The organism is Hymenobacter lucidus (genome assembly GCF_020447265.1).
Classification (GTDB): Bacteria; Bacteroidota; Bacteroidia; order Cytophagales; family Hymenobacteraceae; genus Hymenobacter; species Hymenobacter lucidus.
Genome location: NZ_JAJADR010000002.1, coordinates 344540 through 459882 on the forward strand (window position 1 = coordinate 344540; position 115343 = coordinate 459882).

97 protein-coding genes (2 of these 97 running past the window's edge) are annotated in these 115343 nt (G+C 61.5%); 47 read left to right on the plus strand and 50 right to left on the minus strand.

The window, feature by feature from the left end; translation table 11 throughout:
• The 9 genes from bioB to LGH74_RS08235 form a co-directional block, all read left to right on the plus strand.
• A protein-coding gene (bioB, locus tag LGH74_RS08195; RefSeq protein ID WP_226174417.1) for a biotin synthase BioB crosses the window boundary here: on the plus strand, nucleotides 1-263 show its 3' end. Its footprint begins 733 nt before the window's first position; the window shows 263 of its 996 coding nt (coding positions 734-996); its start codon lies off the left edge, out of view; it ends in the stop codon at nucleotides 261-263.
• A gap of 84 nt (nucleotides 264-347) precedes the next feature.
• Entirely contained in the window at nucleotides 348-611 is a 264-nt protein-coding gene (locus LGH74_RS08200) for a hypothetical protein (RefSeq protein ID WP_226174419.1), read from the plus strand.
• A gap of 15 nt (nucleotides 612-626) precedes the next feature.
• Nucleotides 627-1799 carry an aminotransferase class I/II-fold pyridoxal phosphate-dependent enzyme gene (locus LGH74_RS08205; RefSeq protein WP_226174421.1) on the plus strand — a complete coding sequence of 391 codons (1173 nt, stop codon included), beginning with the start codon at nucleotides 627-629 and terminating at the stop codon, nucleotides 1797-1799.
• Nucleotides 1800-1876: 77 nt separating this feature from the next.
• Nucleotides 1877-2227 carry an immunity 51 family protein gene (locus LGH74_RS08210; protein WP_226174423.1) on the plus strand — a complete coding sequence of 117 codons (351 nt, stop codon included), beginning with the start codon at nucleotides 1877-1879 and terminating at the stop codon, nucleotides 2225-2227.
• Nucleotides 2228-2280: 53 nt separating this feature from the next.
• On the plus strand, nucleotides 2281-2901 hold the full coding sequence (bioD, locus tag LGH74_RS08215; protein WP_226174425.1) for a dethiobiotin synthase: 621 nt from the start codon (nucleotides 2281-2283) through the stop codon (nucleotides 2899-2901).
• Nucleotides 2902-3048: 147 nt separating this feature from the next.
• A complete protein-coding gene (bioA, locus tag LGH74_RS08220; protein WP_226175812.1) occupies nucleotides 3049-4380 on the plus strand; it encodes an adenosylmethionine--8-amino-7-oxononanoate transaminase in 1332 nt (443 codons plus the stop codon).
• A complete protein-coding gene (locus LGH74_RS08225; RefSeq protein ID WP_226174427.1) occupies nucleotides 4373-5842 on the plus strand; it encodes a beta-ketoacyl synthase N-terminal-like domain-containing protein in 1470 nt (489 codons plus the stop codon). The genes bioA and LGH74_RS08225 overlap by 8 nt, the downstream gene beginning before the upstream one ends.
• 105 nt (nucleotides 5843-5947) lie before the next feature.
• A complete protein-coding gene (locus tag LGH74_RS08230; protein WP_226174429.1) occupies nucleotides 5948-7312 on the plus strand; it encodes a M20/M25/M40 family metallo-hydrolase in 1365 nt (454 codons plus the stop codon).
• A 23-nt stretch (nucleotides 7313-7335) separates the two neighbouring features.
• Nucleotides 7336-7956 carry a hypothetical protein gene (locus LGH74_RS08235; protein WP_226174431.1) on the plus strand — a complete coding sequence of 207 codons (621 nt, stop codon included), beginning with the start codon at nucleotides 7336-7338 and terminating at the stop codon, nucleotides 7954-7956.
• 15 nt (nucleotides 7957-7971) lie between these two features.
• On the opposite strand, the gene LGH74_RS08240 is transcribed toward LGH74_RS08235, so the two are convergent.
• On the minus strand, nucleotides 7972-8562 hold the full coding sequence (locus tag LGH74_RS08240) for a DUF4269 domain-containing protein (RefSeq protein ID WP_226174433.1): 591 nt from the start codon (nucleotides 8560-8562) through the stop codon (nucleotides 7972-7974).
• A gap of 210 nt (nucleotides 8563-8772) precedes the next feature.
• Nucleotides 8773-9039 (minus strand): hypothetical protein, encoded by a 267-nt coding sequence (locus tag LGH74_RS08245; RefSeq protein ID WP_226174435.1) that lies wholly within the window; start codon nucleotides 9037-9039, stop codon nucleotides 8773-8775.
• 2 nt (nucleotides 9040-9041) lie between these two features.
• On the opposite strand from LGH74_RS08245, the gene LGH74_RS08250 reads away from it, so the two are divergent.
• Together LGH74_RS08250 and lysA are read left to right on the plus strand one after the other, a co-directional pair.
• Nucleotides 9042-10376 carry an aspartate kinase gene (locus LGH74_RS08250; RefSeq protein WP_226174437.1) on the plus strand — a complete coding sequence of 445 codons (1335 nt, stop codon included), beginning with the start codon at nucleotides 9042-9044 and terminating at the stop codon, nucleotides 10374-10376.
• A 52-nt stretch (nucleotides 10377-10428) separates the two neighbouring features.
• Complete coding sequence (lysA, locus tag LGH74_RS08255) at nucleotides 10429-11574, plus strand: diaminopimelate decarboxylase (RefSeq protein WP_226174439.1); 1146 nt, start codon at nucleotides 10429-10431, stop codon at nucleotides 11572-11574.
• A gap of 79 nt (nucleotides 11575-11653) precedes the next feature.
• Here the strand turns inward: lysA and LGH74_RS08260 are convergent, their stop codons facing one another.
• A complete protein-coding gene (locus LGH74_RS08260) occupies nucleotides 11654-13318 on the minus strand; it encodes an ArnT family glycosyltransferase (protein WP_226174441.1) in 1665 nt (554 codons plus the stop codon).
• A 128-nt stretch (nucleotides 13319-13446) separates the two neighbouring features.
• On the opposite strand from LGH74_RS08260, the gene LGH74_RS08265 reads away from it, so the two are divergent.
• Entirely contained in the window at nucleotides 13447-14928 is a 1482-nt protein-coding gene (locus LGH74_RS08265) for an SDR family oxidoreductase (protein WP_226174443.1), read from the plus strand.
• 302 nt (nucleotides 14929-15230) lie between these two features.
• Entirely contained in the window at nucleotides 15231-17111 is a 1881-nt protein-coding gene (locus LGH74_RS08270; protein ID WP_226174452.1) for a prolipoprotein diacylglyceryl transferase family protein, read from the plus strand.
• Nucleotides 17112-17123: 12 nt separating this feature from the next.
• On the opposite strand, the gene LGH74_RS08275 is transcribed toward LGH74_RS08270, so the two are convergent.
• The 6 genes from LGH74_RS08275 to LGH74_RS08300 form a co-directional block, all read right to left on the minus strand.
• Nucleotides 17124-17351, minus strand: a complete 228-nt coding sequence (locus tag LGH74_RS08275) for a DUF2905 domain-containing protein (protein WP_226174454.1) — start codon at nucleotides 17349-17351, stop codon at nucleotides 17124-17126.
• Between the two features lie 24 nt (nucleotides 17352-17375).
• Nucleotides 17376-17690, minus strand: a complete 315-nt coding sequence (locus LGH74_RS08280; RefSeq protein ID WP_226174455.1) for a hypothetical protein — start codon at nucleotides 17688-17690, stop codon at nucleotides 17376-17378.
• A 31-nt stretch (nucleotides 17691-17721) separates the two neighbouring features.
• Nucleotides 17722-18663, minus strand: coding sequence for a DUF6438 domain-containing protein (locus LGH74_RS08285; protein ID WP_226174457.1), 942 nt, complete (start codon nucleotides 18661-18663; stop codon nucleotides 17722-17724).
• Nucleotides 18663-21188, minus strand: coding sequence for a type IA DNA topoisomerase (locus LGH74_RS08290; RefSeq protein ID WP_226174459.1), 2526 nt, complete (start codon nucleotides 21186-21188; stop codon nucleotides 18663-18665). Before LGH74_RS08290 ends, LGH74_RS08285 begins: the two co-directional genes overlap by 1 nt.
• 321 nt (nucleotides 21189-21509) lie before the next feature.
• Nucleotides 21510-22544: a lipase family protein gene (locus LGH74_RS08295; protein WP_226174461.1), complete on the minus strand. Its 1035-nt coding sequence runs from the start codon at nucleotides 22542-22544 to the stop codon at nucleotides 21510-21512.
• A gap of 491 nt (nucleotides 22545-23035) precedes the next feature.
• Nucleotides 23036-23743 (minus strand): hypothetical protein, encoded by a 708-nt coding sequence (locus LGH74_RS08300; RefSeq protein ID WP_226174462.1) that lies wholly within the window; start codon nucleotides 23741-23743, stop codon nucleotides 23036-23038.
• Between the two features lie 159 nt (nucleotides 23744-23902).
• Between LGH74_RS08300 and LGH74_RS08305 the strand changes: the two genes are divergently transcribed.
• Complete coding sequence (locus LGH74_RS08305) at nucleotides 23903-24334, plus strand: EamA family transporter (RefSeq protein WP_226174470.1); 432 nt, start codon at nucleotides 23903-23905, stop codon at nucleotides 24332-24334.
• A 185-nt stretch (nucleotides 24335-24519) separates the two neighbouring features.
• Here LGH74_RS08305 and LGH74_RS08310 read toward each other — a convergent pair whose 3' ends face one another.
• Together LGH74_RS08310 and LGH74_RS08315 are read right to left on the minus strand one after the other, a co-directional pair.
• Nucleotides 24520-25431, minus strand: coding sequence for an NAD(P)/FAD-dependent oxidoreductase (locus tag LGH74_RS08310; protein WP_226174472.1), 912 nt, complete (start codon nucleotides 25429-25431; stop codon nucleotides 24520-24522).
• A 215-nt stretch (nucleotides 25432-25646) separates the two neighbouring features.
• The gene (locus tag LGH74_RS08315) at nucleotides 25647-26591 is read right to left on the minus strand and encodes an NAD(P)-dependent alcohol dehydrogenase (RefSeq protein ID WP_226174474.1); all 945 of its coding nucleotides are present in this window, start codon (nucleotides 26589-26591) and stop codon (nucleotides 25647-25649) included.
• Nucleotides 26592-26833: 242 nt separating this feature from the next.
• Between LGH74_RS08315 and LGH74_RS08320 the strand changes: the two genes are divergently transcribed.
• On the plus strand, nucleotides 26834-27955 hold the full coding sequence (locus LGH74_RS08320; RefSeq protein WP_226174475.1) for a hypothetical protein: 1122 nt from the start codon (nucleotides 26834-26836) through the stop codon (nucleotides 27953-27955).
• A 204-nt stretch (nucleotides 27956-28159) separates the two neighbouring features.
• Here the strand turns inward: LGH74_RS08320 and LGH74_RS08325 are convergent, their stop codons facing one another.
• The 3 genes from LGH74_RS08325 to LGH74_RS25075 form a co-directional block, all read right to left on the minus strand.
• Nucleotides 28160-28873, minus strand: coding sequence for a carbonic anhydrase (locus LGH74_RS08325; protein ID WP_226174477.1), 714 nt, complete (start codon nucleotides 28871-28873; stop codon nucleotides 28160-28162).
• Nucleotides 28874-28927: 54 nt separating this feature from the next.
• Nucleotides 28928-30559, minus strand: coding sequence for a SulP family inorganic anion transporter (locus LGH74_RS08330; RefSeq protein WP_226174480.1), 1632 nt, complete (start codon nucleotides 30557-30559; stop codon nucleotides 28928-28930).
• Between the two features lie 123 nt (nucleotides 30560-30682).
• Complete coding sequence (locus tag LGH74_RS25075; RefSeq protein WP_226174482.1) at nucleotides 30683-32080, minus strand: sensor histidine kinase; 1398 nt, start codon at nucleotides 32078-32080, stop codon at nucleotides 30683-30685.
• 235 nt (nucleotides 32081-32315) lie between these two features.
• Between LGH74_RS25075 and LGH74_RS08340 the strand changes: the two genes are divergently transcribed.
• Entirely contained in the window at nucleotides 32316-32987 is a 672-nt protein-coding gene (locus LGH74_RS08340; protein WP_226174491.1) for a sce7726 family protein, read from the plus strand.
• Here the strand turns inward: LGH74_RS08340 and dinB are convergent.
• Both dinB and LGH74_RS08350 read right to left on the minus strand, forming a co-directional pair.
• Nucleotides 32977-34056: a DNA polymerase IV gene (dinB, locus tag LGH74_RS08345; RefSeq protein WP_226174498.1), complete on the minus strand. Its 1080-nt coding sequence runs from the start codon at nucleotides 34054-34056 to the stop codon at nucleotides 32977-32979. The two genes, LGH74_RS08340 and dinB, sit on opposite strands and share 11 nt — an antisense overlap.
• A 287-nt stretch (nucleotides 34057-34343) precedes the next feature.
• Entirely contained in the window at nucleotides 34344-35021 is a 678-nt protein-coding gene (locus tag LGH74_RS08350) for a response regulator transcription factor (protein WP_226174500.1), read from the minus strand.
• Nucleotides 35022-35296: 275 nt separating this feature from the next.
• On the opposite strand from LGH74_RS08350, the gene LGH74_RS08355 reads away from it, so the two are divergent.
• From LGH74_RS08355 to LGH74_RS08435, 17 genes are all read left to right on the plus strand, one after another.
• Nucleotides 35297-36085, plus strand: a complete 789-nt coding sequence (locus tag LGH74_RS08355; protein WP_226174503.1) for a polysaccharide biosynthesis/export family protein — start codon at nucleotides 35297-35299, stop codon at nucleotides 36083-36085.
• A gap of 52 nt (nucleotides 36086-36137) precedes the next feature.
• Nucleotides 36138-38528, plus strand: coding sequence for a GumC family protein (locus LGH74_RS08360; RefSeq protein ID WP_226174505.1), 2391 nt, complete (start codon nucleotides 36138-36140; stop codon nucleotides 38526-38528).
• A gap of 39 nt (nucleotides 38529-38567) precedes the next feature.
• Nucleotides 38568-40160 carry a lipopolysaccharide biosynthesis protein gene (locus LGH74_RS08365; RefSeq protein ID WP_226174507.1) on the plus strand — a complete coding sequence of 531 codons (1593 nt, stop codon included), beginning with the start codon at nucleotides 38568-38570 and terminating at the stop codon, nucleotides 40158-40160.
• Complete coding sequence (locus tag LGH74_RS08370) at nucleotides 40157-41371, plus strand: glycosyltransferase family 4 protein (protein WP_226174509.1); 1215 nt, start codon at nucleotides 40157-40159, stop codon at nucleotides 41369-41371. The genes LGH74_RS08365 and LGH74_RS08370 overlap by 4 nt, the downstream gene beginning before the upstream one ends.
• Nucleotides 41355-42473 carry a glycosyltransferase family 4 protein gene (locus LGH74_RS08375; protein ID WP_226174511.1) on the plus strand — a complete coding sequence of 373 codons (1119 nt, stop codon included), beginning with the start codon at nucleotides 41355-41357 and terminating at the stop codon, nucleotides 42471-42473. Before LGH74_RS08370 ends, LGH74_RS08375 begins: the two co-directional genes overlap by 17 nt.
• A 21-nt stretch (nucleotides 42474-42494) precedes the next feature.
• Complete coding sequence (locus LGH74_RS08380; RefSeq protein WP_226174513.1) at nucleotides 42495-43805, plus strand: O-antigen ligase family protein; 1311 nt, start codon at nucleotides 42495-42497, stop codon at nucleotides 43803-43805.
• Nucleotides 43792-44841, plus strand: a complete 1050-nt coding sequence (locus LGH74_RS08385; protein ID WP_226174515.1) for a nucleotide-diphospho-sugar transferase — start codon at nucleotides 43792-43794, stop codon at nucleotides 44839-44841. Before LGH74_RS08380 ends, LGH74_RS08385 begins: the two co-directional genes overlap by 14 nt.
• A gap of 29 nt (nucleotides 44842-44870) precedes the next feature.
• A complete protein-coding gene (locus LGH74_RS08390) occupies nucleotides 44871-45713 on the plus strand; it encodes a glycosyltransferase family 2 protein (RefSeq protein ID WP_226174517.1) in 843 nt (280 codons plus the stop codon).
• 155 nt (nucleotides 45714-45868) lie between these two features.
• Nucleotides 45869-46744, plus strand: a complete 876-nt coding sequence (locus LGH74_RS08395; RefSeq protein WP_226174519.1) for an alpha-1,2-fucosyltransferase — start codon at nucleotides 45869-45871, stop codon at nucleotides 46742-46744.
• Nucleotides 46745-46760: 16 nt separating this feature from the next.
• On the plus strand, nucleotides 46761-47960 hold the full coding sequence (locus LGH74_RS08400; protein ID WP_226174521.1) for a hypothetical protein: 1200 nt from the start codon (nucleotides 46761-46763) through the stop codon (nucleotides 47958-47960).
• A gap of 800 nt (nucleotides 47961-48760) precedes the next feature.
• Nucleotides 48761-51664 (plus strand): Ig-like domain-containing protein, encoded by a 2904-nt coding sequence (locus tag LGH74_RS08405; RefSeq protein ID WP_226174522.1) that lies wholly within the window; start codon nucleotides 48761-48763, stop codon nucleotides 51662-51664.
• Nucleotides 51665-51966: 302 nt separating this feature from the next.
• Nucleotides 51967-53079, plus strand: coding sequence for a GDP-mannose 4,6-dehydratase (gmd, locus tag LGH74_RS08410; protein WP_226174524.1), 1113 nt, complete (start codon nucleotides 51967-51969; stop codon nucleotides 53077-53079).
• Between the two features lie 128 nt (nucleotides 53080-53207).
• Nucleotides 53208-54167 (plus strand): GDP-L-fucose synthase family protein, encoded by a 960-nt coding sequence (locus LGH74_RS08415; protein WP_226174526.1) that lies wholly within the window; start codon nucleotides 53208-53210, stop codon nucleotides 54165-54167.
• Between the two features lie 218 nt (nucleotides 54168-54385).
• The gene (locus LGH74_RS08420; RefSeq protein ID WP_226174528.1) at nucleotides 54386-55450 is read left to right on the plus strand and encodes a glycosyltransferase family 61 protein; all 1065 of its coding nucleotides are present in this window, start codon (nucleotides 54386-54388) and stop codon (nucleotides 55448-55450) included.
• A gap of 74 nt (nucleotides 55451-55524) precedes the next feature.
• A complete protein-coding gene (locus LGH74_RS08425; protein WP_226174530.1) occupies nucleotides 55525-56748 on the plus strand; it encodes a glycosyltransferase family 61 protein in 1224 nt (407 codons plus the stop codon).
• A gap of 19 nt (nucleotides 56749-56767) precedes the next feature.
• The gene (locus LGH74_RS08430) at nucleotides 56768-57988 is read left to right on the plus strand and encodes a glycosyltransferase family 61 protein (RefSeq protein WP_226174532.1); all 1221 of its coding nucleotides are present in this window, start codon (nucleotides 56768-56770) and stop codon (nucleotides 57986-57988) included.
• Nucleotides 57989-58056: 68 nt separating this feature from the next.
• A complete protein-coding gene (locus LGH74_RS08435) occupies nucleotides 58057-59106 on the plus strand; it encodes a glycosyltransferase family 2 protein (RefSeq protein ID WP_226174534.1) in 1050 nt (349 codons plus the stop codon).
• Between the two features lie 373 nt (nucleotides 59107-59479).
• On the opposite strand, the gene LGH74_RS08440 is transcribed toward LGH74_RS08435, so the two are convergent.
• The 13 genes from LGH74_RS08440 to LGH74_RS08500 form a co-directional block, all read right to left on the minus strand.
• Nucleotides 59480-60829, minus strand: a complete 1350-nt coding sequence (locus tag LGH74_RS08440) for an NAD(P)H-dependent oxidoreductase (protein WP_226174535.1) — start codon at nucleotides 60827-60829, stop codon at nucleotides 59480-59482.
• 82 nt (nucleotides 60830-60911) lie between these two features.
• A complete protein-coding gene (rfbC, locus tag LGH74_RS08445; RefSeq protein WP_226174537.1) occupies nucleotides 60912-61481 on the minus strand; it encodes a dTDP-4-dehydrorhamnose 3,5-epimerase in 570 nt (189 codons plus the stop codon).
• A 52-nt stretch (nucleotides 61482-61533) separates the two neighbouring features.
• On the minus strand, nucleotides 61534-62640 hold the full coding sequence (locus LGH74_RS08450) for an NAD-dependent epimerase/dehydratase family protein (protein ID WP_226174539.1): 1107 nt from the start codon (nucleotides 62638-62640) through the stop codon (nucleotides 61534-61536).
• Nucleotides 62641-62729: 89 nt separating this feature from the next.
• The gene (rfbF, locus tag LGH74_RS08455; RefSeq protein WP_284439289.1) at nucleotides 62730-63620 is read right to left on the minus strand and encodes a glucose-1-phosphate cytidylyltransferase; all 891 of its coding nucleotides are present in this window, start codon (nucleotides 63618-63620) and stop codon (nucleotides 62730-62732) included.
• Between the two features lie 228 nt (nucleotides 63621-63848).
• Nucleotides 63849-64628 (minus strand): WecB/TagA/CpsF family glycosyltransferase, encoded by a 780-nt coding sequence (locus LGH74_RS08460; RefSeq protein ID WP_226174542.1) that lies wholly within the window; start codon nucleotides 64626-64628, stop codon nucleotides 63849-63851.
• 173 nt (nucleotides 64629-64801) lie between these two features.
• On the minus strand, nucleotides 64802-66199 hold the full coding sequence (locus tag LGH74_RS08465) for an undecaprenyl-phosphate glucose phosphotransferase (RefSeq protein ID WP_226174545.1): 1398 nt from the start codon (nucleotides 66197-66199) through the stop codon (nucleotides 64802-64804).
• A 318-nt stretch (nucleotides 66200-66517) separates the two neighbouring features.
• Nucleotides 66518-67927: an NAD-dependent dihydropyrimidine dehydrogenase subunit PreA gene (gene preA / locus LGH74_RS08470; protein WP_226174547.1), complete on the minus strand. Its 1410-nt coding sequence runs from the start codon at nucleotides 67925-67927 to the stop codon at nucleotides 66518-66520.
• 62 nt (nucleotides 67928-67989) lie between these two features.
• Nucleotides 67990-69321, minus strand: a complete 1332-nt coding sequence (locus LGH74_RS08475) for an FAD-dependent oxidoreductase (protein ID WP_226174549.1) — start codon at nucleotides 69319-69321, stop codon at nucleotides 67990-67992.
• Nucleotides 69322-69477: 156 nt separating this feature from the next.
• On the minus strand, nucleotides 69478-70344 hold the full coding sequence (locus LGH74_RS08480; RefSeq protein ID WP_226174551.1) for a nitrilase-related carbon-nitrogen hydrolase: 867 nt from the start codon (nucleotides 70342-70344) through the stop codon (nucleotides 69478-69480).
• A 214-nt stretch (nucleotides 70345-70558) separates the two neighbouring features.
• Nucleotides 70559-71935, minus strand: coding sequence for a dihydropyrimidinase (hydA, locus tag LGH74_RS08485; protein WP_226174553.1), 1377 nt, complete (start codon nucleotides 71933-71935; stop codon nucleotides 70559-70561).
• Nucleotides 71936-72272: 337 nt separating this feature from the next.
• Nucleotides 72273-73628, minus strand: a complete 1356-nt coding sequence (locus tag LGH74_RS08490; RefSeq protein WP_226174555.1) for an aminotransferase class III-fold pyridoxal phosphate-dependent enzyme — start codon at nucleotides 73626-73628, stop codon at nucleotides 72273-72275.
• Nucleotides 73629-73863: 235 nt separating this feature from the next.
• Nucleotides 73864-75336, minus strand: a complete 1473-nt coding sequence (locus LGH74_RS08495) for a CoA-acylating methylmalonate-semialdehyde dehydrogenase (RefSeq protein ID WP_226174557.1) — start codon at nucleotides 75334-75336, stop codon at nucleotides 73864-73866.
• Nucleotides 75337-75647: 311 nt separating this feature from the next.
• Nucleotides 75648-75905 (minus strand): heavy metal-binding domain-containing protein, encoded by a 258-nt coding sequence (locus tag LGH74_RS08500; RefSeq protein WP_226174559.1) that lies wholly within the window; start codon nucleotides 75903-75905, stop codon nucleotides 75648-75650.
• 316 nt (nucleotides 75906-76221) lie between these two features.
• Here LGH74_RS08500 and LGH74_RS08505 point away from each other — a divergent pair, with 316 nt between their 5' ends.
• The 5 genes from LGH74_RS08505 (at nucleotide 76222) to LGH74_RS08525 (ending at nucleotide 81120) form a co-directional block, all read left to right on the plus strand.
• Nucleotides 76222-76827, plus strand: coding sequence for a 2,3-bisphosphoglycerate-dependent phosphoglycerate mutase (locus LGH74_RS08505; RefSeq protein ID WP_226174561.1), 606 nt, complete (start codon nucleotides 76222-76224; stop codon nucleotides 76825-76827).
• Between the two features lie 80 nt (nucleotides 76828-76907).
• Nucleotides 76908-77537 (plus strand): bifunctional 4-hydroxy-2-oxoglutarate aldolase/2-dehydro-3-deoxy-phosphogluconate aldolase, encoded by a 630-nt coding sequence (locus LGH74_RS08510; protein ID WP_226174563.1) that lies wholly within the window; start codon nucleotides 76908-76910, stop codon nucleotides 77535-77537.
• Between the two features lie 264 nt (nucleotides 77538-77801).
• Entirely contained in the window at nucleotides 77802-78947 is a 1146-nt protein-coding gene (dgoD, locus tag LGH74_RS08515; protein WP_226174565.1) for a galactonate dehydratase, read from the plus strand.
• Between the two features lie 267 nt (nucleotides 78948-79214).
• Entirely contained in the window at nucleotides 79215-80225 is a 1011-nt protein-coding gene (locus LGH74_RS08520) for a 2-dehydro-3-deoxygalactonokinase (protein WP_226174567.1), read from the plus strand.
• Nucleotide 80226: 1 nt separating this feature from the next.
• Entirely contained in the window at nucleotides 80227-81120 is an 894-nt protein-coding gene (locus tag LGH74_RS08525) for an SMP-30/gluconolactonase/LRE family protein (RefSeq protein ID WP_226174569.1), read from the plus strand.
• 187 nt (nucleotides 81121-81307) lie between these two features.
• Here the strand turns inward: LGH74_RS08525 and LGH74_RS08530 are convergent, their stop codons facing one another.
• The 4 genes from LGH74_RS08530 to LGH74_RS08545 all read right to left on the minus strand — a co-directional run bounded on the left by LGH74_RS08530 (nucleotide 81308) and on the right by LGH74_RS08545 (nucleotide 84266).
• Nucleotides 81308-81841 carry a YfiT family bacillithiol transferase gene (locus LGH74_RS08530; RefSeq protein WP_226174571.1) on the minus strand — a complete coding sequence of 178 codons (534 nt, stop codon included), beginning with the start codon at nucleotides 81839-81841 and terminating at the stop codon, nucleotides 81308-81310.
• Nucleotides 81842-81934: 93 nt separating this feature from the next.
• Nucleotides 81935-83098 carry a sensor histidine kinase gene (locus LGH74_RS08535; RefSeq protein ID WP_226174573.1) on the minus strand — a complete coding sequence of 388 codons (1164 nt, stop codon included), beginning with the start codon at nucleotides 83096-83098 and terminating at the stop codon, nucleotides 81935-81937.
• A gap of 4 nt (nucleotides 83099-83102) precedes the next feature.
• Nucleotides 83103-83906 (minus strand): alpha/beta fold hydrolase, encoded by an 804-nt coding sequence (locus tag LGH74_RS08540; RefSeq protein WP_226174575.1) that lies wholly within the window; start codon nucleotides 83904-83906, stop codon nucleotides 83103-83105.
• Nucleotides 83907-83996: 90 nt separating this feature from the next.
• Entirely contained in the window at nucleotides 83997-84266 is a 270-nt protein-coding gene (locus LGH74_RS08545; RefSeq protein ID WP_226174577.1) for a hypothetical protein, read from the minus strand.
• 209 nt (nucleotides 84267-84475) lie between these two features.
• On the opposite strand from LGH74_RS08545, the gene purU reads away from it, so the two are divergent.
• From purU to LGH74_RS08560, 3 genes are all read left to right on the plus strand, one after another.
• The gene (purU, locus tag LGH74_RS08550) at nucleotides 84476-85330 is read left to right on the plus strand and encodes a formyltetrahydrofolate deformylase (protein WP_226174579.1); all 855 of its coding nucleotides are present in this window, start codon (nucleotides 84476-84478) and stop codon (nucleotides 85328-85330) included.
• 180 nt (nucleotides 85331-85510) lie between these two features.
• On the plus strand, nucleotides 85511-86740 hold the full coding sequence (locus LGH74_RS08555) for a T9SS type A sorting domain-containing protein (RefSeq protein ID WP_226174581.1): 1230 nt from the start codon (nucleotides 85511-85513) through the stop codon (nucleotides 86738-86740).
• Between the two features lie 308 nt (nucleotides 86741-87048).
• Nucleotides 87049-88596 (plus strand): SulP family inorganic anion transporter, encoded by a 1548-nt coding sequence (locus tag LGH74_RS08560; RefSeq protein WP_226174583.1) that lies wholly within the window; start codon nucleotides 87049-87051, stop codon nucleotides 88594-88596.
• On the opposite strand, the gene LGH74_RS08565 is transcribed toward LGH74_RS08560, so the two are convergent.
• The 7 genes from LGH74_RS08565 to LGH74_RS08595 all read right to left on the minus strand — a co-directional run bounded on the left by LGH74_RS08565 (nucleotide 88593) and on the right by LGH74_RS08595 (nucleotide 96286).
• Nucleotides 88593-89210, minus strand: a complete 618-nt coding sequence (locus tag LGH74_RS08565) for a class I SAM-dependent methyltransferase (protein WP_226174585.1) — start codon at nucleotides 89208-89210, stop codon at nucleotides 88593-88595. The two genes, LGH74_RS08560 and LGH74_RS08565, sit on opposite strands and share 4 nt — an antisense overlap.
• Nucleotides 89211-89404: 194 nt before the next feature.
• Nucleotides 89405-90304, minus strand: a complete 900-nt coding sequence (locus tag LGH74_RS08570; RefSeq protein WP_226174587.1) for a hypothetical protein — start codon at nucleotides 90302-90304, stop codon at nucleotides 89405-89407.
• A gap of 63 nt (nucleotides 90305-90367) precedes the next feature.
• On the minus strand, nucleotides 90368-91549 hold the full coding sequence (locus LGH74_RS08575) for a hypothetical protein (protein WP_226174589.1): 1182 nt from the start codon (nucleotides 91547-91549) through the stop codon (nucleotides 90368-90370).
• A 112-nt stretch (nucleotides 91550-91661) separates the two neighbouring features.
• Nucleotides 91662-94208, minus strand: a complete 2547-nt coding sequence (gene uvrA / locus LGH74_RS08580; protein WP_226174591.1) for an excinuclease ABC subunit UvrA — start codon at nucleotides 94206-94208, stop codon at nucleotides 91662-91664.
• Nucleotides 94209-94482: 274 nt separating this feature from the next.
• Nucleotides 94483-95190, minus strand: a complete 708-nt coding sequence (locus LGH74_RS08585; RefSeq protein WP_226174593.1) for a TIGR04283 family arsenosugar biosynthesis glycosyltransferase — start codon at nucleotides 95188-95190, stop codon at nucleotides 94483-94485.
• Nucleotides 95187-95675 carry a hypothetical protein gene (locus LGH74_RS08590; RefSeq protein ID WP_226174594.1) on the minus strand — a complete coding sequence of 163 codons (489 nt, stop codon included), beginning with the start codon at nucleotides 95673-95675 and terminating at the stop codon, nucleotides 95187-95189. Before LGH74_RS08590 ends, LGH74_RS08585 begins: the two co-directional genes overlap by 4 nt.
• Nucleotides 95672-96286: a class I SAM-dependent methyltransferase gene (locus LGH74_RS08595; RefSeq protein ID WP_226174596.1), complete on the minus strand. Its 615-nt coding sequence runs from the start codon at nucleotides 96284-96286 to the stop codon at nucleotides 95672-95674. The genes LGH74_RS08590 and LGH74_RS08595 overlap by 4 nt, the downstream gene beginning before the upstream one ends.
• Nucleotides 96287-96660: 374 nt before the next feature.
• On the opposite strand from LGH74_RS08595, the gene LGH74_RS08600 reads away from it, so the two are divergent.
• On the plus strand, nucleotides 96661-97689 hold the full coding sequence (locus LGH74_RS08600) for a hypothetical protein (RefSeq protein ID WP_226174598.1): 1029 nt from the start codon (nucleotides 96661-96663) through the stop codon (nucleotides 97687-97689).
• 36 nt (nucleotides 97690-97725) lie between these two features.
• On the opposite strand, the gene msrB is transcribed toward LGH74_RS08600, so the two are convergent.
• Nucleotides 97726-98172, minus strand: a complete 447-nt coding sequence (msrB, locus tag LGH74_RS08605; RefSeq protein WP_226174600.1) for a peptide-methionine (R)-S-oxide reductase MsrB — start codon at nucleotides 98170-98172, stop codon at nucleotides 97726-97728.
• A gap of 145 nt (nucleotides 98173-98317) precedes the next feature.
• Nucleotides 98318-98650: a hypothetical protein gene (locus LGH74_RS08610; RefSeq protein WP_226174608.1), complete on the minus strand. Its 333-nt coding sequence runs from the start codon at nucleotides 98648-98650 to the stop codon at nucleotides 98318-98320.
• A gap of 340 nt (nucleotides 98651-98990) precedes the next feature.
• Between LGH74_RS08610 and LGH74_RS08615 the strand changes: the two genes are divergently transcribed.
• The 4 genes from LGH74_RS08615 to LGH74_RS08630 all read left to right on the plus strand — a co-directional run bounded on the left by LGH74_RS08615 (nucleotide 98991) and on the right by LGH74_RS08630 (nucleotide 105054).
• Nucleotides 98991-99602 carry a helix-turn-helix domain-containing protein gene (locus LGH74_RS08615; protein ID WP_226174610.1) on the plus strand — a complete coding sequence of 204 codons (612 nt, stop codon included), beginning with the start codon at nucleotides 98991-98993 and terminating at the stop codon, nucleotides 99600-99602.
• Between the two features lie 394 nt (nucleotides 99603-99996).
• Nucleotides 99997-103149 carry a SusC/RagA family TonB-linked outer membrane protein gene (locus tag LGH74_RS08620; RefSeq protein ID WP_226174612.1) on the plus strand — a complete coding sequence of 1051 codons (3153 nt, stop codon included), beginning with the start codon at nucleotides 99997-99999 and terminating at the stop codon, nucleotides 103147-103149.
• Nucleotides 103150-103173: 24 nt separating this feature from the next.
• The gene (locus LGH74_RS08625) at nucleotides 103174-104604 is read left to right on the plus strand and encodes a SusD/RagB family nutrient-binding outer membrane lipoprotein (RefSeq protein ID WP_226174615.1); all 1431 of its coding nucleotides are present in this window, start codon (nucleotides 103174-103176) and stop codon (nucleotides 104602-104604) included.
• Nucleotides 104605-104676: 72 nt separating this feature from the next.
• Nucleotides 104677-105054, plus strand: coding sequence for an NTF2 fold immunity protein (locus tag LGH74_RS08630; protein ID WP_226174616.1), 378 nt, complete (start codon nucleotides 104677-104679; stop codon nucleotides 105052-105054).
• Nucleotides 105055-105057: 3 nt separating this feature from the next.
• Here the strand turns inward: LGH74_RS08630 and LGH74_RS08635 are convergent, their stop codons facing one another.
• The 4 genes from LGH74_RS08635 to LGH74_RS08645 form a co-directional block, all read right to left on the minus strand.
• Entirely contained in the window at nucleotides 105058-107619 is a 2562-nt protein-coding gene (locus LGH74_RS08635) for a DUF5916 domain-containing protein (protein WP_226174618.1), read from the minus strand.
• A 579-nt stretch (nucleotides 107620-108198) separates the two neighbouring features.
• The gene (locus LGH74_RS24860; RefSeq protein ID WP_262904581.1) at nucleotides 108199-108333 is read right to left on the minus strand and encodes a hypothetical protein; all 135 of its coding nucleotides are present in this window, start codon (nucleotides 108331-108333) and stop codon (nucleotides 108199-108201) included.
• A 100-nt stretch (nucleotides 108334-108433) separates the two neighbouring features.
• Nucleotides 108434-108733, minus strand: coding sequence for a hypothetical protein (locus tag LGH74_RS08640; RefSeq protein WP_226174620.1), 300 nt, complete (start codon nucleotides 108731-108733; stop codon nucleotides 108434-108436).
• Nucleotides 108734-108805: 72 nt separating this feature from the next.
• The gene (locus LGH74_RS08645) at nucleotides 108806-110119 is read right to left on the minus strand and encodes a leucine-rich repeat-containing protein kinase family protein (RefSeq protein ID WP_226174628.1); all 1314 of its coding nucleotides are present in this window, start codon (nucleotides 110117-110119) and stop codon (nucleotides 108806-108808) included.
• Between the two features lie 320 nt (nucleotides 110120-110439).
• Here LGH74_RS08645 and LGH74_RS08650 point away from each other — a divergent pair, with 320 nt between their 5' ends.
• Entirely contained in the window at nucleotides 110440-112584 is a 2145-nt protein-coding gene (locus LGH74_RS08650) for a M3 family metallopeptidase (RefSeq protein ID WP_226174630.1), read from the plus strand.
• Nucleotides 112585-112684: 100 nt separating this feature from the next.
• Here the strand turns inward: LGH74_RS08650 and LGH74_RS08655 are convergent, their stop codons facing one another.
• The 4 genes in view from LGH74_RS08655 to LGH74_RS08670 are tightly spaced (at most 56 nt apart) and all read right to left on the minus strand, a layout consistent with a single transcriptional unit that may run on beyond the window.
• Nucleotides 112685-113353, minus strand: coding sequence for a response regulator transcription factor (locus tag LGH74_RS08655; RefSeq protein WP_226174632.1), 669 nt, complete (start codon nucleotides 113351-113353; stop codon nucleotides 112685-112687).
• Between the two features lie 51 nt (nucleotides 113354-113404).
• Nucleotides 113405-114202 (minus strand): sensor histidine kinase, encoded by a 798-nt coding sequence (locus LGH74_RS08660; protein WP_226174634.1) that lies wholly within the window; start codon nucleotides 114200-114202, stop codon nucleotides 113405-113407.
• Entirely contained in the window at nucleotides 114181-114828 is a 648-nt protein-coding gene (locus LGH74_RS08665; protein ID WP_226174636.1) for a hypothetical protein, read from the minus strand. Before LGH74_RS08665 ends, LGH74_RS08660 begins: the two co-directional genes overlap by 22 nt.
• Nucleotides 114829-114884: 56 nt before the next feature.
• Nucleotides 114885-115343: the 3' portion of a hypothetical protein gene (locus LGH74_RS08670; RefSeq protein ID WP_226174638.1), read on the minus strand. Its footprint extends 345 nt past the window's final position; 459 of the gene's 804 nt are visible here — the last part of the coding sequence; the start codon falls outside the window, past its right edge; it ends in the stop codon at nucleotides 114885-114887.

The following is a 115343-nucleotide window of genomic DNA, read 5'->3' on the forward strand; positions in this document are numbered from 1 at the left end:
GCATGATTGCCACGGCCCGCATCCTGATGCCCGGCACAATGGTACGCCTCTCGGCCGGCCGTCAGGAAATGCCCATCAGCGAGCAGGCCCTGTGCTTTCTGGCCGGTGCCAACTCCATCTTCTCCGGCGAAAAGCTGCTGACCACCCCCAACCCCGACTTCGACGCCGACCGCCAGATGTTCGACCTGCTGGGCCTCAAGCCCCGCAAAGCCTTCAAAGACGTGCCCGTAGGCGCCACCGTGCTGGGCAAGGAGCTGGTATAGCACCGTCGTTGCCGATACCAGAACGTCATGCCGCGGCTCCAGCCCGGCATGACGTTCTTTTATTTCCCTTTAGTTACTCTCCCCATGACGATTTCCTTCGACCTCAACCTCGACCATACCTACGCCGAATCCCTGCGGCAGCAGCACGAGCCCCTGCAGGCCCAGGAGCTGATTGGGGAGCTGGAAGACAAAATCGGCTCGGCCATCAACCTCGTGTTTCAGCGCCACGGCGTGCTACCCGCCGTCGGCGACCGGGTAGAAGTGGACTTCGAGTGGATGGTCATCAGTGCCCGCAGCTTCGGGCAGGACGGCAGCGTGTGGCTGTCGGTAAACCGCTTCGAGGTTTAAGCGCTGACGCCTGCTTTGACGCCGGACTCCACTCCGCTGCTCATTCGCCTCGCGCAGCAACTCACGCAGCGCGGGGCCGAGGGCACCCGCCGCCTGCTCACGCTGCCCCCGGCCGGCCGCGTCGATTTCAGCTCGAACGACTACCTGGGCTTGGCCCGCTCCCCAGCCCTGCACGCGGCCGTGCTGGCCGCCGCCCACGATACGGCGCTGCTGGCCGGCAGCACCGGCTCCCGCCTGCTTACGGGCAACTCGGCGGCTACCGAAGCCCTGGAAACCCGGCTGGCGCAGTTTCACCGGGCCGAGGCGGCGCTGCTCTTCAACTCGGGCTACTCGGCCAACCTGGGCTTCTTCGGGGCCGTACCCCGGCGCGGCGACACGATTCTCTACGACGCGGCCAGTCACGCCTCGGTGAAGGACGGCATCCGGAGCAGCTTTGCTACTGCTTACAGCTTCCGCCACAACGACCTAGCCGACCTGGAAAAGCGCCTGACGCGGGCCACCGGGGAAGTTTTCGTGGCCGTGGAAGCCCTCTACTCGATGGATGGCGACCAGGCCCCGCTGCGGGAGCTGGCCGCCTTTTGTGGAGCGCGCGGCCTGCACCTGGTCGTCGATGAGGCACATACCAACGGGATTTACGGCCCGAACGGTGAAGGGCTGGTTGTGGAACTCGGGCTCGAAAACGACGTGCTGGCCCGCATCGTCACCTTCGGCAAAGCCCTGGGCAGTCAGGGCGCGGCTGTGGTAGGCCCGGCCGTGCTGCGCGACTTTCTGCTCAATACCAGCCGCCCCTTCATGTTTACTACGGCCCTGGCCCCGCTGTCGGTGGCGGCGCTGATGGCGGCCTACGCACTACTACCCACGCTGCAGGCCGAGCGGCGGCAGCTCTTCACGCTGTCGGAGCAGCTGAAAAGCACGCTGGCAACGGTGCCGGGTCTGCACGTGGGTCCCGACAGCCACGTTATTCACCCTATTTTCCTCGCCCGGCCTAGTCCGCAGCGGGTGCGGGCCGTGGCGGCGGCCGTGCAGCGGGCCGGCTTCGATTTGCGGCCCATTGTGGCGCCCACCGTGCCCGCCGGTACCGAGCGGCTGCGCCTTATTCTGCATTCGTACAATACGGCGGCGGAAATCGAGGGACTGGGCCAGGTACTACGGCAGGCAACAGCAGGCGAAGCCGCCCTACCAGAATAGCTCACACTACGCCAGGGAACATAAACAACCAGCTAAAAGCATTGTATTGCGTTTCACCCCGCTAAGAAGTTCACAGCATGACTCATAAAGCTTTTCAGGAAATTATCAGCCCTTTCTTCTGGTCGGAACAGGAAGCTAGTGCATCCGTGTGTCTGACTGTTGGGGAGTATAAAAATGAGGTTTTCAAATCCAGGGAAGCGGAGGGCTTCGAAGGAAATGGCTACGACTGGGCTTCTCTGGCCAGCGTTTTTTTGGCAGAGCGCCAGCCGCACCTGGTTGGCATAATAAAGTTTGACCCGGAAGGCAGCATGTACTGTGCTTATTCCTCCGACAAAGAAGCATTGAAGCAGTTCGCTGTTGCTTTCAAAGAAGCCCTCGAAGACCCGGCGGTAGTCACTGATTTATTTTCTCGGGCAGAACTGGACTAGCCAGCCGGAATAGCATTTCGGGCGCCGGCGTACTGAAAATCAAGCAATAATCCGTGGAACGACTCTTCATCACCGGTATCGGTACCGACGTCGGCAAAACCTTCGTAGCCGCCATTCTCACCGAAGCCCTGCGGGCCGACTACTGGAAGCCCGTGCAGGCGGGCCTGCTGCCCACCACCGACACGGCCACCGTGCGCGGGCTGGTCAGCAACGGCCAGTCCGTTTTTCATCCCGAAGCCTACCGTTTGCAGCTGCCGGCCTCGCCCCACAAAGCCGCTGCCGCCGAGCAGGTTACCATTGCTGCCGAAGCTTTTCAGCTGCCCGCTACCACTAACCACCTCGTGGTAGAAGGCGCGGGCGGCCTGCTCGTGCCCCTGGCCCCGGGCCTGCTCCTGGCCGATTTGATTGCGCCCCTCGGGTTGGAAGTCGTGGTGGTGTCGCGGCACTACCTGGGCAGCATCAACCACACGCTGCTCACCCTCGAAGCCCTGCGCCAGCGCGGCCTGCCGGTGCGCGGGCTGGTCTTCAACGGGGAACCCAACCCAGCCACTGAAGACTTCATCAGCCAGCATACCGGCGTACCCATCATGCCCCGCGTGCAGCCCGAAACTGAGGTTTCGCCGGCCACTGTAAGCCGCTACGCCCCCGCCTTCCGGGCCTGGTTCGGATTGTAAGCAGGAGCTTGCCAGAACAGCCCTGCCAACCTCCGCGCAACCCTCTGCCAACTTCTGCGGGAACCGACGGCCACCCGCCCGGTTGTAGCTTTGCCGCCCCATCAGCCTTCACGGGCAGCATATCAAGCAACGAGAACAGTGAAATCAATAGTAACCAGCACTTCCCTGGCCGCGCGTGACCACGCCGTCGTCTGGCACCCCTACACCCAGATGCAAACCGCCCCGCTCCCCATTCCCATCGTGCGCGGCGAGGGCGCGTGGCTCTACGCGGAAGACGGCACGGCGTATCTGGACGGTATTTCCTCCTGGTGGGTGAACCTGCACGGCCACGCCCACCCCCACATTGCGGCCCGCGTGAGTGAGCAGCTCCGCACCCTGGAGCACGTCCTGTTTGCCGGCTTCACCCACCCCAGCGCCGTGGAGCTGGCCGAGCAGTTGCTGGCGCTGCTACCCGCCAATCAGGCCCGGGTATTTTACTCCGACAACGGCTCGACGGCCGTGGAAGTGGCCCTGAAAATGGTGCTGCAATACTTCCACAACCTGGGCCAGCCCGAGCGCCGCACCTTTATCTGCTTTCAGAACTCCTACCACGGCGACACCTTCGGGGCCATGGCCGTGAGCAGCCGCGGGGCCTTCACTCAGCCCTTCTGGCCCCTGCTCTTTGATGTGGAGTTTCTCGACGTACCCACCCCCGGCCACGAAGCGGCCACCCTCGCCCAGCTCGATGCCCTACTGGCCCGCCCCGACGTGGCCGGCTTCATCTTCGAGCCGCTGGTACTGGGCACGGCGGGCATGGTCATGTACGAGCCCGGGGTTCTGAGCGAAATGCTGCGCCGCTGCCACCAGCACGGCGTGCTAGCCATTGCCGATGAGGTCATGACTGGCTTCGGCCGCACCGGGCCGCTGTTTGCTTCTGAATTGCTGAGCGAGCAGCCCGACATCATGTGCTTTTCCAAGGGCCTCACCGGCGGCACCCTGGCTATGGGCCTCACCACCTGCGCCGCGCCCATCTACGAGGCGTTTCTGAGCCAGGATAAGATGCGGGCCCTCTTCCACGGCCATTCCTACACCGCCAACCCCGTGGCCTGCGCCGCCGCCCTGGCCAGCCTGGAGCTGACGCGGGCCGACGAATGCACCCACCAGCGCCAACGAATTGAAGCAGCCCACGCCGCTTTCCGGCAGGAAATTGACGGCCAGCCCGGCATCCGGGCCGTGCGCCACCAGGGCACCATCCTGGCCGTGGAGTACGACCCGGGCGAGGGCACCAGCTACTTCAGTCGCCTGCGCGACGCCTTCTACCAGCTCGCCCTCGACCACCACGTTATTCTGCGCCCCCTAGGCAACGTGGTGTACCTGCTGCCGCCCTACTGCACCACCAATGACGACCTGAACCTGCTCTACACCGTGCTGCGCCGCATGCGGGAGCTGGTCCTCGACTTTACGCCTGCGCCCCACCTGCCCGAAATCCTGCATGACTAACCCCACCGCCCCCGACGACCTGATTATCATTCGCGGCCGGGGCCGGGTGTCGGCCCTGGGCACAGCCTCCGCCGGCCCGGCTCCGTTGGAATCCTCCTTCCAAAACCGCAACCTCCAGGGCCGCCCGCTGGCCGTGGGCACCGTGCCGCCCGCCGTGGAGGACGCCATCCAGCACCTGCGCCGCACCCACGCCCCCTACCGCTCCCTCGACCGCACCGTGCTACTGGCCCTGCTGGCCGCCCGCCAGGCCACCGCCGCAGCCGGCTGGCTCCCGCACCCCGCCACGTATCATCCGCAGGCTGACAGCAACCTCCCACACCCTGCCACCCTTCTCCCGCAGAGTGACAGACATCACCCGCAAGCTGACAGCAACCGCCCGCAGGGTGACAGACATCTCCCGCAAGCCGACAGCAACCTCCCGCAAGCCGACAGCCTTCCCCTGCAGAGCGACAGGCATTCCCTGCAGGCTGACAGCAGTCTCCCGCACCCCGATAGCAGTCAGAACAACCTAACAACTGACAACCAACAACCAACAACTACCCTAGCCGTCAGCATCGGCTCCTCGCGCGGGGCCACGGGCCGCCTGGAGCAGTTTCACGCGGAATTCCTGGCTGAGGGCACTGTGCCCGTGGCCGCCTCGCCGCTTACTACGCTGGGCAACGTGGCCAGCTGGGTAGCCTACGACGCGGGCACTACAGGTGGGGCGATGCTCAGCCACTCCAGCACCTGCAGCAGCGCGTTTCAGGCCCTGGGCAATGCCCTGGCCTGGCTGCGCGCCGGCATGGCCGAACGGTTTCTGGCCGGTGGCACCGAGGCCCCGCTCACCGATTTCACCCTGGCCCAGCTGCACGCGCTGGGTATCTACTCGCCCTTCGCCGCCCCCGATTTTCCCTGCCGCCCCGGCGCGGGCCAGCCCTCCACCTTTGTGCTGGGCGAGGGCGCGGCGGTATTTGCCCTGGAAAAAGTCAGCCGGGCAGCGCTGCTGCGCGAGCGGGAAAGTCAGCCCAGTTCGTCGCCAGTGTTTTGCCTGGAAGGCGTGGGCTTCGGCTTCGAGGCCATCGGCAGCAAAACCGGGCTTTCCGCCGCCGGGCAGCACTTCCAGACCGCCATGCGCGAGGCCCTGCGCACGGCCGGCACCACCCCGGAAACGGTGGATGCCGTGGTACTGCACAGCCCCGGCACCCCCGCCGGCGACGCCGCCGAGCGGCAGGCCCTGCGCGCCGTATTCGGCGACGCCCTGCCCGACCTGGTTTCCAACAAATGGCAGCTGGGCCACACCCTGGGCGCCTCAGCTGCCCTCAGCCTCGACTTTGCCTGCCACATCCTGACCACCCAAGCCTGGCCCGCCCCACCCTTCCCCACCGACCTCACCCCCGCTCCCTCCCGCCCCATTCGGCGCGTGCTAATCAACGCGGCAGGCTTTGGCGGCAACGCGGCCAGCGTAGTGGTATCGGTGGTGTAAGTTTTCGGCCCGTCCGCCTTTTTTAAGCACCGGAGCCGTACTTTTCGTACTGACTTTCTACCGCGACTATTTCGCACTTTCTGCTTGTCCTTGCCTTTCCGCTCCATGAATCTACGTTTCGCGCTGCTGCTGTCGGCTAGCCTTTCGCCAGCCTTCGTTTTTGCCCAAACCGCGGCTCCCACTCCAGTTCCCGATCCGACTATCAGGCAGATGGTAGAAGCCGTTTCAGCAAAGAATCTAGAAGAGGACATCCGCAAAATGGTGTCATTCGGCACCCGCCACACCCTGAGCGACACCAAGAGCAAAAAGCGCGGCATTGGAGCCGCCCGCAACTGGGTCGAAAGTGAGTTTCGCAAATATGCCAAGGCCAGCGGAGGCCGCCTGAAGGTGGAGCAGGATACCTTCCTGGTGAAACCCGACGGCCGCCGCATCGACAAGCCCGTCATCATGGCCAACGTAATGGCCACCCTGCCCGGCACCGACCCCACCGATACCCGCGTGTTCATCGTCAGCGGCCACCTCGACTCGCGCGTAACCGACGTGATGAACGCCACGGCCGACGCGCCCGGCGCCAACGACGACGCCTCAGGCGTGGCCCTGGTAATGGAAATGGCCCGCATCATGTCGCAGAAGCAGTACCCCTGCACGCTGATTTTCGTGGCCGTGCAGGGCGAAGAGCAGGGCCTTTACGGCTCGACGCACCTGGCCAAGCGGGCCAAAAAGGAAGGCTGGAACCTGACCGGGATGCTCAACAACGATATCGTGGGCAACTCGAAAGGCTTCGACCCGGAAATTTCCGACAATAAGCACGTGCGTATTTTCAGTGAGGGCGTGCCGGCCACCGAAACCCCGGACGAAGCCAAGCTGCGCCGCACCCTGAGCAGTGAAAACGACGCGCCCAGCCGCCAACTGGCCCGCTACGTCAAAACCGCCTGTGAGCAGTACGTGGCGGATTTCGGGGTGCTGATTGAGTACCGCCCCGACCGTTTCCTGCGCGGCGGCGACCATACGCCCTTCAACCAGCAGGGCTTTACAGCGGTGCGCTTCACGGAAGTCAACGAGAACTTCAACCACCAGCACCAGGATTTGCGCACCGAAAACAGCATCCAGTATGGCGACCTGCCCGAGTTTGTGGACTACAAGTACCTGCGCAAGAATACCGGCGTGAATCTGGCTACCATGGCCAGCTTGGCCCTGGCCCCCGCCTCGCCCGACAACGTGGGCGTACTCACGGCCAAGCTCACCAACCGCACCGAACTGAAGTGGGACGCGCCCAAAGTAGGCGAAAAGCCGGCTGGCTACGTGGTACTAATGCGCGAAACCGCCTCCCCGGTGTGGCAGCAGCGCTTCCCCGTTGCGACTACCACTGCCGACCTGCCTCACAGCAAGGACAACTACATTTTCGGGGTAGCTTCCGTGGATGCCGAGGGCCACGAAAGCCTGCCCGTTATTCCTAAACCGATGCGGTAAGACCACTGTTAATGCGCTGTTTTATGAACCGATTCTGCTACCTGGCCCTGATGGTGGCTGCTGGCTGCAACAGCCCGTCTACCGCCCCGGAAGCCTCCACGCTACCGGCAGCGCCAGCTACCAAGCCCGCCGCCACGGTTCCTGCCGATACCGCCGGCCCGGCCCGCACGGCCCGCCGGTTTGTGAGCTGGTATGCCACCCACCAAAAAGAGTTGTCGAACGGCCTGGTGCTAAATGACGACGGGCTGGACAGCACCAAGTTCTACTCCGTTGATTTTCCGGACACCGAGAACTGGCTCCGGAAAGTGGCCGGTAGCGGCACCGTTTCCCCAGCCTATCTGGATGGGTGGCGCGCGTATTTCCGTAGCTACGACGATACGCTGCGCCTGCACCCGCAGAACGACGGCCCTCCCGCCGGCTTCGACCACGACCTGCTGATGCTCTCCCAGGAGCCCGATACCAAGGTGGCCGATTTGCAGGTCGGTACTGTTACCGTTACAAGCCGCCAGGGCAACCGCGCCCAGGTACAGGCCCGGGGTCCGCGCCACGAAGCCTGGCAGGAAGGGCTGAATTTTGAGATGAGTCGCAGTGCTGATGGCCGCTGGCTGATTGACCGAATCGATAACGGCTCCGACGCTTTTTAAGTGTAAAGCGGGCTGCTAGTCACTGGTTGGCAGCTCTCCTCTGCTGACTATCCAGGCACTAAGCTCGGCCGCTGATCTACCTTCCAGCGCCAGCAGCGCCTCATAGGGGTTGCCGGCCAGCTGCAACAGCTGCGCAAACGCCGGCTCCGTTTTCAGGCCCTGCACTTTGAGCTGCCGCACGGCGCGGCGCCATGTTTCTCCCCCAGCCTGCAACACGGCATATTCGACCAGCATATGCCGGTAAGCGTTTTGGCGGGCGGTGGGCAAGCCTTGGCCGAATATTTCCAGCACCTCTCCGCCGTACCGAAAGTTGCACACCACCGACTCTTGGCCGCCAATAACGTGCTGGCGCAGTCGAAAACTCGGCAGGTGGCCGTACTGCCGTTGCAGCAACTCCCTAAATCCCGGGCGCGCCTCGGGCGACACTTCGCAGATAAGGTCCAGGTCGCTGCCCGGCCCGTCGATGCCGAGCGGAATGGTACCGGCCAGCACCGGGTCGAAGCAGCGCAGCACCGACCAGATATTCAGCTCCGCCAATACCGCGTAGGCGCGCTGCTGTCGGCGGCTGCCGGTTTTCAGGTACTGCGGGTCTTTCCAGTCAGGCATTGGCAGCAACAAATAACGAACAGAATGAGACCGGTAAAATACGACTGCACGTCATGTTTCCTGCTGGTCGACATGGCATTCTCTGACCACCAAATACTAGCTTTAGCCGCCGCTAGCAAACTTTTTTAGCCCACACATGCCGATACTTTCCGCTTCATGCCCGTACTTGCAACCCTAAACCCGGCTAAGGGCACGTAGCCCCCGGCTGTTTCAGACCATGAATACTCCCTGTTTCGGTTTTTCTTCGGCACTTTCGGTGGCTTCGGCTGGCAGTAGCGCCGTGGCCAAGCCACTGGCAGCTAAGCGCATGATGCTGAAGAAATGCTTCAAACGGCCCTCGACCTGACCGTCGCACTTCTTCATGCTTTCTTTCCCATAAGCATCAAGCGCCGGTCTTCCCAGACCGGCGCTTTTTGTTTGTGCTTTCCGTACTACTCTCTCCGCCCCGTTCATTTTTTGGCTAACCCGTTTTTTCACTGATGAAAGTTCTCAAGTTTGGCGGCACCTCCGTCGGTTCAGCGGAGCGTATGCGCGCCCTGCCCGCTCTTATCCAAGGCTCCGAGCCCCGCATCGTCGTCCTATCGGCCATGTCGGGCACGACCAACGCGCTGGTCAACATTGCCAAGCTGCTCTTCGAGGGCGAAACCACGGCGGCCACTTACCAAACCGAAATCCTGCGCCAGCATTACCTCATCGTGGCCCGCGAGCTGCTCACTGACCCGGCAATTGCCACCGAGGCCATTTCTCACCTCGACGCCTCGTTTAAAACCATCTTCAACCTGACGCGCCACCCTCTTTCGGCCTCGGGCGAGCGGGTGATTCTAGCTCAGGGCGAGCTGCTGAGCACCTTGCTGTTTCACCGCTACTACACCCGCGTGCTGGGCGAAGAGGCCATTTTGCTGCCTGCCCTCGACTTTATGCGCCTCGATAAAAACGACGAGCCCGACGGCGACTACATCGAGCAGCACCTGGCGCAGGTCTTGGCCCCGTACGCCGGCCAGCAGCTGTTTATCACCCAGGGCTACATCTGCCGCAATGCCAACGGCGACATCGACAACCTCAAGCGCGGCGGCTCCGACTACTCGGCCTCACTGATCGGGGCGGCGGCCCACGCCGAGGAAATCCAGATCTGGACCGATATTGACGGGCTGCACAACAACGACCCGCGGGTGGTAGAAGGCACCTACCCGATTCGGGAATTGTCGTTTGACGAGGCCGCCGAGCTGGCCTATTTCGGGGCCAAGATTCTGCACCCCAGCTCTATTCTGCCCGCCGCCAAGCACGGCATTCCGGTGCGGCTGCTGAACACAATGCAGCCCGAAGCGCCCGGCACCCTGATTTCAACCCACACCGGCGACGAAGCCATCAAGGCTGTGGCGGCCAAAGACGGGCTGGTGGCCATCAAGATCAAGTCGAGCCGGATGCTGCTGGCCCACGGCTTTTTGCGCAGCGTATTCGAGGTATTTGAGCGCTACCGCACGCCCATCGACATGATTACCACCTCTGAAGTGGCCGTGTCGCTCACCATTGACGACGCGACGCACCTGGCCGAAATCCTGGAGGAGCTGCGCAACTTCGGGGCCGTGGAAGTGGATGAGCAACAAACCATTGTGTGCCTGGTTGGCAACCTGATTCAGGAAAACAACGGCTCGGCCTGGCTGGTGTTTAATGCGTTGAAGAACATTCCGCTGCGCATGATTTCCTACGGCGGCTCGCCCAACAACATCAGCATTCTGATTCACAGCAGCTACAAAGAGCAGGCGTTGAAAGCCCTGAATGCGGGGTTGTTCCAGCAGCGGGCCGTAGCGCCGTAGTGTGGCGCAGCCGGCTTGCGCCCCTTTGTTTTCGTTATTTAGTACCCCCTACATGAGCTTTTCCCTTCCGGCCGATGCCGCGTCCCGGCCAACGCCCTTTTACCTTTACGATCTGGCTTTGCTGGACCGTACTTTGGCCGCTGTGCAGCAGGCTGCCCGCCCGCGCGACATTCACGTGCATTACGCCCTGAAAGCCAATGCCAACGCGCCCCTGTTGGAACGCATCCGCCAACACGGCCTGGGCGCCGACTGCGTAAGCGGCCCCGAGGTGCAACGCGCCCTTGATACGGGTTTTGCGCCCCAGGATGTGGTTTTTGCCGGCGTGGGCAAGTCGGATGCGGAAATAAACCTGGCGCTGGCCGCCGATATCTGGTGCTTCAACGCCGAATCGGTGGAGGAGCTGGTGGTGCTCAACGAACTGGCCGCCGCCCAGGGCCGCCGCACGCGGGTGGCGCTGCGCATCAACCCCAACGTGGACGCGCACACCCACCACTACATCACCACGGGTCTGGATGCCAACAAGTTCGGCATTGGCCTGAACGATTTGGCCGCCGTGCTGGACTTACTGGCTACGCTGCCTCAGCTGGAATTGGTAGGACTGCACACCCACATCGGCTCCCAGATTACCAACCTGAGCGTATTCGGGGAGCTGAGCCGCAAGCTGAACGAGGTGCAAACCTGGCTCGAAAGCCGGGGCCACCAGCTGCCTCACCTCAACCTGGGCGGCGGCCTGGGCATCGACTACCACAACCCCGACACGCAGGCCATTCCCGATTTTGAGGCCTATTTCCGGATGTTTGAGCAGCACCTGGTGCGCCGCCCCGGCCAGCAGGTACACGTCGAGCTGGGCCGCTCCATCGTGGCCCAGTGCGGGGCCTTGGTGAGCAAGGTACTCTACGTAAAGCGCAGTCAGCAAACCAGTTTCGCCATCCTCGACGCGGGCATGACCGAGCTGATCCGCCCGGCCCTCTACGGCAGCTACCACCAGATTCAGAACTTAACCAGCACCGGCTCCAAGCAGCTCTACGACGTGGTGGGGCCCATCTGCGAGTCGTCCGACACCTTTGGCCGCGAAGTGGCCCTGCCCGAAACCCGTCGCGGCGACCTGGTCGTGATTCGCTCGGCCGGCGCATACGGCGAGGTTATGGCGTCGAATTATAACCTGCGCGAAAAGGCCGAAGCGGTGTACGTGGGGTAGGTCCTGGGCTTTTGCCTAAAAGAACGTCATTCCGAGCGAAGCCGAGGAATGACGTTCTTTTTTATTACCACCCACTACCCTACTGCCAGCCGCTATAGTAGATAACCCAGGGGCCGAGGTGCTCCTGCAACGGGAAGTAGGGCAGCATCCAGGCCCGGAAATCTTCCAGCTCGCCTTTGGAAATCAATACCGGGTGCTGGGCCAGCAGGCTTTTCAGGTAGCGCTGCTGGGTAGAGTCGTTCACGTTTACCAGCACTTTTTGCCAGCTGCTGTCGGCCTCAAACTGGGTTTCACGCTTCAAATCGTCGTTGTCGTGCACGAGCGTGACGGGCATGGTATTGAGCTCAAAAGCCAGGGACGGCAGCAGCTCGTCGTAGACCAGCACCCGGCGCTGGTCGAGGCCCTGGGCGCGCAGCCACGCGGCCACAGGGCGCGTGCTGCCGGCCGCCAGCTGGTTCTGGTGCAGCACCGATTTGGCCGTGAGCAGCAGCGTGAGGGCAAAAACGACCGTAAGAGCCAGCAGGCGCGGGGCCACGCGCACCTGGTTCCAGAGCAGCTGCTGGAGCACCAGCGCCACGATACCGGCGGCGGGCCACAAAGACGTGAGGGGCGTAATTTCCAGCGGTATTCCCAGCGCGCCACTCAGCGCCGGCAGCATGCACAGGCCCGCCAGCAGCAAACCCAGCACCCCGCTCATGGCCACGTACCAGCGGTAAAGCACGGCATCAGTCAGCCGGCCCAGGTAGTACACCGTGAGCAGCGCCAGGCCGGGAAAAATGGGCAGCAGGTAAAGCAGCAGCTTAGATTTGGCCAAAGAGAAAAACACCAGCGGCACCAGCACCCAGAACACCAGCACGTTGCGCCACTGCTGCGGCACCTCGGCCCAGCGCGTGCGCACCAGCTGCGTGAGCAGGGCCACCACCCACGGCAAACTGCCCACGGGCACCAGCACCAGGTAAAACCACCACGGCTTGGCCCGCTTAAAGGCATCGGCATTGGCAAACCGGTCGGCCGTTTGCTTGCGCAGAAAATAATCCAGGAACTCCCGGTTTTCAGCCGCCAGGTATACATACCAGCTCAGCCCGATGACTAGCAGCAACACCACGCCCGCCGCGTGATGCCAGGTGAAAGGCCGCCGGGGCTGGCGTTGGCGGAAATAATGCCCCACGACCACCATCAGCGGTAGCACCGCGCCCACCGGGCCTTTGGTGAGAAAAGCCAGGCCCAGCCCCAGCCAGAACAAATAGAACCAGCGCCAGCCCCCCCCGTGTAGGTAGCGCAGAATACTGTAGGCTGCCACCAGCTCCAGGGTCATCAGGTAGGCATCCGTGGTGAGGTTCAGGGCCGAAATGAGCACCACGGGCAGCGTGCCGTAGAGCATAGCGCCGGCCAGGGCAAAGCGCTTATCCTGCTCAAAAAGCAGCTTGCCCAGCCCATACACCAGCACCACCTGCGCCAGCACGGCCAGCACGGCCAACAGCCGGGCTCCCACCGCCGTGGGGCCGGCCAGCGCCAGGCCGGCCGCCGTGAGCCAATACGTAACCGGGGGTTTGTGGAAGTGCTGAATACCCAGCAGCCGCGGGTGCAGCCAGTCGCCGGAGGCCAGCATTTCGCGGCCGATTTCGGCGTAGCGGGCTTCGCTGCTTTCCAGTACGCCCCAGCTGCCCAGCACCAGCAGCAGGCCCGCGCCCAGGGCCAGTACAAACAACCAAAGCCAGGTACGGGCGGAAAAAGAAGCGGGCATACTGAAGGAGAATAAACCAGAAAGAGCCACGAAGGTAGCCAGAAAGCCCCGCTGTGGCTACCCCGCAACCAAACCCGGCACCAGTGGTTGTACTTAGCAGTATCACGCCCGTAGCCCCGCCCTGCCCTATGAAAATCCTGCTCACTGGTGCCAACGGCTACATTGGCCGCCGCCTGCTGCCGCTGCTGGTGGAAGCCGGCCACGAGGTAGTGTGCCTCGTGCGCGACCCGCGCCGCTTCGAGCTGCCCGAGTGGCTGCGCGCTCAGGTAACGGTGTGCGCCGGCGACCTGCTGCAACCCGAAACCCTGCAGAGCCTGCCCCGCGACATTGAGGCGGCTTACTACCTGGTGCACTCCATGAGCGGCCACGACCAGGATTTCTTCCGGGCCGAGCAGCTGTCGGCCCGCCACTTCACCGACTACCTCGACCACACCACTGCCCGGCAGGTGATTTACCTCAGCGGTATTGCCAACGACCGGAACCTGTCGGCCCACCTTCGCTCCCGCAAGGCCGTGGAAAAGGTGCTGCGCAAAGCCCAGCGCGCGGCCGTTACGGTGCTACGGGCCAGCATCATCATCGGCTCGGGCTCGGCTTCGTTCGAGATTATCCGGGACCTGGTCGAGAAGCTGCCGCTCATGATTACCCCGCGCTGGCTTAACTCGCGTTGCCAGCCCATCGGCATCCGCGACGTGATGCACTACCTCACCGCCGTGCTGCTCCACCCCGATTGTATGGGCGAAACCTTTGACATCGGCGGGCCCGACGTGCTGACCTACAAGGAAATGCTGCTGGGCCTAGCCGCCGAGCGGGGCTACCGGCGCTACATCGTCACGGTGCCGGTGCTCACGCCGCGGCTGTCGTCGTGGTGGCTCTTTCTGGTCACACGCACCACGTTTTCATTGGCCCAGAGCTTGGTGGAAAGCCTGCGCAACGACACAGTAGTGGCCCTCAAACGCAGCATTACCCAGGTACTGCCCCACCAGTGCATGAGTTACCGCGAAGCCCTGGCCCTGGCTTTCACCCGCATCGAGCAAAACGAGGTTATCAGCAGCTGGAGCGACGCGGTGAGTAGCGGGGTGATAGAAAAGAACTACATGGATTTCGTGCAGATTCCGCAGCACGGCATGCTCACCGACCGGCAGGAGCTACGCTTCAGCCGCTCCCCCGAGGAAGTATTGCAGAATATCTGGAGCATCGGCGGGCAACGAGGCTGGTATAAAGTCGACTGGCTCTGGCGCATCCGGGGGCTTATGGACAAGGCCGTGGGCGGCGTGGGTTTGCGCCGGGGCCGCCGCTCGCCCACCAGTCTGCGCCCCGGCGACCCGCTCGACTTCTGGCGCGTGCTCGTGGCCGACCGCGCCGGCCGCCGGCTGCTGCTCTACGCCGAAATGAAGCTCCCCGGCGAAGCCTGGCTACAATTCCGCATTCTCGACAACGCCGACGGTACCCACACCCTGGAGCAGCTGGCCGCCTTCCGGCCTCGGGGCCTGGCCGGCCGCCTCTATTGGTACTCCCTGGTGCCCTTTCACGCGGTTATTTTCAAAGGCATGGTCGAGAATATCGTGCAATATGATGAGGCCAAGGCCGCCCCGCCGAGCGTGCCGGTGTAGCCAGTAAGTACTGGAACGTCCTGTCGAACAGCGTGAGACATCTCGCGTGCTGCTGTTGCCGAGCCAACCCGTTATGCTGAGCGTAACGCAGTGGCGTCGAGGCATCTCCACAGTTTCGTTGCTCTGGCTCTGATTACCAGTGAAGTAGAGATGCTTCGGCGCTGCTTTATTCGCAGAATGCTCGAAATGCCGTGCCTATTCCCAGCTGGTTACTGAGGCCCAAATAGTGTATATTAGCTAGGCGGCCCCGCAACCTGCTCCCTGGCTCTGGCGCGCCCGCCCTACCGGTTATTCCAGCAGTTATGGTCCCTCCTCTACTCCTATCAGCGTGGTACTGGGCCGTACCGGCCGGTTCCGGCTACGATTTCTACACGTTGTGCTATGTGCTGGCCTTCGTGCTGAATCTACTGCTGCTGGTGTGGGAAGGTCACCGGCGCGGCTACCCCATGCGCACCTGGCTGGTGCTGCTGGCCTGTACTACGCTCACCTTTATTCTGGGCACCAAGCTGCTGGCCTTTTCCCCCGCCGAGTGGCAGGTGCTGCTGCACACCGGCCACTGGCCCAGTTCTGGAGCCCGCACGGTGCTGGGCGGGGCGCTGGCCGGCACCCTTACACTGCTGCTCCTGCGCCGGCCGTTCGGGTTTAGCTGGCACGTATTCGACGCCTTCACGCTGCCTATGTGCGCCGCCCTGATGGTGCAGTGCGTGGGCTGCACCCTTACCGGCTGCTGTTTCGGCGAGCTGACTACCGGCAGCTGGGGCATCACCTACCCGCCCGGCACGCTGCCTTATATGTGGCAGGCTTCCCGCGGCCTGCTTCCCGTGGGGGCCGCGCAGTCGTTACCCATTCACCCTACCCAGCTCTACTCCTTGCTGCTGGCCGGGGCTGTAGGGGCCGTATTGCTGCTGAATCAGCACCGCGCCTGGCCCGGCGGCAGCCGGCGCCTGCTTCACCTGGGGCTGCTGCTCACGGGCCGGTTTTTCATCGAGTTCTGGCGCGACCCCGCCGGCGAGCAGGTGGGCGCGGCTTTGCGGCTGCACGGGGGCCTGCTACTCAAGCAGGTGCAGTGGGCCCTGCTGGTGCTGGCCCCAGTGGCGCTGGGCTGGTGGGCGTGGCTGGTGGCCCGCACAGACCGCACCCCGCAGCAGACCGAAACCATTCCCGGGCAGAACCCCGTGCGCAACCTGCTGGCCGTGGCCGCGCTGCTGGCCCTCACGGCCTGGCTGGGGCCCTACGCCCTCACCAGGCCCGAGGTGCTAGTGATAAAAGGCATCCTACTGACGGTGCTGGCCCTGGAAGGGGACGCGCTGCTGCTGGGCCTCACGACTCACGCCGCCCACCCACACCGCGCCGTGTTGCCGCTCTGCTTGGCCGGCATAGTGCTGGTGCTCACCAGCCAGATACCCGCCGACTCGGCCCGGTCGGGAACTTATTTTTCCTTCACCCCGGGCATCGTGGCGGGCAGCTATGATGAGGACGTAACCTACGCGAGCAGTGGCGGCTGCTCGAGCGGCTCTACCCCACAGCCTGTACGGGCAGGCTACTACCACGGCTACCAGGCCGTGGGCGGCGAGGTGGCCTACACCAAGCCCAGCCGCCGGCCCGGCCGCACCACCTACGGCATGGGCGTGTGGGCTGGCCGCGAATACGTAAACGTGCAGCCCCTCACACCCGGTGCCCCTTTCCCGACGGCCAGCCCCAGTGACGGCCAGCGCCACCTGCTGCTCGATTTCAACCCCTACCTGGAGCGGGACCGGGTCCGCCCCGGCGGGTTTGGCTACGGACTGCGGCTGGGGTTTCATGTAGGCGAGTTGGGCCATTCCGCACCTAAAGACGCGACACTTAATCTGCGCACGGTAAGTTTCATGCCCGATGTGAAGCTCTGGATTGGCGTGCGGCGTAGCCTGTTCGGGCAGATTGATGTGGGCACCGGGCCGCTGGCAATGGGCAACCTCACCAGTCGCTTTGCGCTCGGCTCGGGCCTGGGCTCCGACTGGAACCACTCCGTGCTGGGCGGCGTAGCTTTATCGGACCACAACACGGGCTCGACAATGGGCTTTCTGAGTGCGAGCTTCCCGCTGGGCACTACCGGCTTGTGGCTCGAACCCTACGCCGCCACCAATTTTGGCCGGCACCGGCAGGCCCTGTTCCGGCTGCAATACCGCCTTAGTGCCCGCCATTAGCCGGTATTTGCCTCAGCCTAGCCGCCGCCACAGCCAGAGCAGCAAGCTCAGCACGATGCTCACCAGCAGCATCGACGCCAGCGGGGCGTAGAGCCGGAAGCCGGGCCGCTCGATGCGGATGTCGCCGGGCAGGCGGCCAAACCAGCCCAGCAGACTGCCACCGCCCAGCCAGAGAAAAGCACCGAGGGCCACGAGGAGCAAGCCGGCGGCCACGAGGAATTTACCGAGTTGGGGAGTCATGACAAGCGGAGTTGATTGCCAGCATTACCAATATTGCATACCCAACACAAAGGCTCCGACTAGCGCGGCGTAGATGCCCAGCGCCAGCCATTCGCCCGGGTTACGGAAGTCGTAGGGCACCCGTTTGCGGGCGGCCTGCTGTAGTAGAATGGACAGGTACAGCCCGCCCGTGGTAAGGAGTAGCGCCACCCACTGCGGCACCGTTTGGCGAAACAGCAGCAGCATGCCCAGCATCGGCAGCAGCCCTACCACGTAGCCCGGAAAGCGCGCCTTGAACAACGCAGCGGGCGTAGCCGGGGGTGGCGGCAGCGGCTGGGGTTTCGGTGGTTTCTTGGCCATTGGAGAGGTTAAGTTGTTGCGCCCAGTATTTCTAACGCATCAATTGCCATGACTGGGTACGCCGCAGCTTATGTAGCAGCACATATACCTGCTGCAAACCAAAGGTTCCTTGCTGCCCTTCGTCACTTATTCTTTTAACTTTTCCACCATCGTAGGTAATAGTCAAGTAGCCATGCGGAACATGGTTAATAGACATTTCATAGCTCTCCTTAATTACTGGAAAATTCAGGTAGTTGAGCAGACCGACTAATTGCTGATAGTCCTGGATATTAATCGTTGTCTGCCTCTTTTCAAATACTTTATTAGCCTTATCTAAAATATTATATTCCTCAAAGGAATGAGTTGCGTTTCGTAGCGAATCGACACTTAAGATTATTCGCCTTGAAGTATGATAGACAGAATACGATTCATACTCAATATTCTCGATATTATAAATCTGTGGTTTTGCATTATACTCAATAAATCCGCCAAACCGATGAGTAAGAACGAAGTTCTGACGACCTTTTAAGCGCTTATCATTGTAATCTGGTTTGCCAAAATCGTAATATGACAGCAATGGCATAGAGCCTACAAGGCTGATTTCAGGAACTGCTGCTACTCGACGAAACTGCCGTGAAAATGGCTCAACATAAAATTGATTGTTGCCCGAATCTAGAACACATAGCACTTTGCTACGCTTGTGATGGAGGCCAATTACTATTAAATCGGTATAGCCATTTCCGTCGAAGTCAGCCTTAGCCCATGCTTTTACGCCCGCTTTGCGATACTGCTTACTCACCCGCTTATCCTCAAAAACCAAAGCAGAGCTAACCGTGAATGTTTTGTAGTATTCATTAACGGAATTAACCAAGGCTTGCACCTCGGCATCCGTTGCGGCAACGTCTATTTTACTTGGCATAGCTTGGCCATGCGCCCTGCTCATCAGAAAGCAACCAGCAACTATAACCAGACGGACACTTATAGTCTTATTCATTACCCGTTATCAAACACCGGCTCAATCCGTCCTTCCGTGCCTACCTGCAGGGCCGCCTCGTAGCGGTTGCCGGTTTTCGCCGACACGAAGCCGCGGATGACGCCCGTTTTGCCTTTGCGCAGCAGCTGGTTCATCTGGGTTTCGGTCAGGGTTTTGCCGCCCCACTCGAAAGGGGCCCGGAACTGGCAGTCTTCGCGGAAGCGGGAGCAGCCCCAGGCGCTTTTGCCGCGCAGCATGGTGCCCAGCTTGCACACCGGGCACGGAATCTGGCCGGGGTCGGCAGCCGTGGTGGGCTTGCTTTCGGCGGCCCGCACCAACTCCAGCGCGTGCTGGGGCGTGAGGCGCACGGCGGCGTCGAACTTGTTGCCCAGCTCGTCGAGGTAGCCCTTGATAACCGGCGTGCGGCCCTTGGCCAGCAGTGCCGAAGCCTGCTTGTCGGTCAGGTTCTTGCCCTCAAACTGTGCCGGGAGTCGGAACTGGCAATTCTCCCGGAAGCGGGAGCAGCCAAATGCCGTTTTGCCCTTCAGAATATGACCCGCTTTGCAGGCCGGACACGCGCCGAGGCTGCCGGGTACGGCCGGCGTGGCTGCCACGGGCTTCACGGGCAGCGAAGCGGCAGGCGTGGCACCCGAAATCAGGGTACCGGGCACCGAAATGGAGCGGCGCGAACCATCCTGCTTTACTTCCTGCACCATCTCACGCACCAGCATTTTCAGCTCATCCAGAAACAAACCCGAGTCGAGGTTGCCGCTTTCTATCTGGCGCAGCTTCCGCTCCCACTGCCCCGTCAGCTCGGCCGACTTCAGCGTGGGGTTCCGGATCAGGCCAATCAGCTCGACGCCGGTGTGCGTGGGCAGGATGCGCTTTTTCTCCCGCCGGATGTAGCCGCGCTTAAACAAGGTTTCGATGATGGCGGCGCGGGTAGAAGGCCTCCCGATACCGTTTTCCTTCATGGCCTGCCGCATTTCCTCGTCGTCGATGTTGCGGCCAGCCGTTTCCATGCCCCGCAGCAGCATGGCCTCGGTGTAGTCGCGCGGGGGCTGGGTTACTTTCTGGTCGAGGCGGGGCTTGTGGGGGCCACTCTCGCCTTTCTCAAACGAGGGCAGCACGGTGCTCACCACGTCGTCGTCGCCCTCGCCGGGCTTGGCGGTGCTGGGCGCCTGCTGGGCGGCCGGGTCGCCATACACGATGCGCCAGCCGGGGTTGAGAATCTGCCGGCCCCGCACCCGGAACGGATGCCCGGCGGCCTCGGCCGTGACGGTGGTGTTGCTTACCTCGCAGTCGGGGTAAAACGCGGCCAGAAAGCGGCGCACGATGATGTCGTACACGCTGTGCTCGGTGCCGCCCAGGCCACCGGCGCTGGCCCCAGTGGGAATGATGGCGTGGTGGTCTGTTACTTTGTTGTTGTTGAAGACCTTGGTGCTCTTCTTAATTTTGGCGGCCAGCAGTGGCTGGGTCAGGCTATGATACGCGCCCAGCCCCTGCATGATGCCGGCTATTTTGGGGTATTGGTCGTCGGGCAGAAACGTGGTATCGACGCGCGGGTAGCTCACCACTTTCTTCTCGTAGAGCGCCTGCACCGTTTTGAGCGTATCCTCGGCCGAAAGACCCAGCTGGTTGTTGCACTGCACCTGCAACGAGGTCAAATCAAACAACGAGGGCGGCGACTCCAGGGCTTTCTTGATTTCGACGCCCGTCACGGTCAGGGGCGCGTCTTTCACGGCGGCCATGGCGGCATCGGCCTCTTCCTGGCTTACAAAATAGCCGCGGGCCTTCAGGCGGGCTTTTTCGTCGGGCTCGTCGTCTTCCTTACCTTTCTTGAGCGGGGCAATGTGGCTGAACATCGTGCCCCGGTACTCGGTGCGCAGCACCCAGTAGGGCTCGGGCCGGAAGTTCTGGATTTCGTGGTAGCGGTCCACCAGCAGGGCCAGCGTGGGCGTCTGCACCCGTCCGATGCTGAGCACCTGCTTCTGGCCGGCGGCGTATTTCAGGGTGAATAAGCGCGTGGCATTCAGGCCCAAGAGCCAGTCACCGGCGGCGCGGCTTTTGCCGGCCTGGTAGAGGTTGTCGAACTCCGAGCCCTCGCGCAGGTTGGCGAAGCCCTGGCGGATGGCCTCCTCGGTGAGCGACGAAATCCAGAGGCGCTTGAAGGGCTTGCGGTACTTGGCTTCCATCAGCACCCAGCGCTGAATCACCTCCCCTTCCTGCCCGGCGTCGCCGCAGTTGACGACCTCATCGGCGGCGGCCAGCAGGTTTTTGATGACCGTAAACTGCCGCACTACCCCGTCGTCGCGGCGCATGAGCTTGATACCAAATTGCTCGGGCATCATGGGCAAGTCGTGGATGCTCCAGCGCTTCCACTCGGGGCGGTAGTCTTCGGGCTCACGCAGCTGGCAGAAGTGCCCGAACGTCCAGGTTACCTGGTAGCCGTTGCCCTCGAAGTAGCCGTCCATTTTGCGGCTGGCGCCCAGTACATGAGCAATTTCACGGGCCACGCTGGGCTTTTCGGCAATACAAACAATCACAGATTCTCGCTGAGGTTAACGCTGATTTCGCTGGCCGGAGCCGGCAGGGAATCAACAAAGATACGCCGGGAAAAGGTCGTTTGTAGGGTGGGCTTCTGCCCTGCCGCCGGCGCAAAAAAGTCCGGCCCCGCCCAAAAGGGGCCAGGCCGGACCGGCAACGTTTCTGCCTCAGCTACTTGGCGGGCAAATGGCCAGAACCATGTAGAGACGCATACTTGCGTCTCCTCGTTGAACGACGGATTAGCACCGTAACATCAGCAACGGTGTAGAGACGCAAGTATGCGTCTCTACATCGTGCTGACTGGCCCGAAATGCGGAATACTACCCAACCGGCGCGGCCGTACGGGGCACTACCTGCCCGTTGGTGGCGCGGCGCACCTGGGTGGGCAGGGCCACATGGGGCGCGGGGTGGGCCAGGGCGTACACTTCCTGCAGGCGGGCCAGTAGCTCGCCCCGGCTTAGGGCCGGCACGGCCAGGCTCTGCATCCAGATACCAAACTCGGCATCGGTGAAGGTGCCATCGGCCCACACCTGGGGCGTGAGGGCCAGGGCATGGGTCAGCACGGTTTGCAGGTTGGCCAGGCTGTGGTTCGACAGCGGATTCTCCTCCAGCAGATGGTAGGCGCGGAAAGCCGTCTGGAACTGCGCCCCCACCGACACGTAGCCCAGGTCTGCCAGCGGGTAGTCGGGCACGGCATCGTGGTAGTTGATGACGCGGGTAATGGTGGCGCTTACCCCCAGCGTGTCGCAGAGCTGGCCCCAGGCGGCGTCGCCCACGCGGGGACTGGCAAAGTTGAGGTTGGTGACCTTGAGGCCGGGCCGCGACACGGCCACGTCGAGGGAAAACAGCTGGCTCAGGGCGGCCCCCAGACTGTGGCCCGTCACGAGCAGTTCGGTGGGCTTGAGGGAATCGAGCAGCTCAAATAGCGTCTGCTGCATCGACTGGGGCATGGTGCCGGCCAGGGAGTACACCTCGTAGAAGCCGGCCTCCACCAGCACCGAGGCGGGAACCTGGGCGGCGTTGGCGGCGGGCACAAATGCCCGCTTGTCGAGGAAGGCGTCTTCGAAGATATCCAGGTGCGAAGAGGTGCCCCGGAAGGCAATGAGCAGCTGGTTGGTACCAGGCGCTGTCGACTGAAAGATCAGGCCGTACTTTTCGGCGGTGCCGAGGGAGCCGATAACCCCATCCCAGCCCTGAAAGCGGGCCAGGAACCGGTAGCCCGCCGGCGTGGCAAAGGTGCCGGTGCTGAAATCGTTGTAGGCCGCCAGCGAGGCCGCGGCCAGCAGCAGGGTCAGGGCGGGGTCAATGTACGACAGGTCGGCGGTGGCCGGGGCGGCGGGGGTAGGAGTTGGCATAGCGCAGAGGAAAACAGGAAGCGTGAAGGATAGAACAGCCCGCCGGACTACACCACCAGCGGCCCCCAAATATCACGCCTGCGCCGCCCCGCCCTATGCGTAAAACTACCTGATTTTAGGGCCCGGTATGTTTACCTGTCGGCCGCCAGCATGGCGGTAACCCTAGAGTCCGACGGCGTAGAGCTGGAGTACCTCTACCCCACCGAGTTGCTGCGCACCCGCCCATAACCCACGGTACGTGCGTACCAACACCTCCCCGTTCCCCGAAAGCCGACAGTACGCGCGTACCATGCCCACCCCAACGGCGCGAAGCCCGTGGTACGCGCGTACCGTGTCCGTTTTGACAGCAAAAAGCCCGTGGTACGCGCGTACCACGCTGCATTTGGGGCAGTGGAGGTCGTGGTACGCGCGTACTATGCCCATTTTGGCAGCAAAAAGCCCGTGGTACGCGCGTACCACGGGCTTTTTGTTATTAAAAGGCTTCCTGGCACTTATTGGTGCAGGTTCTGTAGCGTCTTGGGTGTTTTCTTACCTGCTTTCGAAATGAGCGCCTTGCTCAGATCGAAGTGGGCGGCTACGCGCTGGGGCTGCTCGTAGTAGCTGAGCAGCAGCTGGGCGTAGGCCCGGAACAGCTGGCGGGCGGTGGCTTCGCGGCCGTCGTGGAGGTCGGTGCGCTGGGCCGAGTTGGCCGATTGGGCGCCGTCGGCCTGCTCCAGGGCGGCTTTCAGGCGTTGGTATACCTGCTGGCCCTCGGTGCGAATGGCGGCCGGGAAGGTTTCGGGGCGGGCATCGAGGGCCGTGAGGAAGGCACTGAAAGCGGCGAGTGCCTTTTCCTGGCTGCTCCCCGTGAGGGCGGCGCGGCCCTGAGGAAAAATGGCTTTGAGGTCGGCCGAGCCCTCGTCGAAACTGGGATTGACGTGCTTGCGCTCCACGCGCTTCACGTAGGCTTTGAAATCGAGCAGCGCCTGGGCCGCCGTGATGGTAGCACCCTGGGCCTCGCCCGAAAGCTGCCCGCTGTGGGCGGCGGTGTAGGCGCTCAGGGCCGCATCCAGATCCTGAATAACGGGTTTGTAGGTGGTAGCCGCCTCGGGGCTTTGGCGCAGGGCCTGGAGCGTGAAGCCGGCCATTTCGCCAAACTCGGCGCGGTTGAGGCGCAGGTTCAGAAAGAAATTAGCAAAGCGGGATTTGTACTTGGACATAAAAGAAGGATAAAAGAAAATGGATAGATAACCGGACTCCGGGCGCGGGGCCGGGACGGAAATATAGCCGTATTGCCATCATAAACTACTATCCGCCACCGGCCCGCGTCTCGTACAGCTGAGAATCGTTTTACTCTTTTCACTTCCGGGCTGCTCTTTATGTGGATTGTCTTTTCGTTGCTGGCCGCGCTGTCGGCCGCTGTAGTCGTTACCCTATCGAAAGTTGGTATCAAGAACGTGGAGCCCAGCGTGGCCTTTGCCGTGCAGTCGGTCCTGATTATCATCGTGGCCTGGGGCGTGGTGGCGTGGCAGGGCCATTTGCCCACCGTGGCCGGCATCGAGGCCCGCACCTGGGGCTTTTTGGTGGCGGCGGGCATCATCACCTGCGTCTCGTCGCTGCTCTCGTTTCAGGCCCTGAAGCTGGGCCAGGCCTCCCAGACGTCCTCGTTCGACAAAATTTCCCTGGTCTTTTCCATCCTGCTGGCCGTGGTGTTTCTCAAGGAGAAAGTAACCTGGCAGCTGCTGCTGGGTGCCGCCCTCATGGCCGGCGGCGCCATCCTGATTGCCTTTTCCAAGCCTGAAGCGAGTTGAGTTAATGTGCTAATGTGGTTGAATGTGCTCAGGTGCTAATGCGGGGAATGTGCTGAATGTGTCATTGCGAGGAGAGACGACGAAGCAATCCGTCCTCTGCGCAGTACGACACTACCTTTTACCAAAAACCTCTTTCCCGTTGGTACGAGAAAGGGGTTTTGCACGTCCGGCAAGGCTATGGGGCCTTACCACACCCGCTCGGCAATCAGCTCGTGGTTCAGCATGGCTCCTGCTTTCGAGCCGGCCGCTACGGCTGCTGCCACGGCCCGCATGGGGGTGGTAGCGTCGCCGGCCGCGTAAATGCCCGCCACGCTGGTTTTCTGCATCTCATCTACCTGCAGGTGGCCCAGCTCGGTGAGGGCGCAGCCCAGCGCGGCCGGCAGCGGACTGGACTGCTCGAAGGGCACGCGGGCAAACAGGGCGGTGCGTTCAATGGAGCGGCCCTCGCGCAGCCGGAGGTGTTGCAACTGCCCGCTTTCGTGCACCAGCTGGGTTATTTCGCCTTCTTCTACCCTAATGCCGGCCGCTCGCAATTGCCGGGTGTGCTCGGCCGTGAGGGTGGCGGGGCCATTGGTGAAGAGCGTCAGCTGCGGCGTCCAGTGACGAATGAGGCGGGCAAACTCGAAGCCTATTTCGCCGTTGCCCAGCACGCCCAGCGGCTGCCCGTGCACTTCGTAGCCGTGGCAATACGGGCAATGCAGCACCGAAATACCCCAGCACTCGGCAAAGCCCGGCAGCGCGGGCAGCAGGTCGCGCACACCCGTGGCAAAAATGAGCTTGCGGGCCGTAATGGTGTGGCCCGCCGCCGTGGTTACGGCAAAGCCGGTGGGCTGCCGGGTGGCGGCCACGGCCTGCTCCGCCACAAACGTAACCGTGGGATAGGCCAGCACCTGGGCGCGGCCCCGCTCCCGGATAGCGGCGGGGGTTTCGCCGTCCTGAGTCAGGAAGTTGTGGGCGTGCGGCGTCTGGCGGTTGCAGGGCTGGCCGCTATCCAGCACTACCACACGCCGCAGCGCCCGACCCAGCGACATAGCCGCGGCTAGTCCGGCGTAGCTGCCGCCAATAATCAAGACCTCGGTTTGAGTTATGTTTTCCATGAGTTGCGCGGATACTAATGAGTAGTAGAAGGAATGAGCAGGTCGCCAGGGTCCAGTCTTTTGGGCCAGCTGTGCCGCCTGGGCATGGGCAGCAGCGGTAAAGCAAAAGCGAAGGTACACAAATGCAACTAAGTTGCATTTGTGTACCTTCGCTTTATTCCGGTCATCTGCTTTCAGGGCTCCTGAAACCCTGGCAGCGCTGTGAAAAACTTCTCTTACTCCACCGTCAGCACGATTTTACCGGCGGCGCGGCCGGCCTCGCTGTAGCGGTGGGCTTCGGCGGTTTCAGCCAGCGGAAAGGTTTTGTCGATGATGGGGCGTAGGGTGCCGGCCTGCAGCCAGGCCGAAATCAAGGCCATGTCGGTGCCCCTGTTGGAAGCCAGCAACATGCTCATCTTCTTGGTGGAAAACACCGACACCAGGGCGCCGGCGGCCACGTCTTTGGGCTCGGGCGCGGTGGTTACGTAGCGGCCATTGCGGCGCAGGGCGTTTTTGCTGGCCAAGTAGCTGCTTTTAGCCACGGCATCAAAAATGAGGTCGTAGCGGCTGGCCTCCTGGGTGAAATCCTGGTCGTGGTGGTTCAGGACCCGGTCGGCGCCGAGGCTGCGCACCAGCTCGGCATTGTCGGGGCCGCACACGCCAGTAACCTCGCCCGCGCCGAGGGCCTTGGCCAGCTGCACGGCAAATGTGCCCACCCCGCCCGAGGCCCCATTAATCAGGACCCGGTCGCCGGAGAGCAGCTGGCCCTTGTCGCGCAGGGCCTGCAGGGCCGTGAGGGCCCCGAGCGGCACAGCTGCCGCTTCTGCGAAGCTCAGCTTTTCCGGAATAAAGGCCGCTGCCTCGTGGGGCAGCACGGCATACTCGGCATTGGCCCCGCCCACCCCGTCGGGCATGCCATAGACCCGGTCGCCGGGCTGGAAGCGTGTCACGTTTTCGCCCACGGCGGCTACCGTGCCGGCCACGTCGCGGCCCGGAATCTTGGGGAAGCTCTGGCCCGTGAGCAGCTTCATGTTGCCGGCCCGCACTTTCCAGTCGACGGGATTGACGCTGCTGGCCTGCACGCGCACCAGAATCTGGTCGGCGTGGGGCGTGGGCGTGGGCTGCTCGCCGTAGTGCAGCACCTCGGCCGGGCCGTAGTGTTCGAAGTAAATGGCTTTCATGGGAAACAGGCAAGTTGTAGCCTAGGCTTACGTAGCAGGTCGGGGGTAGTGTTGTGCTTCACGCTTATGGGCCCCGCTCCACGACACTATTTGCGCGGCTTTGGTGTCTGAAGGCTAGCCACTCCCGGGGCCGGCTGTGCTGTGCCAGCCCGACTGCCGGGACCGAATCTTCGCTATACGCTGCGGCAATGATGCCTTTTCGATTAAGCCTACTACGGCTTCTATTCTGCTTTCTTTCCGTTGTGTCGGCCGCTTTTTCCGGGCCGCTGCCAGCAGCGGCGCAGCCGGCGCCTACCGGCTTGCACCTAGTACTACAGCCCGCTACCACCGTTTTCCCGAGCAAAGAATTTTATGTGGCCCGCATCATCGATGAGCGGCCCAGCCGCGGGGCTGTGGCTTGGTTACTGATGCCACCGACCAGGCCCGGGCAGCCGGCGGCGGTGCACCCAACCGATTTGCAGGGCGGCGGAATGGCGGCTATCCGGCAGTTTATTGCCCAGAGCCTACCCCGGGGCACCAGTCGCCGGCCCCTGACCATTCGGCTGCAGGAGTGCCGGGTAACGGAAACAGCCGCGCCGGGCCAGCCCGCGCAGGTAGACGGCCGCATTGCTCTGAAAATGACCCTGGAATGGCAGCGGGAGGGCGAAACTATTGCCCTGACCGACTACCGGGGCGCAGCCCGCTACCGCCGCCCTTTAAACCAGCCGGCCGTGGTGGAGCCCGCGCTGCGCCAGGCCCTGACCGAGGCCCTGCGCTACTGCCACAGCTGGGTAACCACGCAAGCCCCCACTAGCCTGAAGCTGGCTACCGGCCTGCGGCTGCGCTTCACCGACTACCGGCAGCAGACCGAGCCCGACACGCTTTTTTACGACCCTGCCCTGCCACTGGCCTGGGCCGACTTCACGGCGCCGGCACGGACGGGCAAGTATGCGGCAGCGGTGTTTCCCAGCTTTTCCTACGCCGGGCAGCCCCGCGTGGTGCAAGGCGTGCTACAGCTCAATTTGAATCTGAAAGTATTTGTGGTCCGCAGCTCGTCGTGGGTAGCCGTGCGCGACGCGTATAATCTCAACCACGAGCAGCGCCACTTCGACCTGGTGAAGCTGGTGGCCGAGCGGTATAAGCGCCGCCTCACGCCCGAGCGCCTCACGCTGAAAGACTATAACAGCATCCTGCAGTACGAATACCTGGTGGCCTTTCAGGAAATGAACCGGCTGCAGGAACAGTATGATGCCGAAACCCACGGTGGCCAGGATACCGTGGCGCAGGAACGGTGGAACCAGCGCATCGAGGCCGAATTGCGGCAGTACGGCGTGGGCCCGGGCAGCAAAGCCGGCGCGGTGGCGGGCCAGGAGTCGGGGCAATAGTGGCGGTGAGTGGCAATTTGTGTTCGGTAGGCATAGCACAAAAAAAGGCCGCAGCCAAGGGCTGCGGCCTTTTCAACCACACATAGACTATTGATAGTCTGGCATCTGACAGCCAGGCTGCCAGATCTTCTTAGCTGACTTTGTGCAGCAGCAGTTCCTCTTCTTGGCCGCTTCTGCGCGTCGACTTGTTGTTTACCGACGACTTTACGACACCTTGCCTTCCTGGATATCTTCGGCTACTTCCTCGGCGTGTTTAACGTCTTCGATGCCGTAGATATGCTGAAACTCGTTGAGGGCATCATCGGCCTCCACTTTGAGGTCGTGCAGCACGCCGTCGTTGATGTCGTACACCAGGCCGTGCAGACGCGGCGGGTCGACACTCTGCATGGCATTCTGGATGATGTTGGTTTTGGTCAGGTTACGCACCTGCTCAATAACGTTCAACTCCACCAGGCGCCGCAGTTGCTTTTCCTTGTCGGTAATGCTCGTGAATTCGGTTTCGTGCAGGCGCACCACGTCTTTAATATGCGTCAGCCAGTTGTCGATCAGGCCATACTGCTTGTTGGAAGCAGCCGCGGCCACGCCACCGCAGCCGTAGTGCCCCACCACCATGATGTCTTTCACACCCAGTACCTCCACGGCGTACTGCAGTACGGCCAGCAGGTTCATATCGGAGTGTACTACCAGATTGGCAATGTTGCGATGCACGAACATTTCGCCGGGGCCGGTGCCGGTAATGGCGCTGGCGGGCACCCGCGAATCGGAGCAGCCAATGAACAGGTAACGAGGCTTCTGACCTTCGGCAAGTTTATGGAAATACTCAGGGTCGGCCGCTTTCTTTTCCTCAACCCATTTACGGTTGTTGGTCATGATGCGGTCCATTGCGGCAGCCGATTCGTCGGAGGGGTTGTGTGTCATGAAACAGGTGGATTTTGCGGGGTATTCGAAATAAGATTTGGAGAACAGAGGCGGCTAGTGCCCTAGCACTTCTACTTGCGGAATGCCGCGCAACTCCAGCTCTATGTTGCGCTCAGCAGCCGTGAGACGGAAGTTCTCGATGGCCTCCAGCACGTCGTAGTCGATGACTTCAGAATCGGTGCCGTCAAGAATTACTTTGGTGCCGGGGGCCAGGCGCTCAAAAGTAGTTACGAGACTAGCTTTGTTCAGGAACGAAACATGCTCACTTAGTTTTAGGTGCATTACGCCTGGCTCGTGGGTTGGCTCGCTGTGGAAGTAGTAAGCCGACTCCAGATTGGCCTTTAGAATGTAGAAGATACCCAGGGCCAAGCCTATTGCTACGCCTTTGAGCAGATCGGTGAAGAGAATAGCCAGTACCGTAACGATGAAAGGCAGAAATTGCTCCCAGCCCAAGCGCCACTGCGAGCGGTAGAGGGCCGGCTTGGTTAGCTTAAAGCCCACCATCAGCAGCACGGCGGCCAACGCCGACAGCGGAATCAGATTCAGTACCGAAGCCAGAAACAGCAGGCTACCCAGCAGCAGCAGGCCGTGAATGAAGGCCGACATCTTGGTTTGAGCACCAGAGTTGATGTTGGCCGAGCTGCGGACGATAACGGCCGTTAGCGGCAGACCGCCGAGCAAACCACTGATCAGATTGCCTACCCCCTGGGCCTTCAGCTCCCGGTTTTGGGGCGTGTGGCGCTTGTGCGGGTCGAGCTTATCGACGGCCTCCACGCTGAGCAGCGTTTCGATAGAAGCCACGATGGCAATAGTGAAAGCCACTACGTAGGTGCTGCCGCGGGTCAGGGCCGACCAGTCAGGGAAGGTCAGCACGCCGGCCAGGTCGCCAAGGGACGATATTTTTGGCAGCTTCACCAGGTGCTCGGGCCGCACCTGCAGATCGGGAGCTACGCTACTCAGCACCAAGTTCATCACGATGGACAGCACTACTACAATCAGGGCTCCGGGTACCAGCTTGAGGGCCGCAATGCTCTTTACCGGCTTGCTTTCCCAGATCATCAGCACGGCCAACGACACCAGACCAATGAGGGCCGAGCCCCAGCTGATGGCCTTGCTGGCCGCGGCAATGGCGCTGAAGGTATTTTGCCCGTTGAACTGCAGAAAAGACATATCCTCGAAGTAGTCGGTATCGGCCCCGAGGAAGTGGGGTATCTGCTTCAGAATCAGAATGAGTCCAATAGCGGCCAGCATGCCTTTGATAACCGAAGAGGGAAAGTACATACCGATGATGCCGGCCTTGGCAAAGCCCAGCGCCAACTGAATAAGGCCGGCCACGACCGTAGCAGCCAGCACGGCCTCAAACGAGCCCAGGGTGCTGATGGCCGACAGCATAATGGCCGTGAGGCCGGCGGCCGGACCACTCACGCTCAGGTGCGAGCCGCTCATCCAGGCCACTACTGTTCCACCCACAATGCCGGCAATGATGCCCGACAGCAGCGGCGCACCCGAGGCCAGGGAAATACCCAAGCACAGCGGCAGCGCCACCAGGAATACAACCAAGCCGGAAGGAGCGTCCTTGGACAGGGAGTGTAAATAGTTAGCCGACGGTGGTGTCGATGAAGGAGGCGCGGAAGAAACAGAATTGGCTGCGGGTGCCGGGGCAGTTTTGATCATAGAAGAAGTCATACGGCAGAAGAATGACTGCCCACCAGGACAGAGGTTCGCTACGATATGCTGCAATACTAGGCCTGCGTAGTTAAGACCGCGTTAAAAGTGAATTAAAAGGACATTAAAACGTGAGTTTGAGGATCAGACGGAGGCCAACGGCAGCTGTAGCGTCACCTGAGTGCCCACGCCCAACTTACTGTCGACGCGGATACTACCGCCGTGCAAGGCCATAATCTTGGCCGTGAGCGGCAGCCCGATGCCGTGGCCGGGCACGGTTCGAATGGCTTCGGCCCGGAAGAAGGGCACAAACACCTGCTGCCGGTCGGCCTCGGTCATGCCCACCCCCTCATCGACCACCTGCAGTTGCACCTGCCGCCCCACACAGGTCAGAATAGCCATGATGGGATGGTGGGTGTCTTTGGAAAACTTGCAGGCATTTTCCAGCACATTAAGCACAGCCGAGAGCAGCAGCGGCTCATTGCCCATCACCTCAAAGGCTCCGCCGTCGGCGGCTGGCTCGCCAAATTCCAGGTCGATGCGGAACGTGGGCTGGCGGCGCAGCACCTCTTCGTGGGCCTGTAGCAGCAGCTCATCGAGGCGCACCAGGGCCAGAGGCACCTGCGAGGGGTCGTCGGAGGCGCGGGCAATCTGCAGCAGGCCATTGGTAAGAGCCGTCAGCATACGGGCCGCGTCGAGGGTGCTTTGCAGCACGCGCCGGTATTCGGTGGGGTTGCGCTCCTGCAGCAGGGCCACTTCCAGCTCGCCGGTGAGTACCGTAAGCGGGGTGCGCAGCTCGTGGGAGGCGTCGCGCACGAAGGTGCGCTGCCCGGCAAAGGCCGTTTCGAGCCGGTCGAGCAGGCTGTTGAAGCGCTGGGCCAGGTGCGACACCTCATCCTGCCCATCGGCCTGGGAAAGGCGGCGGTGCAAGTCGAAAGCGGTGATGGTATCGACTTCCTGCACAATGCGCTGCATGGGCCGCAGGGCCTGGCCGGCAAAAATCCAGCCTACCACGCCCACAATTATAAAGCTAATGAGCAAGCCGCCGCCCAGAATATTGCGCAGCGTGCGTTGCTCCACCTGGCTGTCGGCATCCACGGACGAGGCCACCACCACGAAGTCGCCGCGGCGGGCGTCGCGGTAAAGCAGGCCGACGGTCTGGCTGTGGTCGGCATTCAGCTCCACCAGGCTGCCGGCCTGCCGCACCCCGGCCAGCAGGCTGCTGGGCACGGGTTTGCCGGTTTGCTGACCTTCCCGAAACACCACCCGGTTGCTGGCATCGTACACCCGCACTTCCTCAGCGGGCAGGGTGCGGTAAAACTGGCGCAGGTAGCGGCGGTAAGAAGCCCGACTGTCTTCGTCGGCGCGGTTGGTACCATCTAGATACACGTGGGCTACAATACGAGCCCGGGCAAACAAACTATCGGTGAAGAAGTTGCGCCGCGACTGGTAGGTAAAGAAGTAGATTACCAGCGAAAAAAGGAGCAGCGTAACGGCCAGAATAGCGGAGAACTGCAAAGCCAGGCGCGTGCGGATGGTCACGGAAGAACAAGATTAGAAGTGAGGGCCAGCCGCGGCACAGTACCAGCCTGGCAAGTCGAAAAAGCCGGCCGGCTCTTGCTTGGGGCAGCAGCGGGAAGTAGCCAACAAAAGTAGAAAGAAGCAGCCGGCACCAATGTTTTGTTTCCGACCACAGCCAGCAAATCCCTTTCCTATATAGCGGCGCAACCCAACTGAGGACCTTACTTTTGCACTCTGCCTCCTGCCCTGCCGCCCGATGAACGACCCGGAAATTCGCGCTTTGCTCTACCCGCTGCTCACCGGCGGCATCTACGTGGATGAGCTGCCCACCGGCACCACCCGCGCCGACGTGGTGCACATCACCGACGACTTTATGCACGGCTACGAGGTGAAAGGCGACGGCGACACGCTGCAGCGCGTGAGCAACCAGCTGCGCTGCTACGCCGAGGTCTACGATTTCGTCACGTTCATCGTCACCGAGAAGCACCTGCTCAAGCTCTTGCCGCTGCTGCCCGAGTGGGTGGGTGTACTGGTAGCCTGCGAAACGGAACTGCGCCCGTACCGGGCAGCCCGCTACAACGCCACCGTAGCCCCGGCCCCGCTGGCGGCCCTGCTGCTGCTCGACGAGGTGAAGCAGTTCCTGCTGGCCCGGGGGCTGCGGGGCGTGAGCCAGCTGCGGCGGGCCGAAGTTCACCAGCTGCTGCGCACCACCCACGCCATTCCGCTCTCCAGCCTGGCCCGGCACGTGCGCGAGCGGCTGATTCTGCGGATGCCCCAGCGCCTGCTCGACCGTGCCGAGCGGAAGCTGGAGCGGCAGCGCCTAGCCCCGCTGCGGCAGAAGCGCAAACGGAGCCAAGCCGTAACGCCCGGGCGGCGCAAAGCCGCCGGCAAAAAGCGCAAGCCAGCCGCTAAAAAGGCTAAAAAATAAGTATCAGCTGCTGCCCGGCCGTGGTTTCAGGCGTGGTCAGGTTCGATACCGATACGCCCAGCAGCCGCACTCCTTTGGGTAGCGGCAGCAACGGCAGCAGCAGCTCGTGGCACACCTGCTCCAATAGCGTCTTGCTGCTGATGGGCGCCAGCGTGGTGCGGCTGCGCGTGATTTGCTGAAAGTCGGCGTACTTCACTTTCACCGTGATGGTGCGGCCCCACACCTCGGTACGCTGGCAGTAGTCCCACACCGAGTCCAGCTCGGGCTGCAGACCGGCCAGCAGTTCCTCGTGGGTCAGCAGGTCATGCTCGAAGGTGTTTTCGGAGCCGATGGACTTGCGGAGCCGGTCGGGCACCACAGGGCGGTGGTCTTCGGCGCGGGCAATGGCGTAGTAGTAGCCGCCGGCCTTGCCGAAGTGCTGACGCAGAAAGGCTTCCGACTGCTGCCGTAAGTCGAGGCCGGTGAAGATGCCTAGCTGGTTGAGGCGGGCCGCCGTAACGTGCCCGATACCGTGAAACTGCCCTACGCTCAGCGTTTCGACGAAGGCCAGGCCCTGGGCGGGCTTGATAACGAACTGGCCGTTGGGCTTGCGGTAGTCGGAAGCCAGCTTGGCCAGAAACTTATTGTAGGAGATGCCTGCCGAGGCCGTCAGTCCGGTTTCGGCCAGGATGCGCGCCCGGATTTCCTCGGCCAGCCGCGTGGCCGACGCCACGTTTTTCAGGTTGTGGGTCACGTCGAGGTAGGCCTCGTCCAGCGACAGGGGCTCGATGAGGGGCGTGTACTCGGCGAAAATATCCCGGATCTGGCGCGAAATGGCCTTGTATACCTCAAAGCGGGGCTTCACAAAAATCAGCTCGGGGCACTTGCGCTGCGCCGTTACGGAAGCCATGGCCGAGCGGACGCCAAACTGCCGCGCCTCGTAGCTGGCAGCCGCCACCACGCCCCGCTGCCGGGAGCCGCCCACGGCCACGGGCCGGCCGCGTAGCGCCGGGTTGTCGCGCTGCTCCACCGAGGCATAGAAGGCATCCATGTCGAGGTGAATGATTTTCCGGTGTTCTGCCGCCTGCACGCTTCGTTTGCTTAAGGCGGCAATTTACGACGCTGCTGACAGAAGAATATCATGCTTACTCTGTCATGCTGAGCTTTTGCGAGGGACCTTTCTCGCCTACCCTACTGCCCCCGATACCAACGTAGAAAGCCCTTTACCACTGGCGCGGCAAAGGGCTTTTCGCATTGATTTAAGCTTGTTACTGAGGCAAGGAAGGTCCTTCACCCCGCTTCGCTGCATGCCGGATGACCGGGTAAACAACATCAGCCCGCGAGGTTTCTCGGCTTCGCTCGGAATGACGTTCTGCTTTACTCCTCGCGCATCACGTAGCCCATGCCCACCAGCGTGTGGATGAGCTTGGGGGTGAAGTCCTTATCTACTTTTTTGCGCAGAAAGTTGATGTACACGTCGATGACGTTGGAGCCGGTGTCGAAGCTGGTTTCCCAGACTTGCTCTAGAATATCAACCCGGGATACAACGCGGCCCTGGTTGCGGAGCAGGTACTCGAGCAGGGCAAACTCGCGGGCCGTAAGCTGAATAGGCTGCCCGGCGCGCTGCACGAGCTTGCGCGAGGGGTCCAGGGTAAGATCGACGAGGCGCAGCACGGTGTCGCCGGTGGGGCCTTCGTGGCGGCGGCGCACCAGGGCCCGGATGCGGGCCAGCAGCTCCTGAAAGGCGAAGGGCTTCACTAGGTAGTCGTCGGCGCCGGCATCGAGGCCCCGGATTTTGTCGTCGGTTTCGCCCAAGGCCGTCAGCATCAGAATGGGCACCGACGAGTTTTGGGTCCGCACCTGCCGGCACACGTCGAGGCCGCTGAGGCCGGGCAGCAGGTTGTCGAGAATGAGCAGGTCGTAGGGGTTGCTCAAGGCTAGGCGCAGGCCGGTGACGCCGTCGGTGGCAATGTCCACGGCGTGGGTTTGTTCGGTCAGGCCCTTGTGCAGGAACGAAGCCACCTTGGGCTCATCTTCAACCAGCAGAATTTTCATGCAAATGGATTTGAGCTACTACAGCGCAACAAGGTAAGATGTTCAGCGCGGCTACGGAAGAGCTTGAAATTGGGAGCTAAAAAGCATCATCATGCAGTACAATTATTTATGAGAATTATTTAAATTATACTTGACTTTGTGGAATCAATACAATACGTTTATGGAAATCTTCTATATCCGGGTTTACTCGGAAAGTTCTGTTCTGTTTCCTTTTTGACTGCTTTTTGACAGGAAGGAAATGCCGCCCTCGTCCCCCTACCCTAGCCTTTATTCATATGCACTCTTTCCAATTGACCAGTCTGATTCGTGTGGTGTTGTTTACTGCGGTGTGGTGGCTTAGTGGATGTGTGGCGCAGCAGCAGCTGCCTTACCTGCAGGGTAAGGAGTATTCGACCCAAAACCCGATGAACGTGGCCAACGAACGGCTCGTCTACCGGATTCAGGCCAGTGACGTGCTCAGCATCCGGGTGCAGAGCGTGCAGCCGGCCCTGAACGACATTTTCAACATTACCGACACGCGGGCCGTGTTTTCGGGCGACCCGAGCAACCTGTTTCTGGCTGGCTACTCCGTGGATGAAGCCGGCAACATCAACCTGCCCACCGTGGGCAAGGTGAAAGTGGAAGGCCTCACCCTCGACCAGGCCCAGACGCTGGTGCAGCAGCAGGTGAGCAAGTACGTGCGCGACGCCAACGTGCTGGTGAAGCTGCTCAGCTTTAAAGTAACAGTGCTCGGCGAGGTGAAGGCCCCGGGCCGCTACTTCATTTACAACGCCCAGGCCACACTGCTCGAAGGCCTGGGCCTGGCCGGCGACCTGACCGAATTCGGTAACCGCCAGAACGTGAAGCTGATCCGACAGACGGCTTCGGGCTCAGAAGTGGTGCTGCTCGACCTGACCGACCCGAACCTGCTCAAATCCAAATACTACTACCTGCTCCCCAACGATGCCCTGTACGTGGAGCCGCTGAAGGCCCGCACGGCCCGGGGCAATGCCAACAACCTGGGCCTCGTGTTTGCCGGCGTTTCGTCGCTGGTGCTGATTCTGAGCTACCTGAAAGTGTTTTAGCCTATTCGCCTATTGTTTTCCCGACCTCTTTACGCTTGAAACCACACCAAGAATGGAAACACGCCCTACCTCAACCGACGAAATTGACCTCCACGCCTTATTTTTCAAGCTGCGCAACCGGTGGCCCCTGTTCCTGGTATCGGTGCTGCTGGCCGGCTTCGTGGGCTACGTGTACCTGCAGCTGAAGGCGCCCGTCTATAATTTCCGGGCCACGATGCTGCTGGGCAACCAAAGCTCGGGCTCGAAGCGCGCCCAGGAGCTGCTCCAGATTCTGGAGGTGCAGAACAAGGGCGTGAAGATGGAAGACGAAATCGGCCTGCTCAAGTCGGTGGACGTGGTGCGGCGGGCCGTGGAGCGCCTGCCCTTCACGGTGTCGTATTACGCGGCGCCCGGCTCCTGGCTGAACACGGTGAAGGATCTGCAGGTGCGCGAGCGGCCCGCCGGCACGGTGCCCTTCCGGGTAGAGCCCAACCTGAAGGCCCCGCAGCTAGCCGGAGTACGCATTTACGTGGAGCCCGCGGGCCAGGGCAAATTTCGGGTGCACGCCAACGCCAAGCAGGGCCAGCTCTACAGCCTGCCCACCAGTGAGCTGGTGCGCGAAGTGCTGGACGTGAACATCGACCAGACCGTGGCCGCCGGCGACACACTGCGCCACCCGCTGCTCACGGTCGTTATCAAGCCCGAGCCCGACTTTCCCACGGGTGAGGCCAACGAGCATTACTACTTCACCCTCAACACGCTGTCCGCCATGACGGCCGCCTACCAGGCGGGCCTGTCGGTGAAGCCCATCGACCACGACTCGCGCATTGTGGAGCTGAGCAGCAAAGGCATGGTGCCGGCTAAGCAGATTCAGTTTCTGGATACGCTGATGGCCGTGTTTGTGGAAGATGACCTGCGGGAAAAGAACATTACGGGCGCCAAGACGGTGGCTTTCCTGGACGGGGAAATTGCCAACCTCTCCGACTCGCTGCGCCGCTCGGCCGCGGCGCTGAGCAACTTCCGCTCGTCGCGGGGCGTGGTCGACGTGGGTGCGCAGTCGGGGGAAGGCATCCGGCAGCTGAGTGAGTTGGAAGCCATGCAGGCCAAAGTGGCCACCAACCGGAAATACTACGCCAATATGCTGAACTACCTGCGTGCCAACCAAGGCGCCAGCCAAATGGTGTCGCCGAGCAGCGTGGGCATTGAGGATCCGGTGGTGAATAACCTGATTATGCAGCTCACCGACCTGAACAGCCAGCGCGCCGCCCTGGGCGTGAATGCCAGCACCAACAACCCACTGGTAACGGTGCTCGATGAGCGAATCCGCACGGCCAAGCAGTCGTTAATTCAGACCTTGGTGAACATGACCCGCGCCACCGACATTGCCCTGCGCGACCTGAACCAGCAGCTGGGCCGGGTACGCGGCACCATCAGCGCCATGCCCGAAAACGAGCGGCAGCTGGCCCGTTTAAAAGGGGAAAGCGACTTTAACGATAAGAAATACAACTTCCTGGTGGAGAAACGCTCGGAAGCCGCCATTGCCCTGGCCACCAACGCCACCGACAAAAAGGTAATCGACAAGACCGAAATGGTGGGCGGCGGCCCCTCCGAGCCCAAACCCCCGCTGGTGGCCCTCATCAGCCTCGTAACCGGGCTGCTGCTGCCGGTGGGCATCGTGCTGCTGCTGGATAAGTCGAACCGGCGCATTCAGAGCAAGGAGGACTTGTCGCGCATCACCAACATTCCGCTGCTGGGCGTGGTGGCCCACGGCTCCACGGCCGACAAGGCCACGATGCTCAAGGAAGTGAAAGGCCCTATTGCCGAGTCGTTCCGCTCGATTCGGGTGAACCTGCAGTATCTCTCGGCGGGCCTGGATAAGAAGCTCATCGGGGTCACGTCGTCGGTGCCGGGTGAGGGCAAAACCTTCTGCACGGTAAACCTGGCCGCCGAAATGGCCCAGAGTGGCCGCAAAGTGCTGCTGCTCGAGTGCGACCTGCGCCGTCCTACGGTGGCCGGCTACTTCAACATCGACACCAATGCCGAGCACGGCCTCTCGACCTATTTGATGGGCCTGAGCACCCTCGACGACTGCCGCCAGAGCAGCGGCGTGCCCCACCTCGACGTGATTTGCTGCGGACCAATTCCGCCCAACCCCACCGAGCTGCTGGAAAGTGCCCGCATGGACAGCCTGCTGAGCGAGCTGCGCCAGCAGTACGACTACGTGCTGCTCGATACGCCGCCGGTGGGCTACGTGGCCGAGTTCTTCGTGCTGGTGCGTCACCTCGACGCCAACATCTATGTGGTGCGTCAGAACTACACCGACCGGGGCTTGGTGAGCCAGATCAATGAGCTCTACGACGAGAAGAAAGTAAAGCAGTTATACATGATTATCAACGATATGCACTTTACCACAACCTACGAGTACCGCTACAAGAAAAACGCCTACGCCTACAGCCATCCGTAGTCGTCCGGCTCCTATCCTTACCCTTCTTTCCGCTTGCCGATGTCTACCTCGACTGACACCCAGCCGCGCCGCAGCCTCACCATGACCACGGTGCAGGGAGTGAAATGGAGTACGGCCGCTACCATTCTCACGGCTATTATGCAGGTGGGCTACACCGCCGTAATGGCCCGCCTGCTGAGCCCCGCCGCCTTTGGGGTGGTGGCTTTGGCCAACGTAGTGCTCCGCTTCGGCGGCTACTTTGCCCAGATGGGCATGGAGCAGGCCATTATCCAGAAGCAGGACCTGACCAAGGAAGATATCCGGGCCGCCTTCACGGCTTCGGTGGCGCTGGGTATCGTGTTTGGCGGCCTGCTCATTCTGTTGGCCCCACTTTCCATCTACGTTTTTCACGAGCCCGAAGTGGTGCCCGTGGCCCAGGTGCTGGCCTTCAGCTTGCTGCTCACCGGCCTCTCGGCCACGGCCCTGAGTTTGCTGCGCCGCACCATGCAGTTCCGGACCCTGGCCCTGGTAGAAGTCAGTTCCTATGTGGTGTCGTACGGGGGCGTGGGTGTGACGATGGCCCTGAGCGGCTACGGCGTGTGGAGCCTGGTGGCGGCCAGCGTAGCGCAGGGACTACTGGTGGGCCTGCTGGCCTACCTCGTGACGCGCCACTCGGTGCTGCCGTTGCTGAGCTGGGAGCATTACCGGCCGCTGTGGCACTACGGCAGCCGCATTTCCCTGATCAGCTTTCTGGAATTTATCGGCAGCTCGCTCGATACGCTCATCATCGGGCGGGTGCTGGGCACGGCTATGCTGGGCATTTATAACCGCGCCTGGATGCTGGTGGCCCTGCCTATGTACATGCTCACGACGAGCGTATCGAAGGTGATTTTCCCGGCCTTCAGTCAGGTGCAGGCCGACCAGGCCCGGATGCGCAACGTGTACCTGTCGAGCGTGACGCTGGTGGCGGCCCTGATTCTACCCACCGCTGCCGGCATGCTGGTGGCTGCCCCCGAGCTGGTATACAGCCTACTGGGGCCCAAGTGGGACGCCTCTATTCCGCTGCTGCGCGTGATGAGCTTTACTTCGGGCCTGATGCTGATTACCATGTTTGGCGGCATTGTGAGTGATGCCCGGGCCCGGCTGCGCGAAAAAACCATTATCATTCTGCAATACCTGCTGGTGCTGCCGGTGCTGTTTTGGCTGCTGCACGGCTGGGGTCTTATCGGGTACGCCTTTGCCCTCAACATTGGCGCGCTGCTCTACGCCGGCCTGTTTATGCGCTTGCTGCACCACGACCTCGACATTTCCTACGGCCGGCTGCTGAGCCTTTACGTGCCGGGCATTTTCAACGCGGCCGTGGTGGCCATGGTCTTTGCCGGCGTGCGGCTGGGCCTAGCCCCGTTGCACCTGCCGCCGGTGGTGGCCCTCATCATTCTGCTGCTCGTCGGGGCGCTGGTGCTGGGCACGCTCATTCTGCTGGTGCCGCTGCCTGGGCTGCGCCGGGAGCTGTGCGCCTTCCTCGACCGGCTCCACCCGCAGAGCCATTCCGGAATATTGGGCCGACTGCTGGCCCGCTACGTGCGCTTCCTGAACCCCTCAGTGTATGGCCCCGAAGCCCACTTTTCCGCCGCTAATCCCGTCTTGCCATGAATATTCTGTTTGCTTCCTACTGGGGCGAGCAGGCGCCCTGCGGCGTGCGGGTGCACTACATGGCCCTGGCCGAGGAGCTGCGCCGGCAGGGTCACCGGGTCGATATCATCACGCCCAACTCGGTGCGGGGCCTACGCCGCCGGGTGCTGGGCGGCCTGCAGCGGCTGGTAGCCACGGTGGCCGGCCCCGAAGTAGCCCGCGAGCTGTGGTACTTCGCCATGCTGTGGGCGGCCGTACCGCGTGCAGTGGCCTACGACCTGGTGAATGCCAACGACGTGGGCAGCGGCGCGGCCGTGCGCCTGGCTTTGCAAAGCCGAATTCCGGTAGTTGTCACGGGCCACGCCAGTGAGCATCCGGCCGAAGAAATTATCCGGCGCAACCAGCTGACGGGTGGGCCCGCCCGGTTTATTCGGCGCTGGTATGCTTGGCTACTGCCCCAGACGCAGTATTTCATTGGCGTTTCCGACTATCTGCTCAACTGCTTCCGCCCGTACTTGCCCGACGACTGCACCACGCGCCGCGTCTACGGCGGCAGCCCGCTGCCGGCTTCCGCGTCCGAGTTGCCGGCGGAGCCGCTGTTTGCCGGGCGGCCGGTGCTGCTGAACGTGGGCTTTCTGGATGCCAACAAAAACCAGCGCTACCTGATAGAGGTGGCCCGGGAACTGCGCCACCTGCGCGCTGACTTCGTGGTGGCCCTGGTGGGCAAAGGTCCCGAGGAAGCTGCCCTGCGTCAACTCATTGCCGATTATGACTTAACCGACCACGTGGCGCTGCTGGGCTACCACCCTACCGTGCTGCCGTTTTTGCGGCAGGCTACAGTATATGTGCACACGGCCCGGCTCGAATCGTTGGGACTGGCTTTGGTAGAGGCCGTGCTGGCCGGCGTGCCGGTACTGGCCCCCGCTACCGGCGGCATGCCTGAAGTACTGGGTGCCACGCCCGAAGCGTTGTTTGCTCCCGCTACCGAGCCGGCCGTGCTGGCCCGCCACCTCCATCAGCTGCTCGCCGATCCGGCCAGCCGCGCTTTGCTGCATTCCCGCCAATACGCGCATGCCACGGCCTGCTTCACGCTGCCCCGCATGGCCGCCCACACCCTGGGCTTCTACCACGAAGTGCTTACCAGTTCCGCCGCTCCTTCCCACCAGGCTGCCCCCGCTCCTGTCCTTTCCTCCACGCATGTTGCCTCTCCCTTGCATGAACATTCTCTATGACCACCAGGCCTTTACAGTTCAGGACGTCGGCGGGGTATCGCGCTACTACCGCGCCCTGCTCGACCATGCAGCTCCGGATGTGCAGTCGCACGTGCCGGTTTTAGTTTCCAACAACGTGTACCTCCAGGACCGCCGGCATACCAGCCATGTAGGCTTTTTTCCGGGCCAGTCATTCCGGGGGCGCTTCTCCTTTATGTGGAAGCTCAACCGCCTGGCTTGCCGCCGGGCCCTGCGCCGGGGCGAATTTGACGTCTTTCACCCTACGCTCATTGATGACCCCTACTTCCTCGACGAGGTGCAGGACAAGCCCATGGTCATCACGCTGCACGATATGATACCAATGCTCTTTACGGAGCAGTATCCGCAAACCAACGTTGAGATTATTACGCGCATCGCGCAGCGGGCCAACCAGATTATTGCTGTTTCGGAGCATACCCGGGCCGATATTCTGCGCCTGCTGCCCGTGAGCCCCGAGCGGGTGACGGTGGTGCCCCACGGCTTCACGCCCGGTCCGGCGGCCCGCTTAGTGGTGCCCGATGGCTACCTATTGTACGTGGGCACCCGCTCGGGCTATAAGAATTTCGACTGCCTGCTACAGGCGCTGGCACAGCTGGTGCGGCAACCGGGCCTGCATGAGCTGCGCCTGGTGTGCGCGGGCGGCGGCAAGCCCACCGAAGCCGAGCAGGACCGCCTGCAGGAGTTGGGCCTGGCAGGCAACGTGCAGTTTGCGGGCTTGCTGCAGGAAGCCGAGCTGGCCGGCCTCTACTGCGGCGCGGCGGCCTTCGTGTTTCCGTCGCACTACGAAGGCTTTGGCTTTCCGATTCTGGAAGCCTTTGCCCAAGAGTGCCCCGTGGTGCTCAGCAATGCCTCGTGCTTTCCGGAAACGGCCCAGGATGCGGCACTCTATTTCGACCCCAACCAGCCCGCCGACTTGGCCCAGCAGCTGCACCTGCTGCTGCGCGAGCCGGCGCTGCGCCGGCAGCTTACCCAATTGGGCACTCTGCGCCTGGCCGACTTCACCTGGACGCAAGCCGCTGAGCGTACCCGCGCCGTGTACCGCGCCGCCCGGGAGCAGCCCCAACCCCAGCCCGTTCTGATCTGATATTGTGCCTTTTGCCGCGCCATGAAACTGAGCCTACGCTTCCGTCACCTGCTTATTCTGGTCGCCATTCTGGTCACGGATTCGGCCTTCACCCGCTTTTATACCAACGTGGATGATGACCCGGGCCTGCGCCTCTACAACTATGGGCTGCTGGGGTTGTCGCTGTGGCTGATAGTACGGTCGTGGCGCTGGTTTTCGCCGGGCATGTGGCGCTGGCTGATCCTAGCCGTGCTCAGCATGGCGGCGCTGGTGCTGGAGTCGTACGCCGACTGGGGCACCTGGATGGTGTATCCGCACGTGCTGGGCAAGCTCACGCCGTTCCTAGTGCTGTTTGGGGCCTACGCCTACTACCGGCGCTACGGCATTCCGCCGCTGGGCTTCGTGATGAGTGCCGTGCCGGTGATGGTGGTGCTCAATATTATTCTCTACCACCCGGCCACCTTCACGCTGGGCGGCTTTCTAGGCCACGAGCGAGGCGTCGATACCACCTCGGCCTTTCTGCTGGTGCTGCCCGCCGTCTATTTTCTGAACCGTTATCTAGTCGGCAATTCCTGGTTGTTTCTGTTCTATTTCTTTGCCGATCTGGGCGTTATCATCTTTCTGCAGCACCGCACCGTGTGGCTCAGCACGGGCCTGGCCCTACTGCTGAACCTGCTGCTAGTGGCCCGGGCTAGCACTACTTCCCTGCGCCTGCGCCGCTTTCTGCCCATTCTGGCGCTGCCGCTGCTGTTTGGCCTGCTCGGCGGGCTTACCATGGTACTCAACAACCCGGATGTGCTCAAGAAGCTCAACAACAACGTGGAGGATATTTCCAACAGTGAAAGCCAGGGCACCGGCAGCTGGCGGCTTCAGCAGTTCGAGGCCTACGAGCCCTTCATTCGGGAATACCCTATTGCCGGCATGCGCCTGAAAGGCTTTGAGCTGCCGATTCAGTTTTTCGACAAAACTTCTGGGGCACCGGTGTGGCCCAACTATACCGGCCACCACTTCCATAGCTTCTACGTCGACCGGCTCTTTTACTTCGGGTTTCTGGGGCTGCTGCTGGCCATTGCCCCGATAGTGCTGCTGGTAGTGCGCTGCCTGAAGCAGGCCCGGCCCCTGCCGCTCGACACCATTGCGCTGGTGGCCTACGCCGGCTGCGGGCTGCTCTACGGCGTTTCCTACGACTGGCCGTTCTATTTCTTCGGCGTTATCGGCTTCACGATGGCCGCCGTGGAAGTAGCGGCCCTGGAGCCGGTAGCGCCGCCCGCGCCTCGCCCGGCCAGCCCGGCCGCCGAGCCATTCTTTTCCACTCCGACCGCTCCTTCCCGCCCCGCCCATGCGTCCGTCTGACTTTGCCACCGGCCTCGCCACGCCGGTGCTGTTCATCATCTTCAACCGCCCCGACTCGACCCGGCGCGTGTTGGCGGCTATCCGGCAGGCCCGGCCCAACCGGCTCTACGTAGCCGCCGACGGCCCCCGCCCCGACCGAGCCGGCGAGGCCGTGCTCTGTGCGCAGGTGCGGGCCCTGGTTACCGACCACATCGACTGGCCCTGCGAGGTGCGTACTCTGTTTCGGGAAACCAACCTGGGCTGTGGGCGCAACCCGGCCGCCGCTATCAGCTGGTTTTTTGAGCACGAGCCCGAGGGTATCATTCTGGAAGACGACTGCCTGCCCGGCCCGCACTTTTTCCGCTTCTGCCACGAGCTGCTGGCCCGCTACCGCCACGATGCCCGCGTGATGCACATCGGCGGCTGCAACTTCTCGCGCGAGGCCCTGCGCCCCCTGGCCGCCGAGGCCGATTCGTACTACTTTTCGGGCCAGGTGCAAAGCTGGGGCTGGGCCTCGTGGCGGCGTGCCTGGCAGCATTTCGACTTCAAGCTGAGTTTGCTGCCCGAGCTAGGCCGCCGCCGTTTGTTCGGCAATCTGTATCCATCCTTACTGGAGCGCCGCTACTGGCTGCCACGCTTCCGGGCCCTGCACCGCAGCACCGCCCCGCCCAGCATCTGGGATTATCAGTGGCACTTTGCCGTGGCGGCCAATTCGGGCCTGACTATTATGCCCGCCCAGAACCTGGTCTGCAACATCGGCTTTGGCCAAGATGCCACCCACACCACGGCCGCCGACGAGCAGTTTGCCCGCCCGGCCGCCGCGCAGTTTGCCTTTCCGCTACGCCACCCGCCCACCGTGCTGCGCGACCAGCGCCGCGACCAGCAATACTTCCACGAGTTCATTAGCGGCCGGGTAGCGGCCAAAACCCGGCGCCTGCTGCAAAGCGTGCCCCGGTGGTTTCGGGAGCAGGGCACCGTGCCCCTCGACCCACCCTACGCCCCCGACGCAGAGGAAGAAACCCGGCCGGCCGCGCCCCTCACCTACTCCCGCCCCTGATACCGCCTTACCAGTTGTTTTCCGTCGCCATGCTGTTCATCGTTATTCCCGTTTTCAACCGCTGGGCCTTCACCGAGGCCTGCCTGCGCTCCTTGCAAGAGCAAACCCAGCCCGATTTCCGCGTTATCGTCGTCGATGATGGCTCGACGGATGGCACCGGGGAGCAGCTGCGCCGGCAGTTTCCGGAGGTGGAAGTGGTGGAAGGCACCGGGCAGCTGTTCTGGACGGCCGGCGTGAATGCCGGCATCCGGCGGGCCCTGCAACAGGGCGCCGACCGGGTGCTGACGCTCAACAACGACGTGGTGGCCGCCCCCGACTTTGTGGAGCGGATGCTGCACTGGGCCCAGCGGATGCCCACGGCCCTGCTCGGCCCGCTGGAGCTGGACGTGCACACCCGCCAGCCCGTGTACGGCGGCGAGGTATTCAGCTGGCTGACCCACACCCGCCGCGACCTGCTGGCCACGCTTGGGCCCGAGGAGCGCCACGGCCTGCACCCCGTTACCTACCTGCCCGGCCGGGGGCTGCTCATTCCCGCCGCCGTGTTTGCCGCCATCGGCCTCTTCGATGAAAAGCGCCTGCCCCACTACCTGGCCGATTTCGACTTTACCAGCGTGGCCCGGCGGCACGGCTTCCCGGTGTATATCAACTACGACGCCCACCTGCTGACCTACCCCGAGGAAAGCGGCCAGGAACAGACCCGCCGCCACCGCAGCCTACAGGGCTACTACCAGCATCTGTTCGGCATCCGCGGGGGCGGCAACCTACGCAACTTCACGCATTTCGCCCTCAAAAACTGCCCCACGCCCCTGGTGCCGCTGTTTCTGCTCAATGGCTACGCTCGCCGCCTCACCGGCTATTTCTTGCACGGCTAATTCTGCGGTCAGCGCGTCAGGTCCAGCTCCAGGTTTGCCCTGAGCTATACGGGCTCTTTTTAAGCGCCCTAGCCAGCTTTGCAGGCATTGTAGCGCGTGCTTTTGCAGTTTGATTTTCTTAACTTCTAGCTCACGTATTTCTACTCTTTCTCGCCGTGGTTATTCTCGTGAAACGCACCGGGCAGCTAGGCAACCGCCTGTTTCTGTTTGCCCACTTTCTGGCCAATGCGGCAGAGTATGGCTACGAGCTGGCCAACCCGAGCTTTGGCGGCTACGCCCCGTTTTTCGAAGCCACGGCCACCGGCAACTTCGGTGGCCTGCCCGTGCGGCTGCACGCCTTCCGCCAGCCCCGCCTCGACCGGATGCTGGACCTGGTGCAGCACCCGCGCGCTTTTGGCCTGCTGCAAAGCGCCAGCCGCCTGCTGCCCCGCCGCCCCGCCCTGCTCACCGACCAGCCCGGCCAAGACTACGACCTCAACCAACCCGCTTACCTCGACGCCGCCCGGCGCGGGCTAGTGCTGGCCCACGGCTGGCAGTTTCGGGATAAGCGCAACTTTTCGCGCCACGGGGCGCTGCTACGGCAGCTTTTTGCGCCTATTGCGCCCCACCGCACGGCCGTAGCCACGCTGCTTGGCCACCTGCGCCAGTCGGCCGAGGTGGTGGTAGGCGTGCACATCCGGCGCGGCGACTATGCTACCTATAATAACGGCGCGTATTTCTACGACAATGCCACTTACGCCCGGGCTATGCGGGCCCTGAAAGAGCAGCTGCCCGCCCAGCAGCAGGTGGTATTTCTGCTGTGTTCCAACGAGGAGCTGAACCTGGCCGACTTTACCGGCCTGCAAGTGCAGCCGGCCACCGGCCACTTCGTGGAAGACCTCTACGCCCTGGCCGCCTGCGACTACGTGCTGGGCCCGCCCAGCTCCTACTCCATGTGGGCCTCCTTCTACGGCCAGGTGCCGCTGCTCCACCTCGAACGGCCGGAGCAGGCAGTAGCCTTGCACGACTTTCAGGTTTTTCTGGATCAGTAATCAGCCCCACCCCGCTATGGTTTCACTTCTGTCCCTGCGCGTGGGCTGGCTGCTTAGCGGCACCTGCCTGCTATTTCCCGGCTCCCAGCTCACCGCCCCCACCGAAGTCGGCACGCTGGTCATTCGTCAGGGTGGTGTGTATACCGGCACCTACCGCAGCACCGATTCGGCCGTGCCCTGCATCCGCATCATGACCAATGAGCCCGTGACGCTGCGGGGCTGCCAGCTAAGCGGGGCCGGCAACTTGATAGACGTGCCCAACGGCGGCGCCGACCTGACCGTGGAGCACTGCACCGGGCAGGGCCTGCGCCCCAGCCGCGACCAGACCAGCCGGGGCCACTTCATTGAAATCAACTCGGCCCGCAACCTGCGCCTGGAAAACAACCTGCTGATTCAAACCACCGGCATTGCCGTGTACCAGTGGAGCGGCGACGGCTCGGCCAACCAGACACTGAAAATTCTGCGCAACAAGGTGCGCAACATCGACAGCCGCTACCGGGACGGCGGCGGCACCACGGCTTCCTGCATCTCGCTCAACCAGGTGCACGGCGTGGGCAACATCGAAATTGCCTGGAACCAGGTGATTAACGAGCCCAACAACTCGCTGGTAGAGGACAACATCAACATCTACGACTCGTCCGGCACTGCCGAAAGCCCCATCCGGGTGCACGACAACTACATTCAGGGCGCGTACCCATTCCCGGCAACAGCCGCCAAATTCACTGGCACGGGTATGATAACCGACGGCACCAACACCTCGGAGCTGGCTGCCACGGGCTATATTGAGGCCACGAACAACCAGTTTGTGTCCACGTGCAACTCGGCCATGAACATCGCCGGTGGCCACCACGTGCGCTACACCAACAACCGCATGGTCACCAGCGGCCTGTTGCCCAACGGCCAGAAGCTCAACGCTACCTACTGCGGCATCGCCATCTTCAACTTCTACCAGCAGGCCGTCTTCGGCAACCACGTGGTCGACAACAACACCATGGGCATGGTCAAGTGGGGCGCCAACAACCCCTACCCCGACCGCAACGACAACGGCGACTACGGCTACCAGATCCACACCAACACCCAGCACCTGCCCAACCCCATCACCCTGCAGACTGAGCAGGCCGAGTGGACCCGCTGGAATGCCAAACTGGAGAAGCAGCACATCCGGCTAGGGCCAGATGCGGAGGCTGCCCTAGCCATTACCCAGTCAAAGCCCTGATTTGTAGCCGCTCCCGACTGGCTGCAACAGGAAGTTAAGCCGCAATAAAAAAAAGCACCCCTACCGGGTGCTTTTTTTATTGCCCTGACAGCCATTCAACTAGCCTTAAAACCGCGCAAGCCGCCTATATAGGCAAAGTACAGTATAGTTAATTAAAGAACATCTTATTTAAGTACAATATACATTATTATGACATGCGTCTTGCATAACAAATGATTTTTATACATTTGCATTGAACCTCGATATCGGATTTAGGACTATTACAAGTCTTCAACCGATTAACTTTTTGCAAAGTGCTCTTTACAGCCTCTTACAAGGCGTTTTAGATTGTACCGAAAAAAGAGTTGAACTGCGGCACTTAAGAGAAGCACCGCTAGATGATGTTGGTCTTGTGAAGTTGATAAAAGCTCTTAAATATGCTTATTAGGGCCTTTGCCTTCTCTTTTTATCTCCGGCGATACGCGTGGTCGGAAAGTAAAGGAGTAGGTGAAGCCAGGTGCCAAAGGCGTGACATACGCCAGAATCGCCCGAGAAAGCGCGCTGGAAAGCTCCACAAGGCAATTGTAAAAAAACAATTACGGCAAATGAAACAATTTGTTCTTATGCCGGGTTTTTCACAGCATCCCTATATAGGGTTTACCATTTAAAGAACACACAGAATGCAAAACACCTCTGGATCCAAGTTCCTCTTCAACCGGAACGCCTCCTCTGGTACACACTTTCTGCCCCTGTTGGCGCTCGTGCTGTTGGTCTCATCTTTTTTTCCCGCGTCACTCCGGGCTCAGGGCCAAGCGCCCAATGTGACGTACTCCGGTCCGATTACTATCACCCAGGGTGGTACCTACACCGGCAACTACCGCAGCACTGATTCGCGGGTACCCTGTATCTCCATTCAGACGACTCAGCCGGTAATCATTGAGAACTGCATTCTGGCCGGTGCCGGCGACCTGATTCTCGGCAATTCCGGCGGCTACAATGTGATTGTGCGCAACAACCGTGGCTACGGCTTGCAGCAAAGCATCGACAACGAGCGGCACGGCCGCTTCCTCGAAATTAACTCGGCCAAGTCGGTTACTATCGAGAATAACTACTTCGAACATACGACCGGCATCGCCATCTACCAGTGGAGCGGCGACGGCTCGGCAGCCCAGACGCTGAAAGTGCGTCGGAATATAGCCAAGAACATCGACGGCCGCTACCGCAACGGCGGCGGCACATTTTGCAACTTTCTGAGCGCCAACCAGGTAAAAAACCTGGGCAACGTGGAAGTAGCCTGGAACCAAGTAGTAAACGAGCCGAATAACTCGTTGGTAGAGGACAACATTAACTTCTACAACTCGGGTGGGGTAGCCAGCAGCCCCATGAACGTGCACGACAACTACGTGCAGGGCGCCTACCCCTACCCCGCTACCGGCAACGCCTTCACTGGCACAGGCATGATCATCGACGGCACCGGCGACTCGCAGCAGGGCTACCTCGATGCCACGAACAACCAGTTTGTGTCCACGTGCAACTCGGCCATGAACATCGCCGGTGGCCACCACGTGCGCTACACCAACAACCGCATGGTCACCAGCGGCCTGTTGCCCAACGGCCAGAAGCTCAACGCTACCTACTGCGGCATCGCCATCTTCAACTTCTACCAGCAGGCCGTCTTCGGCAACCACGTGGTCGACAACAACACCATGGGCATGGTCAAGTGGGGCGCCAACAACCCCTACCCCGACCGCAACGACAACGGCGACTACGGCTACCAGATCCACACCAACACCCAGCACCTGCCCAACCCCATCACCCTGCAAACCGAACAGGCCGAGTGGTCCCGCTGGGTGAGCAAGCTCCAGCAGAACGGCATCACCATCGGTACTGGCCCGAACACCAACGGCGGTGGGGGCGGCACTCCTCCGAACGTAGCACCCACGGTAAGCCTGACCTCGCCCGGCAATTCGAGCGTAACGACCGGCACCGTGCTGAACCTAGCCGCTACGGCTGCTGACGCCGATGGCTCAGTTGCTAAAGTGGAATTCTTCAACGGCGCTACCAAGCTCGGCGAAGACACCTCGGCTCCTTACCAGCTCAGCTACACGGCCGCCACGGCCGGCACCCTGACCCTAACGGCCCGTGCTACCGACAACGCCGGGGCCACCACCAACTCGGGCTCGGCTACGGTAACCGTAACCGGCGTAGTACAGCCGCCCGTAGCTGGCTCCTTCTATAAGGGTATCAACATCAACGGCAGCGCCATCAGCCTCGACGGCAACGCCTGGCAGGCCAGCAGCGGTGCCGCCGGCGTTCAGATCATCGGTACGCCCTTCGCCAACCAGAACATTACGCTGACGCCCGCTACCGACGCTACCCGCGCCGCCATGATCCGGTCGTCGGTGTACGGCAACACGACGGGAGCTGCCATTGCAGTTCCGAATGGCACGTACCAGGTATACTTCTACCTGTGGGAAGACAACAGCCCCGAAACGTTCAACATCCTGGTAGAAGGCCAGACAGTGCGCTCAGCTTACAACAGCGGCTCGGCTGGCAAGTGGGAGAAAGTAGGTCCGTTCACGGCCAACGTTACTGACGGCACCCTGAACGCCTCGACTTCGGGCGGCTACGCCAACCTTTCGGGTATCGAAGTATGGGCTGGCAACGCTACCCCGACCAACGTGGCTCCAACCGTGAGCCTGACCGCACCCGGCAACTCGAGCGTAACGACCGGCACCGTATTGAACCTGGCGGCTACGGCTGCTGACGCCGATGGCACGGTAACGAAAGTAGAGTTCTTCAACGGCGCTACCAAGCTCGGCGAGGACACCTCGGCCCCGTACCAGCTCAGCTACACGGCCGCTACGGCTGGCACCCTGACCCTAACGGCTCGTGCTACCGACAACGCCGGGGCTACCACCAACTCTGGTGCTGCTACCGTAACGGTGAATGCCGTAGTGGTGAACCCCACGGCCACTTTCTTCCGCGCTATCAACATCAACGGCCCGGCCGTAACGCTCGACGGCAACGCCTGGCAGGCCAGCAGCGGCGCCGCTGGAGTACAGGTTATCGGTACGCCTTTCGCCAACCAGAACGTGACGCTGAACCCGGCCACCGACGCTACCCGCGCCAGCATGATTCGCTCGGCAGTGTACGGCAACACGACCGGCCTGAACATGGGCAACGTGCCCAACGGTACGTATAACGTGTATCTCTACGTGTGGGAAGACAACAGCCCCGAGACGTTTAACATCATCGTAGAAGGCCAGACGGTGCGCTCGGGCTACAATAGCGGCTCGGCTGGCAAGTGGGAGAAAGTAGGTCCGTTCACGGCCAACGTTACTGACGGCACCCTGAACGTATCGACTTCGGGCGGCTACGCCAACCTTTCGGCCGTAGAAGTGTGGAAACAGAGCACCGGCACGGCTACCTCGATTCAGTCGCGCCAGAACCTGACGCCTTCTTCGTCGCTGATTGGCAGCGTAACGGCGTATCCTTCGCCCATGACCAACGAGCTGAGCATTGAGCTGAACGCCGCCCAAACCGAGACGATGCGCGTAGCCATCCTCAACCAGAGCGGCGCCGTAATGCAGAACTCGGCCATTGCTTTCGAGAAAGGTGTTTCGACCGAGAAGCTCAACGTAAGCAGCCTGCCCGCCGGCAACTACTTCCTGCGCTTCACCGAAGGTTCCCTGACGGGTAAAAGCATCCAGGTCAGCAAGTAACGTTCGGCCTTAGAGCCAAATCGTATCCTAGTCGAAAGCCTGATCCTCTCTGAGGGTCAGGCTTTTGTCGTTTATGCCCGCTGCTCTGGCACGGCTACTGGCAAACCCAAGGCTGCAACAAGAACTTGGTCGAATCGCCTAATTTGACTTTACCGATATTTAAAATAAATATTTTTATCCATGCTATTGCTTTTAACATTTTAAATGCAATAATTTGATACTAAAGTTCTATACGGGCAAAATATAGGGTTGCCCTGAACTGAACTGTTCCCTCTGATTCACCTCGTTATTTTCAGGTTCGTATGAAGCGCGCACTTATTACCGGAATTACCGGTCAGGATGGTTCTTACCTGGCCGAGCTGCTCTTAAGCAAAGGATACGAAGTCCACGGCATCAAACGCCGCTCGTCGCTGTTCAACACCGACCGGATTGACCACCTCTACCAGGATCCGCACGAAGCCAACGTGCGGTTTAAGCTCCACTACGGCGACCTGGCCGATGCCACCAACCTGATCCGCATCGTGCAGGAAGTGCAGCCCGACGAGATTTACAACCTCGGGGCCATGTCGCACGTGAAAGTATCGTTCGACACGCCCGAGTACACGGCCGACGTGGACGGGCTGGGCACCTTGCGGCTGCTGGAAGCGGTGCGCATTCTGGGCCTGACGCAGAAAACCCGCATTTACCAGGCTTCCACGTCGGAGCTCTACGGGCTGGTGCAGCAGGTACCGCAGTCGGAAGCCACGCCCTTCTATCCCCGCTCGCCCTACGCCGTGGCCAAATTGTATGGCTACTGGATTACGGTAAACTACCGCGAAGCCTACGGGATGTATGCCTGCAACGGCATTCTGTTCAACCACGAGTCGCCGATGCGGGGCGAGACTTTCGTGACGCGCAAAATCACGCGGGGCGTAGCTCGTATCGGCATGAATCTGCAGCAGAAAATATACCTGGGCAACCTGGACGCCCGCCGCGACTGGGGCCACGCCCGCGACTACGTGGAAGCCATGTGGCGCATGCTGCAGCAGGAGGAAGCCCGCGACTATGTTATTGCCACCGGCGTGACAACCACCGTGCGCGACTTCGTGCTGCTGGCGTTTGCCGAGCTAGGCATCGAGCTGAATTTCGTGGGCGAGGGTGTAAACGAAGTGGGCTACGTGGCGGCCTGCACCAACCCCGACTACCAGGTACCGACCGGCCAGGTAGTGGTAGCCGTGGACCCCGCCTATTTCCGGCCTACGGAAGTAGAATTACTGATTGGCGACCCGACCCGCGCCAAAACCGAGCTGGGCTGGGAGCCGCAGTACGACCTGCCGGCCCTCGTCCGGGACATGGTGCAGGCCGATGTGCAGCTCTTCCGCCGCGACACCGTGCTGCTCGAAGCCGGCCACCAGGTGATGTACCATGATGAATAAGTGAAGTGGTGAAGTGATGAAATGGTGAGTTGTTCTACTAGCGCAAGCCGTGCAGATCAAACGACAACTCACAATCTCGCCACTTCCCAAATCCACAAATTCACCACTTCACAAATTCACCTTTTGCAATGGATAAACACGCTAAAATATATGTAGCCGGCCATCGGGGGATGGTTGGGGCGGCCCTGGTGCGTCGTTTGCGCCGGGCTGGGTATAGTAATCTGGTGGTGCGCACGTCGGCCGAGCTGGACCTGCGCGACCAGGCCGCGGTGGCCGGCTTCTTTGCCGACGAGCAGCCAGAATATGTGCTGCTGGCCGCGGCCAAAGTGGGCGGCATTCACGCCAACAACACCTACCGCGCCGATTTTCTGTATGACAACATGATGATTCAGAACAACGTGCTGCACCAGAGCCAGGTGCACGGGGTTCGGAAGCTGCTGTTTTTGGGCTCGTCGTGCATCTACCCCAAGCTGGCCCCGCAGCCCATTCGGGAAGAATACCTGCTGACTGGGGCTCTGGAGCCCACCAACGAGCCCTACGCCATTGCCAAAATTGCCGGCCTCAAGCTCTGTGAGGCCTACCGGGCGCAGTACGGCTGCAACTTCATTTCGGTGATGCCTACCAACCTCTACGGCCCCGGCGACAACTACGACCTGGCCAATTCCCACGTGCTGCCGGCCATGCTGCGCAAGTTTGGCGAAGCCGCCGAGCAGGGCCTGCCCCGCGTCACGATATGGGGCACGGGCACGCCGCGCCGGGAGTTTCTGCACGTCGACGACCTGGCCGATGCCTGCCTGCACCTAATGCTGCACTACAACGAGGCGCTACCCCTAAACGTGGGCACCGGCCGCGACATTACCATTCAGGAACTGGCCGAGTTGATTGCCGAGCTGACCGGCTATGCCGGCGAAATTATCTACGACTTCTCCCGCCCCGACGGCACTCCCCGCAAGCTACTGGACGTGAGCCGCCTGCACGCGCAGGGCTGGCAGCACCAGATTGGGCTTACCGAGGGCCTGCGCGCCGTTATTGCCGCCGCCGACTGGCGGCAGGCAGTCCAGTACTCCCCGCTCCAGGCTCTGGCCTAACTCACTCCTACAACCACACATTTGTCGTTCCCACTCTTATGTATGATGTGCTAACCAGGGCACGAAGACGCGCTGGCCGTCTCTTCCGGGAATTTATTCCATTTAATACTCACTTTCGCCCTACCGGAATTCATCCTACGGGCAAAGGGCTGGCCAACCAGTTAGACAGTGGTGTTTTCTACCAGGAGCTATATCCGGCCTACACTTCTACCCTCGACATGCCCCCGGCGTTGTACGAGGCCGGCCCCATCTACGACAAGTACCCGCACCGCGAGGAAGTACCGGCCGCCTACACCCTGGAAGTTGCCAACGGCCGCATTTACGCCGACAATTTTAACAGCGTGGCCGTCATTTCGGCCGATAATAAGCTCATCGGGGACGTGTCGTTTCAGTATGCCCGCGGCGACTGGCGCACGGTGCAGCCCCGCGACAACAACATCTTCCGGCAAAGCTATTTCATCGAGCCAATCCGGGTGCGGGGCACGGTGTGCAGCCTGCTTTCGGGCGGCGGGGCCGCGCTGGGCAACTACTACCACTGGCTCGTCGACTCCCTGCCCCGCCTGCACCTGCTGCAGGAAGCCGGCCTGCTCGATACGGTGGATTACTTTCTGGTATACGACCGTAACCTGCGCTTTATGCTCGAAACGCTGGAGCCCCTGGGCATCGGGCCCGAGCGGCTGCTTGATGTGAATACTCACCGCCACCTGCGCGCCGACCGGCTGGTGCTCACCTCGCCCGTGCGCGGCCGGGGGGTGCACACCCCCGACTGGGTATTCCGCTTTCTGCGCGAAACATTTCTGCCCGCCCGCCGCACCCGCGACTTCAATCCCTATATCTACATCTCGCGCCGCGATGCGCCGGCCCGGGTGGTGCTACCGGCCGCCGAAGTGGAAGCCATGCTCCGCGACGAGTTCGGCTTTACGACCTACACCTTGTCGGACCTCAGCTTCGCCGAAAAAGTGGAGCTCTTCAGCCAGGCCAAAGCCGTGGTGTCGCCCATCGGGGCCGGGCTGGCCAACATCATCTTCGCGCCGATCGAAGCGCCCCTGCTGGAGCTGCTGCCCCGCAGCTTTGCCCTCGGCGACTACTGCGAGGTGAGTGCCCGCCTGGGTAAGCCCTACGATTGGCTCATTGGCGAAAGCCCCGAGTTGGCCGACAACCACGGCGACGCCAGCCGCGAAAACCTGACAGTGGACCTAAACGTGCTGCGTGAACGGGTAACCCGCCTGATGGAGCGGGTACGGAAGTCGTCGCAGCAACGTGAACTGGAACTCGAAACCTAACCCCAAACGTCTCACTCATGAGCGACTTGTTACCCCGTGTTCAGCGCCGCGCTGGTCGCTTACTGCGGCAATTGGTGCCGCATAATCTTCGTTTTCGTCCTGTGGGCGTACATGGCTCCAGTCAGCAGCTGGCGGCCCACCCCGGCAGCGGGGCCACTTACCGGGAAATTTACCCGGCCTATCTCTCCCAGTGGCCCGTCACCGACAAGCTCTACGCCCAGATATCGGACTACGGCGGGCTGCACGCCAAACCCAATCGGACGGAAAAGCAGCCCGCCGCCTTTGTGCTTACCCTGGAGCAAGGCCGCCTGCTGGCCGACAACACGCTGAGCGTAGCCGTACTTTCGGCTGACAATAAGCTGGTAGGCGACGCTTCCTTTCAGTACGATGTGGCCCGTGCCGACCTGGCGCGGCCCGAGGACAACACCATTTTCGGGCAGCGTTGGTTTAAAGCGCCGGTGCAGGTGCGAGGCACGGTATGCAGCCTGCTGTCGGGTGGCGGCGCCGCTACCGGCAACTACTACCACTGGCTGATTGACTCGCTGCCCCGCCTGCACCTGGTGCAGGAAGCCGGCCTCTGGGAGTCTATCGACTACTTTCTCATCTACGACAAAAAGCGGCAATTCGTCGTCGATTCGCTGCTGGCCCTGGGTATCCGCAGCGAGCAGATCGTCGACGTAAGCACGCACGGCCACTTAGTAGCCGACCGCCTGCTGGTAACTTCGCCGGTGCGCGGGCAGGGCACGCACAACCCGGAGTGGGCCTGCGACTTTCTGCGCCAAGCCCTGCTACCGGCTGCTGCGCCCCAGCAGTTCAGCCCCTACGTGTACCTGAGCCGCCGCGACGCTCCCGGCCGCCACGTGCTGAATGAGGACCATGTGGAAGAAATGCTGGCCCCGTATGGCTTCGAGTCGCATGTACTGAGCGACTACACTTTTACCCAGCAGATTGCCTTGTTTGCCGGGGCCAAAATGGTGGTAGCGCCCACCGGCGCGGGTTTGGCCAACCTGGTTTTTGCGCCCGTCGGCACCCCTGTTATCGAGATGTTCCCGAAGCATTTTACGGTGATGGAATACCCGGAGCTTTGCTACCGTCTGGGCCTGTCGCACCAGTTTCTGGTATCGGAGCCAGTGGCGGGACCCATCAAGTCGCGCCGCGAAGCCTGGAGCGAGCACCTGCTGGTGAACCTTGAAACGCTGAAGCAGGAGCTGCGGCACGCCTCTTCCTTCCCACGGGTAGCCACGGTACTGTGCCTGACGGAATTTCCGGATATGTCGGCCTTTGTTTCCCCTGTTTAGCCCCCTAGTCCCTACCACCATGCACGACCTTCTTGCCCGAGCTCAGCGCCGCGCGGGCCGTGTGCTGCGGGAGCTTATTCCGTACCACCGCCATCTGCGGCCGTTGGGCACCCACGCCGTCAGCCGTCAGCTCGCCGCCAACGCCAGCGGCGCTACCTACACCGAAATCTATCCTGCCTACGAATCCTATTTGCAGGTACCGGAAGTGTTTCAAACCTGCGGCCCGAGCTATTATGAGCCGGTAGCGGCGCAGGAACACATGCCCGCCGCGTTTGTGCTGACACTTGAAAACGGCCGCATCAACGTCGATGACATCAACAGCGTAGCCATCATAGCGGCCGACAACCAGCTGGTAGGCGACGTGTCGCTGCAATTTTCGCCCACTACCTTTGCCCTGGCCCCGCCGGCCGAACACCCGATTTTCCGCCAGAGCTACTTTCAGCCGCCCCGCGAAATAGCGGGCACGGTATGTAGTTTGCTGTCAGGCGGGGGCGCGGCCATCGGCAATTACTACCACTGGCTGCTCGACTCGCTGCCGCGCCTGCATCTGGTGCAGGAAGCCGGCCTCTGGGAGTCCATCGACTACTTTCTCATCTACGACCGGAACCACCGGTTTGCCGTGGAAACCCTGCGAGAGCTAGGCATCCGGGACGAGCAGATTATCGATGTGCAAGGCAATACTCACCTACGGGCCGAGCGGCTGGTTGTTACTTCCTCGGTACGGGGCGGTGGCCGGCACGCCCCGCGCTGGGTGGGTGAGTTTATGCGCCAGGCGTTTCTGCCACCCTCTTCGGGTAGCAGCCGGCCGTTCAGCTCGCTGGTGTACGTAACACGCCGCGACGCCTCGTTTCGCCAGGTGCGGAATGAAGCGGAGGTAGAGGAATTACTGGCCGGCTATGGCTTTGAGAGCTACGCGCTGAGCGAGCTGAGCCTGCGCGAAAAAGTGGCGCTATTTTCCGGGGCTCGGGCCGTGGTAGGGCCGGTGGGGGCCGGTTTGGTCAATATCGTATTCTGCCAGCCGGGTACGCCGCTTATCGAGTTTCTGCCCCGCAACCTTATCGTGGCCGACTACCTCGACCTGACTTCGCGCCTCGACATGCCCCACTACCCTCTCATCAGCCGCCGCGACGATGCCTCGGCCCAAAGTGCCAACGCTGACCGTCGCGACGACCTGACGGTAGATATCAAGGTGCTGCGCCGCACGCTGCAGCAGGCCCTGCCCGAGGCGGTGCCGGCGTAGCCATTTTCAGCCGCGTTGACGCACAAAACTGGCGTTATCAGCGGCTTTTCACTTTTCATCTGCTCCGTATGCCTTCCGTTCTGCTTTCCCTCGTCTCCTGGAACAGCGCCGACTCTGTGGAGGCCTGCCTGCGCTCCGCCCTGGCCCAGACTTACCAGGACTTTGAGTTTTGGGTGGTCGATAATGCTTCCCACGACGATACCTGCGCCCGAGTAGAGGCCCTGGCCGCCACCGATGCCCGCCTGAAGCTGCACCGTCTCAGCGAGAATACCGGCTTTTGCGGGGGCCACAACTACGCCCTCGACCGGACCCGCTCCGACTACGTGCTGCTGGTAAACCCCGACATCGAAATGCAGCCCGACTACCTGGCCAAGGCTGTGGCCGCCATGCAGCACGATGAGCGAATCGGGACGGTGTGTGGGCTGCTAGTGCAGAGCCGGGAGGCTGACCCCTACATCGACAGTGCCGGCATGGACTCCCTGGCCGATGGCCGGTTTCGGCTGCGGCTGCACCGGCAGCGCGTGAGTGAGGCCAACCTTACGCCCGGCTACGTGGATGGGGCCGATGGGGCGCTGCCGCTGTTTCGGCGCCGCTTTATTGATGACCTACGGGTAGAAGGCCACTTTTTCGACCCCCGCTTCTTTGCCCACAAGGAAGACTGGGACATAGCCTGGCGCGGCAACCTCTACGGCTGGCACACTTGGTTTGAGCCCAGCTGCCGGGCCCTGCACCCCCGGCAGTTTCTGCCGGCCAACCTGCGGCTGCGCCGCCGGCTGGCCGGGGCCATCAAAACCGACGCCGTGAAAAACCAATGGCTGCTGCTCATCAAAAATACGCCCAGCCAACAAGCGGCCGGATTTCTGCTGCGGGCCATTCCGCGGCAGCTGGCTATTTTGGGCTATTCGCTGCTATTTGAGCGGGGCTCGTTGCCGGCCTACCGCTACGTGTGGCAGCACTGGCGCGAGGTATGGGCCAGCCGCCGGCTCATTCAGAGCCGGGCGCGGCAGGGCTGGCCGCCGCCGGCACCGCAGCCAGCCCTACCCCCTGCCATAATACTCGCGCCGCCCACTCCTACGCCAGTGCAATCCGAGTCTACGGTACCGCTGGCAGCCTTCTAAGCAGCGCGGAAAGCCAAGCCCCAGCGGGGCGGCACAATCGGTACAACGATAGGTGTCGCTCCGCTGGGGCTTTTCTTGTGCCGGCCCTATTTACTACCGATATGCGGCCCCCGCCGGGGCTACCGTTCACCAGTTCGCAGTTTTGCTTAGCGTCGGTTCCAGCTTTGGAGCTTATTCCGCTGGCTTTGTTCAAATAAGCCTCAGATCTGTACCGTATGGCAAAAATCCTTCCCGCATACGGTATAGCTGCTGATTCGCCCAGCGGCCTGCCCAAGCAACAGAACCTTGCTGCCCCGGCCCAGAAACAGCGGGGCCGCTCCTCAAAATGAAGAGCGGCCCCGCTGTTGTAATACGTTCAAAAACTTCCCTGGCCTTATTCCCCAGCTACGGCGGCGTCGGCCGTAGCCGCTACTTTGGCTGGCGCCGCTGGGCCAAAGTAGGCGGCCTGCTCCTGGCGCAGCTGGTCAATGAGGCGACCTTTGGGCAGCAGCACGTCGTCGTAGGTCAGCACCTGGTCTTTGGGCACGTTGTGGCGCAGAATGCAGCCCTCGGCCACGCCGATAGGCAGCAGCCGCTCCTGGTCGGCCACGGCGGCATTTTCGGCCAGCCCGTAGGTGTGGTAGTGCCCGATGCCGTCCAGCGTCTGGCCAGCAAACAGCGGAACCTTGGCGGCCGTTACCACTTCTACCAGCATGCGGCCGGCCGGGGCCAGGGCGGCGTCGCCGAAGAGCACGGCGCGGGCCACGGTACTCGGCGTTTCGAAGTGGCAGAGGTGGTAGGGCGTATAGAAGCAGTAGAGCGGCCCGGGGCCCAATTTATACAGCTTGAGGTAGTGCTGCTGCACCGGGTCGTCGATGGTGCCCAGCACAAATACGCCGGGCCCCGGCTCGGCCCCCACTACGTAGTCTACGATGCCAGGGCCGCCGTCGAGCAGCAGCTCCTGTGGATACCACTCGGCGGCCTTGCTAATGGGCGTGCCAGGCGCTACAGTGGGGCCCAGCATGCCGCGCTGCGCCACATTCATGCCGAGGGCATTGGCAATAACGGCTTGCTCGAAGCTGATTTTGCTGCCGTCGGCAAAGCTGGTCACCATGCTCGGATTCTGGCCCCATTGCCGGGCAAAGCCTTCCTGCGTAGTCGGGTTGCGGTAGGGGTCGTGCAGGCCCTTGATGTTGCCGCACAGCACGGGCTTCACCCCGATGCCCTTCACGAAGCGGGCCAGGTTGAGCGTGACGCCCGGCTGGTCGCCGTCGGCCACGGTGTAGATGACGCCGACCCGGTCGGCATACACCTTCAGAATCGGGCCCACGGTGCCATCCAGCTCGGCATTGAGCAGCACGATGTGCTTGCCGTGCCGGATGGCCTCCAGCACCACGTGCGCGCCGTGCTCCACGGCCCCGGTCACCTCAATAATAGCATCAATTCCCTCAGCCCGGCTCAGCAGCAGCGCGTCGTCGGTAATGGCGGGCAGGCCCTGGGCAATGCAGGCTTCGAGCTGCGCCACCGAGCCCACTTCGCGCGGGGCCAGCGTGCCGGCTTCCTCGTAACACTGCCGGGCTTTGTCGATGGTGCGGTTGGCAATGGCGACCAGCTCCATGCCGGCCACGTAGCGGCAAATCTGCCGGGCCACGCCCTTGGCCATGAAGCCGGCCCCTACCATGCCCACGCGGATAGGCTGGCCCAGGCGCTGCCGCTCGGCCAGCGCTTTGTCTACTAGTATCATATGTGTGTGTCGGGTAAGGTTGGGGAAATAAAGCCCGAACAGGCAGCGGCCGGGCAGCGGCGCACCACTGCCCGGCCGGCGGCTAGTCCATCATCTTGGCTTCGACTTGGATTTCGGGTACTAAAAGATGAAAATCAGGATGATTCCGGTCCTTTTCGGAAATCAGGCTGGGCTCGAAAGGCCACTGAATGTTGATAGCCGGGTCGTTCCAGCGCAGGCCCCGCTCGGCGCCCGGCGCGTATTTGGCCGATACCTGGTAGCACACGTCGGTGTTGTCGGTGAGCGTGAGGAAGCCGTGGGCAAAGCGGCCGGGCACAAACAGCATCCGGAAGCTGGCCGCTGTTAGCTCTACGCCCAGCCACTGCCCGTACGTGGGCGACTCTTCCCGCAGGTCCACGATGACGTCGTAGATGGCGCCCTGGGTGCAGCGCACGAGCTTGGTTTCCTCGTGGGGCGGCAGCTGGAAGTGCATGCCGCGCAGCGTCCCTTTTTTTGGGTTAGAGGATACGTTGGCCTGCAGCGGCGGCATCAGAATGCCGTGGGCCGCAAACTCGTCGGCGCACCAGGAGCGGGCAAAGAAGCCGCGCTCATCGGCCATGCGGTCCACATCAATAATAAAGGCGCCCGGTAGTTCAGTCTCCGTGAAGATCATAAGAAAAGAGGTGTAGCGGTGGCAGAAATGGAAAGAATAGGTCGGTCAGCAGTTAGGATAAGGCCAGCTCAACGGGTTCGGCTGTTTTTTCAGTTGCTTTACCGGGCTTGTCGGTGGCCCATACCAGGCTTTCGTCAAGCTGGCCGGTTTCGCGCAGATTGGTGAGCACCCGCAGGCGCATCAGCTGCGACGAGCGGAACTCCGGGTCGCGGAAGCCCATTCCAATCAGGCCGTCGCGCAGCTCCTCGATGGTATCCACGAGGGTGCGCTGGGGCTGATGATTGGGCGCCAATTCGCGGAACAGGCTGAAATCGACGCGGTACGAGCGTTTGTCGGGCGGGGCGGCGGGGTTCAGCTGCACCTCCGTGCCCGGAATGATGTCGGCAATGGCGGCGGCCAAGTCACGCACCTGGTAGTTCCACTGCTCCGAGCCGGCATTGATGGCCAGAAACACGCCGCCGCAGTCGGCCGGGCGGCCAATGGCCCACTCAATGGCGCGGGCCATATCCTGCACATGGATCAGGGGCCGCCAGGGCGAGCCGTCGCTCAGGATGCTGATGCGGCCCGTAGCCACGGCTCCCGCCACAAAGTCATTCACCACCAAGTCCAGCCGCAGCCGGTCGCTCCAGCCGCAGGCGGTGGCAAAGCGCAGGCAGGTGATACGGAAGCTCTCATCGGCCAGCGGGGCCAGTTCCTGCTCGCTCAGCACCTTGGAGCGGGCGTAGGCCGTCAGCGGGTTCAGCTCCGACTGCTCGGTTTTGGCTCCTTCGCCCCCGGCGCCGTACATGCTGCAGCTGCTGGCAAACACGAATGACTTCACCCCAGCGGCCTTCGCCCGGCGGGCCAGCCAGATGCCGGCGCGGTAGTTTATTTCCAGGGTCACGTCCTCGTAGGTCTGCCCCATCGGGTCGTTGGAAATGGCGGCCAGGTGCACCACGGCGTCTACTTCCTGGAGGAGCGAGTCGGGTAGGTGGCGCACGTCGCCGAATAGCTGCCGGTCGAGGCGCGACTCGGGCAGGCGCTGGGCCCCGGTGAGGCAGTGCGCGAAATAGCCCATGTCGTAGCCGATCAGCTCGGCCTTGGGAAACTGGCGCCGCAGGTGGCGCACCACGCCGGGCCCGACGTAGCCCATGTTGCCCGTAATCAGAATGCGTTGCATAAAGCGAGAGGTTGAGTTGAGAAAGTGAAGGCAATAGGATTCCAGCCGCGCCGGGGCGGAAGGCATTCAATCCTCTTGCGGATTGGGTGTTAGGCGTTGGGGCGCACCGTAGCGGCGGCTACGCGCTGGCCGGCCGGGGCCGTCACGGCCGAAGTCATGATGTCGGTCAGCACGGGGTCGGGGGCGGGCGACGCTACGGTGTTGCCCCACACTTTCCACTGGGCTTTGCCAGCGCTCCACATTTCCTCCAGCATGTTCCGGTCGCGCAGGGTATCCATGGGCTGCCAGAAACCGGTGTGGCGGTAGGCGGCCAGGGCTCCATCGGCGGCCAGACGCTCCAGCGGGCCTTTTTCCCACACCGTGTCGTCGTTGTCGATATAGTCGAACACGGCAGGTTCCAGCACGAAGAAGCCCCCGTTAATCCAGGGCGTTTCGCCGCCTTCGGGCTTTTCCATAAAGTTGGAAATGCGGCTCGACTCGTCGCCGAGCGAGAATACCCCGAAACGGCCCGGCTGGCGCACGGCCGTGAGCGTGGCCAGCGCGCCTTCCTGGCGGTGGTGCTCAATGGCGGCCTGAATGTCAACGTTGCCTACCCCGTCGCCGTAGGTCAGGCAGAAGGTTTCGTTGTCGAGATGCTCGCGCACCCGGCGCAAACGGCCGCCGGTCATCGTTTCCTGGCCGGTATCAACCAGCGTCACCGTCCAGGGCTCGGCATTGCTGCGGTGAATCTGCATTTCGTTGCGGTCCATTCGAAAGGTCACATCGGAATTATGCAGGAAATAATCAGAGAAATACTGCTTAATCATATGCCCTTTGTAGCCGCAACATACCACGAAGTCGCGGATGCCGTGGTGGGCATATATCTTCATAATGTGCCACAGAATGGGCTTGCCGCCGATTTCCACCATGGGCTTAGGCCGCACGCCGCTTTCTTCGCTGATCCGGGTGCCGTAGCCGCCCGCAAGTATTACTGCTTTCATATGTGTGGGGATACTGGTTGGAAATAGAAAGGAGAAGAGAAGACGAGCTCTTAGGTAACGCCTGGGTTACTCGCTATTCCTTAGATGATGAAATATAGAACATATTGGTATATTATCAATAATATTTATTAATTATTTTTTATATTAATCAATTGTAAATAATTATTGTCCATAATAATACATCCTATGCTATTGGCATAGATGTATTCTACCGATATATAAGTTGGATCATTCGCTCCCGACCGGCACCTGGGGCCGCCCAACCATGTAGGCCAGTGCACGCCGCCCAATCAGGTATACAAACTGCGTGTTGGTGTGCAGGTAGCGCTTCCAGAGCCGCTTGGGTTCTAGATACAGGCGGTAGGCCCACTCCAGCCATAGGCGGCGCGCCCAGGTGGGCAGGCGGCGCTCCAGGCCCGCATATACCGGGAAAGCCTGGCCTACGCCCAGCATGCAGCTCCGAATCTGGCCACGGTGGGCGGCCATCCAGCGCTCCTGCCGGGGGCAGCCCAGGGCCACAAACAGCAAATCGGGGTCGGCGGCGTTGATGGCGGCTACTTCGGCAGCATCTTCTTCGGGCGTCAGGGGCCGGAAAGGCGGCGAGTGGGTGCCGGCAATTTTCAGGTCAGGCAGCTCGCGCCGGGCCCGGGCCACCATGGCTGCCAGCACCGTTTCGGTGGTACCGTAGAAATACACCGACTGTCCGCGCCGGGCGGCTTCCGTGAGCAGGGCCGGTAGCAAGTCCATACCGGCTACGCGCTGCTGAGGCTGCCCATGGAACAGACCCACGGCGGCGGCTACCGGGCTACCATCGGGCGTTACAATGGAGGCCTCATCCAGAATGCGGCGAAAATCGGCGTGGTGGTGGGCTTCCACCAGCATGTGCACATTGGCACAGCACACGTAGGCCGAGCACCGGGCGGCTCCCAGCGTCAGAATGGCCGTCACGAACTCCGCCGGGGTACCGGTTGAAATCCACGAATCCAGAACGAGGCGTTTGGGCAGCATAGCGGCAGGCAGTTGAGGCAGTGGGCAAAACCGGGTTTGGGAAGAAGTGGAGGCAGCTCTACTGGTCGTTCTGGTTAGGTTCAAGCAGACAAAACCACCTCCTCCCCTTCCCTTTTTCCGGGGCTACATATCAAGCGTAAGGCATAATTCGGGCAGGCCCGCAGGATAAAGAATCAGTAGGCGTTTTTCTCGCCGCGTATCATATTCCAGACCGTTTGGCCAATAATCTTCATATCAAGCCCAAACGACCAATTTTCCATGTATTTCAGGTCGTACTCCACCCGCTTGCGCATGGCCTGGGGGGCCCGGGTTTCGCCCCGGTAGCCGTTCACCTGGGCGTAGCCCGTGATGCCGGGCGTCACGGCGTGGCGCATCTGGTAGGTGCGGATGTGCTTGGAATACTCCTCCAATTGCGACACCATATTGGGCCGGGGCCCCACTACCGACATATGCCCGAGCAACACGTTGAAGAACTGCGGCAGCTCATCCAGGTTGTACTTGCGCAGGTAGCGGCCCACGCGCGTCACCCGAGGGTCGGCGAAGGTGGCCTGCAGCTCAGTTTGGCGGTGGTCGGCCGTCATGGTACGCAGCTTGTAGCACGGAAACAGGTGGTTGCGCTTGCCGGGCCGCATCTGCTTAAAGAACACGGGGCCCGGCGAATCGAGCTTGATGAGCAGAGCCAGCACCGGCATAATGAAGGGAAAGGCCAGCAGAATAACCGAGAGCGAGAAGACAATATCAAACACCCGCTTCAGCACCTGATTGGTGCGAATGCCCAGGGGCTGGTGCCGGATGGTAAGAATGGGCATATGGTCGTAGAAGTACACGTTCACTTCGCGGCGCACGGTACCGCTGAAGTCGGGCACAATACGGAACGAGAGGAAATGGTCGTCGGCAAACTGCGAGAGGTCCTCAATCAGCTCGTGCCGGTCGAGGGGCAGCGTGAAGTAGATTTCGTCGACGGTGGTGCGCAGGCAGTAGTTTTTGAGCTCGGCCAGTGGGCCGCGCACGTAGGGCCGCAGACCGTCGGCCACAGGCTCATCGGCGAAAAAGCCCTGAAATTGGTTGCCAATCGGGTCGTGCGACTCCAGGAAGCGGTAGAGCTCCTGCCCACTGTCGCCGGCGCCCACAATCACGAAGCGGGAGTGCGGGCGGGCAATGTGGCGATGGTAGGCCCGGTAGCAGAACGTTATCAGGAACCGGGCCCCCACCACGCCCGTTACGGCGAAGCTGTAGACCCCGAAGATGTAGCGCAACGACAGCCAGTGCAGCTCCAGGGCCAGAATCACGGCTAGCATGATACTGGCGTGCAGCAGGAAGGTGCGCATCAGATAGAGCAGCTTCTCGGGATAGGTAATTAGCCTATCGACCCGGTAGATGTTGGCGAACTGCCCCGATAGCAGCCACCAGAGCAGGCCGAATATGACGAAGCAAAAGGGGTAGAAGCCCGTGAACTGCCAGGTTCCCCAGATCATTTTGCCCGCCAGCCGGAAGGCAGCATAAATCAAGAGAACGTCAACCACCGGCAGCACGAGGCGCGACGCGTCGGAATAGTGTCTGTACCGTTCCATATACTACTGTTTGTGAGGACCCAGTAAATTATTAGCTCTACAGTAGGTGGAGTATGTAGAAGTGTATCGTTAGCAAAGAAAGCGTATTTTGTGATTTAAGCAATAATAAATATAACTTTTATTTTAACCTATTCGCTTGACCCTCATTTACTAGTACTTACGCAATAAAAAATTTACTTAAATCACTACTGCAGTTGCGTAGGCAACGTTTCGTGCTGGTAGCGGCAGGCAAAGAAAATGGGCCGCCTGCAGTCTGAAAATCAGACAACAGACGGCCCATTACGCCATTTGCCGGCGTACAGCTCCTAGCAAGTGGTACTAATCGGCTCTGGTTGGCGAAGCCTCTTCCAGCGCTGCGGCATCGGCGGCAGCATACTGCCGGGCTTTGCCGGGCAGGGTTTTGTGCTTTTCCTTGCCCAACGCGGCGGCTGGCTCGGGCACCCAGTGGTGGCGGCCCCCGGCGCGCTCATCGTTGAACTCGGTGGGAATGGTACCGGCTTCCGTCCGCTCTTTCCAGGTGAGGTGCTCGGTGCCGTCGTCGCGGCGCTCCATCGTGATGCAGTCCTCTACGGGGCACACTAAGGAGCACAGGTTGCAGCCCACGCAGTTTTCCTCGATAATGACGGGCGTGCGGCTGCCTTCCTGCAGCCGGATGGCTTGGTGGGCACCGTCTTCGCAGGCCGTGTAGCACAGCTGGCAGCCAATGCACTTTTCCTCGTTGATGTCGGCCGTTACCTTGTACTTTAGGTTCAGGTCTTCCCAGTGCTTCACGTTCGGCAGGGCCTTGCCCACCATGTCGTATATCGTGTGGAAGCCCTTTTCAGTCATGTACTGCTCCAGGCCGCTGGTCATTTCCCGAATGATGCCGAAGCCGAAGTGCATGGCCGCCGTGCACACCTGCACGCTGCTGGCGCCCAGCAGAATGTGCTCCACCGCGTCGCGCCAGTTCTCAATGCCGCCAATGCCCGAAATGGGGAGCTGCACGTCGGGGTGCTGGGCGCAGTTTTTCACCATGTTCAGGGCAATGGGCTTCACGGCCGGACCGCAGTAGCCGCCATTCGAACCCTTGCCATCCACAATCGGATAGGGCGCAAACAAGTCTAGGTCCACGCCCACGATGCTTTGAATCGTGTTGATGAGAGAAATAGCATCGGCCCCGCCGCGGCGGGCGGCCATGGCCGGCTCGGTGATGTCCGAGATGTTGGGCGTAAGCTTGACGATGACCGGAATCTTGGCCACTTCCATCACCCACTCTACAATGGTCTGGAGCACTTCCGGCTCCTGCCCTACTGCCGAGCCCATGCCCCGCTCGCACATGCCGTGGGGGCAGCCGAAGTTGAGCTCGATGCCGTCGGAGCCGGCGTTTTGCACGTCGCGCACGATGTCGTGCCACTCCTGCCGGCTCTGCACCATCAGGGAGGCAATGACGGCGTGGTTGGGGAAGCGCTTTTTCACTTCCTCAATTTCGCGCAGGTTGTCGCTCAGGGGCCGATCCGAAATCAGCTCAATGTTGTTGAAGCCGACCATGCGCTTGTCCCGGTAGTTGACGCCACCGTAGCGGCTCGACACGTTCACGACGGGCACGCCCAGGGTTTTCCACACCGCGCCGCCCCAACCCGCGTCGAAGGCTTTCATCACCTGATAGCCCGAGTTGGTGGGCGGCGCCGAAGCCAGCCAGAACGGATTAGGCGACTTAATACCGGCAAAATTTATGGATAGATCTGGCATTGGTTAGTTGTTGGTTGTTCATTGTTGGTTGTTAGTGGGCTGACTTTTAGAAAAGCCAACAACTACAAGCCAGCATTTAAAAAGGCGTGAATACCGCGGGCCGTGGCTTTGGCTTCGGCCGAGGCGTTTACTACTTCGGCCCCACCGTTGCGGGCATCACCGGAAGTAAAATACTTGGGATTAGTGGTTTGCCCGGTGCGCTCATCGGCCACGATGCGTCCTTTGTTGTCGAGCTGCAAGCCCGGAATCAAGCTCAGCAGCTGGGTTTGCTTGGCCTGGCCAGTGGCTTTTATCACCATGTCGCAGGCCTCCACAAACTCACTGCCGGGCACGGCCTGCACCTGTCCGTTCACGGTGGCCGTCCGGATAAACTTCACGCCTTCCACCTTGCCGTTGCCCACAATTTCGACCGGGGCCACGTTGAACAGCCCCTTCACGCCCACGCCCTTAGCCAGGTCGTACTCAAAGTCGTACGCGCCCATTTCCTCCTTGCCGCGCCGGTAGGCCAGAATCACGTCCTCAGCACCCATGCGCGCCGACTCCGAGGCGGCGTCCATGGCCGTGTTGCCGCCGCCCAGCACGATTACCTTGCGGCCCACGGCCGTGCGGTGGTGCTGCATGCGCAGCTGCTCGATAAATTCTACCGCGCCCACGCAGTTGGCGCGCTCTTCGCCGGGCAGCAGCAGCGCATTGGTCTGGCCCAGTCCCACGCCCAGGAAAATAGCATCGTATGATTCTTCCAGCGCCTCCAGTTCCCGCCGCGAGGCAATGGGCTGGTTGTACTGCACCCGAAAGCCGAACTGCCCTTCCAGGTACGCCATTTCGGCCAGCACTTCCTCGTTGGTGATTTTGTAGGGAGCCACACCGTACACCGTCAGGCCCGAAGGCTGGGATTTGGCCTCAAATACATCAACCTCGTAGCCCAGACTGCGCAGTTCACAGGCGGCCGAAATACCGGCCGGACCCGCGCCGATTACGGCTACTTTGCGGCCATTGGGGGTGCCGGGGCCCATCAGCGGCTTGTTTTGCTCAATGGCCTCACGGGTGGCGAAGCTCTGGAGTCGCCCGATTTCGATGGGCTTCACATCCTGCAGGTTATAAACGCAGGCCCCTTCGCAGAGCACTTCGGTGGGGCACACTTTGCCGCAGGCGTTGCCGAAATAGTTGGCCTCGTAAATGGTGCGGGCGGCACCGGTGGTATTGCCCGTGTTTATCTGCCGGATAAACTGCGGAATGTCGATGCCGGAGGGGCAGGCCTTGATGCAGGGCGCATCAAAGCAGAACAGGCACCGGGAGCTTTCAAACAGCGCCTCGGAACTGTTCATCCGGGGCTTGATCTGGGCAAAGTTGGCGTGGAATTCCGGCTCGGAAGTAGGGGTTTGGTACTCGGCCATGTTACAAAAAGGGAGAGGGTAACGGTGGGGCTATAAGCAAAAGGGAAAAGGTCAGGAGGCAGGCAGTTGGAGGCTACCTACCAGGCACTATAAGTGCAAGCAACGATTGGCATTTCACCGCCAATCGTTGCTAATCAAACACTTAGTAAGATACGATTATAATTCGACCAGCTTGTCGTAGGTCTCGGGGCGCCGGTCGCGGAAGAACTGCCAGGTGTTGCGCACTTCCTCAATCATGTCGAGGTCGAACTCGGCCACCAACAGCTCGTCGTTGTCTTCCGAGGCCTGGGCCAGAATCTGGCCGCGCGGGTCCACGAAGTACGACGTGCCGTAGAATTTGCCCAGATTCCAGGGCTTCTCGGTACCCACTCGGTTGATGCAGCCCATGAAGTAGCCATTGGCGGCGGCGTGAGCCGGCTGCTCCAGCTTCCAGAGGTACTGCGACAGGCCGGCTACGGTAGCCGATGGGTTGTACACGATTTCCGCGCCGTTCAAACCCAGGACTCGGGCCCCATCGGGGAAGTGCCGGTCGTAGCAGATATACACGCCTACTTTGGCGTACTTGGTCTGAAACACGGGGTAGCCCATGTTGCCGGGCTTGAAGAAAAACTTCTCCCAGAAGCCGGAAGTGTGCGGAATGTGGTTTTTGCGGTACTTGCCCAGGTAGGTGCCGTCGGCGTCGATAACGGCGGCCGTGTTGTAGAGGAAGCCGGCCGACTCCCGCTCGTACACGGGCACAATCATCACCATGTTGTACTTCTTGGCGTACTCGGCCATGCGGTCCGTCGTAGGGCCGGGCACCGATTCGGCGGAGGCATACCAGGCTTTGTCTTGGCCGGGACAGAAATACGGCGTGTTGAAGATTTCCTGCAAGCACAGAATCTGCACGCCCTGGCGGCCGGCTTCCTCGATGAGCGGAATGTGTTTCTGGATCATGGCCTCCATGATTTCGGCAATGGTGCCTTCGCCTTCCGTCATCGGCAGGCTCATCTGGATCAGACCGGATTTGATAATTCTTGGCATTGGAAAAGAAAGAGAAAAGGGTTTGGGAGTGTGTGTTGTCGTGTTGGCTAGAGCTAAAAAATCCCCCCTTTTTTCAAGGAGGGGTGCCCGAAGAGCGGGGTGGTTTGCTAGGCCTAGAAAATTAGAGCTAGAAAGTCGCTCAACGAAACGACGATTGAACCACCTCTAACCCCTCCTTGAAAAAAGGAGGGGAACTAGCTTCTAATTTCTAGCTCTAAAAAGCCGTTTTGCCGCGCTTGATAAATTGGCCGTAGCCCCGGCCAACTTTCGTTTCGCCGGCCTGCACGGCCACCTGGCCCCGCAGAATTACGGTGTCGATTTTGCCGGTCAGTTCCCAGCCTTCGTAGGCCGAGTAGTCGCAGTTCATGTGGTGGGTATCGGCCGAAATGGTATGCTTTTTCTCCGGGTCGAAGAGCACCAGGTCGGCGTCGGCGCCGATACTGATGGTGCCTTTGCGCGGAAACATGCCGAAGATCTTGGCCGCGTTGGTGCTGGTTACTTCCACGAACTTCTGCAGGCTGATTTTGCCGGTCGTCACGCCTTCCGAAAACAGCAGCTCCATGCGGTGCTCAATGGCCGGGTGGCCGTTGGGAATCTTTGAAAAGTCGTCCTTACCCATCAGCTTCTGCTCCCACATAAAGGGGCAGTGGTCGGTGCCCACTACTTGCACCAACCCCTGGTTGATACCGGCCCAGAGCGTGGCCTGGTCTTTCTTCTCGCGCAGCGGCGGCGACATTACCACTTTCGCCCCGTTCACCTCGTCTTCGTACAGCGAGGCGTCAAGCACCAGGTATTGAATGCAGGTTTCGACGAATACGCGCTGGTTACGCTCCGTGGCCCGGCGTACCTGGTTCAGGGCACCTTCGCAGGTGAGGTGCACGATGTAAGCATTGACGCCGGTATAGTTGGCAATATCGGCGAAGCGGCCCGAGGCTTCGGCCTCCGTCACTTCGGGCTGCGACAAGTAGTGGTAGAGCGGCGTGAGCTTGCCCTGAGCGCGGTGCTGAGCAATTAGCGTGTCAATCATGTCGCCATTGGTGGCGTGGGCCGTCACCAGGCCGCCGTGCTTTTTTACTTCCTGCATCAGGCCCACCATCTGCGCGTCGTCAATCATGAGCGCACCCTTGTAGGCCATAAAAGTTTTAAACGAGGTAATGCCCTCAGCAATCATGTCCTTGATTTCCTCCTTGGTATCGGGGTTGAAATCAGTAACGGCCATATGAAAGCTGTAGTCGCCGACGGCCGTGCCGGTGGCGCGGCCCTGCCACTCGGTCAATGCCTCCCGCAGCGAGTGGCCCTGCTTCTGCAGCACAAAATCGATGACCGTGGTGGTACCGCCGTGCAGGGCGGCGCGGGTGCCGGTTTCGTGGGTATCGGAGCTGAAGGTGCCCATAAACGGCATCTCCAGATGCACGTGCGGATCGATGCCGCCAGGCACGATAATCTTGCCCGTGGCATCAATGGTTTGGTCGGCTTGCACCGGCAGATTTCGGCCGATAGCCACTATCGTCTCCCCTTCCACCAGCACGTCGCACACGGAGTCGGAATCGGCCGTCACCACACGGCCATTTTTAAGTAGCAAAGACGCCATTCAGATGGTAAAAGTGAAAGAAGTTCAGTTTGAAAAAGTAGGCTTTTCGGCCGCGAAAAGCAAGCCGGGCAATGGGGTTATTTTTTCACGGGGAAAACAGTGTCCCAAAGCCGGTTGAGCCGGCGGGCATTCGTCCCGAAATGGTAGTTGTGAACCGGATTCTGGCGGCTATTTTCCAATCAGCCCGTAGCGCGGTTCCGTCCTGTTTCTACCACTGCACCCAGTAGTGCCAACGTGTAGTTCACATACCAAAATGATACGACTGAATACTGGTCGTTCCGGCACACGAACTACAACGTTGGCGCTACTTGCTGGTGCTACTTGCCAAGAGCAGGCTTTACTGCGTCACGTACTCGTCGGCAACGCTGATGGCCTGGGAAATAATGTCCAGTCCTTCGTCGAGTTCGTCTTTGGTAATGCTCAGCGGCGGGGCAATGAAAATGTAGTTCCAGCGCACGAAGGTGTACATGCCCAGCTCCTTGATTTTGGCTGCCACCTTGTTCATAATTTCCATCTGGGCGGGAGCAGCATTCCAGGGGGCCATAGGTTCTTTGGTAGCGCGGTTTTTCACCAGCTCCACGCAGCCAAACAAACCTGTGTTGCGCCAGTCGCCAATGCTCGGGTGCTGGGCCATCATGTCGCACATGCGCGCATCGAGGTGCTTGCCCAAAGTCACGGTATTTTCGAGCAGATTATCCTGCTCATAAATATCGAGCACGGCCACGGCGGCGGCGCACGATACGGGGTGAGCCGAGTACGTGAGACCTAGTGGTAGGGGCTTGTCGTCGAATGACTTGGCAATGGCTTCGTCCACCATCACCGCGCCCAGCGGCAGATAGCCGGCCGTAATGCCCTTGGCCATACACATCAGGTCTACTTTCACGCCGTGGTGGTCGGAGCCGAACCACTTGCCGGTGCGGCCAAAGCCGCTCATCACCTCATCGGCCACGAGCAGGATGCCGTACTTGTCGCAGATGGCGCGCACCCGCTGCCAGTAGGTGGGCGGGTATTTGATGCAGCCCGAGGTGCCCGACTCGCCTTCCATAATAATGGCGGCGACGCTACCCGAGTTTTCGTACTGAATGATGCGCTCCATGGCCGCGGCGGCGCGCTCGGCGCATTCTTCGGGCGTGGAGCTGTACCAGGGGCAGCGGTAGAAGTACGGATTCTCGACGTGGACTACGCCGGGCATGCCCTGGCTGTCGACGGCAAACTTGCGCGGGTCGCCGCCGGCGCTGATGGCCCCGTAGCTGGCGCCGTGAAACGACTGGTACAGCGTCACGATCTTATGGCGGCCGGTGTAAACGCGGGCCAGCTTGATGGCGTTTTCGATGGCCTCGGCTCCGCCCAGCGTGAAGAAGGCTTTGGTGAGGTTGGCCGGCGTAATTTCCGCCAGCTTCTTACCCAGGTCGCCGCGGGCCTTGGTAATCATACCCGGGTACACGTAGCTCAGCTCCCGCATCTGGGCGGCTACGGCGTCGGTCACGCGCTGGTCGCCGTGCCCGATGTTGACGTTCATGAGCTGCGACGAAAAGTCGATGTAGCGCTTGCCGTCCCGGTCGTAGAGGTACACGCCCTCGGCGCGCTCGGCGTTTATCGGGTTCAGCCCGCTCTGTTTCGACCAGGAAAACAGCGTGTGCTCCAGGTTATCGTGAAGAATCTGGTCTTTATCGGTGTCGGTGTAGGTTTCCATTGGGAGGAAGAAGGGGCAAAAGTTATTCTAGAAAACTAGTTTCCCTCCTTTTTTCAAGGAGGGGTGCCCGAAGGGCGGGGTGGTTAGCTAGAGCTAGAAAGTTTTGAGTGAGTTGATCAAACAATATCTAGCTCTAAGTCTAGATTTCGTTCAATGCCTGAACCACCCCGCCCTTCGGGCACCCCTCCTCGAAAAAAGGAGGGGAACTAGTTTCTAACCGTAGCTCTAAAATACACTAACTCATCCAGTTCACCCTTGACTCGGGATTCCACTTAGTAGTGGTTTTCTTGAGCTGGGTCCAGAATTCGATGGAGCTTTTGCCGGTGATGTCACAGGCCCCGAACTTCGAGTCGTTCCAGCCGCCGAAGGAGAATGGCTCCCGGGGCACCGGCACGCCGATGTTGACGCCAATCATGCCGGCGTTGGCGTGGTCCATGACGTAGCGGGCCGAGCTGCCGCTGCTGGTAAATACGGCCGCTGCATTGCCGTATGGGTTGGCATTTTCGATGGCAATAGCCTCATCGAGGGTGTTGGTGCGCATGATGGCCAGCACCGGACCGAATACTTCTTCCTGGGCAATGCGCATGTCGGGCGTCACGTAGTCGACCACGGTGGCTCCCACGTAGTAGCCGTCCTCCTGCCCTTCTACGCGGGCGTTGCGGCCGTCGAGCAGCACTTTGGCCCCGGCGGCTTCGGCCTCGGTAATGTGCTTTTCGATACGCTCCTTGGCCTCCTTGCTGATAACCGAGCCCAAGTTCTGGCCGGGCACGATCTTGCGGGCTTCCTCCACAATTTTAGCCACGATGCCATCCACCGCGCCGACGCCTACCATCGTGGAGCCGGCCATGCAGCGCTGCCCCGCGCAGCCCGACATAGAAGCGGCCACGTTGGAAGCCGTCATTTCGGGGTGGGCGTCGGGCAGTACCATCAGGTGGTTTTTGGCCCCGCCCAGCGCTACGCACCGCTTAAGGTTGCTGGTGGCCCGGATGTAAACTACCTTGGCAATAGCCGTGGAGCCCACGAACGACACGGCCTCAATATCGGGATGGTCGCAGATGGATTCCACAATTTCCCGGTCGCCGTGCACGATGTTGAGTACCCCATCAGGCAGGCCGGCTTCTTTAAGCAGCTCGGCAATGCGGCCGGCGCTGAGCGGCACCACTTCCGAAGGTTTCAAAATCATGGTATTGCCCAAAACCAGCGCGTTAGGAATCGTCCAGTGGGGCACCATGTTGGGAAAGTTGAAGGGCGCAATGCTAGCTACCACACCTAGAGGCTTACGCTCCACGCGGGCTTCCACGCCCTTACTCACTTCCAGAAACTCGCCCTGAATAAGCTGGGGCATGGAGCAGGCAAACTCGGTCAGTTCGATGGCCTTTTCCACTTCGGCGCGAGCCTCGTCGTAGGTCTTGCCGTTTTCCTCCTGCACAAGGTCGGCCAGCTGCTTCATGTCGCGCTCTAACAGGGTTTTATAGCGGTAGAAAATCTGAACCCGCTCCTTCACCGGCATGGCCGACCACGCCGGAAAGGCGGCTTTGGCAGCTTCCACGGCCTGGTTCAGGGCCGGCATGCCACTCAGCGGCACCGTCGAAATAACGGCTCCGCTCAACGGGCTAAACACATCCAGGCTACGCGGCGCACTGCTTTCCACAAACTGCCCGGCCACGTAATTCCGAACTGCGGGATACTTCAAAGTTTCGACTTCCATGTTAAGAAATTGTTAAGCGGATGCAAGTAATGGGTTTGGCGCACTTATGCAAATACTTAGCAGCGCGTTGGGCTACCTGCAAATTCGCTAAAAAAGCCTTTTTAGCCTATATAGCGGCTTCTATATTCCTGTAAATAATACAACCAGCGTTGTTTCCACAAACGTTTGCAGTGACTCCCAGTCCGAAACCAGCCTATGGAGTAGTGGTGATGGAGTAAAAAATAAAGCCGCGGCCCCCGGATAATCCAACAGGTACTGTCAGATTATTCGGGGGCCGCGGCTTTTGCAGAGCAACTGAAAAGTGCGACGGCTCAGCTTTTCTTTTCCAGGTCCATTTCGCAGACGGGGCACTTGCCGGGCTGGGTGCTGCGGCTGCCTTCGCAGCCCATGGGGCACTCGTACACGGCAGCTTCGGCAGCGGCCGGGGCGGCCGTTGCAGCAGCGGAATCGGGGGAGGGGGTAGCCGCGGCGGGCGGGGCGGCAGTGGTAGTAGCAGGTTGCTGCTCGCAGCTGCTGAGCAGGGCGCAACCCGAAAGCAGGGCAGCGGCCAGGAAAGTGGAAACGTTCATGCGAAAATAGAAGCTATTGAAAAGCGAGTGGTGGCTGGTAAGCAGCGCGGTAAAATTACGAAGGAACCCGGACCCGGCTTTGTTCCCGACAATCAGGTCGTTCTTGCGCCAGACGATACCCGAATTACCTCGGCCATTTATTTCACCAGCAGCTACAGAATCGAACCAGAGTAAACAACCGGCTACGGCTGCTGGGCTCTGGCCCAATAGTGGCCGCGGCGCCAAGCTCTACCGTACACCCCAACGGCGGCGGGCTTCACCGGGTATTCATCCGGCCCGGCTAGTATTGCGCTTCTCTTCTCTTAATAACGCTGCTATGGGGTTTCTTGTGCTGGTGCGCCACGGCCAATCGGTGGCCAATCTGGCCAATGTGTTTACCGGCTGGCTCGACGTGGCCCTCACGCCCCAGGGTGAAGCCGAGGCCCGACAAGCCGGGGCCAAGCTACGCGACTTTCACTTCGACCAAGCCTACTGCTCCACCCTGGTGCGCTCGAAGCTGACGCTGACCCTGATTCTGGAGCAGCTGCACCAGGCCACGGTGCCGGTGCACGCCGCCGATGCGCTGCGCGAGCGGATGTACGGCTCGTTGCAGGGCCTCAACAAAGCCGAAACCATCCGGCGCTACGGCCAGCCACAAGTAGACCGGTGGCGGCGCGGCTACGAAGACGCCCCACCCGATGGCGAAACCCTGCACCACACCCAGCAGCGCGTGGTGGCATACTACGAGCAGGAAATTGCGCCCCAGCTGCGGCTAGGGAAGCACGTGCTTGTAGTATCGCACGGCAACACGTTGCGGGCCCTGCGCATGCAGCTCGAACACCTAAGTGTGGCCCAGGTGGAAGCCCTGGAAATTCCGACCGGCGGCGTGCGGGTGTACGAGCTGACGCCCATGCTGACGGCCAGCCGGATGTACGACCTGTAAGCTAGGCTTTACCAACGCGGTCCGCCGCAGTTGCGTTACCATACCTCACCCTGCTCCTAACTTCCTTACCCTGCTACGCTATGACAACATCCGTTTTATCCCATCTGCTCGAGCATAAGCTCGTTTCCATCATTCGCGGCGCCAACCCCGACGATTTGGTCAGCATCGTGCGGGCCCTGCACGCGGGCGGTATCCGGTCGGTGGAAATTACCATCAACTCGCCCAAAGCCCTGCAGGGCATCGAGAAAGTAGCCGAAGCCCTGGGCGACGAAATGATGGTGGGCGCCGGTACCGTGCTCGACCCCGAAACGGCCCGCCTGGCTTTGAATGCCGGGGCTCGGTTTATCATCTCGCCCACCCTGAACGTGAAGACGATAAAGACAACCAAGCGCTACGGGGCCATCAGCATTCCGGGGGCCTTCACCCCCACCGAAATTCTGACAGCCTACGAGCACGGGGCCGATATTATCAAGGTGTTTCCGGCGTCGCTGGGCGCGGCCTATTTCAAGGATATCAAAGGCCCACTGCCCTTTATTCCGCTCATGCCCACCGGCGGCGTGAAGCTCGACAACATCCGCGACTTTCAGCAGGCCGGGGCCGCCGCCTTCGGGCTGGGCAGCTCCTTGGTCGATACCAGCCAGCCCGTGTCGGAAGAGTACCTGCGGCAGCTCACCAAGAAGGCTCAGCAGTTTGTGCAGGCTATTTCCTGAGTATGGAGGCTCTTTCTCGGCTGTCATGCTGAGTGCAGCGAAACGGAACAAAGGACCTTCCTCACCTACCCCACAACAGTAGCTTTTGCCAACGTACAAAAGCCCTTTACTGGCTTAGCAGCGAAAGGATTTGTCCCGTTGAACTGACTGAATCACCTAAGTGAGGAAGGTTCTTTGTCACCCCTTGAAGCGCGGTATGCTCAGGATGACAGATAAAACAACGACAGCCTTATTTTTCCCTCTGAACACCCTTTCCCCTTCACTATGAAAATCACCGGCTTCAAGCTGTATCAGGTGCCGCCGCGGTGGCTGTTTCTCAAGATTGAAACCGACGAAGGCCTTGTGGGCTGGGGCGAACCGGTGATTGAGGGGCGCGCGGCCACGGTGGCGGCGGCCGTGCGGGAGTTGATGCAGAGCCTGATCGGCAAAGACCCGCGCCCTATCGAAGACCACTGGAATGTAATGTACCGGGGCGGCTTCTACCGGGGCGGCCCCATTCTGATGAGCGCCATTGCTGGCATCGACCAGGCGCTGTGGGATATCAAGGGCAAATTTTTCAACGCTCCGATCTACGAGCTACTCGGCGGTAAAGCCCGCGACACGATGCGCGTGTATTCCTGGATTGGTGGCGACCGGCCCCACGACGTGGGCCTGGCCGCCCAGGGTATGGTCGACAAGGGCTTTACGGCCGTGAAGATGAACGCCACCGACGAGATGGGCTACATCGATTCCTACGCCAAAATTGACGCGGCCGTGGCCCGCATTGCCGCCGTGCGCGCCGTTGACCCATACCTGGGCATCGGCGTCGATTTTCACGGGCGGGTGCACAAGCCGATGGCCAAGATTTTGACCAAAGAGCTGGAGCCGTTCCGGCCGATGTTTATCGAGGAGCCGGTGCTGGCCGAAAACAACGAAGCCCTGCGCGAAATTGCCCGCCACACGTCCATTCCCATTGCCACCGGCGAAAGGATGTTTTCCCGCTGGGACTTCAAGCAGTTGCTCATTGATGGCTACGCCGACATTATTCAGCCCGACCTGAGCCATGCCGGCGGCATTACGGAGTGCAAGAAAATCATCAGCATGGCCGAGGCTTTCGACGTGGCCGCCGCGCCCCACTGCCCGCTGGGACCTATTGCCCTGGCCGCCTGCCTGCAAGTAGATGCCACCTGCCACAACGCCTTCATTCAGGAGCAAAGCCTGGGTATCCATTACAACGTGGGCAACGACCTACTTGACTACCTCGTGGACCCGACCGTATTTGAGTATCACAACGGCTACGCCAACATCCCGACCGGGCCAGGCCTGGGCATCGAAATCAACGAAGAATACGTGATACAACGCGCCCAAATTGGCCACGACTGGAAGAACCCCATCTGGCGCAACCCCGACGGCAGCGTGGCCGAGTGGTAAGGAGCCGGCGTTGTTTAGCCTATCATCTTGATCCTATTTCGTCTGTCATCCTGAGCTTGCGAAGTACCTTCTTCACCTACCCCGCTGCGGTTTCTGCCAACGTGACAAAGTCCTTCCCCAAGCTAGTAGCAATGAGCTTTTTCAGGTTGATCTGAGCTTGTAACTCAAGGAAGGAAGGTCTTTCGCAGGGCTCAGGCTGACAGGAGAAAAAAGGGCAACGACCCAACTTGCTCAACCTATTCCCAACTCCGGCAGTATTTCTAACATATGAGCAAGCCAACCCACTTTCTGAGCTGTGACTGGGGCACTTCGTCGTTTCGGCTGAAGCTGGTGGAGCTGCCGGGGCTGCGGGTGGTGGCCACGGCTACCTCGGAAGAGGGCAACGCGGCTACGTTTGCGCAGTGGCAGCAAGCGGGCCGGCCGGAAACGCAGCGGCTGGGATTTTACCTCGACATTCTGGGCAAGCACTGCCAAGCACTGGAGCAGCAGGCGGCCCGGCCGCTGGCTGGGGTGCCGGTCGTTATTTCGGGTATGGCCTCCTCCACCGTGGGCATGCTGGAGCTGCCCTACAAGCCCCTGCCCTTCGCCACCGACGGCTCCGACCTGGCCACCCGACTGCTACCCGCTACGCCGGATTTTAACCACCCGGTGCTGCTGATTTCGGGCGTAAAGACGGATGACGACGTGATGCGCGGCGAGGAAACCCAGCTGGTGGGCTGCGAGTTGGGGGCCACTGAGCAGGAGCAATTGTTTCTGCACCCGGGCACCCACGCCAAGCACGTCAGCATCCGCAACGGCCAAGCCACGGCGCTGAAAACCTATATGACAGGCGAGTTTTTTGCCCTGCTTTCCGGCAAAAGCATTCTGGCCTCGGCCGTGAAGAAAGCCGACGACTTCCGGATGCCGGCCCACACCGAGGCTTTCGAAAAAGGCGTACGAGCCAGCCGGCACGACAACCTGCTCCACAACAGCTTTCTGGTGCGCACCAACCACCTGTTCGACAAGCTCAGCCGCCCCCAAAACTTCTACTACCTCAGCGGCCTGCTCATCGGCTACGAGCTGAGCGACTTTCCCGCCGACTTCACCGGCGCGGTGGTGCTGGCCGGCGAAACGGCCCTGGTGCAATCCTACGAAGCCGCCCTGGATCTGCTGGGCATTACTGACCGGGTGGCGTCGGTAACGGTGCTGAGCGCGGAGGAAGTGACGCTGCGCGGGCAGGCCGCCGTGCTGCACCACGCTCAACAAACCGGCAAGTTGGCCCCCGCTAAAGCTAATTGAGATGCAAAACCAACCCGTTACCGAATCAGCCGTGCGCGTGGCGCTGCCAGCCCGGGCCCAACTGGGCGAAGGCGCTATCTGGCACCCGCAGGAGCACAAGCTGTACTGGGTGGATATCGAAGGCCGGAGCCTGCACATTTTCGACCCGGCCACCGGCCAGGCTCGGCAGCTGCCCACGCACTCCCGGGTGGGCACGGTGGTGCCCGCGGGCCCGGGCCAGGTGCTGGTGGCACTGCAAAGCGGCCTGCACCGGATGAACACTGAAACCGGGGCCCTGACGCTGCTGGTAAACCCGCTGACTGAGCCCGGCCTGCGCTTCAACGACGGCAAGTGCGACCCAGCCGGGCGCTTCTGGGTGGGCACGCTCGATATGAACGACCAGCCCCACCGCGCCGCCCTCTACCGCCTCGACCCCGACGGTAGCCTGCACACTATGCTCACCGGCATCACGATTTCCAACGGCTTGGCCTGGTCTTCGGACAACCAAACGATGTATTACATTGACACACCCACCCGCACGGTGCAGGCCTTCGACTACGACCACGCCACCGGTCACATCAGCCACGGCCGCGTTGCCATCCGGATTCCGGAAGCTGATGGCCTGCCCGACGGCATGACGATGGATGCCGAGGGCCAGCTCTGGATTGCTCTGTGGGGTGGCGGGCAGGTGGCTTGCTACGACCCGCTGACCGGTGAAAAGTGCCGCGCCATTGCCGTGCCGGCGCCTAACACCAGCTCCTGCGCCTTTGGTGGCCCAGGCCTGCGCACGTTGTTCATCACCACCGCCCGCCAGGATCTTTCCCCCGCCCAGCTCGCCGAGTACCCGCTCAGTGGCAGCGTCTTTGCCGTGGAGCCCGGCGTGGCCGGCATCGCCGCCAATAGATACGGAGGCTAATCTTTTTCACTCCGGATAGTAGCCCGGACTAAAGTCAAAGCTCAGCTAAAAAGCAGTCAAAAGGGTGTAGAGCCGCAACCTTGCGGCTCCTCGTTGAACGACTTTGTTGCAATGGTGCGGATGAGGAAACGCAAGTATGGGGCTCTACACCCTTTCAGCATTCCAAAATCAAGCAATAGTGCCACCGCTACTCCTGGCTTAGCAGCTCGATATGGGCCATATGGTGGCGGCCATGCCAGCTGTATTGCACCAGCGCCTGGTCGAGGGTATAATCCTGCTGGTAGAGCGGGTGGTGAAATGTGCGCTGCCACTGCGCCTCGGTGAGGTGCCAGAGCAGCGTAACCCAGCGCGAGTGCAGCGCCTCCAGCAGCTGCAGCGACACGGTGACGGGCGTGGCGGCTACGTCGGGCAGCTCGGCCCAGGCGTTCATGTCGAAGGGCCGGATGGTGGGGTGGTCTTCGGTGAGGGCCAGGCGGAAGCGCAGGTAAAAGTTCAGGTGCACGTCGGCTACGTGGTGCAGCACCTGCCGGCCCGTCCAGCCGCCGGGGCGGTACGGCTTTTCGAGTTGCACGCCCCCGGTCCGGCGGGCAGCCGCCGTGAGCTGGGCGGGCAGCGTCGCCAGTTGGTTGATGTATTCGGCCCGCTCAGCGGGCGTGAGCGGCGCGGTGGGCAGCACGGCCCGCCCAATGGGATATTGCAGATCGGCGACAGTAGATTTCATAGCGGGCAAACTTAGAATACTTTCCCGCATAGCACCGCACGCGGTAGGTGGCGGCTACTTCCCTGCGGCCCGGTCTGCTGCCGCTGTGCAGGCTCAGGCAGCGGGAAAGTAGAGCCGAAACGTCGAGCCCTGGCCCACGGTGCTGTCTACCTCTATCTGGCCCCCGGCCTGCTGCACAAGGCGGCGGACCAGGTAGAGCCCCAGGCCCGAGCCAGCCACTTCGGGGTGAAACCGCCGGAACAGCTGGAACACTTCCTGCCCGTAGCGGTGCAGGTCGATGCCCCGGCCATTGTCGCGCACGGTGAGGACCAGGCCGCCGGCCTCATGCGTGGTGCTGACCCACACGTGGTGGCGCCGGCCGGGTTCGGCATATTTCAGGGCATTGCTAAGCAGATTGTAGAGGATGCTGTGCAGACTGGTGCGCGGCAGCGGCAGCGTGGAAGCAGCCGCAAAATCCAGGGTGAAATCGGCGGCTGATGCTTGCAGGCTACGAATGATATCTTTGGTAAAGGTGAGCAGATCCATAGCCTCCACCGGGGCCTGATTGGGCTGCCGCTGGAGCTGCACCACGTCGGTCATGCCCTCGATGGTGTTGAGTATCTGCTGAAGGGCATCCGCAAACATACCCATCATACCTACGGCTTCGGGGTCGTGAAACGTGACGGTGCGCTTCAGCTCCTCAAACAGGCCTACCATGTTGTTGACCGGCTGCTTGAGGTCGTGGGAGGCCGTGTACACGAAGTTATCCAGCTCAGCATTGATGCGCAGCAGTTCGGCGTTCTTCACGGTCAACAGTTCGCGCTGCTCTTCGGCCTCGGCTTTGGCCCGCAGCAGCTCCTGCTCATACTTGCGCCGGTCGGTGATATCGAACAGCGTGACGCGCAAGACCAGCGGCTCGCCCTGGGCATCGCGCCGCAGTACGGCATTCATCAGCACCGGCACGGTAGTACCGTCGCGGCGGCGCAGTTGGTAGCTTAGCTCCCGCACCTGGTCCTGCAGCAGCAGCAGTGGGGCGCAGTGCGTTTCGTAGTGCAGGCGCGCGCCCATGCTCAGCAGATCCTGCAGGCAGCGGCGCGCCACCAGCTCCTGGCGGGAGTAGCCCAACCAGCTCAGCAGCGTCTGGTTGAGCCTGACCAGTGTACCATCGGGCAGGCAGGAGCAGTAGCCGCAGGGCGCGTTTTCGTAGAGCTCCTCCGGGTTTTCCTCCGTCAGCCGCAGATCCAGCTCGGGCACAGGCTCGTTTTCCTCAGCACTCATGCGGCTAGGCGGGCTCCGAAGCCAGAAAGTGGTTCATGGCCTCAATAGTGGGCTGTGGGGCGCTCAGGTGCGGGCAGTGCCCGGTGGTTTCGATAACGACCAACGTACTGGCTGGCAGCTGCCGGTGCAGGTAGTCGCCCACGGCCCGGGGCGCCAGCGCATCCTGGGCGCACTGCAAAATCAGGGTGGGTGTGTCCAGCTGGGGCAAGTCGGCGCGGTTGTCGGACAGAAACGTGACGCGGGCAAAGTGGCGGGCAATATTGGGCTCGGTGCGGCAGAAGCTGTTGTTGAGCTCCTGGGTTAGCTCGGGCCGCTCGGGGTGGCCCATGATAACGGGCGTGATGCCCGCCGACCAGCCCAGGTAGTTGTCATCCATGGCGTCGAGCAGCTCCTGGATGTCGGCCGGCTCGAAGCCGCCCAGGTAGTCTACATCATTGAGGTAGCGCGGGGAAGGAGCCACGAAAACCAGCCGGGCAACGCGCGCGGGCTCCCGCAGGGCCGCCAGCATCACAATCATGGCCCCAACGGAATGGCCCACCAGGATAGCCTGCTCCACCTCCAGCTCGCGCAGCACGGCCAGCACATCATCGGCGTGGGCGGCCAGGGTGCTGTAGTGCGCCGGGTGGTAGGCCGCCAGGTCCGAGTTGCCGGCTCCTACCAAATCGAGCAGTACCACCCGGTAGCGGCTTTCGAAGGCCGGCGCAACCAGCCGCCACATGTGCTGGTTGCAGCCAAACCCGTGCACAAATACGATGGTCTGTTGGCCCGTGCCCAACACGGTGACGTTGTTACGCTTCAGATTATCCATAGGAGCTTACTCAGCGACTTGCCAACTCAACCAAGCCGGCTGCCTGTCTATACTTCACTTTGAAGGTAGCAGTTGTGGTCGTCAGCTGTACTACCGGGCTCCTTCCACTTCGGCCGGCCAGTTGACCTGGCGCAGCAGCACCCGAAATTCGGCCTCGGAGGCCACACGGCCCTGGAAGCTGTAGAGCAGCTGCGTGTCCACGGTTTCGAGCAGGGTTATTTCGCCGTCGTCGTAGAGCACGATGGTTTCCTGGCCCCTTTCGCTGGGGCGGCTGTAGCGGGCTTGGCGGGGCGGGGCCGAAAACCGGCTGAAGCCAAACGCCAGCAGCAGTTCGGCCGATGGCTGATAGAAAGAAGACATGGAAAGAGCCCGAAAAAAGGGACGTCCGGCCGGAATGGCGGGCGGTAAGCCACTAGGTACGCAGAAACTCCGACTCGCCGGCCAAACCCGCATTGGCACGGCGGGAGCCGAAGCCAGAAATTGGCACAGCGGCAGGCTAAATTGCGCGACAAACCAGCGGCGGCGGTTACATTTACAGCTTCCCGGTTCTTCTATTAGCCTTCTTCCCCGTGCTGCCAGCTTCTTCGCCCCAGTCTCACATCTTGCTGATTCGCTGCCCCGATGCGCCGGGCCTCGTGTATAAAATCACCGGCGTGCTGTTTGCCCACGGCCTGAATATTATCCGCAACGGGGAATTTGTGGAGCGCGCCGACAACTGCTTTTTCATGCGCACCGAGTTTGCCGGGGAATTCGAGGCCGAAACATTGCTGCAAGAGTTGCGCACCACGCTGCCCGCCGCCGCCGATATTCGCCTGAGCAACAACCAGCAGAAAACCATTGTGCTGATGGCCACCAAGGAGCACCACTGCCTTAGTGAACTGCTGGTGCGCCACGCCTTCGGCGAGCTGAATGCGCGCATCGTGGGTGTCATCAGCAACTACGCGGTGCTGGGCGAGCTGACGCGGCAGTTTGGGCTGCCGTTTCACCACATCAGTCACGAGGGCAAAAGCCGGGAAGCCCACGAGGCCGAAGTACTGGCGGTGCTGGCCGGCTACCAACCCGAATTCGTGGTACTGGCCAAGTATATGCGGATTTTATCGTCGGAGTTTGTGGCCCACTATGCCAACCGGCTCATCAACATTCACCACTCGTTTCTGCCCGCCTTCGTGGGCGCCAGTCCCTACGCCCAGGCCTACGCGCGGGGTGTCAAAATCATTGGGGCTACGGCCCACTTCGTAAACGAGCAGCTGGATCAAGGCCCCATCATTGCCCAGAGCGTGATACCCATCGACCATACCCAGAGCGCCCACGAAATGGCCCAAGCCGGCCGCGACGTGGAGAAAATAGTGCTGGCCCGCTCCCTGCAGCTGGTGTTTGCCGAACGGGTTTTCGTGCACCACAACAAGACGATTATCTTCGACTAAGCCCGCGCCAGATTACCGGCCGGCGACAATTAAGCTGCCTGATATCCAACCGAAAGCAAATCGTTTTCCAGATACGGAATAAAGTATCTGCCCCACGCAACGCCAAGATGCAAAAAATGGTCATGCGGCCGTAGGCCGACAGGGCGTTGTCCTTATTTGTGTTCGTTATCCATTCTGACTATGCAGTATTTACTACCCGCAGTGCTGATTAGCGCCTTGCTGGCCGGCTCGACGGCTACAGCTCAAACGGGCGCTATTACGCTCACGCAAGCCAACTTTCCGGCCACGCCCGCGGCCGTCGACCGGTACCGGCCCATGCACGGCGCCCTCCACCCCGACTTCGTGCCGCCCCAGCCCGGACCCGGCCGCGTGTGGGACTACCGCGGCCTGAGTGCCGACTCGCTGATGCTGGAGCAGCTCTACCAGGTTCCTCCGGCCACTACCTCTTTCCTGGCCGCTCCCACGCGCAGCTATGCGCTGTCTGGCGCCTCCCCCCAGAGCTACGCTTTCCCGGCCCACGGCCTATGGCACAGCTTTACCGGCCAGCAATACGAAGCCCTCACGGCTCAGGGTCTGCTGGGCATTGGGTATTCGCTACAAGAGCAGCAATGGCCTATCCGGCAGGTCAATAACGCCCCGGGAGACTTGCTGCGGCTGCCGCCCCGGGCGGTAGACCAGAGCATTTACCGCACTCCTCTACCGCTAACGGCCAGTACCTTGCGTCGAAGCTCATCCTACGACCGGATTTTTCTGGAAGCCACAGTGCAGGAGCTGGGACTGAATACGGCGCTGGTCCGGCTGGTGCGCTTCACCTTTATCCAGACCGATGAGGTGGTTGGGTACGGCACGCTGCAACTCCCCAAACCCGCAGGAGGCTCCGCGGCCTTTCCGGCCCTCATGGTGCGCACGCACCGCCAGGAAATCGACAGCGCATATGTGAATGGGCGCCTGGCTCCGCCGCTGATACTGCAAGCCCTGCAGATGGAGCAGGGCCAGCGGCAGGATATATACCAGACGGCATTTTACCGCGAGAATTCGTCCCAGCCCGCCCTGTTGATTTACCATACTGATGCCAGCTTCAGCACGCCGCGCAACTGGTTCAGCGTCTGGTTTTCCGGGGAGGACAACCTGAGCACCATCACCGGGGTGCGCCAGCCCCAGGCCGGGGCCGGCGCGTTACGGGCGTACCCGAACCCGGTAACCGATGGCCTTTTCACCCTTGATTTGCCCGGGGAGCGGCAAGTCCTACAGCTGGTGGTGCGCGACCTACTGGGCCGGCAGGTAGCTACCGGGTCCGCAGTTTCTGGCCAGCCGACCTCGGTGCTGCGGGACTTGCGCGGGGGCCTCTACGTGGTGGAAGCTACCACTGCCGCCGGGCGGCGTAACACCATCCGGGTGCAGGTCGAGTAACGCTTGTCGCTCCTGCATTCAGGGTACCAAGCTGGTCCCGGCTGGTGTTGCTTCTCCGTGAGCAATGCCAGCCGGGACCTTTGCTTATCATCTAGCGGCCGGCTTATGCTGCTTTTGTGCTCCACACAGCCGCCACGCCCAATAACTGGCGCTTTGGCCCATGCTACTTATCTTTACGGCTGCTCATGCCCTGCTTTTCCCCCGCTGTTTTCAAACTCACCTCACCCTGAGGACTGGCCCGAATGCCCCACGCCGCCGCTTCCCGCCGGAAGCGTGCGGCTTTTCTTTTGCCGTTTACTCAGCTTCGTATGCTTTCTGCCTTTCAACTCGTGCCCTACCTGGCGCAGTATAAAATCAACGTCAAAAATGAAGTTCTGGCTGGGCTGACTACGGCTCTGGCTCTGGTGCCCGAAGTAGTGGCCTTTGCCCTGCTGGCCCATATCAGCCCGCTGGTGGGCATTGGCTCGGCTTTTATCATCTGCTTGGTGACCAGTATTTTCGGGGGTCGGCCCGGCATGATTTCGGGCGCGGCCGGCTCGGTGGCGGTGGTTATCGTGAGTCTGGTGGTGCAGCACGGCGTCGAATATCTGTTCGTGGCCGTGGTGCTGATGGGCGTAATCCAGATAGGCATCGGGCTGCTGCGCTTCGGCAAGTTTATCCGGCTGGTGCCGCAGCCAGTAGTCTATGGCTTCGTCAACGGCCTGGCCCTCATCATTTTCATGGCCCAACTCGAGCAGTTCAAAGTGCGCGACGCGGCCGGCGCCGCGCACTGGCTGACAGGCCCGGCGTTATGGCTGATGTTGGGATTGGTGGCTCTTACTATGACCATCGTCTACTTACTGCCGAAGCTCACCAAGGCCGTGCCGGCTTCGCTCACGGCCATTATCGTGGTGTCGGCGCTGGTAATTTTGGGTGGGCTCGAAACCAAGTCGGTGGGCGATATTGCCTCCATTGCCGGCGGACTACCCACGCTGCATCTGCCGCAGGTGCCCTGGAGTTGGGCCACATTGGTGCTCGTGCTGCCCTACGCCGTCATCATGGCGCTGGTGGGCCTCACCGAAAGCCTGCTCACACTCACGGTGGTGGATGAAATGACCGGCACCCGCGGCCGGGGCAACCAGGACTGCGTGGCCCAGGGCTTGGCCAATGTGGCCTCGGGCCTCACGGGCGGCATGGGCGGCTGCGCCATGATCGGGCAAACAATGGTGAACCTGGAGTCGCGGGGGCGCGGGCGGCTTTCGGGCGTGGTGGCGGCCGGGGCCTTGGCGCTGTTTGTGGTGGCCGGCTCGGGCCTGATTGAGCGGCTGCCACTGGCCGCGCTGGTGGGCGTGATGTTCATGGTCGTTATCGGCACCTTCGAATGGGCCAGCCTGCGCATTCTGCGCCGTATGCCGCTCACCGATGTGCTGGTAATGCTGCTCGTGACGCTGGTAACGGCCATTTCACAGAACCTGGCCCTGGCCGTGCTGCTGGGCGTGGTGGTGTCGGCGCTGGCCTTTGCCTGGGAAAACGCCAAGCGCATCCGGGCCCGCAAGTACGTGGATGCGGCCGGTGCGAAACACTACGAAATCATGGGCCCGCTCTTTTTCGGCTCGGTACAGGCTTTCACCGACAAGTTCGACGTAACCCAGGACCCGGATCAGGTCGTGGTTGATTTCCGGGAAAGCCGGGTGGCCGATATGTCGGGTATTGAGGCGCTCAACAAGCTCACCGAGCGGTACCAGCGCGTGGGCAAAACCCTACACCTGCGCCACCTCAGCCCCGACTGCCGCCAACTGCTACGCAACGCCGGGGCGCTTATCGAAGTCAACATTCTGGAAGACCCCGGGTACCACGTGGCCACCGACGCGGACTAAACCACCGCGCCACTCGCTGAGTGCCCAGCCGCTGAAGGCTGGCTTTTGGTCTCCACATCCGTCGGCTCAAACAGCAGCACGTAGGCTGGGGGCAGGTTCAGGAGCACGTGCTCCTGCTCACGCAACCGGAAAAACTTCCCGAACAGCTTCATATTCTGCAGCGAATACTGAAACAGGATCAACTGACCGGCCGGGGCCAGCAGCTGCCGGGTGTGCGCCAAAATGCGCCAGCCCAGCCGCCGCGGCAGCGACGAAAATGGTAACCCGCACACCACGTAATCGACCTGCTGGATGCCTAGGGACTGCAGATACTCGCCTGTTTTATCGGCTGAGCCATGAATGACGTGCACGTTGGCATGGGCCGCGTAGCGCTCCTGCAACAGCCGGCAAAACCGGCGGCTGACCTCGATGAGCACAAGCACCGTTTCGGGGCGTCGCCGGGCCAGCAGCACCTCCGTAAAAACGCCCGTACCGGGGCCGTACTCCACAATGCAGTGGGCCTGGGCAAAGTCGATGGGCGCCATTACCTTGTCTGTCAGCTCCCGGGAGCTGGGCACCAGAGAGCCCACGGTGGCCGGGTTACGAAAAAACTCTTCTACAAAAGGTGGCAGCATAGCAAAGCTGTTTCTTGGCAGGTGTCGAACCCGGATAGTACCCGGAGTCTGTACGCAGGTTCGCCGCCGTGGATATAGTCCAGCTTGCGGTTGAGGCCGAGTAAAACCACCGGCTGCCGGCGCCCTGGCAGCTAGCCAGCCGCAGCCGGAGCGCTGCACCTACAGAACCGAGCGGCTTTGGCATTGGCTCTGGATCAGGCCTGCATAATTAGCAGAAACGTCTCTTGGCTGATGCTGCGCCACTGCCGACTGGCCCGACGAAACTCGGCTTGCTGCTCCTGATCCACGAAGGAGGCCCCGGACGAGGACACGAAGGCTTCTTCCACGGCCAGAAACTTGTTGAGCGTGGTAGTGAGCTGGCCGGCCAGGCGAGCTACGGCTTGGTGGGCCAGCGTGCAGTTCTCCACGATGCGCAGCAGCGCCCCGAGCGTACCGCGCATCTGAGCTGTCTGCAGTTGCCCGGCCCGCTGGGCCAGCGGGGCCAGGCCGCGCGTCACCGGGTCCAGGGTGTAGCGCAGCACCAGCCGCTGCACCGATTCCTCAAAAGCGGCCGTGGCGGCGGCCATACCGGCCACTTCCGCGCCCAAGCTGCGCTGGTCTTCATCCAGCAGGGGCACGGCGGCCAGGTAGGCCTGGTCGGCCGCTTCGAGCAGCGTCAGATTGTGGCGCAGCCCCTGAATGATGGTCCGCAGCAACTGTATCACCTGCTGCTGCTCATGGGCAGCAGGCACATCCTGCTCGCCAATTTCCTCATAAACGGCTAGGATATACTCGCTGTTGGTTTCAAACACTCTACTGAATTGCTGCAGATCGGTTACCCAGTGGAAGAGCTTGCTGCTGCCCGCCAGGTATTGCGGCGTGCGGCCCTGGGCCCGGAGCAAGGCCGTGCGCACCACCGGAAAATCCTGGAGCGGGTCGGGCATCAGAATAATCATGCCCTGCTCTGCTATTTCCCGGCCACGGGTGGGAATGGACTCCAGGCCGCTGGCGTAGGTCATCACGGCCCGGGCGCGGGGCTTCCAATCGGTCAGAGCAGCCAGTAATTGCTCGGAGAGCGGAGCCAGCGACGAGGCAGAATCGGTAGGATTTGGCATAGAATACAAGCAGAGGGTAGCGGGGCAGATACAGGGAAAAGCGGAGAAGAAACCGGGGTGGCTTTAGCGGCTGATTATGCGCAGAAAGGCATTAGTCGTGAAGTCCGTTGTGAGCCGGGCCGTCAGCATCCATTTCTGCTGCGCGGCTACCAGTTGCAGGCGCTGGAGGTAGGCCGGCGCATCGGCCAGGTCGGCAGCGGTGGTGCTATCCGCAATGGCCTCCAGCTGCCGGGCCGCAGCTTCCCAGGCTGCGGCCAGGCTTTCCAGGCTCTGGAGCAGGGTGGTAAATTGGGCTTGTAGCGGCGGCAAGGCTGATTCCAGGGCGTTGATATCGGCTACCAGCTGCATTTTTTTCCAGGTTTCGGCGTTGGCAGCCCGCACTTGCGCTTCCAGCTGGTCTACTCCCCGCAGGGCGCTCTGCTGCAGATCGAACAGCATCGTGCCCACTCCGACGGCGGCCACCAGCATGCCAACTACGGGAACAACAACGAAGAGCAGCGCTGTGGCAGCGGCCCCCACCGTGGCCAGGGTGGTGTATTGCGAATTGAGGTCAGCGGTTTGCTGCTGCACCGCCGCCAGCTGGCCCGCCATAGTGGGGTTCAGGGCCGCCGCCGACTTATACAGGGACGTATTCTTGCCAAAGGATTCACTCAGGCTACTCTGGGCGGCCAGCAGCTGGGGCTGATAGTGCAGCAGGCTGGCGGCCAGCGTACGGGTACCGGCGACCATCTGGCGGGCAGCCACGGTAAGGCCCTTTTCGCCCGTCAGCACCCGTTTCAGAATGCGCAGCCGCTTGGCCTGGTCGGTGGTGTCGGTCAGGTCGTCGGGCAGCGACTCCAGCGCAAACCGAAACTTGTTGGCCGTTTTCGTGCCCTGGTGGGCCAGCCACACCAGCTGCCCATACAGCAGGCTGGGTTTGTCTGCGGCTCCAAACTTGCTCAACTCGTCCGCCAACAGAGCCGGATTGCCGAAAACAGCACCCTGTCGGCGCATTTCATCCACCGCCCCCATGGCCGGGTCGGCCTGGTATGCATCAAAATCACCGTAGCGGTGCTCAAACTCGGCGCGGTTAGCAGGCAGGCTGAGCACCTGGGTCATGGCCAACTGCAGCAGGCCAAAGTCGGGGCTTAGCAGCGCAAACCGGGCCGCGGCCGGCGTGGCCGACGCCAGCACGATGCCATCGGCGGGCACGAAGGAAAGAGCGGTATCGGCCAGCAGCGCCGACGCAGCGGGTGGTAAGGGCATAAATTAGGCAGTTGGAAGGATAAAGCGGGTCTACAAGATGCCGACTTCCGGGCGTATTATCATGTGCCAGCCTTATTTCTAATTCTCCGCCGCCAGCTGGGCGGTGCCCCATCTACCCTACCCCGTCCAAAAACCGCTGCAGATGCGGCGCGGTGCGGCTTTGCTTCATACGGGCAACTTTCGCCGGGGAGCCGGCTGCTACTACCTGCCCGCCTTCGTCGCCGGCGCCGGGGCCAATGTCCATCACCCAGTCGGAGGCAGCTACCACGCGCATGTCGTGCTCTACTACGATAACCGTGTTGCCGGCTTCCACTAGGCCGTCGAGCTGGGTGAGCAGCTTTTCCACGTCGGAGGGGTGCAGGCCGGTGGTAGGCTCGTCGAGGATGTAGAGCGAGTTGCCGCGCTGGGCCCGCTGCAGCTCAGTGGCCAGCTTGATGCGCTGGGCCTCCCCGCCCGACAGCTCGGTGGCGGGCTGGCCCAAGCGCAGGTAGCCCAGGCCCACTTCGCGCAGCACCGTGAGGGCGCGCTGCACGGTGGGCTCGTCGGCAAAAAAGTCCCAGGCGTCGTCCACGTTCAGAGCCAGCACTTCGGCAATATTCTTGTCGCGGTACGTAATTTCCAGGGTTTTGGCGTTGTAGCGGGCCCCGTGGCACACCGGGCAGGGTGCGTACACGCTAGGCAAAAACAGCAGCTCCACCATCACGGAACCTTCGCCCTGGCAATTTTCGCAGCGGCCTTTGGCTACGTTGAATGAAAATCGGCCAGCATCGTAGCGGCGCTTTTTGGCCGCCGGCGTGGCCGCGAATAGCTTGCGCACATGGTCAAATAAACCGGTGTAGGTGGCCATGTTGGAACGCGGCGTGCGGCCAATCGGCTTCTGATCCACGCGCACCAGCCGCTTGATGTGCTCTATACCGCCCACGATTTTTCCGCCGGTGGTGGCCGGGGCGGCGCGCTCCAGCGGGTCGGCTTCCTCCTCTTCGGCCGTCACATCCTGGCCCAGCTGCCTGGCCACCAATTCCACCAGCACCTGGCTTACCAGGCTCGATTTGCCCGAGCCCGACACGCCGGTAACGGTGGTGAAAACGCCCAGCGGAAACTCCACGCTGAGGTTATCAAGGTTGTTGCGCGTGACGCCAGCCAGCCGCAGCCAGCCGCCGGGAGTACGCGGGGTACGGGGCGTTACGTTGTCAGCAGCATCGAATAAAAAGCGGCGCGTCTGCGAATCCAGTACCGCATTCAAGCCGGCTGGGGTGCCGCTGTAGAGCACTTCGCCGCCCTTTTCGCCGGCGGCCGGGCCCACGTCCACGAGCCAGTCGGCCTGCCGGATTACGTCAAGATTGTGCTCGACCACAAACAGCGAGTTGCCCGCCGCTTTCAGGCTGTGTAAAGCTTTGAGCAAGGCTTCGGTATCGGAAGGATGCAGCCCCGCCGAAGGCTCATCAAGCACATATACTACCCCGAACAAATTGGAATACAGCTGCGTAGCCAGCCGCAACCGCTGCAACTCGCCCGGCGACAACGTGGGCGTGCTGCGTTCCAGAGCTAGGTAGCCCAGGCCCAGATCCAGCAGTACCGCCAGGCGGGCCACCAAGTCTTCGGCAATGCGCCGGGCTACAATGGCCTGCTCGGGGTGGGCCGTGTCGTGGGCCTGGCGCTTGGCAGTGCCGTCGGCAAAGGGCCGCAGCAGGGCCACCACGCGCTTGAGCGGCAGGCGCGACATATCGGCAATGTCGAGGCCGGCAAACTTCACGGCCAGCGACTCGGGGCGCAGGCGCTTGCCCTGGCAGAGCGGGCACTCGGTGCTGAGCATGTACTGCAGGACGCGCTTCTTCATCAGCGGGCTTTGCGTGGTGGCGAAGGTGTGCAGCACGTGGCGCTTCACGCCCGTAAATGTGCCCATGTAATTCGGCGGCTCGCGGCGTTTCAGAGCCCGTTGGGTTTCCTGGGGCGAATAGCCGGGGTACACCGGCACTACGGGCTGCTCGTCGGTGAACAGAATCCAGTCCCGGTCTTTCTGCGGCAACTCCTGCCAGGGCGTGTCCACGTCATAGCCCAGCGTCACGAGGATGTCGCGCTGGTTCTGGCCGCCCCAAGCCTGGGGCCAGGCCGCAATGGCCCGCTCCCGGATGGTAAGCGTAGGGTCGGGCACCATGGTTTGCTCGGTTACTTCGTAGATGCGGCCCAGGCCGTGGCACTGCGGGCAGGCGCCTTCCGGCGTATTGGGAGAAAATCCTTCGGCGTACACGATGCCCTGCCCCGCGGGGTAGTCGCCGGCCCGCGAGTAAAGCATGCGCACCAGGTTGGAGAGCGTGGTAACCGAGCCCACCGATGAGCGGGTGGTGGGCGTACCGCGCTGCTGCTGCAGGGCTACGGCCGGCGGTAAACCTTCGATGGAATCAACTTCGGGCACGGCCATCTGGTGAAACAGCCGCCGCGCATACGGCGACACCGACTCGAGGTAGCGGCGCTGGGCCTCGGCGTAGAGCGTACCGAAAGCCAACGACGATTTGCCGGAACCCGACACCCCGGTAAACACCACCAGCGCGTCGCGCGGAATTTCCAGGTCGACGTTTTTGAGGTTGTGCTCCCGGGCCCCGCGCACCCGCACGAAACCGGAGAAATCTGTAGAAGCGGGCAGGGAAGATGGTTTGGCCATGAGAAAAGCTGCGCGGAAAGCCGGTAAAAGTACCAGAGTATACATACGCAACACAGCGGCCTTGCATCTGAACGGCGGTTCTGAATACTTCGGAAATGGCAGGAAATGAGCTGGTTAGTTACAGCGGCTGTTCTGCTTTCCGGCTGACATTTTGGACTTACTCCATCTGTCATCCTGAGTGTAGTGAAGCGAAATGAAGAACCTGCCTCGCCGCTTCATGCGCGTAATGCTCAGGATGACGGTTTAGGCCACGACGTCTGAGTCTGAACCTACCTTAGTGCTTCCGCAGCAGCCGCTTATACACCCGGGCCAGGCGGGCTTGGCGCAGGCCGCCCACGTAGAGCAGCAGCACGGCTAAATGGGTCATTTCGGTGCGCACCACGCCGTGGTCGAGGTATTTGCGGGCGGAGGTTACCACGCGCTGGGGCATGAGCACGAAGCGGTGGCGGCGCTTGATGCGGGTCACCATTTCCACGTCTTCCATCAGCAGCAGCTGCTCGTCGAAGCCGCCCAACTGCTGGAACAGGGCTTTCTGGATGTAGAGGCTTTGGTCGCCAAACTGGAAGTTGCGGGTATTGAAGCGCGAGGCCCAGCTGCTGAGGCGCAGAATCCAGTGGCCGTGGTCGAACTGCAGGCGGAAGCAGCCGCTGGGGTAGCCCTGCTGGTAGTAGTGGGTGATGAGCTGGCCAAAGGCGGGCGGCGGCAGCGTATCGGCGTGCAGGAAATACAGGATTTCACCGGCTGCCTGCGCCGCGCCCAGGTTGAGCTGCCCGGGCCGGCCGGGCCGCGTTGCCTGCACCACGCGGGCGTGGTGGTGCCGGGCCTGCGCCACGGTTCCATCCTGGCTGCCCCCGTCGCACACTACGACTTCATAGGTCACGTTCTCGCCTACGTGGGCGGCAATGTAAGTGAGCAAATGGCCCAACCCAGCGGCCTCGTTTAGGGTGGGAATGATGATGGATACTACGGGCGAATTACTCATTTAAACCAGACGTCAGAAAGCAGGACAATACCGATGAAGAACCCGTAGGCAAACTTGTAGCGCAGCGTCAGGCGCGGGCGGGGCGCCTCGGGCAGCAACGGGCTGCGGCTCCCCCACTGCCGGGCGCTGAACACCAGCCAGGCCCCGAGGTAGAAGGCTACGTCGAGCCAGTCGAAGCGGCCGTCGGTGATGTGCAGGTATTGCACCACCTCAATGCCCAAGGCCATAGCCAGCGGCAAGAGGCTCAGCAGGCGGCGGGTAGGCACGGCGCTGAAGCTCAGAAATGAATATAGCCAGAGCGCGCCCGGCAGGCTATGCACAATCCAGCGGCAGTAGGCCAGATGCAGCATAGGCGGCTTGGTGGTCATAAACTGGAACAGCAACTCGTTGACGATGGTATTACGCGGCCGAAACAGCACGTAGATACCCAGGCTGACCAGCAGCGGCAGCAGGCAATGGAGCAGCAGGTGCTTCCGGTTTTTCATGCGGCAATGAGGGGTTTGGTGATGCGCACAATGCGCCAGTAGCCGCCGGCCAGTACCGTGAGGCCGGGCCGCATTTCGGGGCTCAGCAGCGGCAGCAGCGGAAAGAAGCTTCGGAAGCCCAGGGTTTTGCCTACCGGCGTCAGCAGTTTATCGAGCTGCCGTAGCGGCCCGTGCTCGGCCGTGAAGTGGTTGAGAATGTAGAGGCTGCCGCCCGGCGGCAAACCCGTGTAGTAAGCACCCAGTACCTGCGCAGGCTCGTCGATGACCGACAACGAGTTGCAAAACACCACCTGCTCGAATCCGGCCGCCGTGCTGTAGTCTTCGGCCGCGGCGTGGTGCAGCGCGATGCGCACGGCCGGGTGTTGGGCGGCCTTTTTGCGGGCCAGATTCAGCATCGGCAACGAGCAGTCGATGCCCGTGACGTGCTTGTGGCCGGTGTAGAAGGGAATGGTAATGCCGGTGCCCACCCCGATTTCCAGCACCCGCTGCCCCGCCTGCGCATTCACGGCCCCGATGAGCCGGCGCACCAAGGGCCGGTAAAACCACTGCAATGCCAGGTCATAGATAAAGGAGTAGAAGTAATACCGGACGTTATTGAAGCGGGTGCTCATGCCTGCGGTGAGGGAAAATCGGGAACCAGGAATAGAAGCCAGGTGGAGGTAGTAAATGGGCTGGCAAGAGAATCAAAGTAGCTCGTCGGCGCGGCCCGTTTTGCCGGCTCCGACGAAGCAATATATCATAGCCGAAGCGGAATGCAAGACGGTACGCTAGTAGGCGGCAGGAGGCGAATGATGGCGTAGCGGCGCTATTACCAAATTAGCTATCTTGCTATTCCTCCTTTCTGTGCTGCTGAGTACAGTCGAAGAAACTTTGCTACCAAAACGCGTCTGTTTGGTATTGCGGCAGAATTGCTTTAACAAGCTCTGCCAGACAGCCGCTTTGGCGCTACTACTACTTCCGTAACTCTTTTTACTGCCCGCCGCCTATGAAACCCTGCTCGTCCGCCCCGCCTGTGCAGCCGCCCGCGCACCGTGGCCCTTTCGCCACACTGGCTTACAACATCCGGGGGCTGGTCAACATCGTGCGGGGTGACGTGATTCACAACACGTTCGGGGCCTACCACGTGCTGCGGCTGTGGCACGTGCAGAAGATTAGCAGCGGCCTGGTGGCCCGTAGCCACCCCTGGGCCACCGGCCTCACGCCCACGGCGCAGGTGCCAGTGTGGGGCCAGAATGTGGCGTTTCGGAGCCCTTCCCGGCCGGAAAGCGGCTACGAGGCCGATGAGGTGATACTGCAGAAAGTAGGAAATTTTCTGGCCGATATGGTCAAGAAGTCGACGGCGGTGCCGGAAATACCCCACGGCCCGGAGCGCCGCATGCCCCACGTGGTAAACTACCTGCACGGCTCGGTGCACTACAACGGGCTGTGGCTGCTATTCAACGACTTCGCCGAAGCCAAGCAGTATTTTTCCGACCCGCAGTTTCGACGGGAGTTTCGGCGGCTGGTGCGGCAGCAGCGGCGCGAAGTAACGCTGGTGTTCCGGGAGCGGAAATACGACCCGGTGGAATACGCTTACTTCTCGGGCTTTATCATGGCCAACTTCCCGTGGTTTGCCAACGTGAACGGGCCGGGCAAAAAGGTAATGTGGGGCAACCCGGCCCCCTACCCCGCCATGAATATCATCAACGGTAGCTGGGTGCGCGACGTGGATGCGCTGCGCAAAGGCCGCCCCGACTTCATCAAGGAGCCAGCCCCGGTGGCGCAGTATTTCACCGGTCAGTATGGTGCCGCCGCGGCCGGGCCGTATTTCGCCGAGCGACTGGTGGCTTTCGTGGAAAACGAGTGGGTGCGCCGCCGGGGCTTCAACGCAGGCTTGTTCTTTATCAACCGCAAGAAGATTGACCCCAAAATCTACGATAAGTACGTGGTGGATAAGAACGTGCTGGCAGCCAAGCAGACAGTCGTACCCAGCCCGTTTGATCCGAAAGAAAAGTCGCCCGGCGCTGCGGAGTGAGGTCGTTTCGGGAGCATGCTAGCGCTGTTTATTCTGTCACTCATCCACCCGCACCAAACTCTCCGAGTTGATGCAGTAGCGCAGGCCGCCGGGCGCGGGGCCGTCCGGAAATACGTGGCCCAAGTGCCCACCGCAGCAGTTGCAGCGGGCCTCGATGCGCTGCATGTGGTGGCCCTCATCGAAGGCGTAGCAGATGGCACTTTTGCTCAGCGGTTGCGTGAAGCTGGGCCAGCCCGATATGGCGTGGTACTTCGTGGTGGAGTCGAAAAGCGGGGTGGCGCAGCCGGCGCACAGGTACAGACCGGGCTCATAGCTGCGGCAGTAGGCATTGCGGTAGGGCGGCTCGGTGGCTTGCTGGCGCAATACCCGGTACTGCGCAGGCGTGAGCAGCGCGGCCCATTCGGCCTCGTTTTTGTGCAGGCGGCGGGGCGGCTCGGGGTTGCTGTACTTGGCGAAAATCAGGATGTCAGACCAACGGAGCATGGCGGGTTCTTCGAAGCCGGGCTTGGATGCAGTACGGGTTGTTGAACAATGTAGAGGCGCATATTTGCGTCTCAGGGTCCGCGCCGTGCGAGTGTAATCATTCAACGACAAGAAGCTTGGTTGCGTCCCTACACCGCGCCGCTTCTTACGGATTCATCAGCAGAAACAGCAGATTGTGGTATAAAATCCCCACTTCGCCGTCGTGACTGCCGAAAAGGCCCGCATCTTCCATCAGGGCTTCCACTTCCTCGTAGTCCTGCACAAAATCCAGCTCCATGTCGTCGGAGGAGTCATCCAGAAAGGAATAGGTGACGTAGCGGCGGCGCGCTTCCAGGGTCACGAATAGGCGCTGGCGGTTGGTTTGGGCAATGAGCAGGGCCGGCAGCGGCTGCTCGTCGCCATCGGGCGTTTGGGTATAGACGACGGTTTTTTCGGCGTCGGCGGTATGCTGCAGAAACGTAATTGGGTCCAGGCTCATGGCGGGGATTGGGGCGGGTGCGCGGGCGGAGTATTGACGCGCGTCGGGCGACGCGGCCCGTTGGCTTCGCAAAGTACTGGCTTGGCAGGCATTTCCCACCGAACCCGCTTTTCGCGGACAAGCACCGGTGCTACTTTCCAACTTTCCCACCAGCAAGCGCTGTGGCCCGGGCAGGGCTGGCAGCACGGGCCGCAGCACAGTAAGCCACTGGCTACCAAACAGCCACGCAAAAGAGGTTGAAAATTTTATTGGGTAAGCCGTGCTACTTTTTGCTTAAGTCGGCATCATCACCTGTGGGTCCGGCTAGTTGCCGGCGGTAGTCACCAAACCAACTCACGCTATGCAAGAGCCCAACTTGGATCAATGGACAGCCGGCTTTGCACTAGTGGGGTTGCTGGCACTGCTCGTGGCGCTATTCGGCCCGCTGGCTTATCTGTTTCTGCGTGGCCAGCTAAGGCTGCCGCCCGGGCCAAAAACCGCCACCCCGGAGTCTGCCGCGCCACTGCCCACCTCTATGCCCGTGCCGCGCTACCAGAATTCAGGGTTGCCGCCGCAGCTGGCTCGGCACTGGGCCCAGCGCCTGGAAGAGCTGATGCAAACCGAACACCTCTACCGCCGCAGCGACCTGCGCCTCGACACCCTGGCCGACCGCCTGGGCTTGAGCCGCCACCACCTGTCGCAGGTGCTCAACGAGCAGCTTGGCCTGCATTTTTTTGAGTACGTCAACAGCCTGCGGGTGGCCGAGGCCCAGGAGCTGCTGCGCAATATGTCCCGCCGGCAGCTCTACATTATCGAGGTGGCCTACGCGGTGGGGTTCAACAACAAAGTGTCGTTCAACAAAGCCTTTAAAGCTGCCACCGGCCTTACGCCCAGCGAGTTTCGACAGCAGGCCCTCGATAATCCCGACCGGAATTTCCCACTCAGCCGGGTGTCGGTGCTGGCAAAAGGGTAATTGTTATCGGGATTACCGCCTCCCCCGCTTCTTATGGCCTCTTTTGACTGATTAGCTTCCCCTGTTCCGCGCTGCGCCCTGCGCCCGGGTGCCAAAGCCGAGGAGCATTTCCCCCAGCAGTTTTCACTGCCTTTTCCATCCCGCTTCTCCTGCCGGTCCGCGGTGCCGGCACTTGGTCAGGCAGCGGGCCTGTATCAACCAGATTTCGTTCGGGGCTGCAAGCCCGGAGAAACCAGAAAGCCGCTGTAGGTGAGTGCGGCGGCTTTCGGCGGCGGGTAGCGGGCTGCTCTACCGCGTCTGGTAGTGCGGGCCCGCTGCTTCGCCCCCACCCCGTGCCCCGACGGGGCAGTGCCACTCGCTACGCCTCCTCTTATTCTTCTAACGCACTACAGCCATGAAAAAAAACCTACTGCTGAGTTTCGTGCTTATGCTGACGCTCCTGGCCCAGGTGGCAGCCCAGAGCCGCGCCGTGTCGGGCCGGGTAACGGACCGCCAGAACGGCCAGGGCCTGCCCGGCGTGACGGTGTTGCTGAAAGGCACCACCAACGGGGCCTCCACCAACGCCGACGGCAGCTACACTATTACGGTGCCCGCCGAGGGCGGCACGCTCATTTTCAGCTCTATCGGCTACGCGTCGGTGGAACGATCCATCGGCACCGAATCAGTTGTTAACATGGGGCTGGCCCTCGACACCAAGCAGCTCGGCGAGGTGGTGGTGACGGCCTTCGGCATTGAGCGCGAGGCCAAAACCCTGACCTACGCCGTGCAGCAGGTGTCGGGCGAGGCCGTGACGCGCGTGGGCCAGCCCAACGTGACCAACGCCCTGCAGGGCAAAGTAGCCGGCGTGGTGGTACGGCAGTCGAGCGGCATGCCCGGCGCTTCGTCGCTGATTACGGTGCGTGGCAGCCGCTCGTTTACCGACAACAACCAGCCGCTCTACGTGGTTGATGGAATGCCCATTGAAAGCAACCCGGCCTTTGCGGTGGGCTTTTTGAACGCAACGGTGGGCGCGGTGAGCGGCCCCGACCAGTCGAGCCGGGCCCTGGATATCAACCCGGAGGACATTGAGTCGATTTCGGTGCTGAAGGGCGGCGCGGCCACGGCGCTCTACGGGCTGCGCGCGTCAAACGGCGTGGTAGTCATTACCACCAAAAAAGGCCAGGGCCAGCGTAAGCCGGTGCTCAGCTACAGCACCAACGTAAGCTTTGATAAGGTGTCGGTGCTGCCGGATCTGCAAAGCACCTATGCGCAGGGCACGGGCGGCACCTTCAGCCAGAACACCTCCACGTCGTGGGGCCCACGCTTAACGGAGCTTGACCCCACGGTGCTCGACAAGGGTGGCAAGCCGCTGGTGCCGGGCAAGGTGTACGACAACGTCGAACCGCTGTTCCGGACCGGCCACACCCTGACCAACGCCGTGGACCTCATTGGGGGCGGCGACTACGGCAATTTTGCCATTGGGCTGGCCTACACCCGGCAGAAAGGCATTATTCCTCAAACCGGCCTGGACCGCTACAACGCCAAGGTAGCCGGCGACTACGCCATCGGCAAGAAGGTGCGCGTGGGGGCCTCGGCCAACTACGCCGACACCTACATCGACAAGCTGCCGGGCGGCTCCAACCTTTCCAACCCGCTGTTTACCACGTACTACGCGCCGCGCAGCTACGACTTGTGGGGCATTCCGTTCGAAGATCCGACCAACCCCAACATCCAGATTCACTACCGCGCCGCCATTGACAACCCGCGCTGGTCGTTGGCCCACAACCGCTTCAATGAGCGCACGCACCGGGTGTTCGGCAACACCAACGTGAGCTACAAGCCGCTCGAATTTCTGACCTTCAACTACCGGCTGGGGCTGGACTACTTCACCACCGAGGGCCACGAGTTCTACGATTTGGGCTCGGGCAATACCGGGGGCCGCACGCCAGTGCCGGCCGGCGGACAGATTACCAACTACGCCTTCACCCAGAACCAGGTCAACTCCAACGCCTCGCTCACCTTCGACAAAAACGTGACGGAAGACATTGGTCTGATCCTGCTGGTGGGCAACGAGTTCTACGACATCCGGGACCGGCTCCAGACGCTCATCGGCAACGGCGTGACCATCGGCGGGCTGGAAAACATCGACAACACGGTGACCCAGAACACGGCCGAAAACATCAACCGGCGGCGCGTGGTGGGCTTTTACGGCAACGTGAACGTGTCGTGGCGCGAGCTGCTGTTCCTCAACGGCTCGGCCCGCCAGGACTACGTGTCAAACCTGCCCCGCGGCAACCGCACCTTTTTCTACCCCTCCATCGGCCTGGGCCTGGTGCTGACGGAAGCCGTGAAACTGCCCGATAATATCATCTCGTTTGCCAAGCTGCGCGGCTCCTACGCCCAGGTAGGCCAGCAGCCCGACGCGCCCTACTCCACGCGCAACATCTACCTGCCCGGCGGCAGCGCCTCGGGCTACCTCACCGACGGCATCGTGTTTCCCTTCAACGGCGTGGCAGCCCTCACGCAGAGCGACATTCTGCGCTCCAACGATTTGAAGCCCCAGAACACCAACACGCTGGAATTCGGCACTGATCTGCGCTTTCTGAAAAACCGCGTCACGTTCGACTACACCTATTTCATTCAGAAGTCAAAAAACCAGATTTTCCAGGTACCGACGGCCTTTTCGACCGGCTACACTTCGCGCCTGACCAATGCCGGCTCCCTCGAAACCAAGGGCCACGAGCTGACCGTGGCCGTGAAGCCGGTGCAAACCAAAACCATCGTCTGGACGCTGGGCGGCAACTTTACCAGCTACCGCAACCGGGTGCTGGCCCTGGCCGAGGGCGTGGACAACATCTTCCTCGGCGGCTTTACCACGCCCAACGTGCGGGCCCAGGCCGGGGCCAACTACCCCATTCTGTTCGGGGTGCGCTACGCCCGCACGCCCGACGGCCAGATTATCGTGGATGAGGACGGCTACCCCACGGCGGCCGACGACTCGGGGCCGCTGGGCAACGTGCAGCCCAACTACGACATGGGGCTCAGCAACACGATTGAGTGGAAGGGCCTGGCTTTGTCGGCGCAGGTGGATATCCGGCGCGGCGGTGTGGCCTACGCCGGCAATACCAAGCTGGCCAAGCTCTACGGCATTGACGCCCAGACCGAAGACCGGGAGTCGGACTACATCTTTCCCGGGGTGAAGGCCGTGACGGACGCCGGCGGCACCGTGACGGGCTACGTGCCCAACGACATCGTGATTCAGCGCGACGAGAACTACTGGCGCAACGTGCTGGACCCCATCGACGAGTCGCACGTGTACAGCACCGACTTTGTGCGGCTGCGCGAAATTGCCCTGAGCTATACGCTGCCCGCCGCGCTGGTAACGAAAACCAAGGTGCTGCAGTCGGCCAGTATTTCGCTCACGGGCCGCAACCTGGCCCTGTGGACCGACTACCCCAACTTCGACCCCGAAACCAACGTGGGCGGGGCCGGCAACGGGCAGGGCGTCGAGTACGTGTCGCTGCCCCAGACGCGCAGCTACGGTGCCAGTCTACGCGTGTCATTTTAACTCACCCCAAACCGCACTACTGCCATGAAAACGCAACAATTCTTCGCCGTGCTGGGTCTGGCTGGGTTACTGCTGGCTGCTCCCGCCTGCTCCGACGACGTGCTCGACGACATTGATACCAACCCCAACCGGCCCGAAACGGCCAGCCTGCGCCTGCTCCTGCCCCAAGTGGAAACCGACGCCGCCTTTGGCATTTCGGGCACCGAGCTGGCCTGGTACTCGTCGGTATTCGTGGAGCATACCACCGGCGTACACGCCCAGTTCGAGCAAATCGACAAGCGCGCCCCGGGCGCTTTTGTGTCGAACGTGACCAACAACAACTGGAGCAACATCTACGCCACCAACCTCAAGGACGTCGACACGATTATCCGCCAGGGCAGCATCGGCTCGGAGGCCGGCTCGTGGCGCTACGTGGGCATTGCCAAAATCCTGAAAGCCTACGTGCTGGGCATTGCCACCGACCTGTTTGGCCGCGTGCCCAATACCAACGCCCTGCAGGGCGCCAGCAATCTGAAGCCCACCTTCGACACCCAGGAATCGGTGTACGCCAGCATGCAGACCTTGCTCGACGAGGCCATTCTGGACCTGGACAAGCCGTCGGCGGCAACGCCCGGCAACACCGACTTCTTCTTCAATGGTGACCCGGCCCAGTGGAAAAAGGTGGCGTATTCGCTGAAAGCCCGCTACGCCAACCGCCTCAGCAAGCGCGACGCCGCCGGCTCGGCCACCCGGGCCCTGGCTGCCGCCGCCCAGGGCTTCACGGCCCCCACCGAAGGCTGGATTTTCACCCGCTTCACCACGGCTTCCATCGGCGAAAACCCCTGGTACCAGGAGCGCAACGACCGGAGTCACCTGGCCGTCAGCACCACCATCTACGACCTGTTTACGACGCTCAACGACCCGCGCGGCGGCCTGCTCGTCGACACTATTCCGGGCGGCACGCGGGTGGCCGCGCCCAACGGCACCGCCCTCACCGACCAGGGCAGCGTGCTGTATTCGCGGGCCTCGCCGCAGCTGGTAAACGCCACCGCGCCCCTGCCACTGATGACGTACGCAGAGCTGAAATTCATTGAGGCCGAAGCCAACCTGCGCCTCGGCAACCGCACTGCCGCCTACACGGCGTATCAGGCGGCGGTGGCTGCCGCTCTGGCCCAACAGCTGGTGCCCCCGGCCGCTGCTACGGCCTACCTGGCCCAAGTCAGCGTGTCGCCGGGAGCGGCGGGCCTCACGCTAAGCAACATTATCACCCAGAAGTACTTGAGCTTTTTCGTGTATCAGCCCATCGAGGCCTACAACGACTACCGCCGCACCGGCATTCCGGCCTTGCACAACCCCGAAGGCGCCCCGCCCCGGCGCTTCCCCTACCCTCAGAACGAGCTGGATAACAACCGCCTCAACGTGCCGGCCACCAGCCCCGGCAGCGGCGTGTGGTGGGACGACGGTACGGAGGACTAGCACTTTATAATAGACCAAAGTAGCGCGTACTATCCAGTTAGCGCTACTTTGGTCTATTGAAATTACCCTTGGATGACAAAGTATTTTATCCCAGCCGTATTCCTGATTCTACTGACTTGCTGCAATTCTTTCGGGCAGAATTTTAAGGGCCGCTCAGTATCAGGAGAAGCCGCGGCTTATGAAAGAGTGCGCCAGATGCTGCGGGAGAAACCCGGGTTTCAAGCGGTTCTGCTACCAGATAAAGCCACGGCCATTACAGTAGCCGAGTCTATGCTTTTCAAGGTGTATGGCAAGGATAATATCAGCCGGCAACGGCCTTATGAAGCCTATCTGATTGACGGGTTCTGGTACATCAGCGGGACGCTGCCGGAAGGCTGGGAAGGGGGCGTTTTTGAAATTATTCTTGATGCCAAGACCAGTCAGGCACTGGCATTGACCCACGGTAAATAACCCCTACCGCTTCCGCCGAAAGGCCAGGTAATCCAGGTAATACAGCACCTTCACCGAGAGGGAGTTATTGTGGGGCGTATTGATGGTGTTGCTCAGGTTGCGGAAGTAGAGGGGCGTAAACTCGTTGGCCTGCGCGTCGGGGCTGTTGGCATTTTTCCAGACCACGCTGATCTGGGAGCCGGGCGCAAACCACCAGGCGTACACCGCGTCCACGTTGAAGGCGTTGTAGGTATTGTCGCGGTGGCGCTGGTAGTCGGCGGGCGTTTCCTGGCCGCCGGGAGCTAGCGTCACGAAATCCTGGTAGCGCACGGTGCTGGTGTAGTGACGGGTGCGCAGCGTGAGCGACATACGGTTGGTGAAGGTGTAGGCCGCTTGCAGCACGTTGGACACCGTGGCCACGTCGCGCCGGCCCAGCAGCACCTGGCCCATAAACGGCTGGTCGAGCGGCTCATCCTCGCTCAGGCCGCCGTTTACGTAGCCGATCTGGTTGCGGCTGCGGCTCCAGTCGAGGCTGTAGCGGAAGGTGAGGTGGTTATTCACGCGGTAGCGCGGGTAAGCCCCGAGGCTGTAGCGCACCCGGCGCGGCCGGCTTAGGCGCTCATCCTGGGCATAGTACTGCACGCCGGCATTGAGGCCCAGGGCCACCTGCTTGCGGGTGTCGGAGTTGAGAAAAGCCACGAAGTCGGTGTTGGCCGGCACGCGCACGTAGAACTCGCCCAGCGGGTTTGTGCGGGGCTCGAAGAAGTCGTTGGTGCGGGCGTTGTGTTGCAGGTCGTAGCCAATCTGCAGGAAGCTTTTGGTGAAGGTGGTGTTGAAGCCGTTATAAAAATACAGGCTCTGGTAGCGCGTAGGCTTGTAGAGCAGCGCGTGGCCCACCTGCCCGAAAAAGGCCATGTTGTTTACCTTCCAGAAGGGCTGAAACTTGCGGTAGGCCACGCCCACGCGCTGGGTGATGTTGTTATTGCCGAACAAAATGCCCAGGTCATTGGGATTGTACGAGTCTGACTCGATGCCGTGGTTCACGTCCCAGGTGAAATTGCCGCTGATTTTGCCCACGCCCACCGCGTACTTGTAGCCGTCCTGGTCGCCAACCGGGGTGTCTTCCCCGAACACGTTGCCGCGCCGCCGCGAGTACACTACACTGCCATCCAGGGCGTAGGCGTTTTTCTTATCGTTGAAGCGAAACAGGCCACCCGTCACGTTGGCGTCGTAGGTGCGGCCCGCGCGGGTCACGTTGGTGTTGATAAGCGAGACGTAGGAGTTGTTTTTCAAACTCTGGTCGAGCACCGCAATGCTGTAGTTGCTGAAAGGCTGGGTGGCTACTTCCCGCTCCTGCCCCGTCTCGGTGTCGCGCAGGGTGGCGTACATATCATTGCTCACGGCGTTGAACAGGCCGATGCCCAGCCCGCTTTTCGTGCGGCCCGATACCTTGGTGGCGTTCAGCAACTGAGTTTCGGCGGGGTTGCGCACCAGCTTTTCGCGCTGGCCCTTCTTCACGTTGTAAAAGCCGATGGGCGTAGCGCCCACCCGCCGCGAATAGAACAAGTTGCCCTTGCTGAAGAGCTCGGTGCCCTCGGTGAAGAACTGGCGGTTTTCGGCAAACTGCACCTCAAACGGCGACAGGTTCAGCACCTGATTGTCGCTCTGCACCTGCCCAAAGTCCGGCACCAACGTGGCATCCAAGGTGAAGCTTTCATTGATGCCCCACTTCACGTCGGCCCCGCCGTTGAAGCTCGTGGTGGTGCGGCGCGTGCCCTCGGCGTTCAGCGGGTTGTGGTTCACGTAGCTGCTGATGTAGGGCGTGAGCGAAAGGCGCAGCGGCGGCTGCACGTCGCGGATGCCGCGCAGGTCGCCCCACTGGTTTACGAAGCCGTTCACGGCGGGCTTCACCTCATTCCAGAAATACTGAGCGTTGTCGTACTTGCGCTGCCGGGCAAAGTTGAGGCCCCAGAGCTGCTCGGGCGCCTTGCTGAAGCGGATGGCTGAGTACGGAATCCGCATTTCGGCGTACCAGTCGGTGCCGCGCTGGGTGGTGCGGGCGTCCCAGACGGCATTCCAGTTAAAGTCCTCCCCGCCGGCCGGCGAGTAGCGCGCATCGTACTGCACCCCGGCCGGCGTCACGCCGAAGTTGTAGCCGTTGAGCTGGTCGTGGTACGTGTCGAGGAAGATGCAGAACAGGTCGGAATTACCAAACTGGTCCCGGGCCGTCATTTCGCGCAGAATTGAGTCCGGCGACGAGTCGTGCATCACGGCCCCGATGTAGAGATTGGCATCGTCGTAGAGCACGCGCACCTCGGTTTTGTGCCGCTCGGGCTGGCCGGGGTTGGGCCGCTGCTGCACAAAGTCGGTAGCCACGGGCGCCTGCTGCCAGGCGGCCTCATCGAGCACGCCATCGAGCTTGATGGCCCCGGTGATGCGCACGGCCTGCAGCTGCTTTTTCGGGGCCGGCGCTTTGGCGTCGGGCGTGGCCGTCGGTATGGGGGTAGTTTGGGCAAAGGCAGCGGGCCGGCCGGCAACCCAGGCCAAGAGCAGCAGCAACAAGCAAAGCGTACGGGTGAAAGACATAGTGTGAGTGGTTGGGGTGCGGAAAACCGAATCGAGAAGCAGCCGGCCACCCGGCGCAAAAAAAAGGCAAAGCGGCGCCAGGCAGCCGCAAAAACGGCGCGAAACGAAGCAGAAAGAGCAGGGGTGAGACGGGAGCAGCGGCTACTGCCGGCAGCGGAAGATCAGGCGGCCCGCACCGGTGACGGGCAGAAGAAAGGCGTTGAGAGTGGCTATCTGGGCGTGGACACTGTGCTGCCGGCGGAAGGTTACAGGCTGGCCCGAATTTTATTCAGCAGTATGCTAATAACCGCTCAAAAACTGGTAGCCGTAAGCCCGAAAAGCCCCGGCCGCTGCGGCAGTCGGGGCTTTGGAAAGGCGTGTGTTTCTAATATGAAAGGTTGGGTTTCGCCTGTCATCTTTCATCTGGCTCCTCACCTACCCCACTGTAGCTTGTACCAACGCGAAAAAGCCCTTTACCACCGGAGCGGTAAAGGGCTTTTTCGCGTTGAATTGGGTTTGTCACTTATCAGAGGAAGGTCCTTCGTCGCCGCTTAATTCGCGGAATGCCCAGAATGACAGGACCAGGGGAAACACCTCTTCCTATTTGCCATCCAACAAGTTATAGAGCAGCCACAGCACCGAGAGAAAGGCCATGGCGTACCAGCCCCATTTGCTGTAGTTATCTTCGGGGACGTCGTCCCGCTTGGGTCGTATTTTTAATCCGGGAAGCTTCATAACGGCGGCCTGCAGGTTAAGAGTTGACCCTACCCATACGCAGATTTCCCGCCCGATTGTTCCCGTCATTCACCTTTGGCTGCTTACGGCCGCGCTTGGCTTAGTAGGAAGCCGGCACCGTCTCTTCCAGCAGCTCAGCCAGGTCCAGCTCCTCCACGTCGGGCAGGGCGGCAAAGCGGCTTTCGTGGAAGTTGGCCTCGGGAAAGCCCGGTGCTACCCCGGCATTGTTGATTTCGGCCACCGTGATGCCAAAGCCCTTGTGAGTATCATAAAGGCCACGCACGGTGTAGATAGGCCCGCGCTTGGGCGTCTGGATAGCCGGATTCTGGGCCAGTAGCAGGGTGAAGTCGTCGTTGGTGCAGACAATGGCCTGACCGATTTGAAACAAAGGAGCGTTCATGCCACAAAGATAGGGCAATCAGCTACTTGAAACCCACTGCCCGCCGCACAAAAGCTGGCCGGCTTGCCACCGCTACGCCAGTTCGGCCAGAATTTCCGCAAACCGGGGCCGCGCCGCCGCATCCGCCACGCACCGCTGCTGCAACCCGCGCAGCCGCCGAAAATCGTCGGTGGCGGTAGCCGCTTCGTCGCAATGATCCAGCAGTTCTTCCAGCAGGCAGCCGAAAGCCCGCACCTCCAGGCGTTGCAACCCCTGGGCCGTAGCCTCATTCGTCGCATCGAAAAAGCTGGCCGCCCCGAAGTCGCTCAGCCGGGCGTCGCCGGTGGCAGTGGCCAGGATGTTGTGGGCGTACAAGTCGCCGTGCAGGATGCCCTGCTGGTGCAGGTGAGCCGCCGCCGAGGCAATGCCGCTCGCAATGCGCAGGGCGGCGGCCAGGCTAAAGTGGGTGCCTTCGGCATACACGTCGCGGGTGCAGGTAGCAAAGCTGGGCGGCCCGGCCAGGTTGCAGAAAGCGGGGTCAATCAGCTCCAGTACCAGCCCTTCGGCCCCGGCCGGATGCCCGCCTAGTTTGCCTTCCACCGTGGTCAGATTGGGGTGGGCACCGGCGCTGATGCAGGCCACCATTTCACTGTGCGGCAGTCCGTCGCTGGTTACTGCGCCCTTAAAAACTTTCACGGCCACTTCCCGCACCGCGCCGCTTGCGGGCTGCCAGCGGGCCTGCGAAATCACGCCCGAGGCGCCCTCACCCAACAACTTGCCTACCGCTAAGCTTTGCCAATTGATAATACCGATGGGATGCTGGGCCTCGGCCCGGGCTTCGGCCGGCTGGCTGCAGGGGTTGCCGGCGTAGGCCAGCCACGTGAGGCGGGGCAGTGCCAGCAGCCAAGCGGGCAGCTCCGGGAGGCGGTTGGCGGCCAGGCGCAGCAGCTCCAGACTGGTGCAGTTGCGCATGGTTTCGGGTAATGATTCCAGCTGGTTGCCGGCCAGCATCAGCTTCTGCAAGTGCCGGCAATTACCGATTTCCGGCGGTAACTCGCGCAACTGGTTGTCGGTCAGAATCAGCCAGCGCAGGCGGGGCGGCAGGGCCGCGCCGGGCAGCGTGTGGATGCGGTTGGCCTTGAAGCCCACCATGCTCAGCTGCTCGCACTGGCCCAGCACGGCGGGCACCTGTTCAAACTCATTATCGGAGCAAAACAGGATGCGCAGCCGGTGCAGCCGGGGCAGGTCAGCGGGTAGTGTAGAGAGCTTGTTGCCGGTCAGATTCAGGATTTCCAGCGTATCGGCCAGCTCGAAAATCTCGCGGGGAAATTCGGTCAGGTCGCAGGAAAGGTCGAGGCGGTGAGTGCCGGCCAGGGTTCCGGCGCGCAGCTGTTCGAGGGTGTGCATGGCGCAAAGGTCGGTAAGCGGGGCCGGACTGGCGCGCTGGCAATACATAGTTATGTCACAGGTGTGACATAACTATGTATTGCCAGTGACATCGGGAGGTTTTACCCCGGCCAAAGTTGTGTGTGCGGGCGGCAGACTTCGGCGCCGCCACGTTGGCCCACCGGCCCACGCGCAACCCAAACCGCATTTCGGTGTTATCTTCCGAATTCCAATGAACCGCCACCGGCCCACCGTCCATGTCCAAACTACGTGCCTCCAGTAGAACCTTGCTGGCCAATACCTTTCTCACCCTGAGTTTAGCGGCTTTTGCGTATCCAACCATGAGTTTTGCACAAACTGCGGCCTCGGCTACTGCCAATTCGGCCAACCCATTGCTGGCCGCCTGGGCCGTCCCCTACGGCGGTGTGCCGCCCTTCGATAAGGTGACGGTGCCGCAGTTCAAGCCCGCTCTCGAAGCCGGCATGGCCCAGAATCTGGCCGAAATTCAGTCCATTGCCACCGATAAAGCCGCTCCTACTTTCGACAATACCATTGCCGCCCTGGAGCGGGCCGGGCAGCGCCTCGACGAGGTTCAGACCGTGTACGGCATCTGGTCGGGCAGCCTGAGCACGCCCGACGTGCAGGCTATTCAGCGCGAGATGGCCCCGCGCATGGCCGCCTTTGCCGACCAGATCAACCAGAACGCGCCCCTGTTCAAGCGCATCGAGGCCGTGTACAACTCGCCCGAAAAGCAGAAGCTCACGCCCGAGCAGCAGCGCCTCACCTGGATTTACTACAACAACTTCGTGCGGGCCGGGGCCAAGCTCGATGCGGCGGCCAAAACCCGGCTGTCGGCTATCAACCAGCAGCTGGCTGGTCTCTTCACGCGCTTTAGCCAGAACGTGCTGGCCGACGAAACCGACTCGGTGCTGGTGCTCAAAACGCCCGCCGACCTGGGCGGCCTCTCGGCTTCGCTACAGGCAGATGCCGCCGCTGCCGCCGCCAGTCGCAAGATTAGCGGCGCGGCCGGCGTCATCACCAACACCCGCTCCAGCATCGAGCCCTTCCTGACTTACTCCGACCAGCGCAAGCTGCGTGAAAAGGCCTGGCGCATGTTCTACAACCGCGGCGACAACGGCGGGGCCCACGACAACAACGCCATTATCAGCGAAATACTGCAGCTGCGGGCCGAGCGGGCTAAGCTGCTGGGCTACGCCACCCACGCCCATTGGCGCCTCGACAACACGATGGCCAAAACGCCCGAAGCGGCTATGGCCTTGATGGAGCAGGTGTGGACGCCGGCCGTGGCCCGCGCCAAGGAGGAAGTAGCCGACATGCAGGCCCTGGCCAAAAAAGAAGGTGCCGGTGCCGACTTCAAAATCGAGCCCTGGGACTACCGCTACTACGCCGAAAAGGTGCGCAAGCAGCGCTACGACCTCGACCAGAACGAGGTGAAGCAATACCTGCAATTGGATAAAATGCGCGAAGGCATGTTCTGGGTGGCCGGTGAGCTGTTCAACTTCTCGTTTGCGCCCGTGACGAACGTACCCGTGTACCACCCCGACGTGAAGGTGTGGGAAGTGAAAGACAAAACCAGCGGCAAGCACGTGGGCCTGTGGTATTTCGATCCGTATGCGCGGCCCGGCAAACGCTCGGGGGCCTGGATGAACGCCTACCGCAACCAGCAGCGCCTCGACGGCAACGTGACGACCATCGTGTCGAACAACTCCAACTTCGTGAAAGGCAAGGACGGGGAGCCCACGCTCATTTCCTGGACTGATGCCACCACCTTGTTCCACGAATTCGGCCACGCCCTGCACGGCCTTTCGTCAAACGTGACCTACCCCACCCTCTCGGGCACCAGCGTGGTGCGCGACTACGTGGAATTCCCTTCTCAGCTGCTCGAAAACTGGTTGCCCACGCCCCAGGTACTCAACCGATTTGCCCTGCACTACCAAACCGGCAAGCCGATTCCGCAAACTCTCGTCGACCGGATTGAAAAGGCATCGACCTTCAACCAGGGCTTCGAAACCACCGAGTTTCTGGCCAGCGCCCTCATCGACATGAAGCTGCATCTGGCCGGCGCCCAAAAGATTGACGCTGACAAGTTTGAGCGCGAAACCCTGACCCAGATGGGCATGCCCCGCGAAATCGTGATGCGCCACCGCACGCCGCAGTTTTCGCACGTCTTCTCCTCCGATGGCTACTCGGCCGGCTACTACAGCTACCTGTGGTCGGTGGTGCTGGCGGCCGATGCCTACTCGGCCTTCACCGAAGCCGGCGGCGCCTACGACAAAGCCGTGGGCCAGCGCCTGACCCAGAACGTATTTTCGGTGGGTAATACCGTGGACCCGGCCGAGGGCTACCGCAAGTTCCGGGGCCGCGACCCGAAAATCGACGCGCTGATGAAGGAACGCGGCTTCCCGGTGACAACCTCGAAAGCCGCGAAAACGCCGGCAAAAAAGGCACCGGCCAAGAAAGGCTAGGCCCAGGCCGGCAGAAGTGTCGAAAAAAGCAAAACCCCAGTGCCCCGGATATGCTCAGCGAAGCATGCCTGGGGCACTGGGGTTTTGCTTTTCGACCGACTTAAATAGACAACAGCCCCTGTTGGGCAGCATATACTACTAAGCCAGCGGAGTTAGGCGCACCGGTTTTTTCCAGCAGCTTCTGGCGGTGGCCTTCCACAGTGCGGCGGCTCAGGAATAGCGTGTCGGCAATTTCGGCTGCTTTCTGGCCCGTACAGATCAGGCGCAGCACTTCCAGCTCGCGGGGCGTGAGCTGCACCTGGGTTGATAGCGTCGAGGGCAGCTGGCGGGTGGGCTGCTGCACGGCCCGCACCAGGGCCCGGGAAATGGCCGGGGTGTAGTGGTGCCCCGTGAGCAGCACGTCTTCCAGGGCCTGGCGCAGCTGCTCCTGGTCCGAATCCTTGGGCAGGTAGCTACGCACGCCCAGCTTCATCATCTGGGTAATAAACTTATCGGCCGAAAACATCGACAGCACGATGATCTTCAGATCGGGAAATTCGGCCAGCAGCTGCCGGGCGGCTTCGGGCCCATCCACGTCGGGCATCTGCAGATCCAGCAGCAGTACCTCGGGCAGGCGCTGACGGCAGTGCTTCAATAGCTCAGGGAAGGTGGCGGCTTCCACTACACTTTCCACGTAGGGCAATGATTGCAGAATGTAGCGCAGGCCCTGCCGGAACAAGGCGTGGTCGTCGAGCAGCGCTATTTGTACCGGTGAATCAAGAGTTGGCATATCGGATAGGCTATAGGAATCAGGTGTAATAGTACCGAAAATCGACACTATCTACGCATCTGAATCGTCGAGCTCGATAATCATGCGCGTGCCCTGGCCCGAAACCGGCTGCCGATGTAGGCGGCCGCGCAGCATCTGCACGCGCACCTCGATGCTGCGCAGGCCAGCTCCCCGGGCCGGCGGGGCCGAATCAGGCGGGAAGCCGCAGCCGTTGTCTTCCACTAGTAGCGTGAGCAGTGGCCCCTGCTGGTGCAGCTGCACCAGCAGGCGCGTCGCACCCTGGGCGTGCTTTAAGGCATTATGCACCAGTTCTTGCCCGATGCGGTAGAGGGCCAGCTCCTGCGCCAAGGGCAGCGGCTGACCATATTCTACCTCCAGTACGATGGGCAGCTGCCCGGTTTCGTTGCTTACATCCACCAGGTGCTGCAGGGCTTCGGCCAGCCCGAACCGGGCCAGCACCGCCGGGTACAGACTGTGAGAAATACTGCGCACATCGTGCACGGCGGCACTCATTATTTCGCGGATCAGCCGGAGCAGGGCTTCCGCATCTTCGGTGGGCGGCAGGGTTTCCAGCCGGTTGAGCAGCAGCTTGGCCGTGGAAATAGTGGAGCCGATGCCATCGTGCAAATCCCGCCCGATTCGTTCCCGCTCCCCTTCCTGGGCTTCAATAACGGCGGCCAGCAGTTGCCGCTGGTGAGTTGCTTCGGCCATGCGCAGGTGCAGCTGCTGGCGCAGCAGGCGCTTTTGGTAAATCACCAGAAAGACTACCAGCGAGCCGGCCGCCAGCAGCATAAAGGCAATGCCCCCGAAGAGCAGCTGCGCAAAGGCTACTTCTGCGGGCGCACCCATAAGGCAATACCAAAACAGAGGTGCAGCACGATATACAACAGCGAATGCACGGCCCAGATACTCATGTTCAGCTGCAGGGAATAGCGCAGCAGATAATTACTGAATAAGGCGATTTGCAAATAGCCCAGCGAATAAACGAACAGGCCGGTAGAAACCCAGAACATGGGCTCACGCGTGGGCTGCTCGACCCGCAACTCGTTGAGCAGCTTACGGAAGTACAGCGCCACGAAGCCCAGCACCAGAATACTTTGGATAACCTGCTGACCCGGCCGAAACTGCGTCAGGCCGGGGGCCAGCAGGCTGTCGGCCAGGGCGTAGGCCGCAAAGCCGCCCACCAGCCAAGGCACCAGACGCGTGAAGGTGGCCAGGTGCAGCGTGTGCCGGTACACCAGCGCCAGCAGCAGGCATTCCCCCACGGCATAAATTGGCATTAAGAACAGGTTGTTGCGGTGCAGGAGCATCAACCCGATTCCGACCAGCTCGATGGGCAGAATAAACCAGACCAGCCCGGCCAGGTAGCGCAGATTCAGGGGCAGATGGCGGAAGCGCATAAAGCCGATGATGCCGGCCACAATGACCGGCACCAGCGTCAGGCGCATCAGCAGCTGCTGCAGCGTAAGAGGCATAAAAGTTAGTTACAACGGCATAAAGATAGATAAACCGGCACGCCGCCCCGGCTGCATTAGTAGCCGGGTGGGCAGGGCGTGGAAAGATCGAAGAACGGCGCATCAGATTGTTCAGGGACATTGTAGACTTCGCTGCGCGAATTTGCACCCGTTGTTGTCGGCTTAGGAGCCGGAAACACGCGCAGGACCAGCCCAAAGGTTTGAATACGGCCCGACTTGACAGGCACGGCGGGGTAATACTCGTGCAGTCCGAAGCTAATGCGCACCATCTGCTCGTCGGAGAAAGGCTGGACCTCAAACAGCTCCTGCAGGAAATCGTCCAAGCTAAACGTGTAGCCCTGCAGCGGGCCGTAGCTGTTGGCAAACATAGATGACTTGATTTCGGGAGCCGAAGTCCAGTGATGAACCCAAGATTTTACCAGGTCGTGCGGGGCTTGGCCAGCATCGTCACTAGGGTCGCCTTCGCCCTCCGAATTTTTCTCGGGTAGGATCGTGGTGGTAGTGATATAGTCTTC

What these genes read in the sequence shown, in the direction of transcription:
- LGH74_RS08555 (WP_226174581.1), top strand. Translation starts at nt 85,511, where the DNA reads ATGCAGTATTTACTACCCGCAGTGCTGATTAGCGCCTTGCTGGCCGGC.
- LGH74_RS08620 (WP_226174612.1), top strand. Translation starts at nt 99,997, where the DNA reads ATGAAAAAAAACCTACTGCTGAGTTTCGTGCTTATGCTGACGCTCCTG.
- LGH74_RS08380 (WP_226174513.1), top strand. Translation starts at nt 42,495, where the DNA reads ATGAAACTGAGCCTACGCTTCCGTCACCTGCTTATTCTGGTCGCCATT.
- LGH74_RS08570 (WP_226174587.1), bottom strand. Translation starts at nt 90,304, where the DNA reads ATGCCAAATCCTACCGATTCTGCCTCGTCGCTGGCTCCGCTCTCCGAG.
- LGH74_RS08265 (WP_226174443.1), top strand. Translation starts at nt 13,447, where the DNA reads ATGAAAATCCTGCTCACTGGTGCCAACGGCTACATTGGCCGCCGCCTG.
- LGH74_RS08360 (WP_226174505.1), top strand. Translation starts at nt 36,138, where the DNA reads ATGGAAACACGCCCTACCTCAACCGACGAAATTGACCTCCACGCCTTA.
- LGH74_RS08560 (WP_226174583.1), top strand. Translation starts at nt 87,049, where the DNA reads ATGCTTTCTGCCTTTCAACTCGTGCCCTACCTGGCGCAGTATAAAATC.
- preA (WP_226174547.1), bottom strand. Translation starts at nt 67,927, where the DNA reads ATGCCAGATCTATCCATAAATTTTGCCGGTATTAAGTCGCCTAATCCG.
- LGH74_RS08655 (WP_226174632.1), bottom strand. Translation starts at nt 113,353, where the DNA reads ATGCCAACTCTTGATTCACCGGTACAAATAGCGCTGCTCGACGACCAC.
- LGH74_RS08665 (WP_226174636.1), bottom strand. Translation starts at nt 114,828, where the DNA reads ATGCCTCTTACGCTGCAGCAGCTGCTGATGCGCCTGACGCTGGTGCCG.
- LGH74_RS08270 (WP_226174452.1), top strand. Translation starts at nt 15,231, where the DNA reads ATGGTCCCTCCTCTACTCCTATCAGCGTGGTACTGGGCCGTACCGGCC.
- LGH74_RS08400 (WP_226174521.1), top strand. Translation starts at nt 46,761, where the DNA reads ATGGTTTCACTTCTGTCCCTGCGCGTGGGCTGGCTGCTTAGCGGCACC.
- LGH74_RS08355 (WP_226174503.1), top strand. Translation starts at nt 35,297, where the DNA reads ATGCACTCTTTCCAATTGACCAGTCTGATTCGTGTGGTGTTGTTTACT.
- LGH74_RS08390 (WP_226174517.1), top strand. Translation starts at nt 44,871, where the DNA reads ATGCTGTTCATCGTTATTCCCGTTTTCAACCGCTGGGCCTTCACCGAG.
- LGH74_RS08625 (WP_226174615.1), top strand. Translation starts at nt 103,174, where the DNA reads ATGAAAACGCAACAATTCTTCGCCGTGCTGGGTCTGGCTGGGTTACTG.
- LGH74_RS08315 (WP_226174474.1), bottom strand. Translation starts at nt 26,591, where the DNA reads ATGAAAGCCATTTACTTCGAACACTACGGCCCGGCCGAGGTGCTGCAC.
- LGH74_RS08375 (WP_226174511.1), top strand. Translation starts at nt 41,355, where the DNA reads ATGAACATTCTCTATGACCACCAGGCCTTTACAGTTCAGGACGTCGGC.
- LGH74_RS08615 (WP_226174610.1), top strand. Translation starts at nt 98,991, where the DNA reads ATGCAAGAGCCCAACTTGGATCAATGGACAGCCGGCTTTGCACTAGTG.
- lysA (WP_226174439.1), top strand. Translation starts at nt 10,429, where the DNA reads ATGAGCTTTTCCCTTCCGGCCGATGCCGCGTCCCGGCCAACGCCCTTT.
- LGH74_RS08415 (WP_226174526.1), top strand. Translation starts at nt 53,208, where the DNA reads ATGGATAAACACGCTAAAATATATGTAGCCGGCCATCGGGGGATGGTT.
- LGH74_RS08285 (WP_226174457.1), bottom strand. Translation starts at nt 18,663, where the DNA reads ATGAATAAGACTATAAGTGTCCGTCTGGTTATAGTTGCTGGTTGCTTT.
- LGH74_RS08585 (WP_226174593.1), bottom strand. Translation starts at nt 95,190, where the DNA reads ATGAGTAATTCGCCCGTAGTATCCATCATCATTCCCACCCTAAACGAG.
- rfbC (WP_226174537.1), bottom strand. Translation starts at nt 61,481, where the DNA reads ATGATCTTCACGGAGACTGAACTACCGGGCGCCTTTATTATTGATGTG.
- LGH74_RS08305 (WP_226174470.1), top strand. Translation starts at nt 23,903, where the DNA reads ATGTGGATTGTCTTTTCGTTGCTGGCCGCGCTGTCGGCCGCTGTAGTC.
- LGH74_RS08575 (WP_226174589.1), bottom strand. Translation starts at nt 91,549, where the DNA reads ATGCCCTTACCACCCGCTGCGTCGGCGCTGCTGGCCGATACCGCTCTT.
- LGH74_RS08200 (WP_226174419.1), top strand. Translation starts at nt 348, where the DNA reads ATGACGATTTCCTTCGACCTCAACCTCGACCATACCTACGCCGAATCC.
- LGH74_RS08495 (WP_226174557.1), bottom strand. Translation starts at nt 75,336, where the DNA reads ATGGAAGTCGAAACTTTGAAGTATCCCGCAGTTCGGAATTACGTGGCC.
- LGH74_RS08365 (WP_226174507.1), top strand. Translation starts at nt 38,568, where the DNA reads ATGTCTACCTCGACTGACACCCAGCCGCGCCGCAGCCTCACCATGACC.
- LGH74_RS08510 (WP_226174563.1), top strand. Translation starts at nt 76,908, where the DNA reads ATGACAACATCCGTTTTATCCCATCTGCTCGAGCATAAGCTCGTTTCC.
- LGH74_RS08535 (WP_226174573.1), bottom strand. Translation starts at nt 83,098, where the DNA reads ATGAGTGCTGAGGAAAACGAGCCTGTGCCCGAGCTGGATCTGCGGCTG.
- LGH74_RS08280 (WP_226174455.1), bottom strand. Translation starts at nt 17,690, where the DNA reads ATGGCCAAGAAACCACCGAAACCCCAGCCGCTGCCGCCACCCCCGGCT.
- LGH74_RS08450 (WP_226174539.1), bottom strand. Translation starts at nt 62,640, where the DNA reads ATGCAACGCATTCTGATTACGGGCAACATGGGCTACGTCGGGCCCGGC.
- LGH74_RS08340 (WP_226174491.1), top strand. Translation starts at nt 32,316, where the DNA reads ATGAACGACCCGGAAATTCGCGCTTTGCTCTACCCGCTGCTCACCGGC.
- LGH74_RS08640 (WP_226174620.1), bottom strand. Translation starts at nt 108,733, where the DNA reads ATGAACGCTCCTTTGTTTCAAATCGGTCAGGCCATTGTCTGCACCAAC.
- LGH74_RS08590 (WP_226174594.1), bottom strand. Translation starts at nt 95,675, where the DNA reads ATGAAAAACCGGAAGCACCTGCTGCTCCATTGCCTGCTGCCGCTGCTG.
- LGH74_RS08435 (WP_226174534.1), top strand. Translation starts at nt 58,057, where the DNA reads ATGCCTTCCGTTCTGCTTTCCCTCGTCTCCTGGAACAGCGCCGACTCT.
- LGH74_RS08275 (WP_226174454.1), bottom strand. Translation starts at nt 17,351, where the DNA reads ATGACTCCCCAACTCGGTAAATTCCTCGTGGCCGCCGGCTTGCTCCTC.
- LGH74_RS08420 (WP_226174528.1), top strand. Translation starts at nt 54,386, where the DNA reads ATGCCCCCGGCGTTGTACGAGGCCGGCCCCATCTACGACAAGTACCCG.
- LGH74_RS08260 (WP_226174441.1), bottom strand. Translation starts at nt 13,318, where the DNA reads ATGCCCGCTTCTTTTTCCGCCCGTACCTGGCTTTGGTTGTTTGTACTG.
- msrB (WP_226174600.1), bottom strand. Translation starts at nt 98,172, where the DNA reads ATGCTCCGTTGGTCTGACATCCTGATTTTCGCCAAGTACAGCAACCCC.
- LGH74_RS08530 (WP_226174571.1), bottom strand. Translation starts at nt 81,841, where the DNA reads ATGAAATCTACTGTCGCCGATCTGCAATATCCCATTGGGCGGGCCGTG.
- LGH74_RS08240 (WP_226174433.1), bottom strand. Translation starts at nt 8,562, where the DNA reads ATGCCTGACTGGAAAGACCCGCAGTACCTGAAAACCGGCAGCCGCCGA.
- LGH74_RS08645 (WP_226174628.1), bottom strand. Translation starts at nt 110,119, where the DNA reads ATGCACACCCTCGAACAGCTGCGCGCCGGAACCCTGGCCGGCACTCAC.
- LGH74_RS08660 (WP_226174634.1), bottom strand. Translation starts at nt 114,202, where the DNA reads ATGGGTGCGCCCGCAGAAGTAGCCTTTGCGCAGCTGCTCTTCGGGGGC.
- LGH74_RS08350 (WP_226174500.1), bottom strand. Translation starts at nt 35,021, where the DNA reads ATGAAAATTCTGCTGGTTGAAGATGAGCCCAAGGTGGCTTCGTTCCTG.
- LGH74_RS08430 (WP_226174532.1), top strand. Translation starts at nt 56,768, where the DNA reads ATGCACGACCTTCTTGCCCGAGCTCAGCGCCGCGCGGGCCGTGTGCTG.
- LGH74_RS08460 (WP_226174542.1), bottom strand. Translation starts at nt 64,628, where the DNA reads ATGCTGCCCAAACGCCTCGTTCTGGATTCGTGGATTTCAACCGGTACC.
- LGH74_RS08250 (WP_226174437.1), top strand. Translation starts at nt 9,042, where the DNA reads ATGAAAGTTCTCAAGTTTGGCGGCACCTCCGTCGGTTCAGCGGAGCGT.
- LGH74_RS08600 (WP_226174598.1), top strand. Translation starts at nt 96,661, where the DNA reads ATGAAACCCTGCTCGTCCGCCCCGCCTGTGCAGCCGCCCGCGCACCGT.
- LGH74_RS08545 (WP_226174577.1), bottom strand. Translation starts at nt 84,266, where the DNA reads ATGTCTTCTTTCTATCAGCCATCGGCCGAACTGCTGCTGGCGTTTGGC.
- LGH74_RS08325 (WP_226174477.1), bottom strand. Translation starts at nt 28,873, where the DNA reads ATGACACACAACCCCTCCGACGAATCGGCTGCCGCAATGGACCGCATC.
- LGH74_RS08385 (WP_226174515.1), top strand. Translation starts at nt 43,792, where the DNA reads ATGCGTCCGTCTGACTTTGCCACCGGCCTCGCCACGCCGGTGCTGTTC.
- dgoD (WP_226174565.1), top strand. Translation starts at nt 77,802, where the DNA reads ATGAAAATCACCGGCTTCAAGCTGTATCAGGTGCCGCCGCGGTGGCTG.
- LGH74_RS08520 (WP_226174567.1), top strand. Translation starts at nt 79,215, where the DNA reads ATGAGCAAGCCAACCCACTTTCTGAGCTGTGACTGGGGCACTTCGTCG.
- LGH74_RS08210 (WP_226174423.1), top strand. Translation starts at nt 1,877, where the DNA reads ATGACTCATAAAGCTTTTCAGGAAATTATCAGCCCTTTCTTCTGGTCG.
- LGH74_RS08610 (WP_226174608.1), bottom strand. Translation starts at nt 98,650, where the DNA reads ATGAGCCTGGACCCAATTACGTTTCTGCAGCATACCGCCGACGCCGAA.
- LGH74_RS08565 (WP_226174585.1), bottom strand. Translation starts at nt 89,210, where the DNA reads ATGCTGCCACCTTTTGTAGAAGAGTTTTTTCGTAACCCGGCCACCGTG.
- LGH74_RS08480 (WP_226174551.1), bottom strand. Translation starts at nt 70,344, where the DNA reads ATGCCAAGAATTATCAAATCCGGTCTGATCCAGATGAGCCTGCCGATG.
- LGH74_RS08465 (WP_226174545.1), bottom strand. Translation starts at nt 66,199, where the DNA reads ATGGAACGGTACAGACACTATTCCGACGCGTCGCGCCTCGTGCTGCCG.
- rfbF (WP_284439289.1), bottom strand. Translation starts at nt 63,620, where the DNA reads ATGAAAGCAGTAATACTTGCGGGCGGCTACGGCACCCGGATCAGCGAA.
- LGH74_RS08540 (WP_226174575.1), bottom strand. Translation starts at nt 83,906, where the DNA reads ATGGATAATCTGAAGCGTAACAACGTCACCGTGTTGGGCACGGGCCAA.
- LGH74_RS08525 (WP_226174569.1), top strand. Translation starts at nt 80,227, where the DNA reads ATGCAAAACCAACCCGTTACCGAATCAGCCGTGCGCGTGGCGCTGCCA.
- LGH74_RS24860 (WP_262904581.1), bottom strand. Translation starts at nt 108,333, where the DNA reads ATGAAGCTTCCCGGATTAAAAATACGACCCAAGCGGGACGACGTCCCC.
- LGH74_RS08650 (WP_226174630.1), top strand. Translation starts at nt 110,440, where the DNA reads ATGAGTTTTGCACAAACTGCGGCCTCGGCTACTGCCAATTCGGCCAAC.
- LGH74_RS08295 (WP_226174461.1), bottom strand. Translation starts at nt 22,544, where the DNA reads ATGCCAACTCCTACCCCCGCCGCCCCGGCCACCGCCGACCTGTCGTAC.
- LGH74_RS08330 (WP_226174480.1), bottom strand. Translation starts at nt 30,559, where the DNA reads ATGACTTCTTCTATGATCAAAACTGCCCCGGCACCCGCAGCCAATTCT.
- LGH74_RS08475 (WP_226174549.1), bottom strand. Translation starts at nt 69,321, where the DNA reads ATGGCCGAGTACCAAACCCCTACTTCCGAGCCGGAATTCCACGCCAAC.
- LGH74_RS08235 (WP_226174431.1), top strand. Translation starts at nt 7,336, where the DNA reads ATGAACCGATTCTGCTACCTGGCCCTGATGGTGGCTGCTGGCTGCAAC.
- LGH74_RS08490 (WP_226174555.1), bottom strand. Translation starts at nt 73,628, where the DNA reads ATGGAAACCTACACCGACACCGATAAAGACCAGATTCTTCACGATAAC.
- LGH74_RS08370 (WP_226174509.1), top strand. Translation starts at nt 40,157, where the DNA reads ATGAATATTCTGTTTGCTTCCTACTGGGGCGAGCAGGCGCCCTGCGGC.
- LGH74_RS08310 (WP_226174472.1), bottom strand. Translation starts at nt 25,431, where the DNA reads ATGGAAAACATAACTCAAACCGAGGTCTTGATTATTGGCGGCAGCTAC.
- LGH74_RS08440 (WP_226174535.1), bottom strand. Translation starts at nt 60,829, where the DNA reads ATGATACTAGTAGACAAAGCGCTGGCCGAGCGGCAGCGCCTGGGCCAG.
- LGH74_RS08230 (WP_226174429.1), top strand. Translation starts at nt 5,948, where the DNA reads ATGAATCTACGTTTCGCGCTGCTGCTGTCGGCTAGCCTTTCGCCAGCC.
- LGH74_RS08225 (WP_226174427.1), top strand. Translation starts at nt 4,373, where the DNA reads ATGACTAACCCCACCGCCCCCGACGACCTGATTATCATTCGCGGCCGG.
- LGH74_RS08595 (WP_226174596.1), bottom strand. Translation starts at nt 96,286, where the DNA reads ATGAGCACCCGCTTCAATAACGTCCGGTATTACTTCTACTCCTTTATC.
- gmd (WP_226174524.1), top strand. Translation starts at nt 51,967, where the DNA reads ATGAAGCGCGCACTTATTACCGGAATTACCGGTCAGGATGGTTCTTAC.
- LGH74_RS08505 (WP_226174561.1), top strand. Translation starts at nt 76,222, where the DNA reads ATGGGGTTTCTTGTGCTGGTGCGCCACGGCCAATCGGTGGCCAATCTG.
- LGH74_RS08635 (WP_226174618.1), bottom strand. Translation starts at nt 107,619, where the DNA reads ATGTCTTTCACCCGTACGCTTTGCTTGTTGCTGCTGCTCTTGGCCTGG.
- LGH74_RS08630 (WP_226174616.1), top strand. Translation starts at nt 104,677, where the DNA reads ATGACAAAGTATTTTATCCCAGCCGTATTCCTGATTCTACTGACTTGC.
- LGH74_RS08300 (WP_226174462.1), bottom strand. Translation starts at nt 23,743, where the DNA reads ATGTCCAAGTACAAATCCCGCTTTGCTAATTTCTTTCTGAACCTGCGC.
- LGH74_RS08500 (WP_226174559.1), bottom strand. Translation starts at nt 75,905, where the DNA reads ATGAACGTTTCCACTTTCCTGGCCGCTGCCCTGCTTTCGGGTTGCGCC.
- hydA (WP_226174553.1), bottom strand. Translation starts at nt 71,935, where the DNA reads ATGGCGTCTTTGCTACTTAAAAATGGCCGTGTGGTGACGGCCGATTCC.
- uvrA (WP_226174591.1), bottom strand. Translation starts at nt 94,208, where the DNA reads ATGGCCAAACCATCTTCCCTGCCCGCTTCTACAGATTTCTCCGGTTTC.